Origin of the sequence: Streptococcus sp. 2022WUSS083 (assembly GCF_044427155.1) — a bacterium.
GTDB lineage: Bacteria > Bacillota > Bacilli > Lactobacillales > Streptococcaceae > Streptococcus > Streptococcus hashimotonensis.
The window spans coordinates 1-115,343 of sequence record NZ_JAOTGK010000003.1 but is presented as its reverse complement, the minus strand read 5'-3'; the positions used below and the strand labels follow the sequence as shown (position 1 = coordinate 115,343).

At 39.8% G+C, this 115,343-nt stretch carries 115 protein-coding genes and 2 pseudogenes (1 of these 117 running past the window's edge); 29 read left to right on the top strand and 88 right to left on the bottom strand.

Annotated elements, in window-relative coordinates; genetic code table 11:
* The 22 genes and pseudogenes from ODU41_RS04555 to uvrB form a co-directional block, all read right to left on the bottom strand.
* Positions 1-573, bottom strand: the 5' portion of a protein-coding gene (locus ODU41_RS04555) for a cupin domain-containing protein (RefSeq protein ID WP_398578698.1). The gene continues 60 nt to the left of window position 1, outside the view; the window shows 573 of its 633 coding nt (coding positions 1-573); it begins with the start codon at positions 571-573; its stop codon lies off the left edge, out of view.
* Between the two features lie 12 nt (positions 574-585).
* On the bottom strand, positions 586-885 hold the full coding sequence (locus tag ODU41_RS04550; RefSeq protein WP_029171723.1) for a EutN/CcmL family microcompartment protein: 300 nt from the start codon (positions 883-885) through the stop codon (positions 586-588).
* A gap of 8 nt (positions 886-893) precedes the next feature.
* The gene (gene eutJ / locus ODU41_RS04545; RefSeq protein WP_024402166.1) at positions 894-1,736 is read right to left on the bottom strand and encodes an ethanolamine utilization protein EutJ; all 843 of its coding nucleotides are present in this window, start codon (positions 1,734-1,736) and stop codon (positions 894-896) included.
* On the bottom strand, positions 1,714-2,328 hold the full coding sequence (locus ODU41_RS04540; RefSeq protein WP_024410502.1) for a hypothetical protein: 615 nt from the start codon (positions 2,326-2,328) through the stop codon (positions 1,714-1,716). The genes eutJ and ODU41_RS04540 overlap by 23 nt, the downstream gene beginning before the upstream one ends.
* 40 nt (positions 2,329-2,368) lie before the next feature.
* Positions 2,369-3,502, bottom strand: a complete 1,134-nt coding sequence (locus tag ODU41_RS04535; RefSeq protein ID WP_398578697.1) for a 1-propanol dehydrogenase PduQ — start codon at positions 3,500-3,502, stop codon at positions 2,369-2,371.
* The gene (locus ODU41_RS04530) at positions 3,499-3,945 is read right to left on the bottom strand and encodes a EutP/PduV family microcompartment system protein (protein ID WP_024408822.1); all 447 of its coding nucleotides are present in this window, start codon (positions 3,943-3,945) and stop codon (positions 3,499-3,501) included. The genes ODU41_RS04535 and ODU41_RS04530 overlap by 4 nt, the downstream gene beginning before the upstream one ends.
* Positions 3,942-4,280: a BMC domain-containing protein gene (locus tag ODU41_RS04525; RefSeq protein WP_024390048.1), complete on the bottom strand. Its 339-nt coding sequence runs from the start codon at positions 4,278-4,280 to the stop codon at positions 3,942-3,944. The genes ODU41_RS04530 and ODU41_RS04525 overlap by 4 nt, the downstream gene beginning before the upstream one ends.
* A 23-nt stretch (positions 4,281-4,303) precedes the next feature.
* A complete protein-coding gene (gene cutD, locus ODU41_RS04520; protein WP_024400645.1) occupies positions 4,304-5,290 on the bottom strand; it encodes a choline TMA-lyase-activating enzyme in 987 nt (328 codons plus the stop codon).
* A 69-nt stretch (positions 5,291-5,359) separates the two neighbouring features.
* Positions 5,360-7,906: a choline trimethylamine-lyase gene (cutC, locus tag ODU41_RS04515; protein ID WP_024390050.1), complete on the bottom strand. Its 2,547-nt coding sequence runs from the start codon at positions 7,904-7,906 to the stop codon at positions 5,360-5,362.
* Between the two features lie 32 nt (positions 7,907-7,938).
* Positions 7,939-9,300, bottom strand: coding sequence for an aldehyde dehydrogenase family protein (locus ODU41_RS04510; RefSeq protein WP_398578696.1), 1,362 nt, complete (start codon positions 9,298-9,300; stop codon positions 7,939-7,941).
* 15 nt (positions 9,301-9,315) lie between these two features.
* Positions 9,316-9,633, bottom strand: a complete 318-nt coding sequence (locus ODU41_RS04505; RefSeq protein WP_024390052.1) for a BMC domain-containing protein — start codon at positions 9,631-9,633, stop codon at positions 9,316-9,318.
* A 14-nt stretch (positions 9,634-9,647) separates the two neighbouring features.
* Complete coding sequence (locus ODU41_RS04500) at positions 9,648-9,944, bottom strand: BMC domain-containing protein (RefSeq protein WP_024400647.1); 297 nt, start codon at positions 9,942-9,944, stop codon at positions 9,648-9,650.
* A gap of 12 nt (positions 9,945-9,956) precedes the next feature.
* Positions 9,957-10,241: a hypothetical protein gene (locus ODU41_RS04495; RefSeq protein ID WP_024400648.1), complete on the bottom strand. Its 285-nt coding sequence runs from the start codon at positions 10,239-10,241 to the stop codon at positions 9,957-9,959.
* 3 nt (positions 10,242-10,244) lie between these two features.
* The gene (locus ODU41_RS04490) at positions 10,245-11,240 is read right to left on the bottom strand and encodes a DMT family transporter (protein WP_024400649.1); all 996 of its coding nucleotides are present in this window, start codon (positions 11,238-11,240) and stop codon (positions 10,245-10,247) included.
* A 33-nt stretch (positions 11,241-11,273) separates the two neighbouring features.
* Entirely contained in the window at positions 11,274-11,552 is a 279-nt protein-coding gene (gene eutM, locus ODU41_RS04485) for an ethanolamine utilization microcompartment protein EutM (protein WP_024390056.1), read from the bottom strand.
* 416 nt (positions 11,553-11,968) lie between these two features.
* Positions 11,969-12,838, bottom strand: a complete 870-nt coding sequence (locus tag ODU41_RS04480; protein ID WP_024408817.1) for a MerR family transcriptional regulator — start codon at positions 12,836-12,838, stop codon at positions 11,969-11,971.
* 436 nt (positions 12,839-13,274) lie between these two features.
* A complete protein-coding gene (locus tag ODU41_RS04475) occupies positions 13,275-13,742 on the bottom strand; it encodes an 8-oxo-dGTP diphosphatase (protein WP_074391068.1) in 468 nt (155 codons plus the stop codon).
* Positions 13,735-14,238, bottom strand: coding sequence for a GNAT family N-acetyltransferase (locus ODU41_RS04470; RefSeq protein ID WP_172020596.1), 504 nt, complete (start codon positions 14,236-14,238; stop codon positions 13,735-13,737). Before ODU41_RS04470 ends, ODU41_RS04475 begins: the two co-directional genes overlap by 8 nt.
* A 77-nt stretch (positions 14,239-14,315) precedes the next feature.
* Positions 14,316-20,348: a ZmpA/ZmpB/ZmpC family metallo-endopeptidase gene (locus ODU41_RS04465; RefSeq protein ID WP_398578695.1), complete on the bottom strand. Its 6,033-nt coding sequence runs from the start codon at positions 20,346-20,348 to the stop codon at positions 14,316-14,318.
* Positions 20,349-20,533: 185 nt separating this feature from the next.
* Positions 20,534-20,617 (bottom strand): annotated as a pseudogene (locus ODU41_RS04460) (UvrB/UvrC motif-containing protein); the annotation flags it as partial.
* Positions 20,618-20,695: 78 nt separating this feature from the next.
* Complete coding sequence (locus ODU41_RS04455) at positions 20,696-22,159, bottom strand: PIN-like domain-containing protein (RefSeq protein WP_398578694.1); 1,464 nt, start codon at positions 22,157-22,159, stop codon at positions 20,696-20,698.
* Between the two features lie 60 nt (positions 22,160-22,219).
* On the bottom strand, positions 22,220-24,208 hold the full coding sequence (gene uvrB / locus ODU41_RS04450; RefSeq protein WP_074391071.1) for an excinuclease ABC subunit UvrB: 1,989 nt from the start codon (positions 24,206-24,208) through the stop codon (positions 22,220-22,222).
* Between the two features lie 197 nt (positions 24,209-24,405).
* On the opposite strand from uvrB, the gene ODU41_RS04445 reads away from it, so the two are divergent.
* Both ODU41_RS04445 and ODU41_RS04440 read left to right on the top strand, forming a co-directional pair.
* Positions 24,406-26,604 carry an ABC transporter substrate-binding protein/permease gene (locus ODU41_RS04445; RefSeq protein WP_398578693.1) on the top strand — a complete coding sequence of 733 codons (2,199 nt, stop codon included), beginning with the start codon at positions 24,406-24,408 and terminating at the stop codon, positions 26,602-26,604.
* Positions 26,604-27,344 (top strand): amino acid ABC transporter ATP-binding protein, encoded by a 741-nt coding sequence (locus ODU41_RS04440; RefSeq protein WP_002940438.1) that lies wholly within the window; start codon positions 26,604-26,606, stop codon positions 27,342-27,344. Before ODU41_RS04445 ends, ODU41_RS04440 begins: the two co-directional genes overlap by 1 nt.
* Positions 27,345-27,403: 59 nt before the next feature.
* Here the strand turns inward: ODU41_RS04440 and ODU41_RS04435 are convergent, their stop codons facing one another.
* Positions 27,404-27,895 carry a GNAT family N-acetyltransferase gene (locus ODU41_RS04435; RefSeq protein WP_044762811.1) on the bottom strand — a complete coding sequence of 164 codons (492 nt, stop codon included), beginning with the start codon at positions 27,893-27,895 and terminating at the stop codon, positions 27,404-27,406.
* 299 nt (positions 27,896-28,194) lie between these two features.
* On the opposite strand from ODU41_RS04435, the gene ODU41_RS04430 reads away from it, so the two are divergent.
* On the top strand, positions 28,195-29,727 hold the full coding sequence (locus ODU41_RS04430) for an ATP-binding cassette domain-containing protein (protein WP_398578692.1): 1,533 nt from the start codon (positions 28,195-28,197) through the stop codon (positions 29,725-29,727).
* 68 nt (positions 29,728-29,795) lie between these two features.
* On the opposite strand, the gene ODU41_RS04425 is transcribed toward ODU41_RS04430, so the two are convergent.
* Positions 29,796-31,076 (bottom strand): O-acetylhomoserine aminocarboxypropyltransferase/cysteine synthase family protein, encoded by a 1,281-nt coding sequence (locus ODU41_RS04425; protein WP_024407217.1) that lies wholly within the window; start codon positions 31,074-31,076, stop codon positions 29,796-29,798.
* Positions 31,077-31,434: 358 nt separating this feature from the next.
* Between ODU41_RS04425 and ODU41_RS04420 the strand changes: the two genes are divergently transcribed.
* Positions 31,435-31,575 carry a hypothetical protein gene (locus ODU41_RS04420; protein WP_014635984.1) on the top strand — a complete coding sequence of 47 codons (141 nt, stop codon included), beginning with the start codon at positions 31,435-31,437 and terminating at the stop codon, positions 31,573-31,575.
* A gap of 174 nt (positions 31,576-31,749) precedes the next feature.
* On the opposite strand, the gene ODU41_RS04415 is transcribed toward ODU41_RS04420, so the two are convergent.
* Entirely contained in the window at positions 31,750-32,292 is a 543-nt protein-coding gene (locus tag ODU41_RS04415) for a hypothetical protein (protein WP_074391075.1), read from the bottom strand.
* A 19-nt stretch (positions 32,293-32,311) separates the two neighbouring features.
* Positions 32,312-32,782 (bottom strand): hypothetical protein, encoded by a 471-nt coding sequence (locus tag ODU41_RS04410; protein WP_074391076.1) that lies wholly within the window; start codon positions 32,780-32,782, stop codon positions 32,312-32,314.
* Between the two features lie 130 nt (positions 32,783-32,912).
* Here ODU41_RS04410 and ODU41_RS04405 point away from each other — a divergent pair, with 130 nt between their 5' ends.
* Complete coding sequence (locus ODU41_RS04405; protein WP_074391077.1) at positions 32,913-33,713, top strand: XRE family transcriptional regulator; 801 nt, start codon at positions 32,913-32,915, stop codon at positions 33,711-33,713.
* 672 nt (positions 33,714-34,385) lie between these two features.
* Here the strand turns inward: ODU41_RS04405 and mutY are convergent.
* The 8 genes from mutY to ODU41_RS04365 all read right to left on the bottom strand — a co-directional run bounded on the left by mutY (position 34,386) and on the right by ODU41_RS04365 (position 42,919).
* Positions 34,386-35,537, bottom strand: coding sequence for an A/G-specific adenine glycosylase (gene mutY, locus ODU41_RS04400; RefSeq protein ID WP_171841449.1), 1,152 nt, complete (start codon positions 35,535-35,537; stop codon positions 34,386-34,388).
* A gap of 177 nt (positions 35,538-35,714) precedes the next feature.
* Positions 35,715-36,107 carry a PaaI family thioesterase gene (locus ODU41_RS04395; RefSeq protein WP_029751010.1) on the bottom strand — a complete coding sequence of 131 codons (393 nt, stop codon included), beginning with the start codon at positions 36,105-36,107 and terminating at the stop codon, positions 35,715-35,717.
* Positions 36,091-37,833, bottom strand: a complete 1,743-nt coding sequence (locus ODU41_RS04390) for an ABC transporter ATP-binding protein (RefSeq protein ID WP_398578690.1) — start codon at positions 37,831-37,833, stop codon at positions 36,091-36,093. The genes ODU41_RS04395 and ODU41_RS04390 overlap by 17 nt, the downstream gene beginning before the upstream one ends.
* Positions 37,820-39,559 carry an ABC transporter ATP-binding protein gene (locus tag ODU41_RS04385; RefSeq protein WP_024410476.1) on the bottom strand — a complete coding sequence of 580 codons (1,740 nt, stop codon included), beginning with the start codon at positions 39,557-39,559 and terminating at the stop codon, positions 37,820-37,822. The genes ODU41_RS04390 and ODU41_RS04385 overlap by 14 nt, the downstream gene beginning before the upstream one ends.
* 1 nt (position 39,560) lies before the next feature.
* Positions 39,561-40,535, bottom strand: a complete 975-nt coding sequence (gene pta / locus ODU41_RS04380; protein WP_012775151.1) for a phosphate acetyltransferase — start codon at positions 40,533-40,535, stop codon at positions 39,561-39,563.
* A 17-nt stretch (positions 40,536-40,552) separates the two neighbouring features.
* On the bottom strand, positions 40,553-41,446 hold the full coding sequence (locus ODU41_RS04375) for an RluA family pseudouridine synthase (RefSeq protein ID WP_024402187.1): 894 nt from the start codon (positions 41,444-41,446) through the stop codon (positions 40,553-40,555).
* On the bottom strand, positions 41,446-42,264 hold the full coding sequence (locus ODU41_RS04370; protein ID WP_002935241.1) for an NAD kinase: 819 nt from the start codon (positions 42,262-42,264) through the stop codon (positions 41,446-41,448). The genes ODU41_RS04375 and ODU41_RS04370 overlap by 1 nt, the downstream gene beginning before the upstream one ends.
* Positions 42,248-42,919, bottom strand: a complete 672-nt coding sequence (locus tag ODU41_RS04365) for a GTP pyrophosphokinase family protein (RefSeq protein ID WP_044751932.1) — start codon at positions 42,917-42,919, stop codon at positions 42,248-42,250. The genes ODU41_RS04370 and ODU41_RS04365 overlap by 17 nt, the downstream gene beginning before the upstream one ends.
* 86 nt (positions 42,920-43,005) lie before the next feature.
* Here ODU41_RS04365 and ODU41_RS04360 point away from each other — a divergent pair, with 86 nt between their 5' ends.
* The 7 genes from ODU41_RS04360 to ODU41_RS04330 all read left to right on the top strand — a co-directional run bounded on the left by ODU41_RS04360 (position 43,006) and on the right by ODU41_RS04330 (position 47,841).
* A complete protein-coding gene (locus ODU41_RS04360; RefSeq protein WP_015646779.1) occupies positions 43,006-43,572 on the top strand; it encodes a CYTH domain-containing protein in 567 nt (188 codons plus the stop codon).
* A 144-nt stretch (positions 43,573-43,716) separates the two neighbouring features.
* On the top strand, positions 43,717-44,694 hold the full coding sequence (locus ODU41_RS04355) for a ribose-phosphate diphosphokinase (RefSeq protein WP_012775438.1): 978 nt from the start codon (positions 43,717-43,719) through the stop codon (positions 44,692-44,694).
* An 11-nt stretch (positions 44,695-44,705) separates the two neighbouring features.
* Positions 44,706-45,821 carry a cysteine desulfurase family protein gene (locus ODU41_RS04350; RefSeq protein ID WP_024402189.1) on the top strand — a complete coding sequence of 372 codons (1,116 nt, stop codon included), beginning with the start codon at positions 44,706-44,708 and terminating at the stop codon, positions 45,819-45,821.
* Position 45,822: 1 nt separating this feature from the next.
* The gene (locus ODU41_RS04345) at positions 45,823-46,167 is read left to right on the top strand and encodes a DUF1831 domain-containing protein (RefSeq protein WP_024402190.1); all 345 of its coding nucleotides are present in this window, start codon (positions 45,823-45,825) and stop codon (positions 46,165-46,167) included.
* Position 46,168: 1 nt separating this feature from the next.
* Positions 46,169-46,372, top strand: coding sequence for a DUF4649 family protein (locus ODU41_RS04340; RefSeq protein ID WP_024378702.1), 204 nt, complete (start codon positions 46,169-46,171; stop codon positions 46,370-46,372).
* 134 nt (positions 46,373-46,506) lie between these two features.
* Positions 46,507-47,145, top strand: coding sequence for a redox-sensing transcriptional repressor Rex (locus tag ODU41_RS04335; RefSeq protein WP_014637863.1), 639 nt, complete (start codon positions 46,507-46,509; stop codon positions 47,143-47,145).
* Between the two features lie 3 nt (positions 47,146-47,148).
* Complete coding sequence (locus ODU41_RS04330; RefSeq protein ID WP_253220641.1) at positions 47,149-47,841, top strand: gamma-glutamyl-gamma-aminobutyrate hydrolase family protein; 693 nt, start codon at positions 47,149-47,151, stop codon at positions 47,839-47,841.
* Here the strand turns inward: ODU41_RS04330 and radC are convergent.
* The 3 genes from radC to gyrA form a co-directional block, all read right to left on the bottom strand.
* Entirely contained in the window at positions 47,838-48,518 is a 681-nt protein-coding gene (radC, locus tag ODU41_RS04325; protein WP_024390087.1) for a DNA repair protein RadC, read from the bottom strand. The genes ODU41_RS04330 and radC overlap by 4 nt on opposite strands.
* A 113-nt stretch (positions 48,519-48,631) precedes the next feature.
* On the bottom strand, positions 48,632-49,381 hold the full coding sequence (locus ODU41_RS04320; RefSeq protein WP_002940809.1) for a class A sortase: 750 nt from the start codon (positions 49,379-49,381) through the stop codon (positions 48,632-48,634).
* A gap of 6 nt (positions 49,382-49,387) precedes the next feature.
* On the bottom strand, positions 49,388-51,832 hold the full coding sequence (gene gyrA / locus ODU41_RS04315; protein ID WP_253220642.1) for a DNA gyrase subunit A: 2,445 nt from the start codon (positions 51,830-51,832) through the stop codon (positions 49,388-49,390).
* Between the two features lie 188 nt (positions 51,833-52,020).
* Between gyrA and ODU41_RS04310 the strand changes: the two genes are divergently transcribed.
* Positions 52,021-53,004 (top strand): L-lactate dehydrogenase, encoded by a 984-nt coding sequence (locus ODU41_RS04310; protein ID WP_014637860.1) that lies wholly within the window; start codon positions 52,021-52,023, stop codon positions 53,002-53,004.
* 42 nt (positions 53,005-53,046) lie between these two features.
* Here the strand turns inward: ODU41_RS04310 and ODU41_RS04305 are convergent, their stop codons facing one another.
* The 9 genes from ODU41_RS04305 to ODU41_RS04265 all read right to left on the bottom strand — a co-directional run bounded on the left by ODU41_RS04305 (position 53,047) and on the right by ODU41_RS04265 (position 61,589).
* A complete protein-coding gene (locus ODU41_RS04305) occupies positions 53,047-53,577 on the bottom strand; it encodes a dihydrofolate reductase family protein (protein WP_024402194.1) in 531 nt (176 codons plus the stop codon).
* Between the two features lie 207 nt (positions 53,578-53,784).
* Positions 53,785-54,738, bottom strand: a complete 954-nt coding sequence (locus ODU41_RS04300; protein ID WP_002940834.1) for an ABC transporter permease — start codon at positions 54,736-54,738, stop codon at positions 53,785-53,787.
* Position 54,739: 1 nt separating this feature from the next.
* Complete coding sequence (locus ODU41_RS04295; protein ID WP_002935270.1) at positions 54,740-55,801, bottom strand: ABC transporter permease; 1,062 nt, start codon at positions 55,799-55,801, stop codon at positions 54,740-54,742.
* Positions 55,794-57,329, bottom strand: coding sequence for an ABC transporter ATP-binding protein (locus ODU41_RS04290; RefSeq protein WP_002935272.1), 1,536 nt, complete (start codon positions 57,327-57,329; stop codon positions 55,794-55,796). The genes ODU41_RS04295 and ODU41_RS04290 overlap by 8 nt, the downstream gene beginning before the upstream one ends.
* 193 nt (positions 57,330-57,522) lie before the next feature.
* Complete coding sequence (locus ODU41_RS04285) at positions 57,523-58,590, bottom strand: BMP family protein (RefSeq protein WP_002940836.1); 1,068 nt, start codon at positions 58,588-58,590, stop codon at positions 57,523-57,525.
* Positions 58,591-58,670: 80 nt separating this feature from the next.
* Positions 58,671-59,060 carry a cytidine deaminase gene (locus ODU41_RS04280; RefSeq protein WP_002940839.1) on the bottom strand — a complete coding sequence of 130 codons (390 nt, stop codon included), beginning with the start codon at positions 59,058-59,060 and terminating at the stop codon, positions 58,671-58,673.
* Positions 59,047-59,709, bottom strand: a complete 663-nt coding sequence (deoC, locus tag ODU41_RS04275) for a deoxyribose-phosphate aldolase (RefSeq protein WP_024418109.1) — start codon at positions 59,707-59,709, stop codon at positions 59,047-59,049. Before deoC ends, ODU41_RS04280 begins: the two co-directional genes overlap by 14 nt.
* 15 nt (positions 59,710-59,724) lie before the next feature.
* A complete protein-coding gene (locus ODU41_RS04270; protein WP_002940851.1) occupies positions 59,725-61,002 on the bottom strand; it encodes a pyrimidine-nucleoside phosphorylase in 1,278 nt (425 codons plus the stop codon).
* Positions 60,999-61,589, bottom strand: a complete 591-nt coding sequence (locus ODU41_RS04265; protein ID WP_029188321.1) for a class I SAM-dependent methyltransferase — start codon at positions 61,587-61,589, stop codon at positions 60,999-61,001. Before ODU41_RS04265 ends, ODU41_RS04270 begins: the two co-directional genes overlap by 4 nt.
* Positions 61,590-61,697: 108 nt before the next feature.
* On the opposite strand from ODU41_RS04265, the gene coaA reads away from it, so the two are divergent.
* Together coaA and rpsT are read left to right on the top strand one after the other, a co-directional pair.
* Positions 61,698-62,618 carry a type I pantothenate kinase gene (gene coaA, locus ODU41_RS04260; protein ID WP_002935283.1) on the top strand — a complete coding sequence of 307 codons (921 nt, stop codon included), beginning with the start codon at positions 61,698-61,700 and terminating at the stop codon, positions 62,616-62,618.
* A gap of 58 nt (positions 62,619-62,676) precedes the next feature.
* Positions 62,677-62,925, top strand: coding sequence for a 30S ribosomal protein S20 (gene rpsT, locus ODU41_RS04255; RefSeq protein ID WP_012027069.1), 249 nt, complete (start codon positions 62,677-62,679; stop codon positions 62,923-62,925).
* A 262-nt stretch (positions 62,926-63,187) separates the two neighbouring features.
* On the opposite strand, the gene ODU41_RS04250 is transcribed toward rpsT, so the two are convergent.
* The 24 genes from ODU41_RS04250 to ODU41_RS04135 all read right to left on the bottom strand — a co-directional run bounded on the left by ODU41_RS04250 (position 63,188) and on the right by ODU41_RS04135 (position 82,696).
* Positions 63,188-64,417 carry a transglutaminase domain-containing protein gene (locus ODU41_RS04250; protein WP_044679497.1) on the bottom strand — a complete coding sequence of 410 codons (1,230 nt, stop codon included), beginning with the start codon at positions 64,415-64,417 and terminating at the stop codon, positions 63,188-63,190.
* A gap of 100 nt (positions 64,418-64,517) precedes the next feature.
* On the bottom strand, positions 64,518-65,897 hold the full coding sequence (locus tag ODU41_RS04245; RefSeq protein WP_112477651.1) for a cell wall metabolism sensor histidine kinase WalK: 1,380 nt from the start codon (positions 65,895-65,897) through the stop codon (positions 64,518-64,520).
* The gene (locus ODU41_RS04240) at positions 65,890-66,561 is read right to left on the bottom strand and encodes a response regulator transcription factor (protein WP_112477650.1); all 672 of its coding nucleotides are present in this window, start codon (positions 66,559-66,561) and stop codon (positions 65,890-65,892) included. The genes ODU41_RS04245 and ODU41_RS04240 overlap by 8 nt, the downstream gene beginning before the upstream one ends.
* Before the next feature lie 193 nt (positions 66,562-66,754).
* Positions 66,755-67,261 carry a hypothetical protein gene (locus tag ODU41_RS04235; protein ID WP_024385292.1) on the bottom strand — a complete coding sequence of 169 codons (507 nt, stop codon included), beginning with the start codon at positions 67,259-67,261 and terminating at the stop codon, positions 66,755-66,757.
* A 165-nt stretch (positions 67,262-67,426) separates the two neighbouring features.
* Positions 67,427-68,083, bottom strand: coding sequence for a phosphate signaling complex protein PhoU (phoU, locus tag ODU41_RS04230; RefSeq protein WP_112477649.1), 657 nt, complete (start codon positions 68,081-68,083; stop codon positions 67,427-67,429).
* 28 nt (positions 68,084-68,111) lie between these two features.
* Positions 68,112-68,870 (bottom strand): phosphate ABC transporter ATP-binding protein PstB, encoded by a 759-nt coding sequence (gene pstB, locus ODU41_RS04225; protein WP_002937614.1) that lies wholly within the window; start codon positions 68,868-68,870, stop codon positions 68,112-68,114.
* Positions 68,871-68,881: 11 nt separating this feature from the next.
* The gene (gene pstB, locus ODU41_RS04220; RefSeq protein ID WP_112477648.1) at positions 68,882-69,685 is read right to left on the bottom strand and encodes a phosphate ABC transporter ATP-binding protein PstB; all 804 of its coding nucleotides are present in this window, start codon (positions 69,683-69,685) and stop codon (positions 68,882-68,884) included.
* A 24-nt stretch (positions 69,686-69,709) separates the two neighbouring features.
* Complete coding sequence (gene pstA, locus ODU41_RS04215; RefSeq protein WP_014635996.1) at positions 69,710-70,597, bottom strand: phosphate ABC transporter permease PstA; 888 nt, start codon at positions 70,595-70,597, stop codon at positions 69,710-69,712.
* Positions 70,587-71,504 carry a phosphate ABC transporter permease subunit PstC gene (gene pstC / locus ODU41_RS04210; protein WP_002937619.1) on the bottom strand — a complete coding sequence of 306 codons (918 nt, stop codon included), beginning with the start codon at positions 71,502-71,504 and terminating at the stop codon, positions 70,587-70,589. Before pstC ends, pstA begins: the two co-directional genes overlap by 11 nt.
* A gap of 2 nt (positions 71,505-71,506) precedes the next feature.
* Positions 71,507-72,376 carry a phosphate ABC transporter substrate-binding protein PstS family protein gene (locus tag ODU41_RS04205; protein WP_074391086.1) on the bottom strand — a complete coding sequence of 290 codons (870 nt, stop codon included), beginning with the start codon at positions 72,374-72,376 and terminating at the stop codon, positions 71,507-71,509.
* A gap of 137 nt (positions 72,377-72,513) precedes the next feature.
* Complete coding sequence (locus tag ODU41_RS04200; RefSeq protein WP_074391087.1) at positions 72,514-73,815, bottom strand: RsmF rRNA methyltransferase first C-terminal domain-containing protein; 1,302 nt, start codon at positions 73,813-73,815, stop codon at positions 72,514-72,516.
* The gene (locus tag ODU41_RS04195) at positions 73,815-74,573 is read right to left on the bottom strand and encodes an inositol monophosphatase family protein (RefSeq protein ID WP_398578689.1); all 759 of its coding nucleotides are present in this window, start codon (positions 74,571-74,573) and stop codon (positions 73,815-73,817) included. Before ODU41_RS04195 ends, ODU41_RS04200 begins: the two co-directional genes overlap by 1 nt.
* Positions 74,563-74,841 carry a UPF0223 family protein gene (locus ODU41_RS04190; protein ID WP_024379624.1) on the bottom strand — a complete coding sequence of 93 codons (279 nt, stop codon included), beginning with the start codon at positions 74,839-74,841 and terminating at the stop codon, positions 74,563-74,565. The genes ODU41_RS04195 and ODU41_RS04190 overlap by 11 nt, the downstream gene beginning before the upstream one ends.
* Positions 74,842-74,846: 5 nt before the next feature.
* The gene (locus tag ODU41_RS04185; protein ID WP_024381367.1) at positions 74,847-75,248 is read right to left on the bottom strand and encodes a Spx/MgsR family RNA polymerase-binding regulatory protein; all 402 of its coding nucleotides are present in this window, start codon (positions 75,246-75,248) and stop codon (positions 74,847-74,849) included.
* A 73-nt stretch (positions 75,249-75,321) separates the two neighbouring features.
* The gene (locus ODU41_RS04180) at positions 75,322-76,059 is read right to left on the bottom strand and encodes a potassium channel family protein (protein WP_141587788.1); all 738 of its coding nucleotides are present in this window, start codon (positions 76,057-76,059) and stop codon (positions 75,322-75,324) included.
* Positions 76,052-76,975 (bottom strand): bifunctional riboflavin kinase/FAD synthetase, encoded by a 924-nt coding sequence (locus ODU41_RS04175; protein WP_074391089.1) that lies wholly within the window; start codon positions 76,973-76,975, stop codon positions 76,052-76,054. The genes ODU41_RS04180 and ODU41_RS04175 overlap by 8 nt, the downstream gene beginning before the upstream one ends.
* A gap of 34 nt (positions 76,976-77,009) precedes the next feature.
* Positions 77,010-77,885 carry a tRNA pseudouridine(55) synthase TruB gene (gene truB, locus ODU41_RS04170; RefSeq protein ID WP_171841450.1) on the bottom strand — a complete coding sequence of 292 codons (876 nt, stop codon included), beginning with the start codon at positions 77,883-77,885 and terminating at the stop codon, positions 77,010-77,012.
* 56 nt (positions 77,886-77,941) lie between these two features.
* Positions 77,942-78,586: a hypothetical protein gene (locus ODU41_RS04165; protein ID WP_074391091.1), complete on the bottom strand. Its 645-nt coding sequence runs from the start codon at positions 78,584-78,586 to the stop codon at positions 77,942-77,944.
* 40 nt (positions 78,587-78,626) lie between these two features.
* A complete protein-coding gene (locus ODU41_RS04160) occupies positions 78,627-79,952 on the bottom strand; it encodes a DUF438 domain-containing protein (protein ID WP_074391092.1) in 1,326 nt (441 codons plus the stop codon).
* Entirely contained in the window at positions 79,949-80,182 is a 234-nt protein-coding gene (locus ODU41_RS04155; RefSeq protein WP_024401469.1) for a DUF1858 domain-containing protein, read from the bottom strand. Before ODU41_RS04155 ends, ODU41_RS04160 begins: the two co-directional genes overlap by 4 nt.
* 12 nt (positions 80,183-80,194) lie before the next feature.
* Positions 80,195-80,689, bottom strand: a complete 495-nt coding sequence (locus ODU41_RS04150; protein ID WP_074391093.1) for an N-acetyltransferase — start codon at positions 80,687-80,689, stop codon at positions 80,195-80,197.
* A 1-nt stretch (position 80,690) separates the two neighbouring features.
* Positions 80,691-81,944 carry a DUF2130 domain-containing protein gene (locus ODU41_RS04145; protein ID WP_074391094.1) on the bottom strand — a complete coding sequence of 418 codons (1,254 nt, stop codon included), beginning with the start codon at positions 81,942-81,944 and terminating at the stop codon, positions 80,691-80,693.
* Between the two features lie 6 nt (positions 81,945-81,950).
* Positions 81,951-82,208, bottom strand: a complete 258-nt coding sequence (locus ODU41_RS04140) for a hypothetical protein (RefSeq protein ID WP_002940881.1) — start codon at positions 82,206-82,208, stop codon at positions 81,951-81,953.
* 17 nt (positions 82,209-82,225) lie between these two features.
* Positions 82,226-82,696 carry an ATPase gene (locus ODU41_RS04135; RefSeq protein ID WP_014637840.1) on the bottom strand — a complete coding sequence of 157 codons (471 nt, stop codon included), beginning with the start codon at positions 82,694-82,696 and terminating at the stop codon, positions 82,226-82,228.
* Between the two features lie 405 nt (positions 82,697-83,101).
* Here ODU41_RS04135 and ODU41_RS04130 point away from each other — a divergent pair, with 405 nt between their 5' ends.
* The 3 genes from ODU41_RS04130 (at position 83,102) to ODU41_RS04120 (ending at position 85,673) form a co-directional block, all read left to right on the top strand.
* Positions 83,102-83,917 (top strand): Cof-type HAD-IIB family hydrolase, encoded by an 816-nt coding sequence (locus tag ODU41_RS04130; protein ID WP_014637839.1) that lies wholly within the window; start codon positions 83,102-83,104, stop codon positions 83,915-83,917.
* A 9-nt stretch (positions 83,918-83,926) separates the two neighbouring features.
* Entirely contained in the window at positions 83,927-85,147 is a 1,221-nt protein-coding gene (gene pepT / locus ODU41_RS04125) for a peptidase T (protein ID WP_398578688.1), read from the top strand.
* A 127-nt stretch (positions 85,148-85,274) separates the two neighbouring features.
* Positions 85,275-85,673, top strand: coding sequence for a DUF5684 domain-containing protein (locus tag ODU41_RS04120; RefSeq protein WP_002940890.1), 399 nt, complete (start codon positions 85,275-85,277; stop codon positions 85,671-85,673).
* 35 nt (positions 85,674-85,708) lie between these two features.
* Here ODU41_RS04120 and ODU41_RS04115 read toward each other — a convergent pair whose 3' ends face one another.
* On the bottom strand, positions 85,709-86,623 hold the full coding sequence (locus tag ODU41_RS04115) for an AEC family transporter (RefSeq protein ID WP_398578687.1): 915 nt from the start codon (positions 86,621-86,623) through the stop codon (positions 85,709-85,711).
* 130 nt (positions 86,624-86,753) lie between these two features.
* Between ODU41_RS04115 and ODU41_RS04110 the strand changes: the two genes are divergently transcribed.
* Genes ODU41_RS04110 through ODU41_RS04095 form a run of 4 tightly spaced genes read left to right on the top strand, consistent with a single transcriptional unit; the run spans position 86,754 to position 89,611 of the window.
* Entirely contained in the window at positions 86,754-87,071 is a 318-nt protein-coding gene (locus ODU41_RS04110; RefSeq protein WP_002937690.1) for a PadR family transcriptional regulator, read from the top strand.
* Positions 87,068-88,180 (top strand): DUF4097 family beta strand repeat-containing protein, encoded by a 1,113-nt coding sequence (locus ODU41_RS04105; protein ID WP_074391095.1) that lies wholly within the window; start codon positions 87,068-87,070, stop codon positions 88,178-88,180. Before ODU41_RS04110 ends, ODU41_RS04105 begins: the two co-directional genes overlap by 4 nt.
* Positions 88,181-88,191: 11 nt before the next feature.
* The gene (locus tag ODU41_RS04100) at positions 88,192-88,770 is read left to right on the top strand and encodes a DUF1700 domain-containing protein (RefSeq protein ID WP_024413736.1); all 579 of its coding nucleotides are present in this window, start codon (positions 88,192-88,194) and stop codon (positions 88,768-88,770) included.
* Positions 88,757-89,611 carry a DUF4097 family beta strand repeat-containing protein gene (locus tag ODU41_RS04095; protein WP_024413735.1) on the top strand — a complete coding sequence of 285 codons (855 nt, stop codon included), beginning with the start codon at positions 88,757-88,759 and terminating at the stop codon, positions 89,609-89,611. The genes ODU41_RS04100 and ODU41_RS04095 overlap by 14 nt, the downstream gene beginning before the upstream one ends.
* Before the next feature lie 35 nt (positions 89,612-89,646).
* Here the strand turns inward: ODU41_RS04095 and ODU41_RS04090 are convergent, their stop codons facing one another.
* Both ODU41_RS04090 and ODU41_RS04085 read right to left on the bottom strand, forming a co-directional pair.
* Positions 89,647-90,006, bottom strand: a complete 360-nt coding sequence (locus ODU41_RS04090; RefSeq protein ID WP_024409001.1) for a DUF1304 domain-containing protein — start codon at positions 90,004-90,006, stop codon at positions 89,647-89,649.
* 18 nt (positions 90,007-90,024) lie between these two features.
* Positions 90,025-90,450 (bottom strand): MarR family winged helix-turn-helix transcriptional regulator, encoded by a 426-nt coding sequence (locus tag ODU41_RS04085; RefSeq protein WP_024406937.1) that lies wholly within the window; start codon positions 90,448-90,450, stop codon positions 90,025-90,027.
* Positions 90,451-90,611: 161 nt separating this feature from the next.
* Here ODU41_RS04085 and ODU41_RS04080 point away from each other — a divergent pair, with 161 nt between their 5' ends.
* From ODU41_RS04080 to ODU41_RS04070, 3 genes are read left to right on the top strand one after another with little or no spacing between them, the layout of a single operon-like run.
* A complete protein-coding gene (locus ODU41_RS04080; RefSeq protein WP_074391096.1) occupies positions 90,612-91,370 on the top strand; it encodes a threonine/serine exporter family protein in 759 nt (252 codons plus the stop codon).
* A gap of 3 nt (positions 91,371-91,373) precedes the next feature.
* Positions 91,374-91,826, top strand: a complete 453-nt coding sequence (locus ODU41_RS04075) for a threonine/serine exporter family protein (RefSeq protein ID WP_074391097.1) — start codon at positions 91,374-91,376, stop codon at positions 91,824-91,826.
* 56 nt (positions 91,827-91,882) lie between these two features.
* Positions 91,883-93,076 carry a cation diffusion facilitator family transporter gene (locus ODU41_RS04070; RefSeq protein WP_398578686.1) on the top strand — a complete coding sequence of 398 codons (1,194 nt, stop codon included), beginning with the start codon at positions 91,883-91,885 and terminating at the stop codon, positions 93,074-93,076.
* A 179-nt stretch (positions 93,077-93,255) separates the two neighbouring features.
* Here the strand turns inward: ODU41_RS04070 and ODU41_RS04065 are convergent, their stop codons facing one another.
* The 6 genes from ODU41_RS04065 to ODU41_RS04040 form a co-directional block, all read right to left on the bottom strand.
* Positions 93,256-94,086: an amino acid ABC transporter substrate-binding protein gene (locus tag ODU41_RS04065; protein ID WP_024386353.1), complete on the bottom strand. Its 831-nt coding sequence runs from the start codon at positions 94,084-94,086 to the stop codon at positions 93,256-93,258.
* Positions 94,087-94,112: 26 nt separating this feature from the next.
* Positions 94,113-94,745, bottom strand: a complete 633-nt coding sequence (locus tag ODU41_RS04060; protein ID WP_009909533.1) for an amino acid ABC transporter ATP-binding protein — start codon at positions 94,743-94,745, stop codon at positions 94,113-94,115.
* Positions 94,746-94,754: 9 nt separating this feature from the next.
* On the bottom strand, positions 94,755-95,396 hold the full coding sequence (locus tag ODU41_RS04055; RefSeq protein ID WP_002940990.1) for an amino acid ABC transporter permease: 642 nt from the start codon (positions 95,394-95,396) through the stop codon (positions 94,755-94,757).
* A 153-nt stretch (positions 95,397-95,549) separates the two neighbouring features.
* Positions 95,550-97,361, bottom strand: a complete 1,812-nt coding sequence (gene glmS / locus ODU41_RS04050) for a glutamine--fructose-6-phosphate transaminase (isomerizing) (RefSeq protein WP_398578685.1) — start codon at positions 97,359-97,361, stop codon at positions 95,550-95,552.
* Positions 97,362-97,550: 189 nt separating this feature from the next.
* Entirely contained in the window at positions 97,551-98,093 is a 543-nt protein-coding gene (gene lepB / locus ODU41_RS04045) for a signal peptidase I (protein WP_014736040.1), read from the bottom strand.
* A gap of 42 nt (positions 98,094-98,135) precedes the next feature.
* Positions 98,136-98,753, bottom strand: a complete 618-nt coding sequence (locus tag ODU41_RS04040; RefSeq protein WP_208583851.1) for a GDSL-type esterase/lipase family protein — start codon at positions 98,751-98,753, stop codon at positions 98,136-98,138.
* Between the two features lie 84 nt (positions 98,754-98,837).
* Between ODU41_RS04040 and ODU41_RS04035 the strand changes: the two genes are divergently transcribed.
* Positions 98,838-99,947 carry an FAD-binding oxidoreductase gene (locus ODU41_RS04035; protein WP_024406931.1) on the top strand — a complete coding sequence of 370 codons (1,110 nt, stop codon included), beginning with the start codon at positions 98,838-98,840 and terminating at the stop codon, positions 99,945-99,947.
* Positions 99,948-100,253: 306 nt separating this feature from the next.
* Here the strand turns inward: ODU41_RS04035 and ODU41_RS04030 are convergent, their stop codons facing one another.
* From ODU41_RS04030 to ODU41_RS04000, 7 genes are all read right to left on the bottom strand, one after another.
* Entirely contained in the window at positions 100,254-100,571 is a 318-nt protein-coding gene (locus ODU41_RS04030) for a hypothetical protein (protein WP_172078421.1), read from the bottom strand.
* Positions 100,572-100,911: 340 nt separating this feature from the next.
* Positions 100,912-101,376, bottom strand: coding sequence for a hypothetical protein (locus ODU41_RS04025; protein ID WP_044670284.1), 465 nt, complete (start codon positions 101,374-101,376; stop codon positions 100,912-100,914).
* Between the two features lie 408 nt (positions 101,377-101,784).
* The gene (locus ODU41_RS04020; protein WP_398578684.1) at positions 101,785-102,237 is read right to left on the bottom strand and encodes a hypothetical protein; all 453 of its coding nucleotides are present in this window, start codon (positions 102,235-102,237) and stop codon (positions 101,785-101,787) included.
* A 279-nt stretch (positions 102,238-102,516) separates the two neighbouring features.
* Complete coding sequence (locus ODU41_RS04015) at positions 102,517-105,975, bottom strand: IdeS/Mac family cysteine endopeptidase (RefSeq protein ID WP_398578683.1); 3,459 nt, start codon at positions 105,973-105,975, stop codon at positions 102,517-102,519.
* A gap of 160 nt (positions 105,976-106,135) precedes the next feature.
* Positions 106,136-107,641: a pyruvate kinase gene (gene pyk / locus ODU41_RS04010; protein ID WP_024385329.1), complete on the bottom strand. Its 1,506-nt coding sequence runs from the start codon at positions 107,639-107,641 to the stop codon at positions 106,136-106,138.
* Positions 107,642-107,707: 66 nt separating this feature from the next.
* Positions 107,708-108,718 (bottom strand): 6-phosphofructokinase, encoded by a 1,011-nt coding sequence (gene pfkA, locus ODU41_RS04005; protein ID WP_024385330.1) that lies wholly within the window; start codon positions 108,716-108,718, stop codon positions 107,708-107,710.
* An 84-nt stretch (positions 108,719-108,802) separates the two neighbouring features.
* Positions 108,803-111,913, bottom strand: a complete 3,111-nt coding sequence (locus ODU41_RS04000; RefSeq protein WP_398578682.1) for a DNA polymerase III subunit alpha — start codon at positions 111,911-111,913, stop codon at positions 108,803-108,805.
* A gap of 154 nt (positions 111,914-112,067) precedes the next feature.
* Here ODU41_RS04000 and ODU41_RS03995 point away from each other — a divergent pair, with 154 nt between their 5' ends.
* Genes ODU41_RS03995 through ODU41_RS03985 form a run of 3 tightly spaced genes read left to right on the top strand, consistent with a single transcriptional unit; the run spans position 112,068 to position 113,941 of the window.
* A complete protein-coding gene (locus tag ODU41_RS03995; RefSeq protein ID WP_044675667.1) occupies positions 112,068-112,442 on the top strand; it encodes a GntR family transcriptional regulator in 375 nt (124 codons plus the stop codon).
* On the top strand, positions 112,435-113,142 hold the full coding sequence (locus ODU41_RS03990; RefSeq protein WP_024408987.1) for an ABC transporter ATP-binding protein: 708 nt from the start codon (positions 112,435-112,437) through the stop codon (positions 113,140-113,142). The genes ODU41_RS03995 and ODU41_RS03990 overlap by 8 nt, the downstream gene beginning before the upstream one ends.
* A gap of 16 nt (positions 113,143-113,158) precedes the next feature.
* The gene (locus ODU41_RS03985) at positions 113,159-113,941 is read left to right on the top strand and encodes a hypothetical protein (RefSeq protein ID WP_024408986.1); all 783 of its coding nucleotides are present in this window, start codon (positions 113,159-113,161) and stop codon (positions 113,939-113,941) included.
* Between the two features lie 43 nt (positions 113,942-113,984).
* Here ODU41_RS03985 and add read toward each other — a convergent pair whose 3' ends face one another.
* Positions 113,985-114,986: an adenosine deaminase gene (gene add, locus ODU41_RS03980; protein WP_318797500.1), complete on the bottom strand. Its 1,002-nt coding sequence runs from the start codon at positions 114,984-114,986 to the stop codon at positions 113,985-113,987.
* A gap of 258 nt (positions 114,987-115,244) precedes the next feature.
* A pseudogene (locus tag ODU41_RS03975) lies at positions 115,245-115,322 on the bottom strand (IS200/IS605 family transposase); the annotation flags it as partial.
* Positions 115,323-115,343: the final 21 nt, after the last annotated feature.

The window sequence follows — 115,343 nt, the reverse complement described above, 5'->3', positions numbered from 1 at the left end:
TGATCCCCATATTACATCAGAACCTGATGGCACAAATATTACGTCACCTTCACGTGCCACAAATGTCTGTCCATCAATTTCAATGGTCACAGTTCCCGAAATAACATAATCTATTTCTTCGTAAGGCAGTTTCCAAGCAAATTTAGAATTCTCAATAGTCAGAAATCCTGCACTCATTTTGGACTCGTTTTGACCAACAAGTTCTTGAAAACCGACCTTTGTATTTGGTGTGCCAGTATCAAAGTCATCCATGCGAACTGTTGATCCACGGACAATCCTCATCCCATTCGTATGCGAGACAAAGCGATACGGTTTCACTTCTTTTTCAGACTGATCACTTGCATTCATCAAAATATTCTTTAAAATATGTAGGATTTCATCGGTGCTAACTCGTTGTTCGTTTATGCCTGATGTCATCTTTCCGCATTCATTACAATACTCGAATGATATATTGTATCTCTTAGCTTCGTCCTGTGCAGCCGGTGTTATAATTGTACCTTTTTCAATATAACAAATTTTCTGGCCAGCTTCTTCACAGGCTAAGATATCCTTTGCAACTATTAATTTTGACATTGTTTCTCCTTTCTATTCCAAAAATCGATTCATTTCGCCACTCTGCTGTTTAATTTGATTGTAATTCTCGTCAACAATTCCTATAACTGCAGCATCAACTGGCATCTGATCATTTTCCATCATGCGACGAGCTGCAGAGCCTGTCGCAACAATAACCCTATCACCTATACCAGCACCAATCATATCAACAACAACCATAATCTCGCCTGCACGGCTACCACCAACTACCTTTGCTAGCAAAAATTTTACACCGCTTAAGGCATCTGATTTTCTAGTAGCCCAAATAGTATCTACTAATTCTGCAACTAACATCTTGCCTCCTAATATATAATATTTTCACTACAATTCATTGCAATTCCAATTGGGGTAACAAACATAGGATTTCGAGGTTTAACCGTTCGAATTCCTGTTTCTTTTTCAATAATTGTTTCAATTCCTGTTAAACAACTAGTACCACCAACTAAATAAATAATATTGACATCATATCCTTTAATATGGTTATTTATTATACTGGCAACTTTCTCAACAACTGGTTTTAATACGCTGAGGAGCTCTCCATGATTAGCGTTATTACGTTTATAATCATCTGCTTCTTCAAACGACAATTGATACGCCCCAGATATTACCAATGTAAAATGTGTTCCACCAGTAGCCTCATCAACAGTTTTAACAACTTCTCCATCTTTTAAGATAGATATACCAGTTGTTCCTCCTCCAATATCTACAATGGCACCATTTTCAAGACCAACTATTGTATTTGCAGCCGTTGGTTCATCTAACAAAGCCGTTAGTTCAAAGCCTGCTCCTTGGACAACGTTTTTAATGACTCCACCGTCCAAAACATCTGTTCCAGGAGGCAAAGCAGCCGATGCATAAACCAGTTCCGTTTGCAATTGTTTTTCTAGAGTCTCCTTTAACTCTCTAACAATCTGAATAGATCCGATATAGTCGACTATCATCCCATCTTTGATAACATTTGCGCTACGATGAGCCCCAGCTACGATATTTCTATTTTCATCAAGGACAACTAAGACGATATAGGCCGTACCTAAATCAATTCCTGTATAATAGACTCTACTACTCTGGATGATAGGTCTTTTCTCAGCATTTTCAAAATCCTCTACATACTGATCACATGTTTTAGGTAATTTTTTTGAGATCATCACCCACCTCCTCACATCTATTAATACAATCTATAATGATACCGGCTAAATAATTAACGGTATCTTGCAATACTATAGGTGGCTTTTCACCAAATTTTTCCGAGAAGGCTTGAAACTTGAAATAAAGTGGAAATAGATAGGATGCAATCTTTCCTTTTCTAGTCTTTAACAGCAACCTTACTCTACTCAGATACTCAACCATATCTGACTTATTCATTTTCTGTTGATCTTTCCATCTGAATTGAATCGATTTCGTGGATGATTTACTGGACATAGATTGTTCCAAAGCACAAAGTTCTTCAGAAATTGAAAAGTCCAGATTCATTACTTCAAAGGCTACTTGTAATAGCTCACTTCGAAGTAATAACCAGTCATTAGATTCGCTTAAGCTGACATCATTCACTTTGGAACCATTGATTGTCGAGGTTTGTCTGTTAGATTTTTTTCCCCCTTCATCAATAATCTTCACTTTACGATCCATGAGGAAAGTCTTAGCACCTGGGGTCAATCTTGTCTGATTTTGAATAGTGAAGGTTTCAAAAGGATTGTCACGATAAATAAGACGTAAATCATCTTCTGTTAAATATTTCATAACATCCTCCTTCCATCCAATAAATTTTTCCAAAAGTCACTTAACGCAGTGACTGATAAAGTTTCTCAATTTGTCCTAGTGTCACCGTTCTTGGATTTGTTGGTGTGCATGCATCTTCCATGACTCTTTGTGCCATTTTCGGAATCATACTTTCAAATTCTGCCCGATTAATGCCCAGATCTTCAATTCTTGCAGGAATAGATATTTTTTCAGATAATTGTTTAATTGCACTTATAAGTGCTACAACTGACTGGGTAGGAGTAATTTTTGCAAGTCCTATTATTTCTGCAATTTCAGCATATCGTCTTGTCACGTCCGTCTCTCCGTGGGCTTCCAAGGAAGCGTTATATGAAATTACATACGGTAACAAATAGGCATTAATCCTACCATGTGGTACATGGAAAAATGCTCCTATCGCATGGGATAGGCTGTGGCAGATACCTAAACCAGCATTATTAAATGCAATACCCGCAATTGACGAAGCATTATGCATTTTTTCACGAGCGAGTATATTATCTCCATTTTTATATGCCTCTAACAAATATTTCCAAGTTAACCGAATACCTTTCTCAGCACACGCATCAGAGAAATCACTTGCTTTATTAGAGACATAGGCTTCTATACAATGAGTCAATACATCCATTCCAGCATCTGCTGTTACTGATGGAGGAACAGTCTTGGTAAACGTTGTGTCTAAAATTGCGAGATTTGGAACCATTGAATCATCTACCAGGGCAATTTTCTCGTTATATACTGGATCAGAAATGACCGCAAAAGCTGTATTTTCACTTCCTGATCCACTTGTAGTCGGAATTGCGATTAAGTAGGGACTTTCAGTTTTTTCAGTTTCAGAATATACACGAATCACTGCTTTAGCTGTATCCATTGCTGATCCCCCGCCTAGAGCAATAACTGTGTCTGGCTTATAATCTCGAATTTCAGCAATACTTTCAGAAACAACTTGGACTGTCGGATCCGGAACTACTTTTGAGAAAATCTTAAAGGTCGCTCCTGAATTCCTCAAAACTTCTGTAACCTTTCCAACCATTTGACTTTGTTCCATAAAAGGATCACAAATGATGTAAGCTTTTTGAATTGGTAATTCTGAAATTTTTGTTGTAGCTCCTTTTCCAGAAATAAAACGAGGACCTACATGAAATTCTTGTATTTTCATTGATTACCTTCTTTTAAATCTTTAATCTTTTCAAGTAATGCAACATATGTATCGTAATCTTCTAAATCTAATTCAATTAATTCATTTACACCTGTTTCTCTCAATTCTAATAAACAATCAGTTGTATTATTTTCCAATTGTTCAGAATGGTGAACAATTACACCAAGACTAGGAATTCTAAAAACTTGAGCAAAATTTGGCGAATAAACCCTATAATTACGATCAGATGGTAAAAGCATAACGATACAATAGGCATTTTGTTGCGTTGCAATAATATGTTTTTTCATTCCCGGACTTCTCAGATAACTATCGGGAACATAAATAGTTCTAGAACCATATACAATCGATTCTATTAGTTTGATCTCACGTCTTCCTTCAAGAAATTGAATTACTTCTCGTTTACCACTATCCTCTGGCCCAACAACCAATATTCTTTTTTTCATGATTTTGTTAATGGAACAATCGAGAATCCCAAATTTTCTTTAAAATAGTCAAGAATCCGTTGCAAAGCTGTTTCTACACTTTGTACATCTCCGCTAAACATGACTGAGCCTGTAAATCTATCTACAAAACAAATATCTACATCAGCCGATTTACCAGATAAGTCAGCGGCAATTATTGCAGTCTCATAAGGAGTAATTGCTAAAATTCCAATAGCGCCTCTATCTTCAACGCCAAGGCTATCATAAACAGCCTGAATAGGTGCCGCAATAATATGAGCTAAGGTTATTTGTTTCCCTGGGACCGACTCCTGAATAATACGTTCCATTTTCTCCATAGGTCCACCACCTCCCTAATAGATCAATGTTTTACAACATTCACAAGCAGGTCACTGGCTAGAATATAGCTCTCAATCCTATCCAGATCAAATTGACTCAGTGAAGGATCCCCTTTAATTTGGTACTCAAGCCCCAATTGTTTGTACTTATTAACACCCAACTTGTGGTAGGGGAGCAAATCAATTCCTTTAAAGTTCGAACTATCTTTATACGGGAGTAAAAAATCAATAATCGCGCGAATTTCTTCCTCGCTATCATTAATTCCTTTTAACATTGGCATGCGTATTTTTACATTATAACCGGCATCTAGTAACCATTTTAAATTTGTTAGAATTCGTTCGTTTCCTACACCTGTCCATTCATTATGTTTTTTTGAATCCATATGCTTCAAATCAAATAAGAATAAATCAGTGTATTCCGCAACCTTCATCACAACCTTATTTGGTACATAACCTGCAGTCTCTACGGCAGTGTTTAATCCATCTTGCTTACAGGCTTTAAGCAAAGCAAGAGCTCCTTCGCCTTGTGCTAGGCATTCGCCACCGGACAATGTAACCCCTCCGCCAGACATTTCGTAGAAGGCATCATCCTCATGTATGATATCCATCAATTCTGAAATTGTTTTAGATTCTCCTGCAATTGTTAAAGCTCCTTCTGGACATCCCTCTATATCGGCTTTACTAGGACGTTTTTTCTGATAGCGAGTCACATCAATTGGATGTTCCTTATCAGCATAATCATATAATATAGGCGCTTCCTCATTAGCAAATTTAAAACAAACACTTCCAAGGGGACAAGTCTTAGCACATGCATTATATGGTTTACACAATGTCTCTTTATGCATAATATTCGTCCCAAACTCAAGCCCTTCAGGATTAGCACACCATTTACAACGCATTGGACAACCTTTGAAGAAAACAATTGTACGAATACCTGGACCATCATATAAATTGTATTTTTGAACATTGAATACATTGATTCGTGTTTCATGTTTTTTAATCGTTGTCACTTAACTTCTCTCCTATCAAGTGCAGGCAGTAGGATCTCTTTCAGAGATCCTTTACGCCTCACATATACTTTAAATTCGTGTCAGTACTGTACGAGCAATAATTTCATCCTGTACATCTTTACACAATTCAACAAAGAATGCACTGTAACCTGCTACACGTACAATTAAATCACGATATTTTTCTGGATGTTGTTGTGCATCTAGCAAAATTGCATTATCAAGGTAGTTAAATTGCATCTCACCATTACCAAGGATACTTGCTGTTCTCAGGAGAGTTATCAAGCTCTCCTCACCTTGTGGTGTATCAAGAAGTCCTGCCATAATCTTAAAGTTATGAACCATACCAATATTCATATTTTCATTGGCCATCTTAGAAACAGATTTAATAATAGCAGTTGGGCCTTTGGTATCCATACCATGATCTGGCGAAATACCGTCAGACAGTGGTGTCCAAGCACGACGGCCAGATGCCGATGCACCTGTAATTTGTCCAAGCGGAGTATTATTTGAAATAGATAGAGTACCATGACTTAGGACAGAATAGAGTGTTTTATATTTACGATGTTCCTCTTCCGTAAATTCAATAATATCTGATGCAAAGTAATCCACATAATCATCATCATTACCATACTTAGGTGCTGCTAAGCAATCTGCTCGAATTTGATCATATCCTTCAAAATCAGCTATCAGTGCTTTATTCAATTCGTCAAGAGTATATTTCTTATCTTCGAATACTAATTTCTTGATTGCTGCCATTGAATCTGCATAGTTTGCAAGACCAGACCAAACAACACCAGGTCCAAAGTTGTACATTGCACCGCCAGATTTTACACCTCGACCATTTTCCATAGTTCCTTCATACATCATAGACATCAAAGGAGCTGGAGCTAATTCACGTTGGACACGCTGAGAAATAACTGTCATCACAGAAGTCCATTTTGTAACATATTTGATAGTCTCTTTAACAGCGGCTTCAAACTGTTCAAACGTTTTATATTGGTCCAAAGATCCCATGTCTGGGGTAACTGGTTTACCGTACCACAATGGGATTCCATGATTTAATGTTGTTTCAATCAAGATTGGCCATTGAGTATAGGCTGTCGATGTCCATTGATACAGACGACCTGATTTTTGTGGCTCAACACATCCCATCAAACAGTAATCACGCGCGTCCTCCATTGAAACACCCTTAGCCAACATCATTTTAATATGCGAATCATCAAAATGGCATGCTGGGAAACCAATACCTGCTCGAACGACATCAACAATTTTCTTCAAATATTTCCGCGGTGACTTATTATTAATGCGAGTCGCTAAAGTAGGTTGGTATACTTTTACATGTCGAATAGCATCCATCAAGAGATAAGTTAAGTCATTTGTTGCATCACGTCCTTCACGAGTAACACCACCCACACACATGTTAACGAATGGTTGATATCCCGCAAAAAATTTTGAAGAACCTTCAGAAGTAAGCCACATCATTTCTGACATCTTAATAAACATACAACCAGCCAATTCAAATGCTTGATAGTCATTCATTCGACCAGCTTCAATATCACGTTTATAGAGTGGGTACATATATTGGTCAACACGACCAATAGATAATCCAGTTTGGTTTTCTTCACACAGCAATAGATGTTGAATTGTTACAACATATTGCATCGCTTCCCAGAAAGTTTCTGGTTTATGAGCTGGGACATTAGCATTTACACGGGAAATCATTTCCAACTCAGCTTTACGTTTAGGATTTAATTCTTTTGCCGCTAACTCAGCTGCATGTTCAGACATGCGTTTAGCATAAATCATCACGCCTTCCGCAGTAAGAATTTGTGCTTTATAGAAATAAATTTTTTCTAAATCATCTGGATTTCCATAGTCTAATTTTGAAAGGTGTGCTTCTGCCTCAACTTTAATATCAAGCATCCCTTTACGCATACCTACAACATCATAACCAGGGTTGGAGTCACCGCCTCCTGAACAAGCATGGTATGAGCAATCAGAAACAAATGATTCACCTGAAAGCTCCCATGCACCAGCTTCACGATATTGTGTTTCACAAGCCTCATCTACAGAACGACCTTCCCAGTATGGGAAAATTTCTTCTCTCAGTACTTTTTTATCTTCTTCAGACAATGCGTACGGATCTTGTGGACGTGTTGATACAGTATCAATTTCATCACGCAACCAACGCCACGATATATCAGGTGAGAATGCACCAAATCGTGCACCACCGTTAGGGGCACCTACTAACAATTCATTATCTTGAATGACTACGGGTGCAATTTTACAAAATTCCTTGAAAGCTGTCCCACGTAGAATTGCTTTCGGCATACCTTCGTTTTCTTTAGAAATTCGTGTTAAATTCGTAGCACGAAGCAAAGAAATGGTTGGTTGCGCTTTCAAATATTGGTTTTTTAAAGCCTGCAAGCGAGGTGTAATCCCATCTGGAACTTCTGTCCCCTCCGCTGCAAGCGATACTTCATTTGTAAAATGAACCTCTGGCTTTGTAATATCATCTGAAACACTTTGGAAAATTTTCACCAGTGAAGCACGCTCTTCAGCACTTAATTTTTTTGTAGCTTCTTCTAGCTTAGCTGTAAATTCCTTCATATCCATATTGAATACTTCCTCTCTTTTAAACAATCACATTAAATTTTATCATTAAATTCAAAACCAACACGACGGGTATAGGTCAAATGTCTGGGTGTAATATTTTCTGAGCTATATCCTTTACCGGTTGTAATACCACCTAAAATTAATGAGGCAGGAAAATTAGAAACAATACCTGTCGCAACACATACTGTCGGAGCATTTACGACAATTCTTCCAACTTTTTTGACTAAAGCAAATTCTCTAATAATCTTCCAATCTTTGGAATGGATGGTAAGTGTGTGCCCCATTTTTAGTTCGTCTAATAGATTCATACACTTAACACAGGCCAATGTCCAATCAGGTTCTAAATACACTATTATTATCGGACACAGTAGTTTTCGACAAAAATAATCCTCTTCATTCATGTAATCTTGTATAGATATGAGGACCTTAGTTCCCTGAGGCACTTGTATACCAGCTTTCTCTGCTAACCAAATTGCTGACTTTCCGATGTAACTTCTGTTTACATTTTTTTCTGATTGTCTTAAAAATTTAGTTAATTTCTCAGTTTCTGTATCTGACAGCAAGTAAGCGCCATTCCTTTTCAGACTATCTTTAATTTGATCAGCAATAATATTTTCCGTAACAAGAAATTGTTCCGCTCCTGGTAAAATCCCATTCTGAAAACTCCTAGAGTGTACAACATCTCTAACTGCTTTTTCTAAATCTGCACTTCTCTCTATAAATACTGGGCCAGATGACTCTCCACCAAATATTAACGGAGTGTTTGTAACAAACTTATTTGATATATATTCTGAACATCCAATATTAAGAATGAGCGAAACCTTATCACTAGACAATAATTCTACTATTCCTGCATCACTGATTGTTTCTCCTAAACTGATACCACCTTCTGAATATCCCGACTCTTCTGCTAATATGATTAATTTTTTCAAACTATCTAAGGTTGCCTTAGTAGAACGTTTATTAGCAATAAACACCATGGCATTCCCTGTTTTCATTGCAAGTAAGCAAAGGTTTACTAATAGAGTAAATGTTGGATGTGAGGGCAATATAACCGCAACAACTCCTAAAGGGGCACCAATTTCTATACATTTTTCTTTGAGGTCGCCACCAATAATACCAACATAGTTCTCATTCTGCAATGTCTCACCAAAACGTTTAATAAAATGTGTACACAAGAAAAGTTCATCTTCTTCAACACCATAATCGTTTCCTGCAACAAAATCATGAACATATCCTTTCATACCAGACTGCAAAGATTTTATAAAAATAGAGATAATGGCATCTAAATCTTCTTGACTGTACTTTTCCAGATGAACAAAAGACATTTGACCGTTCAGAAGCAAATTTCGTATCTCTTGAATTGATTCTAAATCTTTGTCAATATATCTCATATCGTCCACACTTTCCTATTCTACTGTTTCTTCTGGGAACATCATTTCCAATGAATACTTATCAATAATTTTCTTCAAATCTTCATGAGGTCCTGGAATAACGACACTACTGTATACTTCAGTCCCCATCGTTTCTACTGCCTTAACCCCTGCTTCTACTGCTGTTTTACACGCAGCAGTCTCCCCCTGAACAATTACTGCAATATAGCCAGATGCAGTATTAACATATGCAATAACATCTACGTCTGAAGCTTTTACCATTGCATCTGCTGCTTCAAGTGCGTAGACAAGACCGAATGTCTCCACTGCTCCAATCGCTTGATATCTTTCCATTGCTTGCTCCTTTATCAATTATCAATATCATGTACAGAAACCATATCGCCAACTGACGAAATCGGTCTAGGCATCACATTTTGTGCTGTTAATTTCCCAATTGCATCTGCTGCACGTGCACCAGCTTCTACGGATGCCTCAACTGCCGCTACATCACCAACTACCATGATTGTTACTAATGTAGAACCAACATTTTCATATGAAACTAGCTTAACATTACTAGCTTTCAACATTTTATCGCACGCTTCTAGAGCTGGTACCAAACCAACCGTTTCAACAAGCCCTAAGGCTTGACCACCATGATATCTCATCTTTCTACTCCTTTAGCTTCGAAATTCTTTTGCGATATATTTCTCTACCGCATACCTACCGTCATCGTTTATTTGATAACGTATCCGTAAGTTACCATTTTCATCTAAATCATATCCAGTTTGAACCAGATAACCATTGCATTCCAAAGACATTAAATGCTCTAGGAATAAATCTTCCCTAAACTGTTTTTCATTTCCGAATTGAGGTTTTAAAGCTGACATAACTTGGAACACATCTGCTTCTTCCACAGTGTTCATATAATTAAGTACAGCAGTCCTTGCTGGTAATAATTTCATAGATTATTCCCCTTCTTTTCTAAAAAAATCCAATGGGTTAGTTGTTACTAGTATCGCTCCTCCAATAATAACAAGCGAACCAACTACAATCGTTGTAGTAATTGGTTGTCCCAAGAAGAGAATACTCAATAGGACACCCCAGAGAGCATAGGTAATATTTAATGACATTCCAATTGCAGTACCAACCATCGCATTCGAACGATACCATTCCATATATGAAATACCCACAAGAGTACCAGAAATTAATAAAAGGAATACTAAGAATGGTGATGTTAGTGTAGCGGTAAACAAGCCAGTAGCTCCGATAATTGGAACAATAACAACCATTTGTATCAAACCTGAAACCAATTGGCGTAACGTTACTGTAACTTCTGAGTCAAGCATCGCACCACCAAAACTTGAAATAGTTCCTTCTAGCCCCCAACATACTGCAGCTACAACAGCTAATATAATTCCTAAAGTGAAGTTAGGAGCTCCTTCCGGCTTCACTAAATTAATTACGATTGCACCAGCAACACACATCAACATCCCTGCAACAACACGCATATTTAATTTTTGCTTCAAGAAAATAGCGGAAAAAAGTGCTCCAAAAGCTGCTGTAGTTGCTGAAATCGGAATCGCAAATGCACCAGCCAAATATAGCCCAACTAAATAGGCTCCATTGGCAACCGGTCCTCCCAGAATATAACCAAGTACCATTATTTTTCCTGGTTTAGTAGCTAGCGTTCTGCCAAGCTCCTGAAACTTTCCATTTTTTATAACTCCTAATAAGAGCATGCATCCGCCGAGAAAATCGTTAATCGCCCCCATTACAAAAGGTGCGGCTAGAATACCTACGGCTGACTTAATGGGGTCAAAACCTTGTAGGATCATAATCACAAATGAGTATAATCCATAAAATAAGCCAGAAATAACTCCGCTTCGGATACCTGCAATATGGAATTTCCGAGTCGTTTCAACCATTTTTTGTTGTGCAATAGCGCTTGTTGTTTGTTCCATACAAATGTCCTTCCATTTCTAGCAAAACACTACTCATTTAGTCGTAGGCAAGATAGTTTCCACTTCGCTATGAGGACGTGGAATTACATGAACCGATATAAGTTCTCCTATTCTTTGTGCCGCAGCAGCGCCAGCATCCGTTGCTGCTTTGACAGCACCAACATCTCCTCTAACCAAGACAGTGACCAAACCGCCACCAACATGTTCTTTGCCGATTAAAGTAACGTTCGCTGCTTTAACCATTGCATCAGCCGCCTCTATTGAGCCGACTAATCCCTTAGTCTCAATCATTCCCAATGCTTCAGAACTCATGACACTACCTCCTTTATATATTTTTTACTAAATTGATAACTGTATTAATTACTTAATAGAGCAATAAAATTCTTGTCATAGTAACATTGTAAACCCTTCCATAAAGTCAAAGTCAATGATTTTTTTATAATCTACAAAAATAATCTTATTTTCTCCAAATTTATGAATTAATTCACCATTTCCCTATCTCTTACATTGATACTTAGTCAAAATATTCAACCATTTTAATTAGAATGTTTCCGCAATTTTAACAAATAAGCATAATTTCATATTTTTTGCAAGAAATTTGTCTGAAAAACTTTATCCTTAGGGAAAAGTTTGGAAGATGGGTAAAATTACTGTATTTTGTAATTGTAAAATAAAAAGATTGAGGATGATATTTTATATCATCCTCAATCCATTCCATTAATAAAATGTTATTTTCGATTAATTTCCTCCTGTGTAACAACAGGAATAATGATTTCCGTTACAAATTCATCTAAATTTTGAGTAACCCAGTAGTCAATAACATGTCTCTCATAACATTCATTTTTTAAATCATATTTATGTTCTTCAGCATAATCTATCAAACGCTCGTATGTTTTACCTATACACTCTAATGGTCCTATATGATAGCAACTCAAAGCCATGAAACCTCCAAAAGTTGAAAAGCTTGCTGACTCTGGAAAGCAATGTTGCAGAATTGTCGCAAACTCACTTTCTCCGTTCATCTTACTTAGATAAGAACTGTATTTTAAAATAACAGGACCTGACACCTCTAAGCTATGCGATTCTAAGTGCCTTATCCACTCAAGATTTATTATTGATTCCTTATAATTATAGTGATAAGGTTGTTCAAGGTAACAATAACTAGACTGCTCGGAATAGTATTTAACACTAATAATGGGTTCAGACTTTGAAACAGCAGATAGCTTCAGATTCTGTAAACATAATTCCCCCTCAATAATCAACTCTAACCAATCATCTACTGATGAAAGCGCAATTGATAACTCCTCACGTTCTGCATTTATCTCATCGCGTCTTTTCTTGAGATGATGATAGTGTGTTGAACAACCAGCTACACTAATTAACTCTTTAATTCTCTTTAGATTCAAACCAACTTGCTGATAGTACTTAATTAGCGGTATCAACAGTAAAGTTTCTTTATCATAATACCGATATCCATTCTCACTCGAAATATGCGTAGGATGGATTAGGTCTAAGCTTTCATAATAGCGTAGTGTTTTCGTTGAAACACAGCTCATTGCAGCTGCCCTACCGATTGAAAATAGATTGTCTACTCCCATACACCCTCCTCTTTTTATTAGTAATATAAGCATACGATATGACTTCATCTTAATATACAATTTATTAATTGTCAACGTTTTCACAAAGAATTATTAATTTCAAAAAAGAATATATATCCAATAAAAATATACTAGGCAACCGAAATTACAGACAAATCAAGTAATAAATAGCCGTTCAATATCCAATAATTCCTTATTTTATATAATAATACCTGCGAATTACAACACAAATAAAAAAGAAGCTCAGATTGAAAAAAAGTCCATTTTGGACAATTTTCTTCAATCTTTTTTCTTTATGTTGAAAATAAAAAACTCTCAGAAACACCGAAATATCAATGTTTCTAAGAGTTTAATAATTTGCTATCTTTCGTAAACTTCTTCAATTTTTTATATTTTTAGGAGTTTGTCTACGTTCTGAAGAAGCTATTTCTAGCTTCTACCTAAAATTCCTATCCCACTCTCCATCTTCATTTTTTCTAGTATAAAAGAACTCGGACAAATCTGGCTCATCCATGACTTTCAGTATTTCTAGCAAATCATAGGCCAAATCCATCTGAGGCAGCTCCGACTTCTCGACCCAACGTACCTCACCTTCTTCAGTTGATCGGATAGTTCCTGTAAACTCTGTTGCCTTATAGAGAAATACAATATAACGATGCCCTTCCTTATCCGGCCAATGCTTTATTCCGACTAATCGTGCATTTCCAATCGTCAAGCCAGTCTCCTCAAAGACCTCACGAACAACCGAATCATGGAAATTCTCGCCTTCTTCAATATGTCCACCTGGAAAGGCAACACCAGACCAACGATAACGCTTGGGATCTCGAATCTGTACAACGACCTTCCCTTCCTTATCTTCGATTAGACACATGTTGGTCAAAGTGACCATTTCTTTTCTAGCCATTTTCTCTCCCTTTCTGTTTTAAAATCATTCTATATTCTGTACGTTCTGCACCTAAATTGACCGTTTTTTTGACACCATCAAATCGGAAACCAACTTTTTCATAGAAGGCAATGGCACGCGCATTCCCCTCCAATACCCAGAGAGTAACGCTTTCGTAGCTCTGCAATTTTTCCAAAGCTGCCTGCATGAGCTGGTAGCCTATCTTCTGATCATAATAGTCCGCCAAGACATAGAGGGCGTAGAGCTCCCCTGCCCCTTGCAAATCCTCCTGACTAGACGAGCCGTAACAGGCAAAACCAACCACCTTATCATCCATCACAGCTATCAAGATATTCTGAGGATACCGAACCGCCCAGTCTTGACAGCGTTCTAAGGTGTAAGTATTCTTTAAAAATTCCTGAGGTAACAAGTCAGCATAGGCTTCCTGCCAAGCCTTCCAATGTACATAGGCCTTGCCTAGCATTTCACTTTCCGTTTCCAGTGGTTTAATCATCATCTAATATACCTCCGAATTTTTTCCTCTAGTATACATTAAAAAACAAGTTGGCACAAGACCAACTTGTTAATGATTATTTAATTAAAAATCGATGTTCTGAAGTCATTTGTAGAGTTCATCAAGGCTTGATAAACTTTTACTTTGAGTGCATGAACTCGACTGTTGTTCAAGTTGAGACTGTTCGCTTGGATGTCTGCTTCCATAGCTTCTTTCATCAAGGCTTGCAACTGTTCAAAGCTTGTGACAGTCACTTCCTTGGTCGAATCAGCAACACCAAGTTCATACTGCATGGTAAACGGTTTGAGTTGGCCTGCTGCAGCTTTTTCCAAACGCTCAGTAAACATGGCTTTCTTGAATTCAGCCCATGTAGCATACTGACCTTGGAAGACATATTCTAGAACATGGTCATCCGTAATCAAACCAGTATCTTTCTTGTTCCAAGTATCGTAGATGATTGAGCCTTTCTCCATAGCAAGGTCAGATAATTGCCCAGAAGCATACGGTACGAAACCATCTGTGTAGCCTTTAGCAGCAATCAATTCAAAGGCCATACGGCGGAACATGATGTCGCCTGGTGAACCTTTTGAGTTTGAAAGGGCTGAGAAGTTAGCTGCAAACATTGGAACACTGACATAACTATTTCGATCCCATTTCTTGCTTGTGTTAGTTGGATTGTTGACATATTGGCGCTGAACGATAATACTCTGATCAATCAAATCATTGAAGGTTTTCAAGCTTGCAACTTCATCATCGGTCAATGCACGCGCAGAGTTTCCAGCATGGGTATCAACACCATTATTTTGGACATAGTAGTTTTCAATCTTACGCAACCAAGCTTTCTTCGTTGCATCCGATTGAGCCAAGATGTTTGTACCTTCTAGGTAATCCAGCAAGTAAAGCACATCGAACTGGTTATGGTAATACTCATTGAAATCAGCTTCGCTATTGAAACGTGCAACTGGATCTCCGACATGGACACGGTTGGCATCATCGCTATTATAGACTGCGTTGAATCCAAGGTTCATCTCAGTGACATTGAAGACATTTTGCAGAAGACCTTGAGCGTAAACTTCCATACCTTGACCGATTCGGCGGCCATAGCCTTTCAGATAAATATCGCCATCTTGGTTGTGGACCATTTCGTGGGTATAAAGGGCTGTACCATAATCTGACAGCATATCGTAAGTGATATAGTAGGTCTCACTTCCATCCGCAAAGGCAGTCTTAATAGACGGATGCTCACGGTACCACTTGTTGATAGGACCGTAGAAATCTTGGATAGCATCAACATCGGCTGTCAAGTTGCGATAAGACTTCGTGCCATCTTTACCGTACATGACGTAACCTTCGTTATTGAGGACAGATCTGAAGAGCTTGTCACGGTTGGCTTCGTCCATCATCTTATACCAGAAGTCCGCATTGTCACGTTGGCGTTCTGCCGCCAAATCAACCATCTGACGAACCTTATCACGATTTTCCACTGTTGAATAATCATCTACATAGTGCTCATATGAACCAATCGCGATGGTGTTCATGTTTGTGATAATAAAGATATTTTCTTGTGGCAGGGTCAAAAGTGGCAAGAGCATGTGGTTGTACTTCCAAGTTGGATTAGACACCGTATCATTCACAATCTTGCTGTAGGCACCGACATTGTACTTGCTGTAAGTATCTGTCGTTTCCTGCTTAGCAGCTACTTCTGGAATCAAGGACTTACCTTCAACCACATAGGCTTTAGTGGTTTGTTTGAACCATTCATTGTTGGTCATTTCTGGCAAGAAGAGCTGACGATAGTCTTCCAGCATATCAAAAAGCTTGGTCTGATTATTTTGTTTACCAATGATGGATGCAAAAGTGGTCACGTTGTTGTGGGCACGAAGAACATCGTAGCCACCATTACCAATTGCAAGAATCATATCAAGAGCAGACGCCGCATCATTTCCGAAGAAGTCAGGTTCAAATATTGTCAAATCTTTGGTATTCATCTCTCCAAAGTTGATGTCATACCAACGGTTCAAGTAGGTCAAACCGAGCACAAAGGCTTCTTTGTTATTGGTGATTTTCTCTTTGATGTAGTCTTCAGAAGCCTGACCTTGACCATTTAGACTAGCAACCAAAATCTTACGAACGTTGCTCTCTAGGTTAGCTTTCACTTGTTCAAAGCTTTCACCAAAGTAGAAGTCTTTAGCTGTGCCAGTCTGAGTATCTGCATTTAATTTTGTAGGATAATTGATAATAGCCTTCATAGCATCCGAATCGAGGACAACCGTAGAAAGGCTGCTTACCAAGTCGTTGACAAGGGCACTTCTGTCATTCAAGAATGATTCTGGCGTGTAAATCAAGTCCGTACCTGAAATAGTGTACTCAACCACATGATTATTCTTGAAGTCTTCTAGATAAGAAACTGTCTTGTAGTCCACAGTGCCATCTGTATAGTGAAGCATAATCTTATTGATATTGGCCTTCTCAGCGTAGACATCAGCAACTACAACATTGTCCTTCATTGGAACAACATCCAGCAAACGAACCTTGTTGAGCTTATCGTCTGTCGCAATCTTGTTTCCATAATAGACAAGAAGTTCCTTGTTGTAGAATGGCAATATTTTCTCCATGTTGTAGTAGGCGATTTCATGGTCAGCCTGTGCCTTATCCAAGGTCAAGTAGTCTACTGAATAATGATTGAGATTAAGCGGTACAGAATCGTCAATTGTCGCTTGAATATTCATCGTTTCCACTTTTGCTTGAGCTTCTTCATCAGTGATAACAGTGACATTACTCAAGCTATCGGATGTTGTTGTAAATCCGTCTTTAATCTTACCATTTGGATTTGCTGGTTGACCGATAATGCTTGTCTCACCAGTCATATCACTGATAACATTGTTAACATTACCACTATATGGAGCATAGGCACCCGTTACTTGGTTGGCACCTGCGATTCCGCCGACAATGGCTGCCGATTCAGTCGTCACAATGGAACCAGTTGCATAAGAATTATAGACGCTTCCTGGTACATCGTAGACAAGCATGGTACGACCGACGATACCACCAGCTACTTGATTTGCCGTACCTGGGAGGGTAATGGTCGCATCAACCTTGGCATTTCCAACACTTGCCATCGTACCGTTACCCAAGATACCACCAGTTAGGCTGGCTTCAGTTCCAGTTACTTCAATACTTCCCTTGAAGGATACATCCTTGATAGTAGAGTTGGTTGCAGAATGAACTAGACCAGAAACATGTTGCGGACCTTTAAGGCTTGCTTCTACTGCTACGTTTGTAATGGTTGCTCCATTGGCATTGATAGCAATTGTCGCAAGTGGGTTCTTAGAGGTTGTGTTTAGGCTAGCATTTTTGATGTCCAAGTTTTGAACTTTACCACCAAGGTTAAAGAACAATGGTGCTTTCAAGTTGCTGATAGAAAAGGCGTAGCCGTCATTTAAGCCATCCAAGGTACCGCTAAAGTTGGTCACATACGATGCAACATCTCCAACAGGAACTTCACTTGCGTCCAAATGTGCTCCTAGTTTGAAGGTGCCTTTTGGATTTGCCTTCATAGCGTCAATCAAAGCTTTGAAAGATGTGTAGGTATTTGCATCAGTCGCCATCTTAGGAATATAGAATTCACGGTTGGCAACGTATTGGGCATCCTTGTCCTGTACCAATTCATCAAAGGATGAAACTAGTTTGAAGACTGCCTTGCCATTCAAGGTAGTTTCTTCAACGCTTGACACAGGTAGGTAAACTTCCTTGAAACGGTCTGAAGTCACCTTGATAAACAATTCATCGGTGGATGTTGGCAGTTCTTCCAAGAATTCTTGACCGATGTAGCTACCATTTTTACGACGGTAAACAGTCACCGCATCAATATCCTTGATTTCAATCTTCTTGTAGACCAAATCAAATTTGCGCATGCTTTCAATAATGGCTTCTTGCTCTGAACTTTGTTCTTGTTCATCTAGGGTATAGAATATCTTGGTCTTCACAGTATAGTCTGTGTAGAAGTCGAGATTTTCTAGGGTAATTTCGCCATTTGGATCGTCAATAGCTTGCTCTTTAACCAAGGCACCTGTATTGTCATACAAAAGTGCAACTGCTCTGAGGAAATTAGATGTTTCATCTGTCAACTTGTAGCTAATTGTCGCTGACTTGGCATCGTCATTTTCAACCAAGTCTGTGATAATCACTTGTGGTACTTTTTCAACCTTTGTACCACGCGCAATGACTTGCTTGACTGGTTGCTTAGTAATTTCTTCCGTTACAGTAGGATTTTCCTGACGAACGCCCTTGATAGTCTGGTAAGTTGTTGTAACTGTCTTAGAGCCATTTACACCCGCCGTTACAACTTTGGTCTTACCTTCTAGCAGTGTCGGGTCGTCAACATACTCTGTTTCAAAGGTAATTTCAACTTGATTCGTTTCGGTTTCCGTACCTTCTATTGGTTTTGTTCCTTTGAGAACCTCTTTCGTTGTTGGCTCTTCAAGGACTTTCTCAGTCACTGTTGGGTTTGGTTGACGGACTCCGTTGATTGTCTGGTAAGTAGTGGTAACTTCCTTAGAACCAACCTTACCTTCATTAACAACTTTTTCTTCTCCAACATAAAGTTCTTCTGCTTCTGTGACTGTCGTTTCAAACGGAAGCTCTTCTGTTACGACAACGGTTTCAACTCCAAGAACATCTGCTGTTTTCGTACCTACTCTTACAACTTCTGTTACTGGTGCTTTTGTCACTACATCTGAAACTTGTTCGGATTTAATTAGTACACCATCGGCATAATAATTCTTAGTCTCGATTGTCCGAACACCAGCTTGTCCCTTCTGTTCAACTTCACGACTACCTTCTGCCAAGTTTGCATCATAGATTTCTTGCAAATCGAAGGCAATAGCTTCTGTATGAGTAAGCGTTTCTTCTGTTAAAGAAATCGTTGGAACTTCATGGCTAGGTGCCGAATCTGGTACACTTGTGACTGGCTTTGTTCCAACATGGATAATCTGTGGAGTAGCAGGTTGGTTAATCGTTTCAGAGACAGTTTCTGTTTTTACTAAAATACCGTCGATGTAGGTTTTCTTTGTCTCAATTGTCTTTTGTCCAGCTTTACCTTCTTGCACAATCTGTCTTGTACCTTCTAGCAAGGTATCATCAGCAACTTCTTGTGTTTCAAAAGGAATAGACTCCGTGTAGGTAGATACTTCTTCTGTTGTCTGTAAGGTAGGTAACTCGTGACTAGGCGCTGTATCTGGTACTTCTGTAACAATATCATCGGTTGCTTGTTTTGTACCAACTTCAACAATCTTTGGAACAGCAGTTTTTGTAACCGTCGAGGAAAGCTCTTCTTCCGAAATAATTTGACCTTTTGAATGGACTTGTTTAATCGTTACAGTACGCTCCCCATCCTGTCCTTCCTGTACCACTCGCTCTGTCCCCGCAGATAATTGAGGATTTTCTACGGTTTGAATTTCAAATGGAATGGCCTCTGTCTTGTTGACAATAGTTTCTGTACGGATTCCTTCTGAAGTAGCTTGTTCAATAGCTTTGCTATCCTTCAAATATCCTACATAAACGTAGCCATCAATCTCAGCTGGGGCCGGTAACGCTTGTCCGGCAGATATTTCGATAGCATGGTTATATTGAGCCAAAATTTGACTCGTCAATGCTGAGCTAGTTGGACCCAAGAAGCTTGCTCCTGTAGCTGTCAAAAGGATGACACCCGTCAACTCCTTCTTACCTTTTTTACCAAATCTAACAGCCAATAATAGGAGAGACACTCCGCCCGCCACCAATAGTCCGGTTTCTACGGAGCCAGTATTTGGCAAAACTTGAGACGAGCTTGTCGATGGAGTAGATGCTGTGCCAGTAGCTGGACGATAGATCAGGTAATAATTTGCATCCGTTTCCTGAGCTAAGCCAGGCAAGTCACGAATAATCAACTCCTTTTCCGCATCTGTCAATTCTTGCTCTGTCACATAGGAATAATTGATAGACTGAGCACTAGCTGACGGTGCTGCTGCGACCGACGATGCAAAAAACAAACTTGCTACAGCTGCCGAGACAAGTCCAATTGACAGTTTCCGAAAACCGAACCGCTGTCGTTTTTCACCAAAAATATTTTTCATAAAAACTCCCCTATTCCCTAAATAGTATAGAAACCATTATAACCTTTTATAGGGACAGGGACAAATTTTTTGTCCCTAAGTCCCCAAGTAAAAATTTTAAGTATTATAAAAGGTGGCAGGTCAATTTCTACCTGCCGCCTATTGTAATTTCATTCTACTTAAATCACTGAATTTAGCAACTCTTACTACATATTTTTCAACTCAATAACCATGTCACGAATCTGGGCTGCCAATTCAAAGTCAAGTACTTCTGCAGCTTCCTGCATTTGTCCTTCAGTTAAAATTAAACTAGTACATATTTCCTTCTACTCATTTACCATTATAACTCATCTAAATGGATAAAGATATTAAATGAAATAATAATCAACAATTACAATATTTTCAAACATATCATAATCCATCTCATACGTAAACTCAATCGTAAATTCTAAATCACGACTGCTTGATTCATAAAAGAATTCTTCTTCTCCTTGTTCAAAATCAGGATTTTTTGTAACAATATTAAATTCTACTTCAGCATTAACAATTGCAGTACAAGTAATCTCATAAAAATTATCTTCAAAAGCATACTCATCAATATTAGAACTCAATATATGAATATCTTCAAACTCTCCCCAGCCTGAAAAATATTCTCCTTCAAAATCCATATTGGGTAACTTATCTTCAACATATTCAGCCAACGAATCCATAATGTTATAATCTTGATTCAATTTTTCTTCAAGTTCAAATATATCCGTAACCTCTCGTCTCTCAACTTTAGAAGTAAAACTATTACTTAAAGATGATGTTGCCTTCGTAAAGGCTTGAACCATATCTTTCGACTGTTGGGGAGCTAACGAAGACATTGAATTAGCAAGCTCTTCAAGGGTATCACCAATTGATTTAGCCATTCGGTTAGAGATTTCACTACCAGAAAATCTCTTAATAAATTCAAGCTCATCCATCAAATAAAAACTAGCTCCTGACTTCTCCCTCATCTCCTCAATCAGTTCAATTCTCGGTCCAACCACCTGATATTTATCTTTACCCTTTTCATCTTTTCCAACTAATACTTTATAATTCAAATCAGTTTTATCAGGACGTTTTCCATCAGATGTCACAAATACAACATTTTTTATATCACTCTCTGAAGATTTTTCCAGCATATCTTCCCAAATAATTAAATCCCCAAACTTTTGTTGATAGACAATACCATTATAACCTCTGCTGTCTTTCTTATTTTTATCATTAAATCCCGGCGGAATATCTTTCTTATAGCGTTCCTCTCCTCGTTTCTCAACCTCATTTATCCAATCCTGCCCATAGCGTTTTCGTGTCTTCTGCTCTAAAATCTCGATTAATGAAGAAAAAGTTGCTTTTTGAGTGTCACTTATTGAAGAAATCTTTTCCAGTAGTTTCGCCTCTATTCCTAATTCACTTGAATCTAACAGACTACTTAAGTAAGAACTCAGCTCCTCTTGCTGTAAGTCATTTCGAAAAGTTAGACTAGAAAATAATGTCTTAGCTGCCTCACTTTTTATCTTATTCCAATTTTTATTGAATCTACTCTTAAATTTTTCAACATTCACTTTACTTAACAATAAAGTCTCAGATTTATGAAAATGGAATTCCAATGCAACTAAGTAGGGAATGTAGATAAAATCTTGAACTTTCTCTATTGTTTCAAAATATTTTTTGGCTGCTTCGGGAGTAAAGCGAAATACATTCAATAACGAATTGGTATCAAATACAATAATTGTATTTTCTTTAGTTATTGAATCAATACTCAAATCATTTCTATAAAAACCATAGAATTCATCTTTAAAATTCATTTTCTTCTCTTTCATTGTGCAATAGTATAACCATTATAAGACTGAAAATTATCAATTCTCCTACCCCATCGCTTTCAACTCGATGACCATATCACGAATCTGCGCTGCCAGTTCAAAGTCAAGCACTTCTGCTGCTTCCTGCATTTGAACTTCCAGTTTCTTGATCATAGCCTTGCGTTCATCTTTGTTGAGGGCATTGAAGTCCACCACTTCTTCCTTGTCCTGAGTGACAGCCTTGGTCACGCTAATCAGGTCACGGATTTCCTTTTTAATAGTTTGTGGAATGATACTATGTTCTTCATTATAAGCTATCTGGATTTGACGGCGGCGGGCGGTTTCCTCCATAGCCTTGCGCATGGACTCGGTGACCTTATCCGCATACATAATCACATGACCTTCAGAGTTACGAGCTGCCCGACCAATTGTCTGGATGAGCCCCCGTTCATTACGGAGGAAGCCTTCCTTGTCAGCATCTAGAATAGCGACCAGACTGACTTCTGGCACGTCAATCCCTTCACGCAAGAGGTTAATCCCTATCAAGACATCAAAGACACCCAGGCGCAAATCACGGATAATCTCCGTACGCTCCAAGGTCTTGATGTCCGAGTGCATATACTTGACCTTGACCCCCATTTCTTTCAGGTAGTCGGTCAAGTCCTCTGCCATTTTCTTGGTCAGGGTAGTGATAAAGGTCCGCTCACCTTTCTCAACACGGGCATTGATTTCACCCAAGAGGTCATCCATTTGACCCATGGTTGGACGGACTTCCACTTCTGGATCCAAAAGCCCTGTCGGCCGAATAATCTGCTCGACAACGGTATCAGTCTGCTCCATTTCATAATCACCCGGCGTCGCAGATACATAGACAATCTGGTGGACATGGCTCTCAAATTCTTCCCTGCGCAGCGGACGGTTGTCCAGTGCACTCGGGAGACGGAAACCATAGTTGACCAACATCTCCTTGCGTGAGCGGTCACCATTGTACATCCCCTTAATCTGCCCCATGGTCATGTGGCTCTCGTCAATCATAATCAGGTAGTCTTCAGGGAAAAAGTCCAGCAGTGTGTACGGAGGCTCGCCCTCGCTTCGCCCGTCCATGTGTCGTGAATAGTTCTCAACTCCGTTGGTGTAACCCATTTCCCGAAGCATTTCGATGTCGTAGTCGGTTCGTTGTTTCAATCGCTGAGCTTCTAAGAGTTTTCCTTCTGCCTCAAAGACCTTGAGCTGCTCTTCCAGTTCCGCCTGAATCTTGGCAATAGCCGTTTCCATATGGTCATCGTTAGTCACGAAGTGGGTGGCAGGGAAAATCGCCAAGTGATCCACATCGCCCAAAACCTTACCTGTCAGGCTTTCAATCTCACGAATGCGGTCGATTTCATCCCCGAAAAACTCCACACGGAAGGCATGTTCATCACGAGAAGCCGGGAAAATCTCCACCACATCTCCACGTACACGGAAACGTCCCCGTTGGAAGTCGATGTCGTTGCGCTCAAACTGAATATCTACCAGAGAGTTGAGCAACTGATCACGGGAAATCTCCTGACCTGGGCGCAGACTGACCACGCTATCTGAATATTCCTTGGGTGAACCCAAACCGTAGATACAAGAAACAGAAGCCACGACAATAACATCGTTTCGCTCCAGCAGGGCTGAGGTCGCTGAGTGACGGAGTTTGTCAATCTCATCATTGACCGAACTATCCTTTTCGATATAGGTGTCGCTAGACGGTACATAAGCTTCTGGCTGGTAGTAATCATAGTAAGATACGAAGTATTCGACCGCATTTTCTGGGAAGAATTCCTTAAACTCACTGTAGAGCTGACCAGCCAAGGTCTTGTTGTGGGCGATGACTAGGGTCGGCTTATTGACACGGGCGATGACCTGACTCATAGTGTAGGTCTTACCAGTACCCGTCGCCCCCATGAGAATCTGGGCTTTTTCGCCCCCCTCGATGTTATCAACCAAGGTTTCAATGGCTTGGGGCTGGTCACCAGACGGTGCATATTTTGACACAAGTTTAAATTGGTTTTCAGTATTTCGATTGATCATACTCCTATTTTATCATAAGTTCGACTAATGGAGAAACATTCTAAACCATTCACAACTATGTCCAAAATATTAAATTTTCTCACATTTTAATGACTTTGTATGTCAGAAATTCTAACATTATAAAAACCTCGATTTTGCATTAATTTTCAGAATATGATATACTAGGACAGTTATTTTATAATAGAAGGAGTATGGAAATGAAGAAAAAATTACTCATGTTATTGGCAAGCATTTTGCCTGTATTCTTTATTTTTACTGGCGTTAAAGCTGACGATACTATTGATATCGTATTTGACAATGCTTACGCCCCATTCGAGTTTAAAGACTCAGATCAAATTTATAAAGGATTAGATGTTGACATCATCAACGAAGTAGCCAAGCGCTCAGGTTGGACCATGAATCAAAGCTTCCCAGGATTTGATGCAGCTGTAAACGCTGTACAGGCTGGATCTGCGGACGCCCTAATGGCAGGTACAACTATCACCGAAGCGCGTAAGAAAGTATTTACTTTCTCAGACCCTTACTTCGACACCAAAATCGTTATCGCTACCACAAAGGCAAATACCATCTCTTCATATAAGGACCTTAAAGGCAAGACTGTCGGTGTCAAAAACGGTACCGCAGCCCAAAACTTCCTAGAAGAAAACAAAGACAAGTACGGATACAACGTAAAAACTTTTGATACTGGCGATTTGATGTATAATAGCCTTTCTGCTGGTGCTGTTGATGCAGTCATGGACGACGAAGCGGTTATTCAATACGCTATCCAACAAGGTCAAGACCTAAGCATTGACATCGAAGGCGAAGCCATCGGTTCATTTGGTTTCTCTGTAAAAAAAGGTAGCCAATATGAATATCTTGTTGAAGACTTTAACAAGGCTTTAGCTGAGATGAAGAAAGATGGCACCTACGAAACAATCATGAACAAATGGTTAGGAGCTTCTACCACTTCTGCCGAAAGTACAGATTACTCGTCTCGTTTAAGCTTGACAGGAAACGCATCAGCTAAAGCAACACCTGTCAAATCAAGCTACACAATTGTGGCAGATTCTTCTTTTGCTCCATTTGAATACCAAGATGAATCAGGTAACTATGTCGGAATCGATATGGAATTAATCAAGGCAATCGCTGAACAACAAGGATTTACTATTACCATTCAAAACCCTGGTTTCGACGCTGCACTAAATGCTGTTCAAGCTGGACAAGCTGATGCAGTTATTGCCGGTATGTCTATCACAGACGCTCGTAAGGAAATCTTTGACTTCTCAAACGCCTACTATACTTCAAACATCCTATTAGCTGTTAAAAATGGTAGTGACATCGCTTCTTACGAAGACTTAAAAGGGAAAACTGTTGGAGCTAAAAATGGTACTGCTTCATATAGTTTCTTGGAAGAAAACAAGTCAAAATACGGTTACACCCTAAAAGCCTTCGACGAAGCTTCAAGTATGTATGACAGTTTAAACTCTGGTTCTATTGATGCTCTTATGGATGACGAAGCGGTTCTTCTATATGCCATCCAACAAGGTCGCAACTTTGCAACACCAATTCCTGGCGAAAAATCAGGTGAGTACGGATTTGCTGTTAAAAAAGGTGCCAACCCAGAATTGATTGAAATGTTTAACAACGGCTTAGCTGCCCTAGTTGAATCAGGCAAGTATGATGAAATCCTTAATAAGTATTTCAACTCAACTGAAGAAGCAAGCGCAACAACTTCAACTGTTGATGAGACAACGATTGTTGGTCTTTTGAAAAACAACTACGGTCAGTTGCTCTCAGGTCTTGGTATCACAATTGGACTTGCCCTTCTATCATTTGCTATTGCAATTGTCATCGGTATTATCTTCGGTATGTTTGCAGTCAGCCCAGTTAAAGCACTCCGTATTACTTCATCTGTTTTTGTAGATGTTGTTCGTGGTATTCCGCTCATGATTGTCGCTGCATTCATCTTCTGGGGTATTCCAAACTTAATCGAGTCGATCACTGGTCAACAATCTCCAATCAATGACTTTGTCGCTGGTACGATTGCCCTATCCCTCAACTCTGGTGCCTATATTGCTGAGATTGTTCGTGGTGGTATTCAGGCAGTTCCAGCTGGTCAGATGGAAGCATCTCGCAGTTTGGGTATTTCCTACGGAACAACCATGCGTAAGATTATCCTACCTCAAGCTGGTAAAATTATGTTGCCTAACTTTATCAACCAGTTTGTTATTACTCTGAAAGATACTACTATCATTTCTGCGATTGGTTTGGTAGAACTCTTCCAAGCAGGTAAAATCATTATTGCACGTAACTACCAATCCTTCCGTATGTATGCAATTCTTGCCATCATTTACTTGGTAGTTATCACACTCTTGACTCGCTTAGCACGCAAACTCGAAAAAGGAGGCAAATAATGGCTCAATTAAAAATCAACGTCCATGACTTACACAAGTCTTATGGAAAAAACGAGGTCCTCAAAGGTATTACTGCTAAGTTCTATGAAGGTGATGTTGTTTGTATCATCGGCCCTTCTGGTTCAGGTAAATCGACCTTCCTTCGTACAATGAACTTACTTGAAACCATTACAAGTGGTCAAGTAACAGTCGATGGATATGACTTAACCGATCCTAAGACAGATGTTGACGCCTTCCGTTCAAATGTCGGAATGGTATTCCAACACTTCAACCTCTTCCCACATATGTCTGTACTTGATAACATCACATTTGCGCCAATCGAACACAAATTGATGGACAAATCTGAAGCTGAAAAAGTCGGCATGGAATTATTGGAAAAAGTTGGATTGGCAGACAAACGCGACGCTATGCCAGACAGCCTTTCAGGTGGTCAGAAGCAACGTGTTGCCATCGCTCGTGCCCTCGCTATGAACCCAGACATCATGCTCTTTGACGAACCAACTTCCGCCCTTGACCCTGAAATGGTTGGCGATGTACTCAACGTTATGAAAGACTTGGCTGAGCAAGGTATGACCATGTTGATCGTCACACACGAAATGGGCTTCGCTCGCAAGGTTGCTAACCGCGTTATCTTCACTGATGGCGGTGAGTTCCTTGAAGATGGTACACCAGAGCAAATCTTTGACAACCCACAACATCCACGTTTACAAGACTTCCTAGATAAGGTATTGAACGTATAAAATACAAAAAGCCTTTGACCAAGTGTGTCAGAGGCTTTTTAACATCTCACAATTAATACCTATAACATCTTTTTGTAAGACCACCCTTTCTTTGTCTTTTCAACAACTTCAAAACCACATTTCTCAAACAGCTTGCGTGAACCAAGATTCCAATCGTAAATTTCTTCGACAAGTATTTCCACAAAGCCAAGCTCCCTTGCACGTTCTACCATTCGCTGCAATACCTTGGTTCCAATTCCTTTGTTCCAATACCGCTTATCTCCAATGGCAATGGCAAAATCATCTGCAAACAGTGTCACATCACCAATTGGGATAAACTGATAGTCTTCAAAAATTTCAATAAAGTAACATTCGCCATTTTTAGACAAATAATCATACATACGATCGAGCAAGTCAAGACTATAACGTTCTTGATCACCATCAATCAGCCAGACCAATTCTAGATCTTGGTGCCATTCAAAAGCAAAATCATGCTGACCATCATACCGACGTAAACGGACTTGTTTGTCTATTTCTAAAATATCTGCTTGCTCAATTCCAGTGATTGCCATTTCGAATCCCCTCTCATTTACAATAAGTTCATTTTAACATATATCTCTATCAAAATCTATGAATATTATAGCACGCTGATTGACAAGCTTCTATCGATATGCTATATTAAAAGAAATAAAGCATGCGAGGTAAGGAGAAATGGACAGTAACAAGTAAACTCAATTTAAGTTCTATACTTATTTAGTAGTTTTCTTGCGTCCATTTTTCTGTTCCCTCTATTCCTTGAATAGGGTCTTTTTGAGCAGATTTCGACACACTACTAAATAGGTAGTGTGTTTTTTCTTGTAAAGGAGGCCTTATGCTACTAACCACTCAACACCTAACCCTCGACCATCAAAAAGATTTGAGAAATCTGGTTCATGACCTAAACCTCATTGTCAACCCTGGCGATAAAATAGCCATCATCGGCGAAGAAGGAAATGGAAAATCCAGTCTATTACTTACCTTGATGGATTCAGCTCTTGTCACCGACTACCTGCTCATATCAGGCAGCATTCACCGATATTTTCACTCACCAGTCTACATTCCCCAAAGTCTTTCACTGGAAATGGCAGAGCTAACCTTGAACGACTACTTCTTTGGAGATATGGACAGTGACATTGATTACGGTCTACTCTACCTCTATGCTGAGCAGCTCCAGTTTGACAGCGAACGATTTGCCAATCAACAATTGATTGGAAGCCTGTCAGGTGGCGAAAAATTAAAAATTCAGTTAATCAAATCTTTAGCAACTCCATCTGATATTATTTTTCTGGATGAGCCGTCCAATGACCTGGATTTAGATACCTTACTGTGGCTTGAAAACTATATCATTACTAGTCCTAAAACCATTTTATTCGTTTCTCACGATGAAGACTTCCTTAGCAGAACAGCTACAAAAATCATTCACCTAGAATCTGTTAAGAAGAAAACACTTGCTCAGACCAAAGTTGTAGATCTTGACTACCAGGATTACGCATTGGGACGCCAACAAGCCTATCAGAAGCAAGTCCAACAAGCTCGGAACGACAAAAAAGAATTTGACAAAGCTATGAACAAACACCTACGTCAAAAATCACAGGTGCGTCATACCTTGCTCAACACCCACGATGCCACACTAGGACGGCTCATAGCCAAGAAAATGAAGAGTGTCTTATCACGTGAAAAACGCTATGAAAGAATGAAGGAAAATCTCACACAAGTTCCTTTTCATGAAGATGCCATTTCCCTCTTCTTCTCAGACATTTCACCACTACCAGCTAGAAAACAAGTGCTTCACTTAGAAAACTTCCAATTGAACATTAGAGGGCGACAATTAGTTCAAAATATCCATTTCAACTTAAATGGACAAGAGAAAGTTGGCATCATTGGACAAAATGGAATTGGTAAATCCAGTTTTCTAAAGTTAATCTATCAAGAACTCAGGCAACGAGTGGACATAAACTTGGGATACATGCCCCAGCACTATTCAGAAGTCCTTGATGAATCTAAAACTCCACTTGATTTCTTATTAGAAAATGGCAATCGTGAGCAGGAACAACTTATCTTAACACATCTAGCCAGTCTGCAGTTTACACGACAAGAAGTTCATCACAAGATCTGTGAACTTTCGGGGGGACAAAAAGCCAAGTTACTCTTGTTAAAAATGGTTCTTGAACAAGCCAATTTTCTCTTATTAGATGAACCCAGCCGAAACTTCTCTCCTACTTCTCAGCCATATATTCGTCAACTATTTGCCGATTATCCAGGTGGCTTGGTATGCGTATCACACGACAGACGTTTTTTGAAAGAAGTTTGTCAAAGAATCTACCGACTAACTGAGAATGGACTGGAAGAACTAGAACAGATATAAAAAAGGGAATTGGCACACACGCCAAATTTCCTTTTCTAATAGTATTTCGAATATATTCGCTTTACAGCTTATAGTTTATCAAGAGCAAGCTGTAAGTCCTCAATCAAATCATTGACATTTTCAAGTCCGATGGATAGGCGGATTTGATTTGGTGTGACCCCAGCAGCAAGTAAATCTTCTGGAGCTAACTGAGCATGCGTGGTTGTAGCTGGATGAACTACTAGTGATTTGGCATCCGCGACGTTTGCTAAATTGGAAAAGATTTCCAAACTATCAATAACCTTACGCGCTTCTTCTGCTCCACCTTTTACTTGGAAAGAGAAAATAGAGCCAACTCCCTTAGGTAGGTATTTATCCGCCAAAGGCTTATAAGGACTATCTGGAAGTGATGGATAATTGACCGACTCTACCTGAGGATGACTAAGTAAAAAGTCAACAATTTTTTCAGCATTAGATACATGACGCTCTACACGGAGAGATAAGGTTTCTAAGCCTTGCAAAAGCAAGAAGGCGTTGAATGGAGAAAGGGCTGCACCTGTATCACGAAGTAATTGTACACGAACTGCTACAATAAATGCAGCTGCACCAATATCACGAGTATAACTAATGTTATGATAGCTTGGATCTTCTTCAACAAATTGCGGAAACTTACCAGATACCGCCCAATCAAACTTGCCGCTATCGACAATCACACCGCCAATGGTCGTACCATGCCCACCGATAAACTTGGTTGCTGAATGGACGGCAATATCAACACCATGAGAAAATACATTAATCAAATATGGAGTTGCGAAGGTATTATCTGAAACAAGCGGGATGTGGTGGTTGTGTGCAATTTCTGCCAATTTTTCAAGATCAGGAATATTGATAACAGGATTTCCCAAGGTTTCAATAAATACAAGTTTTGTATTATCTTGAATGGCAGCTTCTACTGCTTCAAAGTCATCAATATCTACAAAGCTTGTTGTAATACCATAGCGAGGAAGAGTTTCTTTGAATAGGTTAAAAGTCCCACCATAGAGTGTCGTTGCCGCCACAATGTGATCGCCAGCATGTGCCAATGCTAGAATAGTGTATGTGATAGCTGCCATTCCTGAAGAAGTGGCCAAGGCACCAATACCACCTTCTAAAGCTGCCACACGATTTTCAAAAGTAGAGACCGTCGGATTAGTGATACGAGTATAGATATTCCCTGATTTACGCAAGGCAAATAAATCTTCTGCTTCTTGAGCGTCTTCAAAAACATAGGAAGTAGTTTGATAGATGGGTACAGCACGTGATTTTGAAGTAGAATCAACTTCTTGTCCAGCATGGAGTTGAAGGGTTTCAAATGAAAATTCTCTAGTCATAAAGGTACTCCTTTGGTCTTTTTCTGTATTCTACCTCATTTTTACCATCTTGACTAATTCTTAAATATTAGAGATATGTATAGTTAACAACTATAGCCATAGGATCAGTTATTCTAGAAAAATAATATTCATTTTCCTTGAATAAAATAAGGACAAGATTTACAATAAGATTATGAATACCTTAATAGAATATATCGGTCCGATTATCCTCATAGCACTAATAATCTCTTATAGCATCTATCGCAGATGCCATCCTAATAATATGGACACTAAACAAGCGCTCAAATGTCCAAAATGTAAGTCAATAAAACTGCAAACTTACGTTCCAACACAAAAAAGATATTCTCGTAAAGCCGGTATGATTGGTCATGCAATCAATGGCATAGAGGGAGCTATGTTTGCAATGCTCTATGAAGCTGATCGGACTTATTATCGTTGTCAACATTGCGGTTACCGATTTTCTAGAAAGGAGAATCGTTTTATTTCTAACATCGAATAACCGCCATAATTTTAATAGCTATAATTCAAAAGTATTCACTCCAATTTTTATTAGCTGAAATATAATCCCATAAACGCATCATCAGACTTCTTCCTTTAAGATTCTAATCTGATGCGTTTTTTTATTTATCTGTTACTCCAATCAGCATGAGATGTTTTCCTACAACTGTATCGGTTAACTGACTAGCTTAAAAATTCCTGTCCAATTTAGAAATGCCTTTCGACGCATTTGTTCAATTTCACAGCGAAATAATCCTGCTAAGGTTGCTCTATTTAAAACAATATCATTCTTACGAGAAAGGCTAGTTACTTTATTTACAAGCATCTCGACTTCTTCACCATCTCTAATTCCCATATCCCATAACTCTTGAAGTACTGATTTTTTATACATTTTCTCATATTCTGCCATACCTTGTAGTGTCCAGTAACGTTCATTATTCTCAACTTCTAACCATTGCCACACAATTTCTGTATCGGCTACATTAGGTTTTTCATGCTGACAGGATAGACAGAGGACCATCTGATTAGCCAGGCTCGTATCCTTGCTCCATTTGCTTGATACAATCTGACACACAGCTACACCATGAGAACTTTTACATCTCCAGCATTTTCCTTCAAGCAATTCATCAGCGCTCAAAATTCCTCTTTCTATCAAAGTATCATTCCAATACTCTGCAACTTTCGATACTTCAGCTTTCTTATTCAACAAATTAAACATTTTCATTCTCCTGTTATAATTACTTTTCTAATATCTGTGTCCGAACCATACTAGCCTGCAACATTGCTAACTCAACTACACAAGAATAATGACTTAAATCAAGATTTTCCAACAAACGATAAGATACAAATAACTTCGGTTGCAATCGTGTGAGAGGTTTTGACCATATTACTGCTTCTGACTGGAATTGTTTGAGTGCCTGAAAATAAATCTGATTGACTGTAAGATAGGCTCTACCATTTAGTAAATATGCATAATCTTGTATTAAATCTCTACAAAATGAAGCTACCCAAATAGCTGCGGTCTTCTCAGAATCAGCATCGTAATCGGCTAATAAGTCCAGCGTAATCAGACCTCCTTTTCCAAAATCCTTCGATTTCTGATTTCGCAATTTTTCAGCATTTATCGGAGTCGTCAAACCAAAATGATTAGCATAGGTTTCCCACTCTTTATAAATATCATTCCAAGAAATCTCTGTCATCCTTTTCATTTGCGACTCCTATTTTTCTTTTTGTGAGATTATCATAACACCGTTTTGATTTTTTGTCAAACGCGTTAAACAAAAATTGCAAAAAATATTTTTTAATGGTATAATTAGTTAAACAGATAAGGAGACAACCATGATTTTAGGTGATATTTTAAAAGAATACCGAAGCAAGAATAAATTATCAATGGATAAATTCGCTGAATTATCTGGTTTAACAAAAGGCTATATTTCTATGTTGGAAAAGAACCAGCATCCCAAAACCAAAAAAGCTCTCCTGCCAACGATGGATACACTAGAAAAAGTCGCTAAGGGCATGGCTATATCGGTTGGTGAGCTAATCGAGCAACTAGATTCCAATCAGGATATAGCTTTAACGATTACTCCTTCCCAATTTAAACTCTTTCAACAGCCTATTCATCCAGAGGTTCAAACCTTGGACAATGAATTAAAAGGTGATTTCCATGCACGATGGTTAACTTTTGGTCAAGAACAGTTAGCAGCTATGCAAACTGCCTCAGTTACTCCTTCTGCTTCTATTCTTCACTTGGATGACTACCGGGAGCGAATCGAATTACCTGTTCCTGGTAAGGTTTCTGCCGGTACAGGTTACTGGCAGGATACAGATATGAACAATCTTGTATCGTTCTATAACGATGAGATTCCGAATAACCAATCTTATGATACAATCGCTCAGGTTGTGGGAGATTCTATGGCTCCGCATATCAAGGATGGAGACTATCTCTTCATTCGCCTAACTCCTCATATTCCTCTAAATACGATTGGAATTTTTTCAGTCAATGGCGAAAATTTTGTTAAAAAGTTCAAAGGTGACTATTTGCAATCACTCAATTCTGACTATGATGACATCTATTTTAGCCCAGAAGACGATATTCGACCTATTGGTCAAGTTGTAGATATTTATAGTCCAGATTGATTTCTAAGCCTAGTTAATCACTAGTTATATTGGCTACATTCCTCCATCTAGTTTTGGAAAGTCTGTTCGTATAGCTGGCTTTTTTTTCCTACTGAAAACAAACTGAAAAGCACAGTAAAAGGAGGCTATGACAGCCTCCTTTTATATGTCAAATTGGAAAAGTCCATTACCAGATAGTTATTTGACAACAAGTTAATGATTAAATAATTATTCTGCTACCCTTATGTCTCTGATTGTCCTCTTACTATTTGTCTAAAGTGTGGAGATTGCTTATTATGATGAAAATCGCTAGAGGTTTTTGTGATTTTCTAAGGTTATGTTCAAAAGTTACAACATCTTGAACACATAGTAGTTACGACACGAATAATCTTAGCCTACTTCTGATTGAACCGGGTAGCAAGGCTAAATAATGAGTTAATGCTATGCATTTGACAATGGATATCACAAATAGATATAAAACAGGGATAACGGACTTTTCCCCCTACTAGCATCCCTCTCTTTTTATTAGAGAAAGATGGCTAATAGTATATACACTTCTACGAACGCTAAAGAACTCCTTTCAGTAATTCAGATGGCGTTCAACATCTTAACTAACTCTTTCCTTTTTTCAATTAGATTATACCACTATTATAAAACGCTTTCAAATAATTATGTGCTCCAAAGTCAACTTTTTTACTTTTCTTTTTCCTTGATGAAGGTTTCCCACATTTTTTGTTGCGGCTTAGCAAATGGGTAGGTAGGAAAATCTTCTACAGAAACCCATTTCAATTCTTTTGATTCTGGAAGGTTAAGTGTTTCTGCCACACCTTCTACCATTTCTATCTGCCATTTGCGGTGACTAAAAATGTGCTGGACGGTATCAAATTCTTGCTCTTGCCAATCAACAGTCAGACCATAAAGTTCCGTAAAGCTCTGCCGAATATCTGGCTCAACAACTTCTTCTGCAACTTCAAAGAGAGAGACTTGTTTGTCAACAATTGCTCCTTTTTCCAAAAGCGGAAAAGACCAGAAACCTGATAAAAGACCTGCTTCATTATTTTTTTCCAATAAAAATTGATTGTCTTTATTTCTAATGAGAAATCCCTGGTAGGCCACGGGAATCGGCTTTTTCTTTGGTGCTTTGATTGGATACTTATCCATTGTACCGTTTAAGTAGGCTGCGCTAAAGGCTTTGACTGGGCTGTCCTGGGGACGTGGATTAACTGGCGATTCAATATCCGACCCCAGATCCATCAGGGCTTGGTTGAAATCGCCCGGCCTGTCAGGATCTATCAAGATTTCCATCATCGCTTGGAAAATCTTGCGATTGGCAGGCAAACCAATATCATAATCAACCTCAAACAAGCGGCTGAGAACCCGCATCACATTGCCATCTACCGCTGGTTCTGGCAAATTAAAAGCAATACTGGAAATTGCTCCAGCAGTATAGGGACCAATGCCCTTTAGGCTTGAAATGACTGCATGCGTGGTCGGAAATTGCCCATCAAAATCTTCCACCATTTGCTGAGCCGCCTTTTGCATATTCCGCACGCGCGAATAATAGCCCAATCCCTCCCAGAGTTTGAGAATGACCTCCTCTGGTGCTTGTGCTAAATCACTAATCGTAGGCAAGTGATGGAGAAAACGTTCATAATAAGGAAGGACCGTGTCTACTCTTGTCTGTTGAAGCATGATTTCAGAAACCCATATAGCATATGGGTCCCTTGTCCTTCTCCAAGGCAAGTCACGTTTATTAGCATCATACCAATCTAAGAGTGCCTTGCGAAAAGCTTGAATCTTTTCCTCCGGCCACATTTCGATTCCATATTCTTTCAAATCTAACATACATCTAGTATAACACAAAGAAAGGGAGTCAGCTTTTGCCAACTCCCTTATATCGTTTATAATCAAAATCAAACTAGCTCCAAAGGTTTGGGGAACCTTTGGAGGTTGGAGATTGAGCGAATGAATTTGTTTCTCTAAATCTAGCCAAGACTGTCTGTTTTTGATGTTCGAAGAATTTTATTCTACTTTGCCTGTTACAAACATGGTAAAGCTTGCTGAAGCAAGTAGCTGTTTATCTTGGTTTTCTATCTTAACTTCGACGACCTTTGTCCTGCTTCCATCATGTGTGCAAGAACCAGTGACGGATAAGGTATCACCAAGATTAGCTGCCTTCATATAATGGATATTGGACTGTAGGGTAACAGAATAAGCCCCCCTTGCTACCGTTGTCAGACCTGCAACTGAATCTGCCAATGTGAAAAGAAAGCCTCCATGTGCTATGCCGTATGGATTGAGAGATTTTTCCGTCACCTTTGTAGTCAGTAGCACCTCTTTCTCATTGAGCATTGTAGCTTGATAGTCATCTAAAACCGTAATCGGTTGTAAGTTTAATTTATCTAACACTTTCATCCTCCTCTGTCTGCTGACTTGTTTGCATTTGATAATAAACGCCTTGTTCAGCCATCAACGCTTCATGATTCCCTTGTTCAACAATTTTTCCGTCCACCATGACCAAAATCAAGTCAGCTGATTGAATGGTTGATAGGCGATGAGCAATAATAAAGCTGGTCCGTCCTTCCATCAATTTGGCAAATGCTTCCTGTACTAAAATTTCTGTCCTTGTATCAATAGAGGAAGTCGCCTCATCTAAAATCAGGATTTTAGGTATTTTAACAAAGACACGCGCAATAGACAAAAGCTGACGTTGTCCCTGGGATAAGGCTTCACCTCCATCTGCCAAAACTGTATCATAACCCTGCGGAAGCTGACGAATAAAGAAGTCTGCATTAGTCGCCTTAGCCGCCTCAATGACCAATTCCCGCGTGGCATTTGGATAGCCATAGGCAATATTATCATGAATGGTACCAGATTTAATCCATGTCTCCTGTAAAACCATCCCAATCTGTCTGCGAAGATCCTCACGACTGTACTGGCTAATCGGAACTCCATCTAAAGTAATTTGACCAGCCGTTACATCGTAGAAGCGCATAAGCAGGTTAATCATGGTTGATTTACCAGCACCAGTAGGTCCAACAATGGCTACCTTTTGGCCAGCTTTGACAGCAATATCCAGATGTTCAATCAGAGAACGGTCAGGACTATAGGAGAAAGACACATTGTCAAAGGAAATAGCTCCCTTCAACTCCTCTGAATCAATTTTCCGCTCAGCCTGATCGTCAATGCTATCTAGAGCCAAGATAGCAAACAGTCTGTCTGCACAAGCTAAGGCGCTCTGCAATTCCGATAGGACCGAGGAAATATCATTAAAAGGCTTGCTGTACTGACTAGCATAATTGAGAAAAGTTGTCAGAGACCCTACTGTAAAATTTCCTACCATAATTCTCAGCGCTCCAAGTCCTGCAAGTAAGGCATAAATAATAGCATTGATAAACCGCGTACTTGGATTGACCGTTGAAGAGGCAAAGATAGCCTGTTGGGAATAGGTCGCATACTGGTCATTCACAACTTGAAAACCTTGCGTAAATTGCTCTTGAGCATTGAAAGATTGAACCAGTGTCAATTGACTGATGGACTCTTCCAAATGCTGAGATTGCTTCCCACGTGCCTGAGTCTGTTGTCTATAATAACCATAGGATTTCTTAGCGATATAGCGTGCCACAAGCAGAGAAACTGGAGTTAATGCCACAACCAGCAACATCATGGTCATGTCTAGTCTAGCCATAGTGAAAATAGTTAAGAAAATGGTCAAGATACCTATGAAAAATTGATTGAAAATCATCAAGAGACCATTTGTTAATTGCTCACTATCACTTGAAAAACGAGCCACCAAATCACCGACTGATTGACGATCCAGATAAGATAGAGGCATCTGGTGCAACTTAACATAAACCTGTTCACGCAAGTCGGCCACCATTCCGTAAACCAAGCGATTGGTTACCAAAGGTAAGTACCATTGCACCAGCGTATTAAGCAAGATAACCATCACCATTTTACCTAAGATACCGAGCAAGACCTGACCATTTGCTATCAATACTGCATCAACTGCCTGACCAATCAAGATAGGCAGATAAACTGTCAGAAGGACTTGCACCAAAGTTCCTACCAACATCAAGGACATTCGAAGGGGCTGGTGTAAAACCAATCTGACCAGTTCCTTAAAACTAGATTGTCTCATAGCTATCCTCCTCTCCTTGTTGTTGCGATTGGTGAATTTCTTGATAAATAGCAGAGCTTCTCAGCAAGTCCTCATGGCGACCAAGTCCAACTTGACGCCCTTGTTCCAAGACTAAAATCTGATCAGCTGTCCGTAAACTATTGGTTCTTTGTGACACCATGATTAAGTTCTGACCTGGTAATTCCTGGCGAATAGCCACTAATAACCGACTCTCCGTTAAATAATCCAGAGCAGATGTTGCATCATCCAAGATTAAAATCGGTGCTTTCTGTAAAATAGCGCGTGCAATGGTCAAACGTTGACGCTGTCCACCAGAAAAATTCTTCCCAAAGGCTTCGACAGGGCTATCCAAACCACCTTTATCCTCTATGAAAGATTTAGCCTGTGCAATTTTTAATGCAGACCATAGGTCACTATCAGATATTTCTTCCAATCCTAAAGATAAATTAGAACGAATAGTTCCAGCAAAAAGCTGAGCCTGTTGCGGAACAATGGCAATTTGCTGCCGCCACTCTTTTAAATTCTTAGGACTTTTTCCATCAATGAAGAGAGAGAGCTGATTTGTTGGCACTGAATAGAGTGCCTGCAATAAATCTACTAGGGTGGACTTACCTGACCCAGTTCCCCCGATAATTCCCATAAACTGTCCCTTACGTAAGTCAAAAGCAATGTCAGACAGGGACTCCTCAGCAGATTTTGGATAAGAAAAGGAAAGATGACGCACAGAAAAGATGATTTCCTTATCCTCACTAACCACTTTTGGGAAACTAGACTCTACATCCTCAGATGTTTGGTCAAACACCTCTTGAATACGTTGCGCTGAGATATAGGTCTGGTTGAGAGTAGATACGACCATAATCATCTTGACCAATTCGACTAAAATTTGAAGAAGGTAGTTGATAAGAGCGACCAACATCCCCTGTTCCAACAAATTGTGTGAAATGGCTATATTTCCCTGCCAGATGAGAATGAGTAAGGTGCTGTTGACCACCAAAAATGTCAATGGCGATAAAAGACTAGACCAAAAACCAGCCTGCAACTGTTGCTTCTTATAAATCTGATTTATGCCTTGAAAAGCCTTAATTTCCCGCTCTCTTTGTCCAAATGCACGAATCACTCGCCAACCAGTCACTGTCTCACGGACCTGCCCCACCAAACCATCTAATTCTTTTCGCATCGATTGATAAATACGGCTGGTCATAACAGAAATGACTGTCACTATAAAAATCAATAGGATAATCATTCCTAGAAAATAGGCAGATAGACTTGGGCTAATATAGAATGCCATGATGAGCGAACCAAATACGACAATTGGAGCACGTAAAAACAAACGAAGAAAAGTATTAATACCCGTTTGAATTTGTAAAGTGTCGCTGGTCAATCGTGTCAGCAAGCTGGATGAGGAAAGAATATCTCGGCTAGACTTGGGAAGGGAAAGAACCTTCTGATACAAGTCATTCGTCAGCTCTTTAGTCACACCAACCGCTGCTTTAGCTGAATAATATTGCGCTATTAGTGAAACAATAATTCCAATACATGCTATACCAACCAGTAAAAAAAGCATAGCAACCAGGTTTCCCTGGCTGCCATTTGGAATAATTGTATCAACGATATAGGCGATAATTAATGGTACCAAAAGCTCAAAACAAGCTTCCAATAGTTTGAAAACTGGACCTAATATGGATTCCTTAATATAGTCCTTAAAATATCGTGATAAAAATTTCATATTAACGGTGCTCCAAAGCCTGAACCGCAGTAATCAAGGTCAAGTTGTAAACATCATCAGGGTTACAACCACGAGACAAGTCGTTTACAGGCTGATTCAAACCTTGTAAAACAGGACCTACCGCTGCAAATCCACCCATACGTTCGGCAATTTTATAACCAATATTACCAGCTGAGATACCTGGGAAGATAAATACAGTCGCCTGACCAGCAACACTCGAACCTGGCGCTTTTAATTTACCTGTAGCAGGGACAAAGGCAGCATCAAATTGCAATTCACCGTCCAAATCCAACTCCGGACGCAATTTTTGAGCAATTTTAGTTGCTTCAACCACCTTATCAACTTTAGGACCTGAGCCAGATCCTTTTGTTGAATAGCTGAGCATTGCAACTTTTGGATCAATACCAAACATTTTAGCAGTACGTGCTGAGTTGATAGCGATTTCTGCCAAGGTTTGAGCATCTGGATCAATGTTGATAGCACAGTCACCAAAAATATAACGCTCTTCACCTTTTACCATCAAGAAGGCACCTGATGTTTTCGATACACCTGGCTCTGTTTTAATGATTTGAAGAGCTGGACGAACTGTTGAAGCGGTTGAATGAATCGCACCAGATACCATACCTTCTACTACGCCCATATATACCAACATAACACCAAAGTAGTTAACATCTTTCAACAACTCATGTGCCTGCTCTTCTGATACCTTACCTTTACGGCGCTCTACCAAAGCAGCTACCATCTCATCATATCTATCATAATGAGCTGGGTCAATAATTTCAAAACCTTCTGTAATCCCTTCAATGTCAAGGTAAATCTTAATACGATCCGGGTTTCCAAGCAAGACGGGTACTACATCCGACTCATTTACCAAACGTTTTGTCGCCTGCAAGATACGTGGTTCTTCACCTTCTGGCAATACGATACGTACTTTTTTACCCTCTAGCTTTGTAGCTAATTGCTCAAAAATTTTCATGAACAAACTCCTTAAATTTATTTACTTATTAACTGATTGATAACAGCCTGAAAATCCTCAGGAAGCGGTGCTTCCAAATCAATCCTTTCGGCTGAAAAAGGATTGTCGAAGGCTAAATTATGACAATGTAGGGCTTGACGTTCTATCCCACATTCCAAACTTCCACCATACATATCATCTCCTAACAACGGAAATCCAATGTGAGAAAAATGAACACGAATCTGATGAGTCCGCCCAGTATGTAGTTGAATATCTACTAAATGAATATCTCCCCACGATTGTACAACACGATAGGAAGTATGAGCATATTTTCCATTCTTTGTCACACAACGGGTAATGATGCTATCTGCTGGACGACCGATAGGGGCAATAATATCCCCTGTCTCTTCTAGCTGCCCATTCCCCTTCACCAAAGCATAATAACGTTTATGAATAAGCTTGGCCTGTAACTGCTTATCGAGTCGTGCATGGGCATAGCCGTGCTTGGCAAACAGCATGACGCCTGATGTATCCCTATCCAGACGAGTCACAATATGAACCTGCTTATTCTCATAATTCTGCTCAATAAGATAACCTTTTACAAAATTTGCGATTGTGGATGAATGCAAGGCAGAAGGAATGGAGGCGTAGCCAACCGGCTTATTTATCGCCAGAAAATGATCATCTTCATAGACAATATCCAACGGAAAGAAAATCGGCTTCAAACTACCAGTCAAATCCTCTTCAGCAGGTATGTCAATTGTAACCCTATCTCCAATATCAAGCAAGTAAGTTGCATTTTGCTCAATATCGTTGACCCAGATATTGCCGCCGGTATACTTAATCTTCGCTAATAGGCCTTTAGAGACACCGTGTTTTTTAAGGAAAGTCTTTATTTTCGTATGCTGGTCAGCAATGAATTCAAACCGCATTACTCCACCTCTCCAATAAAGGCATCCTTAACCCGATTCCAAAAACTAGTATGACTCGGTGTTGCAACAAAATGAATCTTACTATTGTCTATCTGATACTCTATACTTTCAATACTATCATAGACAAAAGTCTTATTGTCTACCGCAATCGAGTAACGGTCACTATGCTTTGGTTCAATCACAATCTTGTCTTTTTTAGGGACAACAACGGATGAACCCAAGGTGCGGTAAACACGATTGTTCAAACTTGCCACTTCTGCAATCTGCAATGCCTCGATTGTTGGATGTAAGACAGCACCACCTAATGACTTGTTATAGGCTGTTGAGCCTGTCGGCGTTGAAACCGAAATTCCATCCCCTCTAAAGCGTTCGAAGGGCACATTGTTAATAATAATATCTGCGACCATGGTCTTAGAAAGACGTTTTACTGTCGCCTCATTTAAGGCACGCGCCTCGACAATGCGACCATCTGTCATCTTGACCTTAACATTTAAAATCGGATACGATACTCTAGCACCTGTATCAAGCTTAAGATTTTCAATCAGCTTGTCCACTTCAAAATCGCGATAATCTGTATAAAACCCCAAATGACCCGTGTGAATTCCTACAAAACGTACACGATCAATCAACTTTTCATATTTGTGAAAAGCAGATAAAAGCATCCCATCTCCACCGATAGAAATGACAATATCTGGATTTTTAGGAGTCAAAATAAAATTTGCTTCTTTTAACTTTGTCCATAATTCTTTGGACACCGCTTCGCTCTTAGGATTTCGACTAGCGAGCAGAGCGATTTTTTTTCTACCTGTATTCTTCATCTGTATCATCACTGTTGCCCACACCGTCATTCAGTTTGCGATAGGCAGGATCAAATAAGGCCTGCGCTTCTTGAATGTCGTTGCGGATTTTTCGCATCTCCTCATCTAATTCATAGGCAATTTTTGCTGTAACTTCCAAGCGTTTCTTGATTTCTTCTGGAAAATTCCCCTTATACTTATAATTCAGCGAATGTTCAATCGTCGCCCAAAAATTCATGGAAAGGGTACGGATTTGAATTTCTGCTAAAACCGTTACATTGCCATTAATTGTGTCCACCGGATACTCAATCACCACATGATATGAACGATAACCCGAAGCTTTCATATGATTGATATAATCGCGTTCATGGACAATTTGCATATCCTTGCGTTTCCGCAAAATAGCTAATACTTCTTCAATGTCGTCCACAAATTGAACCATAATCCGAAGACCGGCAATATCTTGCATATCTTGAGCAAGATTTTCCAATTTGATATGTCGCAGGGCCATCTTTTCTTTAATGGATTCAATCGGTTTTACCCGTCCTGTGACAAACTCAATTGGAGAATGCCGGTTAGCCTTGCGATACTGCTTGCGAATCCCCCGCAGTTTGATTTTTAATTCACCAACTGTCTGAATATAGGGGTCTAAAAATTCTTCCCAGTTAAAGTCCATACGGCCCCTTTCTTGTCAAAACTTTTAAATTGTATTAGAATAACACAAAGACTAATCTATTATAACACATTGAAAGGGTTTACTGCATGAAAAACCACCTTGAAATTGAGTATAAAACCTTACTGACCAAATCCGAATATAAACGCCTGCTTACTGACTTTTCAGATGTGAGCCCAATTCTTCAAACAAACCACTACATTGATACCCCAGACCTAGATATGAAGAATCACCGCTTTTCACTCCGTATTCGTACATTTGAGGACTCAGCAGAACTAACCTTAAAAATTCCACAAGAAGTCGGAAATCAAGAATATAACCAAGTTCTAGACATCCAAACTGCTCATGATTTATTGGAAAATTTTCAACTACCTGCAGGACAAATTTCTGATATTATTTCTGCAACCGAAATTCCACTTGATAAACTTGCTGTCTGGGGTAGCCTCACGACAAAACGCTATGAGAAACAGACATCTATAGGTCTTATGGCCCTCGATGAAAATGATTATGTGGGACAAAAAGATTACGAATTAGAAGTCGAAGTGACCGATGCAGATGCAGGGAAAATTCTTTTTGATGAATTCCTTAAGAAGAAATCAATTCAATTCAAATATGCTAGTAGTAAGGTTGCACGAACAGCTGCCCACATGAAATAACTATAAAAAATCAGCCAAATAAGGTTGATTTTTTAGTTTCACTACTGAAAATTTTTCATTTTTTTGATAGAATAGAACTATCTATTGTAAAAAATACTTTTATGTCATCATAAAAGCTCAGTGTGTAAAAGGAGTTACTTTAAAATGGTACAACCACTCGGTGAACATAACATTAAATTATTCTCACTCAATAGCAACCGTGATATTGCTGAAAAAATTGCTGATTCTGCTGGAATTCCTCTTGGAAAGCTGTCTTCTCGTCAGTTTTCTGATGGTGAGATTCAAATTAACATTGAAGAATCTGTACGTGGTGTAGACGTCTACATTATCCAATCAACAAGCTATCCGGTCAATAATCACTTGTGGGAATTATTGATTATGATCGATGCTTGTAAACGTGCTAGTGCCAACACCATTACAGCGGTCATCCCTTATTTCGGCTATGCTCGTCAAGACCGTACCGCTTCTCCACGCGAACCAATTACAGCTAAATTAGTTGCAAATATGCTGGTTAAAGCTGGTGTCGACCGTGTATTGACTCTTGATTTGCACGCTTCACAAATTCAAGGTTTCTTTGACATTCCAGTGGACAATCTCCTTACAGAACCACTTTTTGCAGCCTACTACATGGAAAAAGGACTCTGCGGAGAAGATGTCGTCATTGTGAGTCCTAAAAATTCTGGTATCAAACGAGCTCGTAATATCGCTGAATTTCTAAATGCACCGATTGCGATTATCGACTACGCTCAAGATGATTCTGAACGTTCTGAAGGCTATATTATTGGTGATGTTGCTGGTAAAAAAGCTATTTTGGTGGACGATATTCTCAATACTGGTCGCACTTTCTCACAAGCTTCAAAAATTGTCCAAGAAGGTGGTGCTACTGAAATTTATGCAGTTGCCAGCCATGGCCTCTTTGCGGGAACTGCAGCCCAACTCTTAGATGAAGCACCAATCAAAGAAATATTAGTTACCGATTCTGTTGCAAGCAAAGAACAGCATCCTAAAAATATCGCCTTCCTAACAGCTAGTGACTTGATTGCAGATGCCATCCACCGCATCCAAGAACATCAGCCACTCAGCCCACTTTTCAAATTTACTAGTCCTGAAAAAGAAAACTAGGAGTAAACTCTTTGATTTATTTAGATAATGCAGCAACCACTGCTCTATCTCCTGCTGCACTCCAACGGATGATCGAAGTGGCTCAAGAAAATTATGGAAACCCCTCCAGTATCCATCAAAGCGGTCGAAAAGCCAATCAATCTCTTAGACAAAGTCGTCAAGAGATTGCTCAGATTCTCTCCGCCTCTCCTGAACAAATTATTTTCACATCTGGAGGCTCCGAAGCTGATACTTTAGCTATTCAAGGCTATGCACTTGCACATCAATCCAAAGGAAAACACCTGATTACTACGGCTATCGAACACCATGCTGTCCTCCATACCATGCAATATCTAGAGGAGCGGTTTGGGTTCGAGGTAACCTATATCCAACCAGTCGATCAAGTAATCACCGCTCAACAAATTCAGGATGCCCTTCGACCAGATACTATTTTAGTCAGCGTCATGTTTGCTAACAATGAGACCGGTCAGCTACTTCCCATCAAGGAAATTGGAAAGCTCCTAGCCGATCATCAGGCCGTCTTTCATGTAGATGCTGTCCAAGCAATTGGAAAAATTGCAATTTCTCCCTCTGACTACGGAATTGACTTCCTCGCGGCCTCTGCCCATAAATTCCATGGTCCAAAGGGAATGGGATTCCTGTATAGTAAAGTTCATAAATTTGATTCCTTGATCCACGGCGGAAAGCAGGAACAGCAACATCGAGCAGGTACTGAGAATCTCCCTGCTATTGCTGCTATGGCTACTGCCCTAACAGAACAATATGAGTCCTTAGATACGCATCATAAGCATGTCAGTGAACTGCGACAACATATTATCAAGGGATTGTCTGGCTTAGACTATTATCTCAATCAGGCTGGACCTCATCTCCCTCATGTCCTTAATATCGGTTTTCCTGGTAAACTTAATGAACAACTACTCATGCAACTAGATTTGGCAGGTATCGCTGTTTCTAGCGGTTCCGCATGTACGGCAGGTGTTGTCCAAAATAGCCATGTTTTAGAAGCTATGTATGGAAAAGACTCCCATCGTCTGAAAGAATCCATTCGTATCAGCCTATCTGAAATCAATACAAAAGAAGAGATAGATACTCTTATCATCGAACTAAAGAAAATACTTGGAGGTTAAAATGGCATTCCAACAATCAGTTACCTTAAAAGATTGTAATTTTACTTATCACATTAGCCCTGCTATCAAAAAATATACACTCCGTGATAACACCTTTGAACAAAGCAAAGCAGGTCACTATCAGCTTACACGTCTTCTGGAAGAAATTCCAAATTCAAACCAAGGATTCCTCTTGAAAATTATTATCAATCAAGACCTAACTGGTTTTAAAATTAACATTACCGACAAGTCTGGTCTTCATCTGGTAAACATCTTTAAGCCAGAAAGTAACAAGGTTATTCAAGAAAAATTCTATTTCCTCATGGATAGCTTGATTGACCGTGACATCTTTACAAAAGAGGGTTAGTATGATTGAAATTCACTATCTTGACGCTTACAAGCAAGAACGTATCCAAACATTTGAGAATAAAGATGCAGCCATTCTGGCTTTTTCCGGTTGCTTAACCCTCCCAGACTATTATCCAGTTACCAGCATTACACAAGACGGACAAGCTCTGGATTACAAAGGGACAATCGGGGATCTCTATCGCTATTTACAAACACTAGATTAGACAGTTTCCTGTTTAATCTTTTTTTAAAATCAATCTGTTGATTTTTTCACAAACTTGGACTAGAATAGAATAAAGAATTGTTTAATATATAAATCATCGATAAAGCGTATTCTATCGAAATAAAGGAGTCTAAAGTGAAAAACGATAAAAAATCTGATATTCCACGCGCTACTGCCAAACGTCTATCCCTCTACTATCGTATTTTTAAACGTTTCTATGCAGGAAATATTGAAAAAGCTAGTTCAAAAGAAATTGCCGAAGCTATCGGAATCGATTCGGCTACCGTCCGCCGAGATTTTTCCTATTTTGGAGAGCTTGGTCGTCGTGGCTTTGGCTACAACGTCAAAGAGTTGATGGATTTCTTTGCGGATATTCTAAATGATACCTCCATCACCAATGTTATGCTTGTTGGTGTTGGGAATATGGGGCGGGCCTTACTACACTATCGCTTCCACGAACGAAATAAAATGAAAATAGTCATGGCTTTTGAAGCAGATGATAATCCAGCTGTTGGAACGACAGATGAAAATATCCCAATCCATGCAATCTCAGAAATCAAGAAACGTATCAGCGAAGCAAACTCTCAAACAGCCATTCTAACGGTACCCAGCGTCAAGGCACAAGAAGTGACCGATATTCTTGTTGAAGCTGGTGTCAAGGGAATTCTGAGCTTTTCACCAGTGAACTTGTCTGTCCCAAAAGATGTCGTTGTCCAGTATGTTGATTTGACTAGTGAATTACAGACACTACTCTACTTTATGCGAAAAGGATAAGCAATGAAAAAACCAGTTATTGGTATTTCTGGAAATGAATATAAAACAGGGGATCATACAGAACCCCTGCTTTCTTATACCCAGACTTGCCTCGTACAAGCTATTGAAGATGCTGGTGGGCTCCCACTCATCCTTCCAGCTACAGAGCCAGATTTGGCAAAATATTATATCCATCTTATTGACAAACTCATCCTAACAGGAGGACAAAATGTCCAGCCAAGTTACTATCATGAAGAAAGGACTATTGACAGCGATAATTATCTACCAAAGCGTGACGAGTTTGAATTGGCCCTCATAAGGGCTGCCCAAGAAAATCAGAAACCTATCTTCGGTATCTGCCGAGGTCTACAGCTCTACAATGTAGCTCAAGGTGGTAGCCTTCATCAATCAATTTCTGAACATTGGCAAGACATAGACGGACAAGAAGTTAGTCAAACGATTCAACTGACTCAAAATAGTCCACTTTACGACATATATAAGTCCGATCCGAGTGTGAACTCATTTCAACGTCAGGCTATCAAAGACTTAGCCCCTGATTTAGAAATCATTGCACTATCAGATAATCAACAGATTATTGAAGCAGTTCATTCAGCCTACCCAACTAAATTTTTAGGGGTTCAATGGCATCCTGAACTACTCTACGGTAAACGTAAGATTGAAAAAGAACTCTTCCACTATATTGTCAATAAACTTTAAAATAACTCACTTTCTTCTCTAAAAGAATAGTAATCCTTATTTCCAACAATTAAATGATCTAATAATACCAGTCCTAGCTTTTCGCAGGACTCTTTTAAATTCTCCGTAAATAGCAAATCATTCTTACTAGGTTGTACTGAACCCGACGGGTGGTTGTGAACGATGATAATCGATGTTGCCATACATTTTACTGCGTAATGCAAAATTTCACGTGGTTCTGCAATGCTACGATTAACACTCCCAATAAAAATCGTTTTTTGACTGATAATCTGGTTCTGGGTATTGAGATAAAGTGCAACTAGATGCTCCTGCTTCTTATGCCCGATTTCATGAATCATCTTACGTCCCAACTTCTCACTTCCCAAAATTCTCTCATTTAAGAGCAACTCTGATTGATTGATACGTTTTCCAAGTTCAATCATAGCCTTAATTTCAATCGCCTTGACGCGCCCAATTCCAGTTAAACTTTGCAATTCTTCAATTGATAGTTCTCTTAGAGCCGCTAAACTCTCCAAACGATTCAATAATTTATTGGAGAGAATAGAAACAGGTTCTTTTTTTGTCCCAGTTCTAATAAAAATTGCTAGTAGTTCCTGATTACTGAGACGCTCAGCTCCAACTTCTACTAAACGTTCTCTAGGTAGAATGGCCTCTTCTTTAAATTCAATTTGATACATCATTTCCTCCTCACCTATCTATTCGTAAATTCTTGCAAAAAAAGAAGCCATATAAAACCAAAGATTACCTCCTCAGTCTTATACCACTTCTTTATCCTTAATATATAGATGTTTTATTGTCCATAATCATACTGATTATAACTCTTATTGAAGGAATCTAAGATGTCTTTTGCAGTTTCATTATATGGAGTTGTTGATTCAAGAACTCCTTTTACAATGATACGTTGCGTTGCATTATAGTCCGTACATGTTACCAACGTAACTTCTGTACGTCCTTCTACATCATCAATGACATAGACACTTTCAGGCGAAACAATTTCCACACTATCAATAACGTAGGTGTAAACATTGGTCTTGTCAGTAATATAGATTTTCATGCCGTTTTTAGCACGATCAAGCGGTGAAAAGAGAACATCTGCCGCACCAGTTACACCAAAAATATGGTGGCTGGCCAACGCATAATTTCCTTTCCCCATCTCTTGGTTTTCCTTCATAGTACCAGCTCCATACATGAGCGAAGTATTGAAGACCCCTTTAAAAATAGGAAGGTTGATACCAAGCTCGGGAACCGCAATTCCACCAATTACAGGTAAGCGTTGGGCATCCCACTGAGCTGCTAAAATAGCCTCTGTAGAAATAGACTGAACCTGATCGAAATCAAATGTTGTTTCAGCCTGTTTATTCTTTTCGATATCCTCTGTCGTAACATTGCTAATCTGGTATTTATTCGTATTCCAGCCGATAATAAAATTACGGATAGAGGTGTTGAATATCAACGCTAGGGAAATCAGTATCAATACAACTGTTAAAAGATTGCGCCAAAAAGAACCTTTACGCTTCTTCTTGTTTTCACGTTTTGACATGACTATTTATTCCTTTTCTTCTTTAATTTCGGCAGCATCTACCAAGGCAAAGGTCATGATTTTCGCTTCATCATTCAAGCGCATCACTTTTACACCCATGGTTGAACGACCAGTTTGAGAGATATTGGCAACACTTGTACGAATAATCACACCAGTATCGGTAATAACCATAATATCTTCATCACCAGATACCGTTGTCAAACCTGCTAGAGAACCATTCTTATCAGCAACTTTAAGAGTCTTGATACCCTTACCACCACGACCTTTGGTTGGATACTCACTAGCTGGTGTACGTTTACCAAAACCTTTTTCCGTCAATACGAGTACTTCTTGGTCATCAGAAATCATAGTAGCGCCAACTAACTGGTCTCCCTCGCGTAAATTGATACCACGAACACCTGTTGCTGTACGGCCCATATTACGAACATCTGTTTCAGTGAAACGTACAGAATAACCGAACCTAGTCCCCATAATAATGTCTGCTTGGCCATTTGTTAAGAAAACATTGATGAGTTCATCGTCTTCTTTCAAATTCAAAGCTTTCAGACCGCTCTGGCGAATATTGGCAAATTCTGACACACTAGTCCGTTTTACAACACCTTGGCGGGTTGCAAAGAAGAGATAGCTATCTGCCTCCTGGTCCTTAGTTACATTGATAATGGTTTGAATTGCCTCGTTTTCTTCCAATTTAAGCAAATTGACCACTGGAAGTCCCTTTGCAGTACGACCATATTCTGGGATTTCATAGCCTTTGAGACGGTAAACACGTCCCTTATTAGTGAAGAAGAGCAAGCGATCATGAGTGCTTGTAGAGACTAATTCTCGTACAAAATCATCATCCTTGACGCCAGTTCCTTGAACCCCACGTCCTCCACGCTTCTGAGCTTGAAACTCATCCTGTGCCAAACGCTTGATGTAGCCTTGGTTTGACAAGGTGATTAAAACATCCGTTTCTTCAATCAAGTCCTCATCTTCAAGGGAAAGAACTTCACCAACCATCAATTCTGTACGGCGTGGGTCAGCATATTTACGTTTGACTTCTTCTAATTCGTCTTTAATAATCTGAACAACACGCTCAGGCTTAGCTAGAATGTCAGCCAAATCCGCAATCAAGGCCACTAACTCATCATATTCTGATTGAATCTTGTCGCGTTCCAAACCTGTCAAACGACGAAGACGCATATCAAGAATAGCCTGACTCTGACGTTCAGAAAGGTCAAATTTCTCCATCAATTCAGCTTGAGCAATGGCATCAGTTTCTGAATTACGGATAATACGAATGACTTCATCAATATGGTCAAGAGCAATCAGCAAGCCTTCTAAGATATGAGCACGCGCCTCAGCCTTTTCTTTATCAAATCGTGTACGACGAGTGACTACTTCTTTTTGGTGTTCAATATAAGACTCTAGAATCTGACGTACAGAAAGGATTTTCGGTACACCATTTTGGATGGCCAACATGTTGAAACTAAAGTTGGTTTGAAGCTGTGTTTGCTTGAATAGGTTATTCAAAATAACGTTAGCAGAAGCATCACGACGAACTTCGATAACAAATCGTACACCCTCACGGTTGGATTCGTCTCGAACAGCAGTGATTCCTTCAATACGTTTTTCTTGGACTAATTTAACAATATGTTCTTGAACCTTGGACTTATTGACCATGTATGGAAACTCTGTAACAACAATGCGCTCACGACCATTTCCATATTCTTCAATCTCTGTGCGGGAACGAAGAACTATTGAACCTTTACCAGTTTCATAAGCACGGTGAATTCCTGATTTCCCCATAACCAAGGCACCTGTCGGAAAATCTGGTCCAGGCAAGACTTCCATAATCTCACGTGTTGTTACCTCGGGATTGTCCATAACCAGCTTAACTGCCTCGATAGTCTCACCCAAGTTGTGTGGAGGAATGTTGGTAGCCATACCAACGGCGATACCAGTCGTTCCGTTAACCAGAAGGTTAGGGAAACGAGCAGGTAAAACCTCAGGCTCACGTTCACTCGCGTCATAGTTATCTGCAAAATTTACCGTGTTCTTGTTAATATCACGAAGCATTTCAAGCGCAATCTTGCTCATGCGTGCTTCTGTATAACGCTGAGCGGCTGCTCCGTCGCCATCCATGGAACCAAAGTTTCCGTGACCATCAACTAACATGTGACGGTAGCTCCACCATTGTGCCATACGAACCATTGCTTCGTAAATCGCACTATCTCCATGCGGGTGATATTTACCCATAACATCCCCTGTGATACGGGCTGATTTTTTATGTGGTTTATCCGGTGTAATTCCTAATTCATTCATCCCATACAAAATACGGCGATGAACCGGCTTCAGACCATCACGTACATCAGGCAGAGCACGTGAAACGATAACACTCATCGCATAGTCGATGAAGGATGATTTCATCTCATTGGTCAGATTAACCGTTACTAAATTTTTATCTTGCATTATATGCCTCTTTCAACAGTCATTGTGCTTCTATTATACCATATTGGCGAATAAATTTCTTTGTTGGAAACTAGCATGTAAACATTTTCAAAGGCGCTTTCACAAGTGACAAAAAGCTTAAAACATGCTAGAATGTATTATGGTCGGGATGAAGTCATCCCCAAATAAAACTAAGGAGATGTTTAGCAATGACTGCAACTAAACAACACAAAAAAGTAATCCTTGTCGGTGACGGTGCCGTAGGTTCTGCTTATGCTTATGCTCTTGTTAACCAAGGGATTGGTCAAGAATTGGGTATCATCGATATCAACAAAGACCGTACTCAAGGTGATGCAGAAGACTTGAGCCACGCATTGGCCTTCACATTCCCTAAAAAAATCTACTCTGCTGAGTATTCAGATGCTCATGACGCAGACTTGGTTGTATTGACAGCTGGTTTGCCACAAAAACCAGGTGAAACTCGCCTTGAATTGGTAGAGAAAAACCTTCGTATCAACCAACAAATCGTTACTGAAATCGTTAAATCTGGTTTCAACGGTATCTTCCTTGTTGCTGCTAACCCTGTTGACGTATTGACTTACTCAACTTGGAAATTCTCTGGTTTCCCTAAAGAACGCGTTATCGGTTCTGGTACTTCTCTTGACTCAGCTCGTTTCCGTCAAGCATTGGCTGAGAAAATCGGTATCGACGCACGTTCAGTTCACGCTTACATCATGGGTGAGCACGGTGACTCAGAATTTGCAGTTTGGTCACATGCCAACGTTGCTGGTGTGAAATTGTACGACTGGTTGCAAGATAACCGCGATATTGATGAGCAAGGTCTTGTTGACTTGTTTGTATCTGTTCGTGATGCAGCCTACTCAATCATCAACAAAAAAGGCGCAACTTACTACGGTATCGGTGTTGCACTTGCACGTATCACTAAAGCAATCTTTGATGATGAAAATGCAGTACTTCCATTGTCAGTTTACCAAGCTGGTCAATACGAAGGTGTTGAAGATGTCTTCATCGGTCAACCTGCTATCATCGGTGCCCACGGTATCGTTCGTCCAGTCAATATCCCATTGAGCGAAGCTGAATTGCAAAAAATGCAAGCATCTGCTAAACAATTGAAAGACATCATCGATGATGCTTTCGCAAACCCAGAAATTGCAGCTGGTGTAAAAAACTAATTATATAAAATAGTAAAAAAGGTGAGCAATAGCTCGCCTTTTTTACCTTCTAATATCATAACGTAACATAGCAATTCCATCTGTGACAGTTGACTCTACCAAGAGCAATTTCTTTTCTTCCAAAAGTGAGGCAAAAAGTGGAATACCGTCACCCAAAATAGTAGGAATAATCCCAATAATAAGGTGATCAATCACTCCCGCCTCTAAACAGTCCTGAACCAGACTTGCCCCACCAAACAACCAAATATCTCCACCTTCTTGAGAGCAAAGTTCCATAATCTCCCCGATGACGTCCCTTACGAAACGCACATTACCATAGTCCGTCTGCTCAGTATGACTCGCAACGATAAATTGCTTTTCCTGATGTCCTTCAATCATTTCCAACGGACAATCTTCTAATGATTTTCTCCCCATCACAACTGTATCACAGTTGTTAAAGAAATTTTGATTATCAAACTGTAAGACCGTATCGTATTTATCGGTACCATGTCCTTCAATCCAATCGTAGCTTCCATCCTTACGTGCAATAAATCCATCTAAACTCATTGCAATATTTAACACCAATCGTCTCACAATTAACCTCATTTCATACCTTAGTGACAAACTATTATACCAGTCATTCTTCCTATTCTCAACCAAAAGTCCCTATAACTCCTCTTCCTTTGAATAGGACAATTATTCATTTCCTATACAGCAAAGAACATGATAAAAAGGTCACTGGACCTTATTCGCTTTCGTATTTTCAAGCTCATGATAAAAAGGTCCACTGGACCTTTTTATTTATTTAGATTTGATATAGTTGATACCGTCTGCTTTAGGAGCGACTGCTTTACCAAAGAAAGCAGACAGGGCAATAACAGTAATCAAATATGGTGCAATTTGAAGATAAACCGTTGGAATATCTTTCAATCCTGGTAATTGTCCACCCACTACTGCCAAACTTTGCGAAAGACCGAAGAATAGACTGGCAAGCATAGCGCCAATTGGATTCCACTTACCGAAAATTACAGCTGCTAGAGCGATGAAACCTGAACCTACGATTGTTGTTGCAGAGAAGTTGATATTCACTGATTGAGCACTTACAGCTCCACCAACACCACCAAGGAAACCAGCAATCAACACACCTGCATAACGCATAGCGTAGACATTGATTCCCAAAGTATCCGCTGCCTGCGGATGTTCACCTACTGAACGAAGGCGCAAACCAAACTTGGTTTTATAAAGGATGAACCAAGCAAGAAATGCTGTTGCAATAGCTACATAACCCATCAAGCTTGTATTTTTGAAGAAAATTTCACCAATGATTGGAATATCTGCCAAGATAGGGAATGAAAATTTACCAAATGATTCAGTAATACTATCAGTTTGACCCTTATTATAGATAACCTTGACTAGGAAAACTCCCAAAGCTGGAGCCAAAAGGTTCAACACCGTACCTGAGACAACGTGGTCTGCACGGAAATTAATCGTCGCCATCGCATGAATAGCGGCAAAGATAACACCAGCAAGACCTCCTACAATAACAGCTAATAATGGAGTAGCATTACCAAATGTCCCTGCAAATTCGATATTGAAAACAACACCAGCAAAGGCACCGATAACCATGATTCCTTCTAGACCAACGTTTACAATACCACCGCGTTCAGAGAAAACTCCTCCAAGACTGGTAAAGATTAAGGGTGCTGAATAAATCAACATTTGCGAAATGAGTAAGGCAAGAATTGAAACATTCATCTTATTTCGCTCCTTTCGCTTTATTTCTAGATTTTAATAATTGTTCAAAAATAAATTTCACACCGATAAAGAAAATGATTGATGCCGTAACAACGTTGATCAATTCAGGTGGAATCTGTGCACGTACCATACCTGGAGCACCGACAGAAAGAACACCGAATAGAAAGGCAGCCAATGGAATACCTAACGGTGAATTAGAAGCTAAAAGCGCTACTGACATACCATTAAAACCAATATCTAAGTTACCGCTTTGAATGTAAACGTTTTGGAAAGTACCCAAACCTTGGATAGCTCCCCCAAGACCCGCAAGAGCACCTGAAATAATCATAGATAGAATAATTGTACGTTTCGCAGACATACCCGCATAATCCGATGCTGTTGGGTTAAGCCCCACTGAGCGAATCTCAAAACCAAGAGTCGTTTTGGTCAATAGGAACCAAATCACAAAAACTGCAATAATGGCAAAGAAAATACCAATATTCATACGTGAGTTATCTGTCAATGCACGGAGCCACTCTGTTTGGTAAGAGGCATTTGCTGACACGTTAACTGTCGAGTCTGTATTCTTCATCAAACTATCTGCAAATACATCACGAATGATATAGTTACATGAATAGAGTAAGATGTAGTTCATCATAATCGTAACGATAACTTCACTTGTTCCCAAATAGGCACGTAGAATACCTGGAATAGCTCCAGCAATACCGCCTGCCAACATAGCAATCAAGACTGTTCCCAAAATCAAAACTGGACGTGGTAAGTCAGGATTCGCCAAGGCAAACCATCCAGCAAAAACCCAACCAACATAGGCCTGACCAGACAAACCAACGTTGAAGAAACCTGCACGACTAGCTACTGCGAAACCGAGAGCAGTGAAAACAAGTGGTGCCATTGCACGGAAAATTTCACCAATTGATTTGATATTACCAAAAGCTGAATAGAATAACTCTTCATAGCCCCAAATTGGATCGTAGCCAAAAACAAGCATGACAATCGCTCCAAGTAGGATACCACTGACCACAGCCATTAATGGAAGGGCCAAATTCTTATATTTATTAAGCATGTTCTTCTCCCTTCTCAATATGTCCACCTGCCATCAAGACGCCTAACTCTTGTTTATTGGTCTTAGCAGGTTCAACAATACCATGGATGACACCATCATGGATAACAGCAATTCTATCTGATACATCCAAAATTTCATCCAATTCGAAGCTGACAACAAGAACAGCCTTACCCTTATCACGTTCTGCAATGAGACGCTTACGAATATACTCAATAGCACCAACGTCCAAACCGCGTGTTGGTTGGCTAACAATGAAAAGGTCTGGGTTGCGATCGATTTCACGCGCGATGATAGCTTTTTGCTGGTTACCGCCTGAAAGAGCCTTGATTGGAACGAGTTCACTCGCCCCACGAACGTCAAATTCTTCCATTAATGCGCGTGCTTTTTCATTAATGATATTATAGTTCAAAATACCATTTTTTGAAATCGGTTCTTTATAGTAAGTTTGAAGCGCAAAGTTCTCAGCAACAGTCATCGGAAGAACTAGTCCATCGCGATGGCGATCTTCGGGAACGTGGCTCACTTGCATTTCTGTAATTTTACGTGGAGTTTTACCAACTACCTCCTCACCTTTGATAGTGATTGAGCCAGATTTTACCTTACGTAAACCAGTGATTGCCTGAATCAACTCACTTTGACCGTTTCCGTCGATACCGGCAATACCAACAACCTCACCTGCTCGAACATCAAGCGATAAGCCCTTAACTGCTGGGATACCACGGTTTTCATTGACAACCAAATCCTTAATTGACAAAATGACTTCTTTAGGACTCGCTTCAACTTTCTCTGTTTTAAAGGAAACGGAACGTCCAACCATCCACTCAGCCAAATCTTGGTTTGTTGCTCCTTCAACGGCAACTGTTTCGATTGATTTACCTCGACGAATAACTGTTACACTATCGGCAACTGCACGAATTTCATCCAATTTGTGCGTAATCAAAATAATAGATTTACCTTCTTCAACCAAGGCTTTCATAATTTTCAAGAGCTCTGCAATTTCCGCAGGGGTCAATACAGCTGTCGGCTCATCAAAAATTAAAAGGTCGGCTCCACGGTAAAGTGTTTTAAGGATTTCTACACGTTGCTGTGCACCCACAGAAATATCTGCAACCTTTGCAGTTGGATCAACTTCAAGACCATATTTAGCAGAAAGTTCTTTTATTTCTGCGATAGCTTTTTTAAGGTCAATCACGCCACCTTTGGTGGTTTCAGAACCAAGAATGATGTTCTCAGCAACTGTGAAAGCATCAACCAACATAAAGTGTTGGTGCACCATACCAATACCCAATTGGGCTGCTTTGGATGGAGAGTCAATCTTCACGGATTGACCGTTGATAACAATTTCACCGCTTGTAGGTTCCAACAAGCCAGCAAGCATGTTCATCAGAGTAGATTTACCCGCACCATTCTCACCAAGAAGGGCATGGATTTCACCACGTCTGACATTCAAATTGATGTGGTCATTTGCTACAAATTCACCAAATATCTTAGTGATATTGCGCATTTCAATGACATAATCCTTAGTCATAATCTATTATCCTTTCTGACTATAGCCTTCTGAAAATTCTTCAGTACCACTTTAGTACTTAAAATTCTTCATCAACTATACCATTTTTGTCAGTAAAACCTACCATAGCTGATAGGCTTTACTGAGAAAAATCTCAGCCCGAAAACGGCGACCCCGTCGGGTCGCCGAATCGGAATTGTCGAAAAGAAATTCATTAAGGTTTTTCAGGAACTTCTACTTTGCCATCCAAGATAGCTTGCTTAGCATCTGCAACTGCTTTAGAAGCATCTTCTGAAAGGTTAGTTTCTGCCAATTCAACACCTTTATCTTTCAATGAGAATTGAAGTACTTGACCACCAGGGAATTCACCTGCGACAGCTTTAGTTGCAATATCTTTAACTGAAGTACCAACTTGTTTCAATGTTGAAGCCAATACAAAGTTAGAAGACTTACCATCTTTAGAAGTGTATTCACCTTCTGCTGATTGGTCACGGTCAACACCGATTACCCAAACTTTATCTGCTTCATTACGAGTTTCATTTTCTGCTTTAGCAGCAGCAAATACACCGTTACCAGTACCACCAGAAGCGTGGAAGATAACATCTGCACCTGCAGCATATTGAGCAGCTGCAAGAGTTTGACCTTTAGCAGCATCACCAAATGAACCTGCATAGTCAACTGTAATCTTGATATCTTTGTTTACAGACTTAGCACCCGCAACGAAACCAGCTTCAAAGCGATCGATGATAACACCTTCCATACCACCGATGAAACCTACGTGGTTTGTTTTAGTTGACTTAGCTGCAGCAACACCAGCAAGATATGATGCTTCATGGTCTGCGAAACCTACGCTAACTACGTTGTCTTGATCTGGAACAACACTATCCACGATTACATAGTGTGTGTCAGGATTATTTGGTGCAACCTCAGCAATCGCACTCTCCAAGGCAAAACCAATACCGAACACAAGGTTGTAACCACCAGCAACAGCTGAATCAAGGTTTGTGATGTATTCTGATTCATTAGCTGATTGGAAGTAATCGTAGCCATTACCTTTAGAAAGACCAGCTGCATTACCCCATTCTTGAAGACCTTCCCATGCAGATTGGTTAAATGAACGGTCATCAACACCACCAATGTCAGTAACGATAGCAGCTTTCACAGATGTGTCCGCTGATGAAGATGCTTCTGAGCTACTGCTTTTTGAAGCACGGTTACCACATGCAGCCAAAGATACAGCCGCAACAGCTGCTAGACCAAGTCCAACAAGTTTCTTGTTCATTTCTGAACCCTCCTAAAAATCTTTTTGCAACTACATTGTTGCAGAGTAATATTGCTACAGTCAAATGACTGTCATACAGACTAGGTTAAGTCTGTAAAGGAATATGGAAGTAATTCCCCGACTGTCATCTCGACTGTCGATTTATCTTTAGCGACCAAGGTCACTTTTAAATCCTTATCAAAAAATTCTGCCATAACTTGGCGACAAGCTCCACAAGGAGATATTGGCTTTTCTGTTTCACCATAAATAATGATCTCAGAAAAATCTTTCACACCTTCAGAAATGGCCTTGAAAATAGCTGTCCTTTCAGCGCAATTGGTCAAACCAAAGCTCGCATTTTCAATGTTTACACCCGTAAATATTTCCCCTGTCTTAGCTACAAGAACTGCACTAACTGGAAACTTTGAGTACGGTACGTATGCTTTTTGACTGTTTTTTACAGCTAATTCAATTAAATCAATAGTCTCCATCCGCCTGTGCTCCATTCATGATTGCCACGCCTGATGACGCACCAATACGAGACGCTCCTGCTTCGATAAAAGCAATAGCATCTTCATACGAACGTGCACCACCTGAAGCCTTCACTCCCATATCAGGACCTACTGTTTTTCTCATTAAGGCAACATCCGCTACTGTAGCACCGCCTGTAGAAAATCCTGTAGATGTTTTAACATAGTCCGCACCAGCTTCTTGAGATAATTGACAAGCTTTCACTTTCTCATCATCAGTAAGAAGGCATGCTTCGATGATAACTTTGACTAGTTTATCACCACTTGCTTCTACAACAGCTTTAATATCCTCCAAAACCAAATCGTAATTTCCAGTCTTCAGAGCACCGATATTGATAACCATGTCAATCTCATCTGCTCCATTTGAAATTGCATCTTTTGTTTCGAATGCTTTTACAGCAGGTGTGTTTGCTCCGAGAGGGAAACCAATAACCGTACACACTTTTACATCACTATCTTTCAAGCTTTCAGCTGCTAAAGCGACCCAAGTTGGGTTAACACAGACACTTGCAAAATCATATTCTTTTGCTTCTGCCAAAATCTTTTCAACCTGCTCTTGTGTTGTCTCAGGTTTCAAGATTGTATGGTCAATATATTTATTCAATTTCATGGTTTTCTCCGTACATTAAGAAATAATCTCTATGATTTCTTTCGTTTTTACACTTTCTTTATCTATTTTAACATTTTTTTGGAAATTTGTAAGCATGTTTTCCGAAATATTTTCATTGGCATAAATCGTTGCGATTTGTTCACCCTTAGAAACAGCTTCCCCTACTTTCTTATGGAAAACAATACCTGTTTCATAATCTAAATCGTCTGTCTTGACTGCGCGACCTGCACCAAGTTTCATTGCAAAGAGACCGAATTCCAACGCAGGAAGCCCCACAAGGTATCCATCCTCCTCCGCAAGAACTGGAACTTGCTGTGTAACCTGAACTGGACGATATAAATCTTCTAAGTCACCACCTTGGGCAAGGACCATCTCTTCAAATTTCTTCAAAGCTGCACCATTGTCAATATGTTGGCGTACTTCTTCAATGCTTTTCTCAACATTTGCAAGCCCCAACATAATTTGGGCTAGTTCACAGATAAATTCGGTAACATCTTCTCGACCTTTACCCTGTAAAATTTCAATAGCCTCTAAAATTTCCAAACGATTTCCAATCGAAGTTCCAACTGGTTGAGACATGTCAGTCAAAACTGCAACTGTCTTACGCCCAACCGCCTTCCCAAGATCCACCATGGTTTGAGCTAGAACCCGTGCTTCTTCAACGGTCTTCATGAAGGCGCCTTCTCCCACTGTTACATCTAGAAGAATCGCATCCGCACCTGCGGCAATTTTCTTAGACATTACCGAGCTGGCAATCAGTGGAATAATGTCAACGGTTGCTGTCACATCTCGAAGGGCATAGAGTAATTTATCAGCTTTGACAAGATTGTCTGACTGTCCAATAACTGCAACACCAGTATCTTGAACTTGCTTGATGAAATCTTCTTGACTAACTTCAATCTGGTATCCTTTGATTGACTCTAACTTATCCAAAGTTCCGCCAGTATGACCAAGTCCACGACCGCTCATCTTTGCAACTGGAATATCAAAACTTGCTACCAATGGCGCTAAGATGAGTGTAACCTTATCTCCGACACCACCTGTAGAATGCTTATCTACCTTGATGCCTGGAATTGCAGACAAATCAATCTGTTCACCTGTTGCAACCATGGACATTGTCAAATCAGAAATCTCACGTGTTGACATCCCTTTGAAATAAATCGCCATCGCCAAGGCTGACATTTGATAATCCGGTACTGTCCCGGCTACATATCCATCAATCAACCATTTGATTTCTTCAGACGATAGTTCTAAGCCATCACGCTTTTTTTGAATTAAATCAACTGCTCTCATTCTCTCACACTTTCAAGGATGTAGTAACCCTTGTCTTTCTTTATAATCTGGCAGTTGCCGAACACCTCTTCCATCTTAGCCTTGGCACTCGGTGCACCTTGTTTCTTTTGAATGACAATGGTCAAGGTTCCGTTTACCTCTAAGCGTTGAAAGGCTCCAGCAATTACTTCATGTACAACCGATTTTCCGGCCCGAATAGGTGGATTTGAAACAATATGATTGAATGTTTCGTCCACGTTTTCGTAGATATTGGATTGATAAATTTTAGCGGTAACACCATTCCTCTCAGCATTTTTTGTAGCTAAATCCAAAGCTCTGCTATTAATATCAATCAGTGTTGTCTTGGTGCTGAACACCTTAGCAAGTGTCAAACCAATTGGGCCATAACCACAACCAACATCCAACACCGATGCCCCTTTTTCAAAATGAAGGGTTTTTAAAAGCACTTGACTACCATAATCAACCATCTTCTTGCTAAAAACACCTGCATCTGTCATGAAAGACATTGGGGTGTCTAGTAAGTTTACGTGGATTTCATGAATATCATGTGCTACTGTAGGATTTTTTTCGTAATACATATTGGACATGTACTTATTATAACATTTCCTAAAAACGTTTTCAAGAGTTTTTCTTACATGAAAAATATGATAAAATGAAATCGATATTGAAACGCTTACCTATAGGAAGAATTATGTATGAAAAATGAATTTTTAAATTTTGAACAAATTGACCGAGCCACTTGGCAACAACTACATCGTAAGACTACCATTCCACTTAGTCAAAGCGAACTAAATTCTATTAAAAGTTTTAACGACCGCATCCAATTACATGAGGTTTCTGACATCTATCTTCCTTTGGTTAATCTTATCCATATCTATCGGAAAGCACGCAAAGACCTAAATTTTACGAAGAGTTTATTTCTACAGAAAACTATCAAGCCTCAACCGTTTATCATTGGCGTTTCTGGAAGTGTTGCTGTCGGCAAATCAACAACTAGTAGATTGCTGCAAATTCTTATCGCTCGGACATTTAAACACGCCAAGGTTGAATTAGTAACAACAGATGGATTTCTCCATCCAAATGCGGTTTTAGAAGAACGGCAACTGTTAAATAAAAAGGGGTTTCCTGAGTCCTATGACATGGAGAAATTGATTGATTTCCTTGATAAGATAAAAAACGGCTACGACTGCCAAATTCCTGTCTATTCACATGAAATCTATGATATTGTCCCCAACAAAACTCAGGAGATTAAGTCTCCAGATTTCTTGATTGTTGAAGGAATCAATGTATTTCAAAATCCACAAAACCAACGCCTCTATGTCAGTGACTATTTTGACCTATCTATATACGTTGACGCTGATGTGGAGCATATTGAAACCTGGTACTTGGAGCGATTCCAAAAATTATTGACATTGGCAAAAAATGACCCTAACAACTATTACCATCGTTTTACCCAGATGACGTACCCTGAGATTCTATCTATTGCCCAGAATACTTGGAAAAACATTAATCTAGCTAACTTAGAAAAATTCATTGAACCAACCAGAAACCGTGCTGATATTATTCTTCATAAGGCCGAAAACCATGAGATTGATAAAATTTATCTAAAAAAATAAATTTCACTTGTCAAAAATACTCTTTTCAGATATAATGGTATAGTTAGTACAAGAAAGGGTGGAGGTGAAACCATTGGCAAACATTAAGTCAGCTATCAAACGCGCTGAATTGAACGTTAAACAAAACGAGAAAAACTCAGCACAAAAATCAGCTATGCGTACTGCAATCAAAGCATTTGAAGCTAACCCATCTGAAGAGCTTTTCCGTGCTGCTAGCTCAGCAATCGATAAAGCAGAAACTAAAGGTTTGATTCACAAAAACAAAGCAAGCCGCGATAAAGCACGTCTTGCATCAAAACTTGCTTAATTAAAAAAGAAACCTTTGGGTTTCCTTTTTTTTATTTTTTTCCATCATAAGGAGACGGGACAACGTGGATTAGTTTTTCCCTCGATGAATAACATCATTAACTCGTCAACCACAAAGCCCTCACTAAGATTATACACCTAGTGAGGGCTTTATGTTCGTTTTCATTATTCTGTGGGTGAGGCGGAGTCATCATGGATGTCTTCCTCGCTCCCTATTTTTTATTATTAGGAAGAATACGCTCCTTGAGATTCAAACTAATTCGTTAGAACCAATCTGCCAGTTCAAATGTATAGGTTTGATCATTATAATAGTACTGATACTCTCCTGCATCTCCCAAAGCCTGAAAAATAGCATTATTTTCAGTAGAGGCCAATGTAATCATTTGTTGCATTGCTTCTGCTGTTCCAAATTGCAAGACTACTTTATCCGTACCTTGTAGTCGCTGATCAGTGATGGACTGTAAAACTGCAGCTTCATCAAAGCTTGTGAAATAGACTCCCTTTTGAACATAGTAATTCAATGAATTATCTATGCACTTTGGATAGGTCAATGCTCTAGGTTCGTAATATTGCTCTTCTCCCCAGTAGTCAAGGAGGTCGGTATCAGCAATTCTACTTCTCTCTAAGATTTCATCAGGGACACATAGATAATCGTATGAAATATCTGTATGCGCTTCTCCACTTATAGCTTGATCAAAAACTGGGTCTCCCCAAGTCGTATCAACACCATAGTATTGTCCATTTATCTTGACTAGATTCCAAGCATGCCCAAACTCACCGTTTTGCCCATTTTTTGCAATCCCTGTGACATAGATACAATCAATGCCTGCTTTTTTACATAAATATTGGAAGGTGCGACTATAGCCAGCACAAACTGATTTCTTATCTAATAGTACACTGGTAATTCCTTGGCTTCTCCACGTGACAGAGTTGGTCTGTAGGGCTTCAATGTCGTAATCCGTTTGCTTTATAATCACCTCGTAAAAATATTTAACCTTCTCATAGTCCGACCCTGTTGGTGCCTGAGCAAGTATCTTATTCACTTCCTCTTCTATTTTATTTCGTGTCGGAGATAAATCAGTCGGATACGCTGGCTCTTCTAAATCCAATATATCAACTCCGCCAGTCATTGCCGCTTCATCTGTTAGCCAGTAAAATTCTGGATAATCATGAGCGACAGAAAAATAGACGCGCGAATATATTTCATCGTTAACAGAATCAATATCAATCACTTGCATCCGCTTGCTGAGTCCATTAACAAATTGGAGATAGACACGACGTTCCTTATCAGTATCCAATTGTTGGTAGTAGAAATTTCCTTGAACCTCTTCTTTTAATGCTGTTAATTCTGCTTCTAGTTGCTTTTTTTCTTTAGAAAATTCAATTTTAGCTGCTTCCAAACGTTCACTCAGCTCTTGTCCTCCTCCTGAACAAGCAGAAAGGACTGTCGCCGACAATAATATGGTTAAAACGCCACGAGAAACTTTCCTCATATTTACCTCCATTCTTGTTTAAGTATAACATAATTAGGAGGTTTCTGACGAACTACACAAAAAAATTAGACTAGAATTTTCCTAGCCTAATAATATTGTTTTATTTAGGTAATCCTACCTCAAAAATAGTTCCTTTCGGTTGGTTATCTCTAACAAAGATTTTCCCACCTAGTGTCTTAATAATTTGCTGAGCCAGCGATAATCCTAGACCGAAACCACCTTTTTGACGTGTTCTGGCCTTATCAACTCGATAAAAGCGATCAAAGATTTTCTTCTTATCGGCATCGCTGATTCCCAAACCATTGTCGGCAACTGTGAAGTAGACAGATTTATCCTTGATATTAGCTGTAATTTGAATTCTGCCATCATCGTCGGTATACTTCATGGCATTGTCAAATAAAATGGTGAGCAACTGTTTAATCAAGACCTTATCTGTTCGAATCGGCTGATGAATCAAATTATTAACTGTTAGTGTTTTTCCATTTTCTTCGGCAATCATAAGGTAATTAGCAAATATTTCATCAAAATAGTTGGGTTGGACATCGATTATATCGACTTTTAAGCCATCATCACGACGAGCCAAATTGAGCAAGTTCGTTGTCAATAATCGCATATTTCGGACTTCTTCCAAACTAGACCCGATGCTTTCACTACTCTCTAAAATCGTCGCTTCGGGATGGCGAAACAGGCTCTCCAAACGATTTTGGAGAACAGCCAACGGCGTACGCAACTCATGACTAGCATTTTCGACAAAGTCCTTTTGTTTTTGATAGCTGATTAGAATTGGACGCATGCTAAGATTCGATAGGTAAATACTTGCTAGTATAGAAATCAACCAAGCTGATACCATAACAATAGCAACTGTCGATTCGTAGCTCTCAATGGAAGATTTAATTTGGCTGACATTCACCAAAATTGTCGCATATTTTATATCATAGGACGAATAATAACCTAGTTCATCTGTAGCCAGCCCAATCGTTATATAGCGATAATCTTCAGACATACCAAAACTTGATTCAACCGTTGCTTCCTTAATTTCGCCCAATTTTTCCTTATCTAACGGTAGATCGGCCAAACCAGTAAAAGTATCCGGATTGACCATTTCTCCACTTTTACTATAGAGTAAGACATGAGTATTGACACCTAATCTCAGCTGATCTCCATCTCTAGTATTTTTTTGTTCTTTAGGAACAGGCATGCTATCTGAGCTAGAGCTCGTCGTTTCTTCACTAGTTGGGCTATCTTGAAGTATAAAGACAGAGTTGGGCTCATAGGTTCTTGCGATCGCAAAACCAACAGCCATCGCTGGTTCTTCCTTAATCCGTTTCAAGGTATTATCTGAATTTTGATACATAGTTGAACGCATTAATTGAAAAATGATAGCTGTCATCAAGCCAAAAATCAGGGTAAATACTGCAAAATAACGGATAAAGAAGGAAAATTTATCCGTATACACTAATTTTCCGATTCGCTTAGGCATTTTTTAGAATGTACCCGACACTACGCAGGGTTTGAAGATTTTCCCCAAAGGTCGTTCCTTTCAACTTTTTCCTAATTTTAGAAACATATACTTCTACTACTGAAATAGTAGTGTCACTGTCAAATCCCCAAATACGGTCAAAAATTTGAGTTTTTGGTAAGATAACATTTTGATTTTGCAAGAAGTAGACGAGTAGATCGAATTCTTTTCCTAGCAATTCAACTTCTTCGCCATTTACAGTTGTAGAGTTTGTCGATAAGTCAACGGTCACGTCCCCATAAGTTAGTGTGTTTTCATTAAACTTACCCGCTCGTTTCAATAGAGCTTGAATTCGCATCTTCAATTCTTCTAAATAAAACGGTTTTGTCAAGTAGTCATCAGCTCCCAATTCAAAACCATGGCCTTTATCCTCTAGACTTTCCTTGGCTGTTGTAATCAGAACAGGGGTCGTAACACCTTTTTCACGTAACTCTTTCAAAACTTGGAAGCCATCTTTTTCAGGCAACATCAAATCCAAAAGAATCAAATCATAAACGCCTGTTTCCGCCTCATAAACGCCCTCTTCACCATCAAAAACCTGCATAACATCCGCAAAATCATGTAAGAAATCGAAAACAGAATTTGATAGGCTTAAATCATCTTCCACTAACAATATTTTAATCATCATATACTCCTTACGTTTCGGTTTAATAAACAAACCAAAGACCTGGACACAGGGCATGGTCCTTAATAGAAATGGTTAAATAAAGTCCTACCGTGACCATCTGAAAAATGAATGATCGGGTAGGCTTTATCTAACTATTTATTGATACGTGTTCATTATATCATGGAACAAGTAAAAACCAAAATCTCAATGTTTATTGATTAGAAGAACTACTATCCCCTGAAATTTGAGCTTTAATTTCTTGATTCTTCTCTTTTAAAGCATTCACTTCATCAGAAGAAGTACTCGAGTTTGACTGTGTTGCTCCACTTGTTGCATCAGGAGGGGTTGTCCCTTGGCTAGGACCTCCTTGACCTGGTAGCATGCCTTGGCTAGCTCCACCCTGACCTGGTGGCATGCCTTGGGGTACTCCACCCTGTCCTGGTGGCATGTCTTGGGGAGCTCCACCTTGACCTGGCGACATGCCTTGAGGTGCTCCTCCTTGACCTGGTGGCATACCTTGGGTATTCGCAGATGCGGCTACCTGTCCATTCGTTGCTGCAGAATTATTTTGCGCCAAACTTGCCTGACTTTGTGTTGAAACTCCTGCTGAGCTTTTAGAAATACTCATTCCCCCTGCAAAGCCCAAGGTAGCAGCCGAAATAGCAACAGCAGCTAGTACTGTTTTTGACTGTGACTTAAATTGATTAATAAATGACATAAAATTCCTCTTTTCAATAGAATATTATCAGAATGAGGCCCACTAAATAACTCCTCTTTACCTGATGATAATAGTATAGTATTAAAAACTTAAACTAAGCTAAAGAAGTCCAGCATTTTTATAAAAGTTTATTGCATAAAAAAGAAGCCCTCTCGGACTTCTGAATTACAACTCTGTAATATCACCTGTGCGTAGATAAACAACCCACTCACAAATATTTTTAGCATAATCACCGACACGTTCCAAGTAGGTTAAAACTTGGTAATAGTCGCGACCAGCAACCAAGGATTCTGGATTCTTCTTGATTTCTTCCGTTGTCAATTCTTGAATAGTTGAATAGAATTCATTGACAACCTCATCACGTGCTGCTACTTCATATGCGACTTCCATATCCGCATCACCAAGATAAAGCTCCAAAGTTTCTTCAACAAGTTTTCGAACTTCGCGCCCCATCTTCTTCACTTCATCTTCAACTACTGGAATACGGACTTCGCCTTTCATACGAATAGCAGCTTTTGCGATCGAAACTGCATGGTCTCCCATACGCTCCAAATCACTAGTTGCTTTCAAGACTGTGATAACGCGACGAAGATCTGTTGAGACAGGTTGTTGGAGAGCAATGATTTCAAGTGATTTTTTCTCTAATTTCACTTCGAAAGCATTGATTTTCTTATCTGCTTCAATGACTTCTTTTGCTAATTCACGATCATGAGTTGTAAAGGCACGAACAGCATTATTAATCTGAGCCAATACTTCATTTCCCATGGCGTAAAATTGGTTATGAAGTTTTCCTAATTCCTCTTCAAATTGAGCTCTTAACATGTGAACCTCTTTCTTTTTCTTATAGGCCTTAGCCGAACTTACCTGTAATGTAGTCTTCTGTTTCTTTATTGGCAGGATTCAAGAACATTTCTTTTGTCAAATTGTATTCTATCAAATCGCCATCAAGGAAGAAACCTGTTCGATCTGAAATACGTGATGCCTGTTGCATAGAACGTGTTACTAGCACCATTGTATACTTATCTTTCAGACCATAAAGTGTGTCCTCAATTTTACCAGCTGAGATTGGGTCAAGGGCTGAAGTTGGCTCATCCAACAAAATAATTTTTGGGCTTGTTGCCAATACACGGGCCACACATACACGTTGCTGCTGACCACCTGAAAGTCCAACTGCTGAGTCATGCAAGCGATCTTTCACTTCATTCCAAATAGAAGCACCAATCAAGGAACGCTCAACTGCTTCGTCCAAGACCTGCTTGTCCTTGATACCGTTAATACGTAAACCATAAACGACGTTCTCGTAGATAGACATCGGGAATGGGTTTGGTTGTTGGAATACCATACCGATTTCCTTACGAAGATCAACAGTATCCGTACGAGGACTGTATATGTTCTTTCCGTTGTAATCAATCGCACCTGTCAATGTTACCTCTGGGTTTAAATCTCCCATACGGTTAATAGAACGCAAGAGGGTTGACTTACCAGAACCAGATGGTCCAATCAAAGCAGTAATTTCATTTGGATAGAAATCGATTGACACATTATTCAAGGCTTTTTTCTTGTTATAGTAAACAGATAAATCTTTTACTTGTAAAATAGGTGATGTCATTTGTTCCCTTTCTATCCAAAATGTCCTGAAACGTAGTCACTAGTTGACTTGAGTTTTGCATTCTGGAAGACGTTTGCTGTCTTATCATATTCAATCAAGTCACCCAGATAGAAGAAAGCTGTGTAATCACTTGCACGAGCTGCTTGTTGCATATTGTGCGTAACAATGATAATGGTGTAGTCCTTCTTCAATTTAAACATAGTTTCTTCTAACTGCATAGTCGCAATCGGGTCCAAGGCTGATGCAGGCTCATCCATAAGCAAGATTTGTGGTTTTACAGAGATAGCTCGTGCAATACACAAACGCTGTTGCTGTCCACCTGATAAGGTAAAGGCTGACTTGTGCAAGTCATCTTTTACCTGATCCCAAAGGGCTGCTTGTTTCAGAGAAGTTTCAACGATCTCATCCAAAACTTTCTTATCTTTCACACCTGCACGTTCATGTGCGAATGTGATGTTACGGTAAATAGATTTTGCAAATGGGTTGGGACGTTGGAATACCATTCCGATATGCTTACGAATTTCGTAAACGTTCATATCTGGTCTATTGATGTCGATTCCTTCATAAAGAATTTGACCGGTTACCTTAGCAATATCAATAGTATCATTCATACGATTAAGACTGCGAAGATAGGTTGATTTCCCACACCCTGATGGTCCAATCAAGGCTGTAATTTTATTTTTTTCGAACTGCATATCAATGCCCTTGATCGCTTCATTTTTACCATAGTAAACATGAACATCTTTTGTCGAAAGGGCGATATTCTCCTCTGGAAAAGTAATGATATGGCGTTCATTCCAGTTGTAATCTGCCATTTTTTCTCCTTATAAGTCAGACTTCTAGGCTGCTGAAGTCATTTTCGCATGAAGTTTCTTACCGATATATCGTGCAGAAAGGTTGAAAATCAAGATAAATACCAAGAGGATTGCTGCTGAACCAGCAGAAACTTGGGTTGCATCTGGAATTGTACCTTCGCTGTTTACCTTCCAGATATGAACCGCAAGGGTTTCTGATTGACGGAAGATAGAAATCGGACTAGTAACACTCAATGGATTCCAGTTTGACCAGTCAAGAGCTGGAGCTGACTGACCAGCCGTGTAGATAAGAGCTGCTGCCTCACCGAAGATACGACCAGATGCCAAGACGATACCTGTTACAATACCTGGAAGAGCTTCAGGAATAACCACATGAAGAACTGTTTCCCAACGTGATAATCCAAGGGCCAAACCGGCTTCACGTTGTGTGTGGTGAACGTGACGAAGGCTGTCCTCTACGTTACGTGTCATCTGTGGTAAGTTGAAGACTGTAAGAGCCAAGGCACCTGATAAGATAGAAAAACCGTACTCAAACTGAACAACGAAAATCAAGTAACCAAACAAACCAACGACAACGGACGGTAGGGATGACAAAATCTCAATACAGGTACGGATAAAGTTAGTCAATGGACCTTTTTTAGCATATTCAGCCAAATAAATACCTGCACCGGTTGACAAGGGAACAGAAATTAAGAGCGTTACAACCAATAGGAAGAATGAGTTGTAGAGCTGAATTCCAATACCACCGCCAGCTTTGTAAGATGAAGATTTACTTGTCAAAAAATCCCAGCTTACATGTGGCAGACCACGTAGCAAGATGTAAAGAATCAGTGACGTCAAGATAACGACAATCACACCAGCGATTGAGTAAAGAATACCAGTCGCCAATTTATCAAATTTTTTAGCGTGCATAGTTTTTCTTACCCTCTCTCGTAATAAATTTCATAATCATGTTAAAGATAAGGCTCATCAAGAGCAAGACTAGGGCCAAGGACCATAGGACGTTGTTCTGAACAGTTCCCATAACCGTATTACCGATACCCATTGTCAAAACAGAAGTCAAAGTCGCTGCTGGCGTTGTCAAGGAAGTCGGGATAACCGCTGAGTTACCAACTACCATCTGAATCGCCAAGGCTTCACCAAAGGCACGCGCCATACCAAAGATAACAGCCGTAAAAATACCTGGCTTAGCCGCGTTCAAAATAACACGCCAAATCGTCTGCCAGCGGGTAGCTCCCATAGCCAAACTTGCTTCGCGGTAGTGACGAGGTACTGCACGCAAACTGTCAACCGTCATAAAGGTTACTGTTGGCAAAATCATAACGAAAAGTACAAATACACCCGACAAGATACCGAAACCTGTTCCACCGAAGATTGAACGTACAAATGGCACAACTACTTGCAAACCAATGAAACCATATACAACCGATGGAATACCAACCAAAAGTTCGATAACAGGTTGTAAGATTTTTGCACCACGTTTTGGTGATATTTCTGTCATGAAGACCGCTGCACCGATTGCGATAGGGGTCGCAACAACAGCTGACAGAATCGTAACAATGAAAGAACCTGAAATCATTGGCAGGGCACCAAATATTTTCGAGCTTGGTTCCCACTTGCTTCCAAATAAGAAATCAGTGATGCTCACACCGTCAACAAAGAAAGTCGATAATCCACGCTGCGCAACGAAAATCAAAATCATTGCAACAATAAAGACAATCAATGATAGACAAAGGAATGTAATTACCTTACCAAACTTCTCTAATCGAGAATTTTTAGATGGAGACGATAACTCTTTTGCTAGTTGTTCGTTTTTCATGCTTACTCCTTCTCAGTCACCGTGCCATCAGCACTTTTCACAACTTTCATATCGTTGATAGAAATGTATCCCATACTTTCAACGATACCATTTTGAACTTCATCTGACATCATGTAATCTAAAAATTCTTCTGTCAAATCAGTCGCTTTTCCCATCGTATACATATGCTCATAGGACCAAATTGGCCAATCATTTGTTGCTACATTTTCAGCAGTTGGTTCAAAACCGTTTAGCTTAATTGTTTTAACGGAATCATCTATATAAGCAAATGATAGGTAGGAAATTGCACCTGGTGTCTGAGCAACAATAGATTTTACCATACCGTTAGAATCTTGTTCTTGACTCTGAGCTGCGGTTTGTCCATCCATGATAACACTATCAAAGGTCGCACGTGAACCTGAACTAGCTGCACGGTTAATGATTGAAATTTCCAAATCCTTACCACCCAGTTCTTTCCAGTTGGTAACCTCACCAGTAAAAATTTTACGCAGATCTTCTGTAGTAATATCTTTAACCGATACTTGCTCATTTACAATAACGGCCAAACCAGCTACTGCTACTTGATGGTCAACAAGTTTACTTGCATCAATACCATCTTTTTCCTCAGCAAATACGTCAGAGTTACCAATCTGAACAGCTCCAGACTGAACTTGTGACAAGCCAGTACCTGATCCTCCACCCTGAACGTTGATGGATTTACCGATATTGACACTACCAAATTCATCTGCTGCTGCCTCAACAAGTGGTTGAAGCGCTGTCGAACCTACGGCTGTAATAGACTCTCCTCGATCGATCCAAGAAGAACAACCAGAAAGAGCCATACTACTCAAAAGAAACAAAGCTGCAATTCCAAGCTTCTGCTTTTTTTTCATTTCGTTTTTTCCTTTACATTTTTCAGTGGAATCTCCTAAAATTAACTCTGTATTTTACATAGAATTTACAAGATATTTCCACTCATCCACTATATCATATAAAAAGACAAGTTGCAAAAAAAATCTGCTGATTTATTTTAAAATCTCAGCCCTTTTGGAAAGCCATTTTTAAGCATTCCAGATACAATTTTTGCGAAACCAAGACCGTTCCCCTGAACTGCTACCTGATACCAGCCATTAGCTAAATCCTTGGACACAGCTATTGTATGTCCAGCAGTATAGGACGAGAATTCTTCTAAGCTGATTTCCACTCGATTTTTAACCTCCGAACTATGGAGTGCTAGACCTAAAGCAAAACTTGGTTCAAATCTTTTTTTCTTAAACGTCCCCAAGTGAAGGCCATTTCGAGCAATCTTTACTTTTGATAAATCAGGAAGGCCATGTGGCAGTAGATAGAGATTGTCGCCAAAAACCTGCAGTAAACCATCCAATTGAACCTTTAAATGCTTCTGTTCAAATTCTTTCCAGAGAGCTTGCTGTTCTCTATTCAAATTGGATTTTCCTGGTTTTAATTTTTTCTGACTGGCTTCACCTAGAAATCTAAATTTGGCAACGAACTGACCTTCTCCTGCAAAATGGTGCGGATACATACGAGCAACTTCTGTATAGCCGATTCCTTCTACCATTCCATTGATTTTAGGAATGTCTATCAGTTCCAAATCATATTGTTCTAAGAGCCAAGTCACTACTTCTTCATTTTCCTCTGGTGACCAAGTGCAAGTAGAATAAATCAATTGACCATCTGGAGCCAACATATTCAAGGCCGATTCTAAAATCTCTCTTTGTAAGCTTGCACATTGTGCTGGATAATGTTTGGACCAATATTGAATCGCATCGGGGTCTTTTCGAAACATCCCTTCACCTGAACAGGGAGCATCTAGGACAATCATATCGAAATATCCTGGAAAGACCTTTTCCAAGCGGTCTGCTGATTCATTTGTTACAACAACATTCCTCGCTCCGAAACGCTCAATATTTTCAGCCAAGATTTTTGCTCGTTTGTTGGAAATTTCATTACTAACCAAGAGCCCCGTATTTTCTAAGTATGAAAGCAAGTGAGTAGACTTTCCTCCTGGCGCTGCTGCCAAGTCCAGCACTTTCATCCCTTTTTCCGGAGCTGCAATCTGACCGACAACCTGTGCAGCTGGCTCTTGTGAGTAGACTAAGCCAGTTACATGTTCTGGAGACTTTCCTGAGACCTTACCATAGTATGACCAAGTCATATTAGGGATTGGTTGCTCAAAGTCCAATTGGCTTTCTTTAAGAGGATTTGTGCGAAAGCCTGAGATTGGGTCTTGTTCAAAACTCTCAAAAAATGCTTGGGCTTCACTACCAAGCAAATGATTATATTTATCTATAAAATCCTGTGGTAATTGCATTAGAATATATACCCCCTCACTTCCTCAAGATGGGATTCTGATACTAGCATGACAAACTCTCGCTTATCATAGGCCAGACTCGGACCATCAAAACTTAACATGACTAAGCCTAAAGAGGAACCAATAATACTGGCTGCTGCGTAGTCCCATGGACACAGATAAGAAGCATAGGCAAATAATCTTCCTTCCAGAACGTGGGCGAAACCAATTCCAGCACTTCCTACAGATCTTGTACCTAAACTTTGATTTGCTAATTCTGCCACTCCATGTGCATTGGCTGCATACAACTGTGCATTGATTCCTATCAAACTCTGGCGAAGAGGGCGCAGCTCTGGTTTCTTTAAGCGTTCTTGATTGCAATAAACAGGGAACGAATCTCCTCCATGGAAAAGTTTGTCTCGCATGACATCATAAATGATACCAAACTTTCCTACTCCATTTTCAAAATAGGCAATCATAATGGCAAAATCAGTTTTCTGAGCAATAAAATTTGTGGTGCCATCAATTGGATCAATAACCCAAACATTTCCCTCATGAATAGAAGAAACGTCTCCACCTTCCTCACCTAAAATCCCATCACCTTGATAGCGAGATTGAATCTGTTGAGTCAGCATTTCTTGCACTTGTTTATCAAGGTGCGTTACCAAGTCTGTAAAGTCACCCTTTTCTTCAATCTGAAGATCATCATGTAGATGCTGTCGGAGAAAATTTCCAGCCTCCAGAACAATCGTTTGGGCAAAGTGATACTTAGTTTCCAAAACGAATAACTCCTTTCCCCTTATCTCGAGCAGCCTTAACAACTCGATAGGTTGAATAACCAGAAACTGCTTCAAAGTCACGATCAATTTGACGTTCCTGTCCCTTACTTTTAACAACATCTTTGAAGCTTTTATAACTAGCTAATATAGCTACCGCATCTGCTCCTTTTTCATAAGCTGCCTCCACCTGATTCAAAAAAGAAAGCACGGAGGAAATCTCCTCTGTGCTCCACGAAAAATCAAGTGGATATGAATAATTTTTGTTCATATCTTTTATCCTATTTCTGCTCGTAATGTGGCATTTCTCAATTCTTGTTTACGGTACTTGCGCGGAAGAAATGCACGAATTTCATCTTCGTTAAAACCAATCTGCATCCGCTTCTCGTCCAAAATAATCGGACGTCGTAAGAGACTTGGATAGGTTTCAATTAACCCAATAAGTTGCTTCACAGAAAGCTCATCAACATCAATATCTAGCTTCTGAAAAACTTTTGAACGGGTAGAAATCAAATCATCTGTCCCATTTTCTGTCAATGCTAAAATGTTCTTCAATTCCTCAGCAGTTAGAGGGCTAGTCATAATATTGTGCTCAATAAAAGGGACTTCGTGACTTGTCAGCCAAGCACGAGCTTTACGACAACTGGTACAACTCGGTGACAAAAATAAAGTAATCATGTCTTCCATCCCCTCTAAAAACATTTTTCTTCTTATATTATACTCTAACTTAAAAGAGTTTTCAATAGTAAATCTAATCTCTTCCCTGTAATTTTTCCAAAGATTCTATTTTTTTCTCTAAGCGTAATAATGTTTCGTTTTGTTCATCAATTTTCGCCATCAAGATATCCAACTTCGTTTCTCGCTCTGTTTCAGAGAAAAAACGAGTTATCGTGGAGGTAACCATACCAAAAGTACAAATACCAACCAACATCAGGAGGATGGCTATAATTTTAGAAATCGTATCTTGGGGGACAATATCTCCATACCCTACAGTTGTCATCGTTACAATGGACCACCAAAGTGCATCGAAGAATGATTTCCCTTCAATCACTGATAATAAGACACTTGCAACTAGCACCGCTGAGATATTTAACATCAACACTTTGGATAAACTGTTGGTATGCAAAAGCTTGTTGATTGTATCCCAGAATCGATTAGACAGGGCAAATATTCTCGTTACTTTGACCAATCTAAAGAGTCGTGCAAGTCTTCCCAAACGAAGAAAACTGAAGAATGAATCAAATGGAATAATGGCAATTAATTCCAAGATATGCCCCTGTACATATTCAAGTATGTCATCCGCATAATAAAGCTGAGCAAAATAATCGCAGACAAAGATAAACCACAGGAGCCAATCCAGTACCCGATAGCCACTAGAATTGGCAATACTAGCATCCATTAATTCAAGTACGATAAGAAATACATAGACTACAGCTATGTAGGTCATAGCCTTCTCGTAAAAAGGATGACGAATCAATCGTTTAAGCATATTTCCCCCATTGCAAGGCAAATTCCTCATCAGATTTCATCTGCTCCATCAAACCTTCAATCCCATCAAATTTGACCATATCTCGAATTTTTTCAAGCCAAAAAATAGTTATTTTTTCTCCGTAGATAAAGCGGTCAAACCCAAAAATATGGGCTTCTATCCGCATCTCCGTTCCATCAAAGGTCACATTTTTTCCAACGCTTGTCATAGCTCGATAGCGTTTTCCATCTACTTCGACATCAGCGACGTAGACTCCCTCAGATGGTAAATGGACACGGTCAAAAGGAGCCAGATTTGCAGTCGGATAACCAATAGTGCGCCCTCTGGCATCTCCATGAACAACAATTCCCTCCGTCATAAATGGATAACCTAAAAGTTGATTTGCTAGAGAGACATCCCCTGACTGGATAGCCTGACGAATGCGAGTTGAAGAAACTTTTTCTCCGTCCAGGCTCACTTCACTTACAATTTCTACCTGGCCATCAAATAGCTCTGCCAAATCTTTGACATCTGCTCTGCAATTTCCAAAATGATAGTCGAAACCTGCGACCAAAATCTGGGCATTGAGACCTTTGATATAGCGCTCCAAAAACTGCTGAGGAGTATTGTTAGCAAATTCACTAGTAAAATCAGTCAAAATAAGATTATCAACACCATATTTTTTCAATAAGAGGTAGCGTTGCTCTTGACTAGTCAAATGCAGTAAAAGTTCTGGGCTAAAGCGAGAAAAAGCCAACCGAGGTGACTCTGGAAAGGTCAGAACAGTTACTATCAAACCTTGCTCATCTGCTACTTTTCTTGCTCGATCAAGTAAAGCCTTGTGCCCAAGATGAATCCCATCAAAGTAGCCTAGTACTAAAACCGTCGGCTCCTCTTGATTCAATTCACTATAATCTTTAATTGTTCTAATGTTCATGTTTTCTATTTTATCACAGTTATTGAGAAATTTCTTAGACCAAAACCTTGCTCGGTTTATACAGCTGGTCGCGTTTTTCAAAAATAGCAATCAACTGACCATCATGAAAGCCTGCTAAGCGCTCTGCTTCTGCATCCAATTCTACAAATCGACCAAATGTAGCATCTTGCACCTGCTCTTCTTTCAATTCTACAACAGGTAAATCCCCGATACCACGTTCAATAGGTTGGAGAAATGAAAAATCATTTTCTGCTACCAGTAAAGAAATTTCTTCCAAAGTTAAGGCGTCCGCTAGGTCCATTCCTGCTGACCCAGTTCGTTCCAACTTAGACATGTGGCTGGCGTAGCCTAACTTAGCCCCTAAGTCAACAGAAAGAGTACGGACGTAGGTGCCCTTTCCACAACGAACTCGGAAGGTAAATCGTGCACAGTCATCTGCCAATTCAATAGGACTGGTACGTTCAAAACCATATATGTCAATTTGGCGTTGGGGACGTTCGACTTCTTCACCCGCCCGTGCGTATTCGTATAGCTTGCGGCCATTTACTTTGACGGCGGAATACATAGGCGGAATCTGGGTAATAGTACCGACAAAACTAGCCATAGCCTCATCAACTACCTGCTCTGCTATGTCCAAAACCGGTGTCCGCTCAACAAGGTCGCCCGACGCATCTTCGGTCGTGGTCGAGTAGCCCAGAGTAATCTCCCCCTCGTAGATTTTCCCCTCATCCTGCATGTACTCAATCATACGAGTAGCCTTGCCGACTGCAATTGGCAGAACCCCAGTCACATCTGGATCTAGCGTCCCACCGTGCCCAATCTTCTTCTCCTGCAGAATCTTTCGGAGTTTAAAAACTGCATCATGCGAGGTCATCCCCGCCTCTTTTTTTAAATTAATAATTCCTGAAATCATGTTTTCATTATAACACAAAGGACCGCTCTTGTGGGCGGTCCGGTAACAATCACTCATCGTAAAAAATCAAAATAGTCTGTTTTTTGGTTCTTATCCTCGCTCCTAAGAACACCCCAAAATTGGTTATTTTCATTGGTATACCCTAACATAATTTTAGGATGCCTGGCACCGATAAATTCAAATAACTTTTCTATATTAGGATCTGCAACTCTGGAAGTACCTAAAATTGGTAAGCTCAACAAGGTATGGCGATCATTCAAAACTGTACCGACCATTAAAGTCTGAGAATAAATTGAGGCAAAGCCGCCCCTTAATATATGGAGGTAAAGCCATACAACTTCATCGAGATGGAAAACCTTAATACCATCTTTGAGGCTAACAATGAGATGCTTATAAACGACTATCCCTATTGCAGAATCATAATAATCTGCCTTGTCAACTAATAATTGCAAATTATTCTGTAATTCTGGGTACCTGTCATACATTTTATTGTACATCTTAATTGTTGTTTCCCTACGATACTTGATATAGAAAAATCCAAGACCAGCTACGATTAAAGGCGGTACAGATAAAATAATATTCAGTCCACCTGCTGTTCCTGCAAACAGTAATAACGACACTCCCATTAACAAACTAAAACTGGCTATTCCAAGCGGAATAACTGTTCCTTGATTCTTTTTTTCTTTCAAATTTTTCATAAAAAATCCTCTATTTTCCTCTATCATCCACTGGGGACCTTTAAATTTCCCGATGAAAATCGCTGTCAATCTCAAAAAATGGTTGGATATTTTGGACGTATTCCAAGACGCCCTGAAACTCTCCCTGGTCATCACGCACGGCCTTATAGACCACATAGACAAACTTGCCCATACTCTCGGACTTGAACCACATGGTCACCTGGTCTTTTTGCCCAGTGCGGAGCAATTCAAAAATCTTCTTGACCTTGTCTAAGATTTTGGGTGGATGGCAGAGCTCCACATGACGTCCAATCTGGCTTGGCGTCCGTTTGAAAATCATGTCTTCAACAGGGTGGCTGTCATTATAATATTGGAAAATGTCGTCCTTGTTGACAAAGGTGAGTTCCAACGGTAAATGGTTGAGAATAAGATTGGCCTGTTCAACAGACAAGTACCCATTGCCAAAGGTCTGCGGACTGGTCCTGTCCTGAACAGATTCCGATTTTTCCTTGGGCGTGAAGGTAATGGTGAACTGGCCTTCTGGCGTATCGATAATCTGCTGGTTTGATCCAGCTGGCTGCGGAGCAAGACTACCGGCTGTCTGCTCTGCTATTTCCCCAAAAGCCTCCCGATGAGGCACCCACTTGGCTGTCGGCTTGACAATGGCGTAACCGTAGGCGTCGCTGTCCTCTGCCACTTGAAGCCAATCATCCTGAGTGAATGTCTCCAGCAAAATCATGAGAAGTATGGCTTCCTCCTTGAAAATCATCTCCTCGAACTCCTTGGCGAAGTTTTCAAAGTAAGCACGTGTCGCAACTAGGTCACCTCCTTCAAGTGCCTTGCGAGCCGTCTTGAAGAGGTCTCGAATCTCGTCGTCCACGCCCCACATGACCTTGGGCGGTGCATCGTGACCGTAGCGTTCCATAATGGGAAAGAAGACCTTTTCCTTGCGCGTGTAGTGGTTCTCAAACTGACCGAGGAGGCCAAACTGGCGTGTCAAGCCTTGTTGGAGCTGGTCTTGCAGTTCCGCATCTTCTGTCTGCTCATACTGGTCAAGAATACGGCGGATGCGTAAAAGAGCCGCTCGCAGTGCTAGGTTTTCCTGCTTAAAGACATAGACAGGGTGTCCTTCCTGGTCCATATCCGCCACTTCCACATCTGCAATGGCTCCTTTAAAAAGGTTAGCGTGGATATTGCAAAGGCTCATGACGTCTTCAAAAGTGATGCCCGTGTCGCTGGACATGAGCTCATGCTCCATTAAGGAGATTTCGAGGGCAGAAACTCCTGTGAAATGCTGATTAAACTGGTCCTGAACAGACTCTGGACTGGCACCATTGTGCAAGTCCAAGAGAATATTCTTCAAAATGTCAATCCGTTGGTCTGTCATGCTTCTCCTCCTATTACCTCGTAGCCGTTGCATTCCAAGACCTGTTGAATACGGTCTAATGGAATCTTGGTCATCTTGGAGCCTGTCTTCAGACTGGTCACCTTGCCAACTGTGTTCAGCATGGCTGGATTTGCCAAAGGTTTGAAATCAAGCTCCACCAGAATCTCCTTGACTTCTGGGTGCTGGTTGATAATCTCTGCAACAGGCAGATTTAGGTCGATGGTGTTCATTTTACTTTTCCTCTATAACTTTTTTGTAAAATACAAGGCCAATTCATCATCGTTATAGGCTTTAGCACCTACCGGCAAAGAGCGCCCTCGGTACCAGACACCGCTTCCGTCTGGTATAAAACCATGTTTTACATAGAGCCGTTGAGCCTTTCCATAATTTGCATTCAAACCAACTCCAATACCTACTATATCCGTGAATTCTGAGGCAAGCTGACAGATAGCATCTAATAGTTGCCAACCTATCCCCTGTTTTTGAAAGTCTTCAAAAACATTGAAATCAGCAATTTCAGGTATTCCAGATTGGTAAAACGGCCCCTCCTTCACTTGCTTAATCAAGGTAATGTAGCCCTTGCAAACTCCTGCTTCTTCGGCAACTAGGACGATACGTTCTCCCTTTTCTTGTTCCCTTAGATAGTTGGTTAAAATCTCTTTGCGGGAGGGCCAACCTTGCTTCTGGAAGGCCTCATCAAGTTGAAGTATATGCTCAAATTGTAGCGGAACAATCATCTCAATCCTCCCTCAACGCCTCAAACTTGGCTTTCATGGTTGGGTTATTGCGGGTTAGTTTTTTGACGGAGACATCGTCTAATTTATTATTGGCTAGGCGAAGCTGGTTTTCGCTGGTGGTCAGGGCTGCCTTGACAGCTTCCATCCGCTTGATTGCCTTGTCGATTTCATCAATAGCCTTTTGGAAATTGTTGCTGGCCGATTGATAGTTTTTTGCAAAAGCATTCTTGAAAATTTCCAAATCTTCTTCAAAATGAGTAATATCGATATTCTGCTCCTTAACCAAGGCTAACTCCTGCTTGTATTGCAGACTATTAAGCGCAGCATTTCGTAAAATTCCGATTAATTGGATAAAGAACTGTGGTCGGATAACATACATCTTCTCATATTCATGACTAACATCCACAATCCCTGTATTGTAATAGTCATTGTCCGCCTCTAGCATGCTGACTAATACAGCATATTCGCATTTTTTCTCCCGACGGTCCTTATCCAACTCCTTAAAGAAATCAGCGTTTTTATGCTTGGTCTTGGTCGTATCTGCCTCGTTTTTCATTTCGAACATGATGGAAATAAATTCCAAGCCCGACTCGTCAAAATCACGGAAGATGAAATCTCCTTTTGAACCGGACGCTGATACTTCGTTGTCCTTCGCAAATTTGGCACGTGGAAAAGCATAGGAGCGAACCTTGTTAAACTCCGCCTCAGCAAACTGCTCCAAGCTCTCACCAATTGCCTTAGTAGACTGCTGGGCCTTGAAATTTTTGTAAAATTCCACCTGCTCATCCGCCGCCTTGAGCCGTACTTCGTACTCCTGACGAGTGGTCGCCAGGGCTAACTCTTGCTTTTGTTCCTGCAAAACCAAAGCATTTTGTGCCGCATCCCGCTCTTTTTCCACCTGAGCTACCGCCTGCTGCAACTCCAAGTCCTTGGCAAGACCGATTTGCCCCAACTGAGCCTTAAGCTCTTGGATTTCTTGGTCTTTTTGGGAAATAGCAGAGCTGATTTCCAGTTCCGTCTGACTAGCAAATTTATCAAGTTTTGCGGTCAGTTCCAGAATCTCCTTATCCTTATCACTCAATCTAGCCTGCAAATCATTTTCAGCCTTCTGGCTTAATAATTCTCGTTCCCGCTCCAATCGTTCATGGATTTCCTTGTCAAACTCCGCACCACGCACCTGGGCTAAAAGCTGACTATATTCTGTTTCATTGACCTGAAAGGCCGTCCCACAATGGGGACAAGTAATTTGATGCATATGCTCTCACTTTCTTCTTTTCAAATAAGATATTAATTTATGTAAAACCGTAGCTACTCCCAGCGCCAATAAAAAATAAAAGAAACGAACCGCATTTCTAGCATCTGGAAGTGATAGAGCCCAAAGGACAAAAATCGTTATGGCAGTCGGCCATCTCCATCCCCAGGTCATCTTCCGTTTGATAAACCATTCCATCCAATCTTCATTAGAATCAAACCGTGTTTCATAATATTCTTCTTTCAATTGTTCCCACCACTTTTTCATAGTAGCCTCCTTTCAAATCACAGACCTTCTAATTCAAGCTCCAGAAAAGTCCTCCACTTTTCCTGCAAGGGTTGACGTACAGGCGACTCCTGACCTTCTAAGACTTTTTTGATACATTCATTTTGCACCAACCAGCCTGTCATGTCTTTTTGAGCATTCGCAAATCCATTACCAAAATCTTCTGGAATTCGTTCTTCAAAAGTAATCAAGGTCTGATTTTCTAACTGGGACAGTGTAAATGAAACTGTTGCTGAATCCCACCTGTAGGCAATTTTCTCATTTTTTCGGTATTCCAGTAAATCCATAACTTCACGGAATCCTTCCATTTCAAAAACCAGCGTATTTCCTACAATGTTTAACTGTGGAAACCAGCGGGCAAAACCACTATCTGTCGCCAACAAGTCCCAAGCTTCTGCCAAACTAGTTGGAACAGTATAGGAAATAGTTAGCAGGTATATCTCGGACTCTTTCTGAACACTAATCTTCATACCATAACTCCTCTTCTATTCCCCTATTATACCAAAAAATACTGGTCCATAACCGATATTTCCATTGTCTCTATTCTTTAATCATAATCAAGCATGAGTGCCATTCATTCCAGAGGATCGAAAAACGGTATCTTGAAATCTGAATTATTTTTTATAACATCTTTCATAGACAGTCCTTACCTTTGTTTATCTGGCTCATACTCCATGTTTTGTATCCCTTAGCAATGTTAGACTTTCCTGCCACATAATGAACATTGTCATTTTTGAAACACTTCTATTTTTTATACTTTCATTTCAACTATCCGCTACCTAATTTATTTTATCATATAGAATAGAGTTTAGTATTTCAATCATTCCTTTCTCATTTTATGCTATACTAGATGTATTGAAAACAAGGAGGTTTATATGATTAAACTAATCGCTCTTGATATGGACGGAACCCTCTTAAACGAGAAAAAAGAGCTGATGCAGCCACAGATTGATGCTATTCATCAGGCTGTTGAAGCGGGCGTCAAGATTGTTCTCTGTACTGGTCGACCCTTGGCTGGTGTGAAGCCTTTCATAGAGCAGCTCGGCTTTGACACCGAGGAAGAATTTATCATTGTCAATAACGGCTGTTCAACCCATTCGACAAAGGATTGGAGCCTGATTGACTGGGAAGAACTATCTATCTCTGATATTGATTATCTTTCTACTTTTATTGAAAATGATGATGTGCAAATTTCTCTCTTTGATGAGGAAGACTACTTCGTTCTTGCAGAAAAAGCCAATGCACGCGTTAATTTAGACGCAGGTTTGGTAGGAATGACTCCTCAACCAATTGATTTAAAAGAAGCCAAGTCAGGTCAGCATCGCTTCTTTGAAGCCATGTTCGTCGGTGAAAAAGAGCATATTGATGCCTTTGAAAATCAACACAATCCTGTACTCAGCCAAGGCTATTCCACCGTTCGTTCACAGGACTATCTCTTGGAAATTTTACCAAACGGTGCAAGCAAGGCCACTGGTTTGAAAAAACTGGCAGACCGCCTCGGTATCCTTCCAGAAGAAATCATGGCTATGGGAGATGCCAACAACGACCTGGAAATGATTGAATTTGCTGGACTTGGTATTGCCATGGGCAACGCTAACGAGCAGGTCAAGGCGATCGCCCAGGACATCACAGACACCAATGAAAACAACGGCGTTGCCAAAGCCATTGAAAAACATATTTTGAACAAATAAGGAGACAATATGAAATACCCAACACTCTTAGACCGTTTCTTGGTCTATGTCAAAGAAAATACTCGCTCAGATGAAAATTCGACAACCACTCCTTCTACCCAGAACCAAGTCGAATTTGCACAGAATATCCTTCTGCCTGAAATGGAACGCATCGGCTTACAGAATGTCCACTACCTGCCAAATGGTTTTGCTGTGGGAACACTACCTGCCAACGACCCAAGTTTGACGCGTAAGATTGGATTCATCGCCCACATGGATACGGCGGATTTCAACGCAGAAGGTGTGAATCCGCAAATCATCGAAAACTACGACGGCAACCCAATTGCCTTGGGAACTTCTGACTATGAATTGCATCCAAAAGACTTCCCACAACTTGCCAACTACCACGGTCAAACCCTGATTACCACAGACGGTACTACCTTGCTAGGCTCTGATGATAAGTCAGGAATTGCAGAAATCATGACAGCTATTGAATTCCTAGTCCAAAATCCTGACATCAAGCACTGCGAAATCCGTGTCGGCTTTGGTCCTGACGAAGAAATAGGTGTCGGAGCAGACAAGTTTGATGTGAAAGACTTCGATGTGGACTTTGCCTACACTATGGACGGTGGACCGCTGGGCGAACTCCAGTACGAAACCTTCTCAGCAGCAGGTGCCAAGATTGATTTCCTAGGACGCAATGTCCACCCAGGATCTGCTAAGGACCAGATGATCAATGCCTTCCAAATGGCTATTGATTTCCACAATGCCCTTCCAGAAACAGACCGTCCAGAAAATACTGAAGGTTATGAAGGTTTCTTCCACTTGATGAACATGGAAGGCAGTGTTGATACTGCTTCTACCACCTACATCATCCGTGACTTCGAGGAAGCAGATTTCCAAGCTCGCAAACAGCTCATGCTGGACATCGCTGAGAAAATGAATGCAAAATTTGACACACCCCGCGTCATTGTCAACCTGCACGACCAATACTACAACATGAAAAAAATCATCGAAAAAGATATGACTCCAATCAACATTGCTAAGGAGGTCATGGAAAATCTAGGTATCAAGCCACTGATTGAGCCTGTTCGCGGAGGAACAGACGGCTCTAAGATTTCCTTTATGGGCATTCCAACGCCAAATATCTTCGCAGGTGGCGAAAACATGCACGGTCGCTTCGAGTTCGTCAGCTTGGAAACCATGGAAAAAGCCGTCGATGTCATCCTTGGAATCGTCGCTTACAAATAAAATTTCAAACGGCTTTCAATAGAAAGTCGTTTTTTTCTGAAAAAATTTTAAAAAAATGCAACTTTATGTTGTGTTATTGAACTAATACTGATATAATAGAACTATAAAAAAGAAATGGAGTTTTATTATGACAGAAGAAACATTAGCACAGGGAATTCTCATTGGCATTTGGGGTACAACACTACTATTTTCATTTATTTGGTATATTCTTGTTGCTATTTCCAACTACATCCTCTTCAAAAAAGCAGGCTACGCTGGTTGGAAATCATTGATTCCAATCTACAATCTCTATATCCAACAATGCATCGCCTTTGGCTATGAAAAAAGATGGTTCATTCTATTCTTACTGATTCCACTAGCAGGACCATTATATGGCATCTATCTCGTTTACAATTTTGGTCGTAGCTTCGGTTTATCAGCTGTACAAGCTATCTTCTATGTTCTTCTTACACCTATCTTTAACCTCTACATCGCCTTTAATGATGGAAGTCGTTACCAAGGTCCACAAGAATTCTTTATTGATTAATGTACAATCAAGCCCCCGCACACGCGGAGGCTTTTTTAAACGAATAGAAAAATAAGAAGAACCATCATGACTAGGCTGACCAAAATAGATAAGGAGTTAATATTGGCAGGTTCAGCTGAGCGACTCCCTAACTTTATTGCATAAATTGGGGACATGACTGAAATCGGAGAGACTAGACAGACCAGCAACATGATTTTCATCGTTTTATCAATAGGTAGAAGAAAATAAATGACTCCTGCTATTAGAATATTCGCACCCAGCCTCAAAGAGAGAAGATAGACCAATCGACTAATTTCTTGCCAATTCAATTTTAAATCAAGCAAGATTCCCAACATGAGCATGGCTAAAAAAGGATTGGCGTTACTGGCTATCGTCAGCGCAGAGATAAGTTCGCGTGGAAGTTTGATAGAGCAGACTGCTAACGATAGGCTAACTAGATAGACTACTAGTGGAACTGAGCGTGAAAGATTCTTTATAAAAGTTGCAACGGTCATTCTTTCCTGCTCTTCATCCACACCAGCTGCGATACTGTAATTCCCACCTAGAACCATGATTGCATTCCCCGCATCAAATACGATGACGCTTAGTAGACTAGATAGCGGAAAAAAAGCTTGCACAAATGGGAGTGTAAAGGTTCCGATATTATAGCCTGATAACTGCATAAGACCGACGGAAGTCTGTTGACCAGACTTCTTCGCTTCCCAGTATCCCACCATATCCAAAAAAAGATTACAAAGAATCCCTAATATGAAGGGAACGTATAAATCTATAGATACTTGGGCTGTCGCTGAAGCTACAAGGAGAGAAGCTGGTAGCGTAACATTCATCACTAAGCTAGAAAAGATTCTTGCATCTTCCCTTCGAACAATCCCTTTGACTTTTAATGTATAACCTAAACCGATAACAAAGATAAAACCGAGAGCACGGGCTAATAATTCAAGTTCATTCATGAAACTAGTATAGCATATAGGAAAGAATTTTGATGATATATAAAAATTTTATATAATTGCTTGATTTTGCTAAACAATAGGTATATAATTTATATATAAAATAATTACATAAAGATAAAGAGGTGAGTTTATGTACTACCCCGTATCCTCTATCTTGATAGAATTTCTGGTATTAGCCATCGTGGAAAAGCAGGATTCCTACGGCTATGAAATCAGCCAAACCATCAAGATAGTTGCTGATATAAAGGAATCCACACTCTACCCTATTTTGAAAAAATTGGAAAAGGCTGGCTATGTCACCACCTACACCCAAGAATTTCAAGGGAGAAAGCGGAAATACTATACCATCACTCCTGCTGGACGTGAACACCTCCCCTTCCTGCAGGGTGAATGGAATAGCTACAAAGACCATATTGACGGAATTATAGAAGGGAGCTTACGAAAATGACACGCGCAGATTATTTGAACCAACTGGAACAAGCATTATTTCAACTTCATCCAAGTGCCAGACAGGAGGCTTTAGACTACTTCAATGAATACTTTGACGAAAAGGATAACGACGAGGAAGCTATTATAGAGCTAGGAACACCTGATGAAGCAGCAAAAGAAATCATTGCCAATCTACCTGAAGATGCCCTAATCACCGAGAAAGACCAAGCAAGTCCACATTCATCTAAACCATTTGATTTCAACTTTGATTTTGATTTTCAATTTGACTGGGAGAATTTTTTCAACAATTTCAAACATTCAGCCTATCAAGCTAGGGAAAGAATTGAATTGACGGCGAAGATTGAAGAATTACCTGATTTTTCAAATCTACAGATTATTCTCGAAGACCAGGCTCTTAGTGTTCAAAGTTACGACGGAGAAGTTGTCTTATTGCACAATCCTGTTTCAGAAGATGGCAGCTACCAGGCTTTTGACTATCAACTAGTCCAAGATAGTTTGTACCTATCTAGCAAGCCACTCCCAGACCACCTCTACTTTTCCAACCAGCAAACCAGCTCTGCTATTCTCAAAATCCCTAAAAGACTCCTGCCCCTTACTAGTCTCAATCTGAAAACGACAGATAGCAGTCTGACGATGGCAGCTGTGCAGGCGAGCGAACAGCTAGTCATCAATGTAGAAGATAGCAGCATCAGCATGACGAAAGTGAGCTGTCCAAGATCTGCTCTACGGTTAGAAGACTCTACACTAACTATCTCAGATGGACAGCTCAGCGAGTTAAAATTGGAAGCCAGCGATGCCGTTATTACTCTCTCAAGCATGAGCCTTTCAGATGCAAGGATAACATTAGAAGACTGTGTCTGGAAGTTGAAGGATTTTGTCCTTGAAAAGAGCCTTATCTGTCAGGCTGAAGATTCTGTCTTAACCTATCAACCAAGTACGGACATCAGTTTGGACATCTGGGAGGAAGATTCTAGCCTTAAACTTCCAAAGGATAAGGCGTTTACAATGATGAAAGAGGGGGACATCACTCATCTCAGCTACAAGCAAGAAAATATCCCTGCTCAGCTAGTTATTCATTGTCAAGACTGCCAGCTAAATGTGGGATAAAGGAGTTTATCATGAACCGAAAGGAATATTTACAGAAACTCGAGAAACAGCTAAAGTATCTACCAAAAGAAGATTTTCAGGATACCTTAGACTATTTCAATGAATATTTTGACGAAAAGGAAAACGATGAGCAAGCTATTCAAGAGCTAGGCAGTCCAAAAGAAGCAGCCCGCGAAATCCTAGCAAATCTCTATGATAAAGAGAGGATTGAAGATAAGCCAAATACAAGCAATATGGTCTGGTTGACCATCCTCGCTATCCTTGCCGCACCAATCGGCGTCCCCCTAGCAATCACTTTGGTCGCCCTCTTCATCACCCTTCTCCTAATCATCTTTAGCCTCTTTCTGCTCCTTATCTCACTCTGGATTGTCCTCCTCAGCCTCGCAATCGCCCAGATGCTCCTCGCCTTTGACCTCTTCACGCTCTCATGGTCCTCCTCTCTCCTCTTCACAGGCCTCGCCTTCATCTGTTTGGCACTCACCCTCTTGGGTAGTAAATTCACTCTAGACCTTGGAAGCAAAACCTTCTTGCTTGTTTTACACTGGATACAAAGAACGATCCGCAAAGGAGGCTATCATGAAACAGCTTAAGCCATTTACGAAAATTAGTCTGAGCCTGCTAGGTCTTGGAGCCATTCTAAGCCTCATCGGCTACTTTGCTGGCGGTTGGACAAATATGAAACTTGTTGCAGAAAACTATTTTCAGCCCCAAACAGCCAGTTTTAGTGACATTAGGGAAATAGAAGTTAATGAACGACTGTCCATCATGCCTTCGCCTGACAACCAATTCCACCTCCACTACTATCGAAATCAGCATAAAGACATCGACCTCCTCAGCCACCAAGTTCAAGATGGAAAGTTAACCATTTCTAGTGCATTTCAAGGTATCGTTTCTTATGATGGTTTACTCGAACCTATATTAAATCTTATCAATGACCAAAATATTGCCTACCACCAACCTGTTTTAGAGGTCCCTAAAAATAGCACAATCGAAACACTTTCAGGCAACCTTCAAGGAGATGTCTATCTGGATAAAGTGACTATTCAAAATCTTGATCTCACTATAGAAGATGGGGACATGTTGATTGAAAACAGTCACATCAGCTCTACTCATTTATCACACCTCAATGGAGAAGTAGCAATCAATCATTCCACATTAACAAGTCCGAAAGACATTTCCAATACTGTTGGCAGTAGCCTAAGGATTGAAGATGGTGATTTTAAAGCTGAAAACCTAAAACTAGAGGGAAGACATAGTATCAGTAATTACGATGGCTCAATCGACATTTCTCTTCATTCACAAACAAAAAAGGACATCTACATAGATGCCAGTCAAAATAATAGCGGGATTGACCTTCCAAACTATATTAATCCCAAAGCTACAAATTACCTCGATATCTCTACACTAGATGGGGAACTGAATATTCGGTAATTGCAAAAAGCCCTCCTCACGGAAGGCTTTTTAACTTATTTAAACAACAAAATAGAGATCAGTGCCAAGATGGCTGGTCCACCTTGGGTCAAGATAATTTTTGGACTAGATGTCACAGCTCCATAACCTGCTGCTCCAATAACAAACAAGACAAAAATAGTTGTAATTTCAAGGTTTCCTGTGAAAATTCCATATAAGAGGAAAATAGCCAACAAACCATTGTAAATACCTTGGTTTTTGAAAAGTGTCGTCACAGACTTACGTTGCAATTCATCCTTTGTCATATTAAAGACACGACTAGTAGAGTCTGAGTGGGTCGCAAAGGTTTCCAAGTACATGATATATAGGTGCTCAATAGCTACGATACTAGCTAGAATAGTGGTAAAAATAGACATAATGTCTCCTCTCAAAAATTATATAGGTAGATTTTGCAAGCCAATCAACAGTTTATCAAGAGTGGCTAGGAATTGCTCGCTCTCCTCAACAGTTAGAATCTGATTCATCGAAGCTTTAATAGCTAGGTGGTGAGCAGAAGGACTCGTGACTAGCGCTTCCCTAGCCTGCTCAGTTGGCCAGACAAGTACTTCTCTCTGATTATCAGGATTTCGCTTGCGAATGATATAGCCGCTCTCTTCCAACAATTTGAGATGACGTGTAACCGCTGCGCGGTCTATCTGAAGCCTCTCCTGCAAAGCCAACTGATGCAGGGGTGCATCTTTTAATAATGCTTGCAATATTGAATAGCGTGTCAAACTGATTCCCAACTGCTTTTCAAAAAGATTGGAAATCGTCTCATCTGCCACTTTCAGTCTGTATAACAAATCTTCCATTTCTTGCATTATCTACCTCTTTTGATTGATTAATCAACCGTTGATAAATCAATTATACTACAATCCGAACAATTTTCAACTATTTTGCCTAACTATTTAAAAAATATGTTGTCTACACCTATATTTTGTTATAATTAAGAAAATAACTAGCAGAGGGATGGGACTTACTTATGGAAAACACTCCTAGACTAAACTTGGTCATAGATGTGCTCATGCTCGCTGGTGCCATTTTGGCACAAAGCGGTGCAGAAATTCACCGAGTTGAAGATACCATGATTCGGATTGCACATTCACAAGGAATTGAACAGGCCAATGTCCTTGCCATCCCTGCTGCTATCTTTTTCTCCATCGACCATACGAATATTTCGCGTATGAAACGCATCGTAAATTCAAATTACGACATGCAGAAAGTTTGTGACGTCAACCAAATCTCCCGTTCCCTAGCCAATAAAGAAATCAGCCTAGAAGACGCTTGGATCCAATTAAATGCAATCAAACAACAAAAGCCACCTTATAACAATATGCAAATAACCTTAGCTGCCGTAGTAGCCGCACCATTTTTTACCATTATGTTCGGAGGTTCTCTTTTAGATGCAGCAGGTGCTGTCCTCGCAACGGCTTTGGCTTTCCCTATCTCACTGATTGTCGATCGCTACGTTGGAATTGATTTTGTTACCACCTTCGTTGGCGCCTTTATCTTCTCACTTACCTCTTACTTATTAAGCGCAACCACTACTCTCCCTATTAATCCCAACTTAATTAACGCAGGGGCAGTCATGCCTTTTGTACCAGGGATTGCTTTTACAAATGCTGTAAGAGACCTTATGACCAATCATATCAATACAGGGATGACCAAATTTTTCCAAACAGCGCTTATTATCTTATCGCTCGGTGCAGGTACAACTGTGGCCTTTATGCTTGTGAGGTAATCTATGACACTAGTTAACTTCTTATTACAGGCACTCGCCTCTTATATCGCTATCGCAGCCTTCTTAATTGTTCTCAATGTTCAAAGAAAAATGCTGGTCCCTGGTGGACTCCTAGGCATGCTAGTCTGGCTCATCTATCTTTCATTATTAGGACCAACTAATGTACTGATTGCAACCTTCCTTGCAGCAATTATCGGATCTTGCATTAGTCAAATCATGAGTATTTTACTTAAAACACCATCTGTTATTTTTTCACTTGCTATCCTAGCACCGCTTGTTCCAGGCTATCGAGCCTACATGACCACGACTTATTTCGTTTCTGGGGACCACGCTCAAGCCCTAACCAATATCACTACCGTCTTAACTTTAGCCTTAGTCATTCCCATCGGTATGGCCAGCGGAACAATATTATTACGCCTTTATAAGGTTCTTCGAACAGGCAAAAAAACAGCCTAACCCCTTGAAAATAAGGGGCCTTTTTGTTAAAATGAAAACTTATCAAAGGAGATGCTATGAACCAAAACGTAACCAATCTAAAACTTGCTGAACGTGGTGCCTTGCTATCTATCGGTACCTATATTGTCTTATCAGGTATCAAACTCGTTGCAGGACAGCTCTTTCATTCAGATGCCTTACGAGCAGATGCCTTCAATAATATTTCTGATATTATTGGTAATATCGCTGTACTTGTTGGACTAAAAATGGCACAGAAACCAGCTGATACCGATCATAAATTTGGACACTGGAAAATGGAAGATTTAGCAAGCTTGATTACATCCTTCATCATGTTTGTCGTTGGTTTCCAAGTACTCTATGATACCCTCCAAAAACTAATCAGCAATTCTTCTATCGAAGTAGACATTATGGGGGCTATTGTCGGAATCTTTTCTGCACTAGTTATGTTAGCTGTTTATTTATATAATAACCGCTTGGCAAAAAAAGTACGTTCCAAGGCCTTAGAAGCAGCTGCCAAGGATAATCTATCCGATGCAGTCACTTCCATAGGAACTTCTATCGCAATCTTTGCTGCGGCTTTCAACTTCCCTATTGTCGATAAAATTGCAGCCATCATCATTACCTTCTTTATCCTAAAAACAGCCTACGATATTTTTATGGAAAGCTTCTTTACCCTATCTGATGGATTTGATGAAAACTTATTGAAAAAGTACGAGGAAGATATTCTCAAACTCCCAAAAATCGTTTCTGTCAAATCACAACGTGGTCGGACTTATGGAGCCAATATCTATCTTGATGTTGTTTTAGAAATGAACCCAGACTTATCCGTTTATGAAAGTCATGAAGTGACTGAGCAGGTTGAGCAACTCCTAACACTCAAACATGGAGTTTTTGATGTGGATATTCACGTAGAACCATCTGAAATTCCACACGATGAGATGTATGAGCATGTGTACGATAAACTCTTCCGTTTTGAAACAGAGATACAAGCGCATGCTAATGGGTATGAAGAATTGATTGACGACCAGTATCTCTTAATTGATGCCAAAGGCCGCTATCGAAATAAAACTCAGATGCTTGCCGGCCACCCCATCCAAACGACGTATTTATCCAATTACCAAATGACCTCCATTAGCCAAAAATCAAAATTAGTTACGTTTGAAATTGGTGATTATGTTCATACGTCACTTTGGCGCCGTCATGAAAATTGGACTGTTATTTTCCACCAGATTTCAAAAAAACAAGCCTAGTCGAATGACTGGCTTTTCCTTTACCTTAAATTTTGGTTTTATACTCAATGAAAATCAAAAGTAGCCTAGGAAACGAAGCCGAAGATAGAACTGGAGTTCATCAAGGCAAGGTGACAACGGATAATTTTGATTTTCGAAGAGTATTAAAAAAGAGCGCATGGCTCTTTTTCTTTATATTATTAGTTTTTTACTACATCGGTTGCAACATCCTCACCAAACCATTTTTGGGAGATTTCTTGAAATTTACCTTCTTTATATAATTCAGCAAATGCCTTATTAATGTTTTCTACGAGTGTAGTATCTGATTTACGAGCACCGACTGCGAAGGCTTCATTTTCAAAACCTGCATCAATGATGTTGTAATCTGCAATAATTCCCTCTTGTTGCAAGTAATAATTTGCATATACACGGTCAATCAAGAGGCCATCAATACGATCGTTTTTCAAGTCAATCAAGGCTTCATTGAAGGTCGCATACTGACTTGCATCGTTATTTTGAACAATATCTTTCAAAATAGCTGGTTGTGATTCAAATACTGAATAGCCAGATGAACCTGCTTGCGCACCTAAAATCTTATCCTTCATATCAGATACTTGGCTAATATTGGAAGATTTTTTGGTTACAAGAACTTGTTGGTTATCCATGTAGGGGTTTGTGAAGAGAACTTTTTCCTTACGCTCATCAGTAATAGAATAACCATTCCAAATTAAATCAATATTCCCGTTATTCAATTCGGTTTCTTTCAAGTCCCAGTCAATTGGTTGCCATTTTACAGTAATTCCATATTTTTCAAAGACTGCATTAGCCAAGTCAATATCGAAACCTGTGTAAGAACCATCTGTCTGTTCAAATCCCATTGGAACAAAGGTCTTATCAAAGCCAATCGTAACGGATTTTTCAGACTCGTAGGCTGTCCAATTATCAGACTTAGTAGCCGAATCATTGGAGCCACAAGCAGCAAGAGTTAAAGAAGTTACAAGAGCAAGAGCTCCAAGCATCATTTTTTTAATATTCATCATCATATTTGTTCCTTTTCTTAGTGTTTCGGTTCAATTTTGATGATTTCATCTGCGATATTCTCAGCAAACTGCATATCATGGGTGACCACAATTTGCGTGATTCCAGTAGCCCTATTTTCAAGAATCAGTTTCTCAACTTCTTTTCTTAATTCAGGGTCTAGGGCCGAAGTTGGTTCATCATAGCCGATAATCTCAGGATCAATCATCATCGCACGCGCCAAAGCCACACGTTGTTTCTGTCCACCCGATAATGAAAATGGGTAGGCAGTTGCGTGGTTAGCAAGTCCAAGAGTATCCAAGAGTTTAAGGGCCTTGTCTTCCGCCTCTGAACGCGACATATTTTGCGTTTTCATAGGAGAGAGAACCAAGTTTTCCAATACGGATAGGTGCGGGAAAAGCTGGAAGTCCTGGAAGACAAAGCCCAGCAAATGTCGTTTTCCCAACTCCTCTAATGGCAGTTCTTGACCGTTATACATCAAAGTTCCTGAATCAATAGTCTCTAAACCAGCCAACATCCGTAAAAGAGTTGTCTTACCACCGCCAGATTGACCAACGATGGCAACAATTTTCCCTTCTGGAATGACCAAATCATAGTTGGAGAAAATCTGTTTATCTTCAAAGCGTTTTGACAAATTGCGTAACTCTAACATGACTTCCTCCTATCTATAATAATCAAATTTCTTTTCTACTTGTTTCGAAATCAGTGTTACCGCACCGATCATCAATAGGTAGATTGCACCTGCGATAAACATAGGCGCCAAGCTGGCATCACGATTGGCAGCAGTACGACTAGCCAACAACAAATCGCTAACCCCAAGTGCATAGACCAAAGAAGTATCCTTTACCAAAGTCATGACTTCATTGAAAACACTTGGCAGGACAATTTTCACGACCTGTGGTAAGACAATATAGCGAATGGTCTGAACAGGGGTAAATTTCAATACCTTAGCCGCTTCATACTGACCTTTTGGAATAGCTTCAATACCACCACGGAAAATTTCAGAGAAATAGGCCGCATAGTTGAGCGTAAAGGCAAGAATCACAGCAGGCATTCGGTCAAATGTAATACCCACACTTGGTAAAACGTAATAAACAAAAATTAATTGTAAAAGCAAGGGGGTTCCTCGCATAATTAATACATAGAAATGCAATAACCATTGTAAGGGTTTAAATTTAATCTGCATTAAAAAAGCGAAAACAGCTCCTAATGGCAAGGATAATATCAATACTAGAAAAAATACTTGCAAGGAGACTGCTGCACCATTTAGTAGACTGGGCAGAACTTCCAAAACATAATCCATAGAGCTCTCCTAAAAGAATTATTAGGTTCTAGTATATCAAAAAATATCTTTAATTTCAAAGAATTTTTCAGAATTTTTAATAAATTTAACAAAATTTTGTATATTTTTTCAATAGTACAAAAAGAAGGCTGGAAATCCATGCCTTCCTTCTTCTTATTCAACAGTAACAGACTTAGCCAAGTTACGTGGTTTATCAACATCCAAACCGCGTTGCAATGTCGCATAGTATGCAATCAACTGTGTCGGAACGACCATAGCAATCGCTGACAAGAATGGATGAACAGTTGTAACAGTGATGTCATCTTCTTCCTTAGCTACTGCTTCATCTACAATTGTCAAGACATTGGCACCACGCGCCACTACTTCCTGAATATTGCCTCGAGTATGGCTTGCAAGGTGTGGATGATTTGAAATCAAGGCCAAGACTGGAACACCATCTTCAATCAAGGAAATGGTACCGTGTTTCAATTCACCAGCCGCAAAGCCTTCACATTGGATATATGAAATTTCTTTCAATTTCAAGCTGGCTTCCATCGAAACGTAGTAGTCACTACCACGACCGATATAGAATGCGTTGCGAGTGGTTGATAAGAGTTTTTCAACTTTTTCAGCAATCACATCTTTTTCTGACAAGCTGGCCTCGATAGATTGAGCTACGATGGACAATTCATGCACCAAGTCAAATTCTTTCGCGTAGGCATTGCCATTGGCATCACCGACAGCCTTAGCCAAGATTGCCAAGGTAGCAATCTGTGCAGTATAGGCTTTGGTAGAAGCTACTGCAATTTCTGGACCTGCATGGAGCAACATGGTGTAAGTCGCCTCACGTGATAGGGTAGAACCAGGAACGTTGGTCACAGTCAAACTTGGAATCCCCATTTCATTGGCTTTAACCAATACCTGACGGCTATCTGCTGTTTCACCTGATTGACTAATCATGACAAAGAGTGGCTTTTTGCTCAAGAGTGGCATGTTGTAACCCCACTCTGATGAAATTCCCAATTCTACTGGTGTATCCGTCAACTTCTCCAAGAAATCTTTAGCGGCAAATCCTGCGTGGTAAGATGTTCCAGCAGCCAAGATATAGATACGGTCAGCTTCTTGTACCGCCTTGATAATATCCGCATCAACTGTCACTTTACCTTCTTCATTTGTGTATGCGCTAATCAATTTACGCATAACAGTTGGCTGCTCATCAATTTCCTTGAGCATGTAGTAGGGATAAGTTCCCTTACCAATATCTGATAAATCAAGCTCAGCTGTATAGCTACCACGTTCAATCGCATTGCCATCATAGTCCATGACTTCAACACTATCTTTTTTCACGATAACCAATTCCTTATCGTGAATTTCCATGTATTCACTTGTCTCACGAATCATAGCCATGGCATCTGAGCAGACCATGTTATAGCCATCGCCCAAACCAATCAAAAGTGGAGATTTATTTTTGGCAACGTAGATAGTATCTGCATCCGTAGCATCAATCAAAGCAAAGGCATATGAACCTTGAATAATCTTCAATGCTTTTTTGAAGGCTTCTAGAGTTGACAAACCTTCTTCTGCAAATTGACCAATCAAATGCACAGCAATCTCTGTATCTGTCTGACCTTTCAAGTCATGACCTACAAGATACTCTTCCTTGATTTCTGCATAGTTTTCAATCACACCGTTGTGAACAAGGACATGCCCAGCAGTTTGAGAAGTGTGAGGGTGAGCGTTGTTCTCAGTTGGTTTCCCGTGGGTCGCCCAACGAGTATGACCGATCCCTGTTGTCCCTTCGGTCTTATCGCCAACTTTTGCAGACAATTCTGCAATGCGACCAACAGCTTTCACAAGATGAGCTTGCTCACCACCCGTCACAAAAATACCTGCTGAATCATAACCACGGTATTCTAATTTTTCAAGACCTTGAATCAAAATATCAGTTGCGTTTGTATTTCCTACAACACCAACGATTCCACACATACATATCACCTACGATGTTTGTTAACATCGGCTTTCATTTCTTTAAAAATTGGTCTAGTCTAATTTACATCTAAAAAGACCAGTGAAATCAGTATATAACAAGTTTTTATCCTTGTCAACATTTTAATTGGTCTAGTCTAATTTCAAAATACAGTTCCAGTCATCTCAACACAATAAAAAAAGCTGATTCTACTGAACCAGCCCTGTCTTAATAAAACCAAATTCTGAAAGTGGACTAATCCGAAAAGTCAGTCTACCAACAATAGCCTCACTAGAAATCAAACCAAAACTACGACTATCCTGTTGATTCGTTCGTACATCATTCAACACCAAATAGTGCCCCTCTGGAATGACATTGTACTTTCCATTTGTCAAGGTTTCCAATGTAAAGTCATCTGTATAACTTTCTTGTGAATGAGGCGTTTTTAAATAGTTCTCTGTAACAATAATATCATTACGATAGAGAACATCGTCCATATAGGTAACCGTCTCGTTTTCCAATGCAATCACACGACTCACATACTCTTTTCCCTCATGGTTATACAAAATAAAATCTCCATGAATCGGGCGGACATTTCGCACTGTCATGATAAAGTCATTTTCCTTCAAATAACTATTTGCCATCTCAGGGGTAATCGTGACTGGCTCAAGTAACCAAAATCGTAGGCCAATGATTCCCAAAATCAATAAGACCAATAAACTGATTTGTTTTATTAAATCTCTTTTTACCATAATCTCTCCATTTCACTAGTATTATACCACAATTTAGAGCCATTAGTGTCTGAGATGCTGGTAAATCTCTTCAGCAATAACTTGATTTCCTAGCGGTGTCAAATGAAGACCATCGCTATAGTATTCAAGATGTCCCTCCGTCACAGTGTAAAGGTTAATAACTGGTAAACCAAGTTCATTTCCGATAGCTGGGATAATTTTTTGTAATTCATCTTCAATAATTTGATTATTCAATCCAAAACGACTGGTTGGTACGTAAGGCGGGATGACTAAATAAACATCCGGCTGGCTTGGTAAATCCATATACTGCTCTGCCATTTCCCTATACTCTCGAATAAACCTCTCCCTATTCCAATATGGTCCTCGGCTATCGTTACTACCAATCATGATGATGACAATATCTGCTTCACTCTCAAGTGAAAGTTGGGCATTCTTCTCTTTAAAGTAAGGAAAATCTGCAGTTGACTGAAGTGAACGCCCACTCAATCCGTAATTTGAAACTTGATAGTGATGCCCAAGTTTCTCAGCTAGAATACAAGGATAGGCATCTTTTTCTCGATTCTTCAAGCCATATCCATAAGTCAAACTATCTCCGACTGTTGCAACTTTTACGGCCCCACTTCCAACGGTTAGGACCTCAGGATACATTATATCTGACACACGAACTCCTTAATTTTTCTTATTTTCTATTGTATCATGTTGAAAAAAATAAATAAACTTCTGAATTTGTGATATAATTAACTTATGAAAAAACAAGTTATTATTATAGGTGGAGGAATTGTTGGCTCTACTGCAGCCTTTTATCTCTCCCAAGAAGAACAAGTCAATCTTACTCTCATTGATTCAGGTATTGGAACAGCCACACGAGCTGCCGCAGGTATCATCTGCCCATGGATGGCTCAGAAAAAAAATAAAGACTGGTATAAGCTGACTTCCGATGGTGCTGTTTTCTACCGCCAATTGGTAGCCGATTTGGAAAAATCGGGTGCTACTGAAATTCCATTCAAACAGACTGGAACCATCGGCCTAAAAAGTAAGCCTGAACTACTTGATAAAATACAAAAAATTGCCGAAGAACGTCGCGTAGATACTCCGACTATTGGCGAAATTACTCCGCTTATAGGCTCGGAAATTAACCAGTACCTGCCACTACTTAAACCAGACTATTTTGGTATCCATTTAGAAGGTGGTGGTCGTATTGATGGTGGGCGTTTGATTGATATTCTTCAGGAACAATTTTTGAAAAATGGTGGTACACGTATCTACGGACAAGCAAAACTGCTCGACAACCATACTGTCGAAGTAGATAATCAGGTGCTTACTGCTGACCATATTATCTTAGCCACAGGGGCCTGGTTGCCACATATTCTTGAACCTCTTGGTTATCAAGTGGATGTTCGACCACAAAAAGGACAATTGTTCGAATTAGATACAGAATTCGATACCGACAATTGGCCAGTTTGTATGCCTTACGGAGAGATTGACATCCTACCATTTGAAAATGGAAAAATCATTATTGGTGCAACTCATGAAGATGACATGGGCTACGATTTAGAACTAGACCCTGAAAAAATCCAAGCCATGCATGATAAAATAGCTGAATTCATGCCTGATTTGGCAAACTATCCTGTAGCCAGAACTCGCATTGGAACGCGCGCCTATACTTCAACTTATTCACCATTCTACGGAAATATTGAGGATATGCCTAATGTCTGGGTAGCTAGTGGTCTAGGCTCCACCGGTCTGACAAACGGTCCAATTATCGGTTGGCAAATTGCTAAAGAAATTCTCAACCAAGAAACAAACTTTGACCGTACACCATATTCTCCAAATAGATATATTCTCAAAAAATAAGATACGATACGTTTAGATTCTACTAACTCTTTAAATGTAGATACTAGGACTAGTTGTTATCTAAGCAATAAATACAATAAGCAACGGGGAACCTCGTTGCTTATTTCTATACTAGGACGCTACTGTCCTAGTTTCAAACAATTTAACATGCGACTATATCAATTACTACTCAATGAAAATCAAAAACAGACTAGGCGACGCAGATGCAGATAGAACTGAAGTTCATCAAATCAAGTCAACAACGTCTGATTTTGATTTTCGAAGAGTATAAAATACTATCTCTATATCAGATACATCATATCAGAACTAACTACGGAGTCCAGAAAAGTGATTTATGAGAGCTAAAACCTCTGTACTACTACCAAATTCGACTAGCGATAAGTATTTTGCTTTCTGACGTGGAGACAAATCACTCTTATTGATGAGACTAGCAGCCTCCGCTTTTTGCGAAGCAAGACATACGTCTTTTTCATCTAGTAGTACTTTCCGCTGAATATCAGTCAGATTTTGATGATGTAAAACATCATCACGTGAACAGATTGCTTGCGCCGAAGCAGAAGCCATAGGAAAAGCTAAGCCTCCAGCAAGGGCTAGACCCAAAACTGCTTTACCGAGTTTATTCATATTATTACCTCTCTTCAAATATAACATAAGATTTGATAAAATTATTACCTTTGTGGTGCGCATCACAAATTTTTTCTTTTGTAATAACTAGAATACTTCTATCTAGTATACCAGCCACTACACTATTATTATAAACAACACCCCTAAAGTCACCGTCAACTTTTTCTGATTTTAATCTATTATATGATTTAGCACTATAAACTACAAATTCTCCTATCCTCAAGATTGGTTGAATATGAAAAGACTGAACCTGAGTCCAGTCTTCCGCTATTTCTGATATCGTTGCTTTACAAAAACAATCTATTAAAAAGGTTTATTTCGACAAATTTTAAATATTATCTTAACGAACAAAACTACGAAGGAAACTTGATTCTAATTTGAATGATTTACTCTCTACAATATGCTTGTGTGTTCCGTGAGGAATTTTGCTAATAATTTCAACATGGAAATCTTCTGAGCCAACCAAATCCTCATCTGTCAAATTAGCGACATAGGAGCCTGATTCTGTGCGTACAAGTGGAATAATGTTGTATTCACCTAAAACAAAATAAACATCTGGTGCTTCTACATAAGGTGTTTTTAGAAAAACTTCTACTTGTGCACCTGGAACACCAGTTTGTTGTGTCAATTTTACATTCACAAATGAATTGCGAGTGTAATTGGCTGTTTCTCTTGTCTTATATTTTACGTAAGTATTTGATTCAGCTGTATTAGCGCTAACAACAGGAGCAAGCGCTGTAAGACCTGTACTCATGCAGGCTACTGAAAGCATGGCAAAATTCTTCATTTTCTTTGAAAAGTTCATAACATTTTCTCCAATTTCTATTATATTATATTCATATTACCCAAACTCAAACTATAAAATGGCAATATGACAGTACTACCCGACCGGGATTATTGCTTTAGATCGTAACAAATTTTTTGAATGCATTCGATTGATCGTTACAAGATAATCTTAATTGAAATCTCCGTATGTCGCAACAGATTTTCCCGATTTTTTATCTGTTTTTCATGAGTTTTTATGACGGCCCTTAGATAATTCCCTAATATCCACAGCTCTGAGATTATGAGAAACGGTAGTGGTAAAGAAGACGACTGGACAAAAATAGATGTTGACGCGAATAAAAAGCGAGGCTGGATTTTATGCCCAGCCTCGTTTCCATTAACAATCATATTAAAATGAGCTAATTTTTAACAAATTTTAAACCTTATCCTAGCGACGGAAACTTGGGTCCAATTCGAATGATTTATTCTCTACAATGTTCTTCGCTGAACCGTAAGGAATTTTGCTAATAATCTCAATGCGGAATTTCTTTGCACCTTTTAAATCTGCATCCGTCAAATTAGCTGCATAGTCTCCAGATGGTGTTTGATCGAGTGGGATAACATAGTTTTCACCCAAAATAAAGTAAACATCTGGTGCTTCTGCATATTTTTGTTTTAGTTTTACATCTACTCGTGCACCTGGAATACCTGTTTTTTGTGACAATGTCACATCCACAGCTGAGCTGCGACGGTAAGTAACTGTTTCTTTTGTATTATATTTTACATAAGTATTTGGTTCAGATGTATTGGCGCTAACAACAGGAGCAAGCGCTGTAAGACCTGTACTCATGCAGGCTACTGAAAGCATGGCGAAATTCTTTACTTTTTTTGAAAAGTTCATAACGTTGTCTCCAATTTCTATTATCTTGTGTTCATATCGCTTAAACTCAAACTATAAAATAGCAATATGATGAACTAATCCGACTGGAATAGTTTCTTTCATCCGTAACAATTTTTTTTGAATGCATTCGATTGATTGTTACAAGATAATTGTAATTGAACTTCCCACTTATAGCAATGGATTTTCCCAGCTTTTTATCTATTTTTCATGAGTCTTAATATACTTCCGAAGTAAATTTTACAATAGATAATCGCTGATTATTCACTCTCTAAACCTCGATTATTGCTTTTTTCTTGCTTTTTTTAATAGGCCCCAAACACTACCAAGTAAGAGAGTTAATAGGCTAACTCCAATAATCTGCCCAGAAGCATTTGTACCTGGTTTTGAAGATTGTTCCACACTTAAAACTTGCTTTGTATCCGTTTTGGAGTGAAGAGCCGGATTCTGACCATATTCCCTCATATTATTTGAGGATTGAGAGGTGCTTCCTACAATTGCCACAGATCCAACCATCTCAAATAGCTCGGTTTCTTTGCGTTCTTCATCCATTTCTCTTCTGAACATCTGAGGCTCTCTCTCTGGAACTTCTGGCAATACAATCTCCTGAGAACTCATATCCATTTTAACACTGTCCAATGATTTGGATTTAGGGACCAAGATTTTTTCTTTACTCTCCAAATCATTCATCAATGTATTCGGTTGAATCACCTTTGTTTCTGTTAAGATTGAAGACCTATCTGCTTCAGCCAAGACGCTTTCTGTCGTTACTTCTGTCAGAAATTCAACCTGAGGAGCATTCGACTCATTAGTAACCCCCTCAGAATCCACTTTTAATGCGGAAGAAACTCCGCCATCTACAAACTTGTGTTTTTCAGAAATAGTAGATGATGTAGCTACTGATTCGACCACACGAATTGCTGAATGCCCAGGTAAAACTGGAATATCCTCAGCAACAGGAACTAAAGTTGTTTCAGTTTGGATGACTGTTTCACTTTCTGCACTAGCTGGTTCGTCGAGAGATGCTTCAACTACTGGAGCAGAGATGGTTTCTGGCAATGCAACAGGAGGAATAGCTGTTTCTCCTACCTCCACAGAGACTTCTGGTTGAACGGGAATAGCTGACCTGTCTGGAGACGAAATCGGGGCTGGTTGGGTGACTGGTTCGCTTTCTGAACCAGCTGGTTCGTCGAGAGAGGCTTGGACAGTTGTGGTTTTAGAGGTAGCTGGTTGTTCAGTAGCGGTCGTCGCAACTTGATCTTCTTCCTGGGAAGCGACTTCTGTGACTTCTGGTTGAACGGGAATAGCTGACCTATCTGGAGACGAAATTGGGGCTGGTTCGTCGAGAGAGGATTCGACTACTGGGGCAGAGAACGTTTCGGGCAATACCACAGGTGAAATATCAGTTTCTACTACCTCCACAGAGACTTCTGTGACTTCTGGTTGAACGGGAATAGCTGACCTGTCTGGAGACGAAATTGGGGCTGGTTGGATGACCGTTTCACTTTCTGCACTAGCTGGTTCATCGAGAGAGGCTTCGACTACTGGGGCAGAGAACGTTTCGGGCAATGCAACAGGAGGAATAGCTGTTTCTCCTACCTCCACAGCGACTTCTGGGACTTCTGGTTGAACGGGAATAGCTGACCTGTCTGGAGACGAAATCGAGGCTGGTTGGAAGACTGGTTCGCTTTCTGAACCAGCTGGTTCGTCGAGAGAGGCTTGGACAGTTGTGGTTTTAGAGGTGGCTGGTTGTTCAGTAGCGGTCGTCGCAACTTGATCTTCTTCTTTTACATTTACCCCCTCTATGCCTATGGGACCTGATAGAAGTTCTGACCTCTGATTCTCAACTGTTTCTGATTCAAGAAGTTCTTCCACAGGGACTACCTCATCATTTTTCACAGCATCTTGATCAACTACTACTGGTAGATCGCTCCCCTCTACTTGAGTTTCCTCCCCTAAAGCTATAGTTGACTGGCTCTGATTTTCATTAGTAGCTAACTGTTCATCATGTACTGGTCCACCAACGGCTGCTACAGGCAATATCGCCTGTTCGTCTACTGGTAAGACGGGTTGATTGATACTATCTACAACAAGGGCAACATCCCCTTTTTCTTCTTTCCCATCTGCAGAGCAGATTTCTGGAGATAGCTGAGAATTTTCATCTGCATTGGGCGGAAGCTCGCCTGCTGGCAACTCCGCTGTCAGAGATTCTCCAACTGCTGACATAGGGAAGTCTAAACTTTTTAAACTATCCTCTAACGCAACATTAAGTAGCTCGGAGCTTTCTGCTTTTTGAATAGCTAACACACCTTGATCATATAGCCTATCTAACTTTTCAAGATATGTTACACGTCCCGATTCTGATAATTCAGATTGTCCTTGAATAGACAGAACCAACGCCTTCTTTGTATCAGCTAGTATCTGACTAGCTATTTCTTTGGCTTTTGCGAGCGGATTGAAATATTCTTCCCATAAGTCTTGACCAAGACGAATCGTATGAACATAATCCAAAAGCGCTCCAGCTGAATTATTTTTCACATGATTATTCAAACGTGGATTTCCAGAAGCGTCACGAGTGATTCCCATACGCTTCAAACCAATTTGTTCTTGTTGATCATCAGAATCAGTGATATAGACAGCCCTAATCTTACCTTGATTATCGTACTCAGCACCCCATACCGTCACAATATGCGTTGCATAGCCTAATGTTCTATAAGTTAGACCGAGTAATCCTTTGCTCTCCAAAACAGTTCGAACATCCTCACCAAAACGCTCATAGCTGCCACTGAAAATACGATTTGTCAGTTTTTTCTCTTTGAAAACGTCGTAGAAAAAGCCACCCCTACTATCTGGTACTAACTGGCTATCTTCCAGATTGACACCACCCTGTACCTTAGGTTTATATCCATTAATAAACAAGTCAACTAAGGCATCTGACACAAAACCATTTGTACGATAACCGTAGTAAGTTTTGAACATATCAAAGACTCGACTATTTTGCTGATCCTGGAACGAATCAATATAGCGACGTAGGTCCGTTATTGCATAGTTTTCCCCAACATTTACTGTACTATTTTTTTCCTTGAGATATCGCTCAACATAGGAACTATTCTGTTCCAACCACCAATGTACCATGTTGGAAGACACGGCCGCAAAACATAGGTTAAGGTCAATAAATGAAGCATTGAGACTTTTATTGGTATCATAATAGCCTTTTCCTGCCTTAAATGGCGCTGTATAGTTTAAATAGTCTCCATACTTTTCCTTTACAAAACCACCGCTTTGTTCCATTGCAGGAGGGGTAATTCCATGAGCCCATATAATTTGTCGTTGCTCGCCACTCTCCGTTTGATAACTGGTCTGATTCAAAATTTCTTTTGTCTCAGCAACCTCTATCTGATTTTGCTCACTCGTCTTAACTTCTGTATCATTTCTAGAAACTACATTCTCGGTCCCTCCGTCAACTTTCATCTCTACCGCTATTTCTCCTTCAGCGATAACAGGTGATGGGATGTTGTCTGCTATTTCCTCTACAATTTCAAGATTAGAACCATCTAGGGATTCATTTTTTTCTGATTCAATAGATGCCTCATCCTTGACTCGTGATTCTTCAATTATTTCATTCACTCCTGTAACAACTGTATCTGCAGCAACAGTGGATGTATGAATAGCACATAGCAAAGAGACTGAGACCAAGCCAACCGCTGATTTTCTCAAAGAAAATCGTTCTTGAATGTTCATCTTTCCTCCGTTTATCATCAAAAATTTGAATAAACTATTCTATTTACGACTTATTTTTATTTCCACATCCCCCAAGAAAATATTTATAAACAAGCGTTTGAAAGAAATTCATAGTCTATTTCCATAATCACGACAAAAAGGTCCAAGAGGACCTTTTTGATTATTTTACTGTACGAACACGCATAGTGTTTGTTGAACCTGCAACACCTACAGGCACACCAGCAACGATAATAATATCATCACCTGCTTCAACAAGACCTTGCTCTTTGGCAATACGTTCAGCCAAATCAAACATATCGTCAGTTGAATCTGGACGTTTTGTTACAACTGGGATAACACCCCAGTTAAGCATCAATGATTTTTGTACTTTCTCAGTAAATGTTACTGCCAAGATGTCAGCATCTGGACGGTATTTAGAGATTGAACGAGCTGAGTAACCAGTTTCAGTAACTGTTACAACCAACTTGATGTTCATTGAGTGACAAGCGTCTTTTACTGCAGATGCAATAACTTCTGTTTTAGATGCACGGTTAAAGTGATCAGAGTTCAAACGACCATATTCGTTAAGAAGAGTTTGTGCGTTTTTAGCAATAGTTGCCATTGTACGAACTGATTCAACTGGATATTTACCGTTTGCAGACTCACCTGAAAGCATTGTTGCGTCAGTACCGTCGATAACTGCGTTGAATACGTCTGATACTTCTGAACGAGTTGCACGTGGTTTTTCAGTCATTGTTTCCAACATGTTTGTTGCTGTGATAACTGCTTTACCAGCTGCATTCACTTTAGTGATAATCATTTTTTGGTAAACTGGAACCATTTCAAATGGTACTTCGATACCCATGTCACCACGAGCAATCATGATACCATCTGCTGCTTCGATGATTTCGTCGATGTTGTCGATACCTTGTTGGTTTTCGATTTTCGCAAACAATTGAACGTGATCGTTACCAGTTTCTTTACAGATGTTACGAACAACTTCTACATCTTTTGCAGTACGTACAAATGAGATGGCAATGAAGTTCAAACCTTGCTCAAGACCGAATCGGATATCTGCGTTATCACGCTCTGCAAGAGCTGGGAAAGGAATTTTAGTGTAAGGAATGTTCACACCTTTTTGTTTTGCGATAACGCCATCGTTTTCAACCAAAACAACAAATTCACGGTTTACAGCATCTTTTTCAACAACAGTCAAGCCAAGTTTACCGTCGTCAACAAGGATTTGTTTACCAACTTCAACATCGTCAAAGACATCCAAACCACCTGCAACGTTCAAAGCAATCACTTCTTTGGTAGATTTGATACCTTGTTTTGTAGCAACACGCAATTTGTCACCAGTTGTATATGCATATTCTTTTGCATCATCTTCAAACAATTCTGTACGGATTTCTGGACCTTTTGTATCCAACAAGAAACCTACTTTTTTGCCAGCGATTTCTTCTGCACGACGAACTGTTGCCATACGGTCACCTTGCTCTTGGTGGTCACCGTGTGAGAAGTTGAAACGGAAAACATTAGCGCCTTCTGTAATCAAAGCAGCGATTTTCTGTGCTGATGCCTCAACATCCAATTTTTCACCCCAGTAACCATCGTCACCGAATTTTTTACCACCGCGGATTTCTACCGCTGGACCAAGGGTTGCAACAATTTTAACACGTTTGTTCATCTTAACAAAACTCCTTTTATTTCAATGGTCTTATGACCCTTAATTAACACTTTAAAACAACGATGCCTAGATTGACAAATTACGGTTCAAATCAGCCAATTCCAAATCTGCTTTATGCGGATTATTAACCACAATCTTACCGTCAGCAGTCAAGCTGAACAATGCACCTTCTTCTGCAGTTCCAAGAATTGGATTTTCAACCATTTGCTCGTTACGGATACCTACTGCAAGACCTCCACGGCCTTCTTTAAGCAATTTAACGGCATGAGCACCCATACGAGAAGCGAGTACACGATCACGCGCTGTTGGAGAACCACCACGTTGGATATGACCAAGTTCTGTCACACGAAGATCACTTGTATCGCCTGCTGCTTTCAATTCTTCAGCAAACTGTGCAGCTGGCATAACACCTTCAGCCAAAACAATGATGCTATGTTTCTTACCATTGTCGTAGCCCGCTTTAATACGGTCAACAACATCGTTGATATTGAAGTCTTCTTCTGGAACAACAATAACATCTGCACCAGAAGCAATACCAGCCCAAAGAGCGATATCACCTGCATGACGTCCCATTACTTCAATGACGAAAGTACGACGGTGACTTGATGAAGTGTCGCGGATTTTATCAATCGCATCCATAGCAGTTGTTACAGCTGTATCAAAACCGATTGTAAAATCTGTACCCACGATATCATTATCAATTGTACCAGGTACACCAATAGCTGGGAAACCATGCTCTGTCAAGCGCATCGCTCCGTGGTAAGAACCATCACCACCGATAACAACTACACCTTCGATACCATGTTTTTTCAATTGCTCAATCCCTTTAAGTTGCCCTTCTAATTTGGCAAATTCTGGATAACGAGCTGAACCAAGGAATGTTCCTCCACGTGAAATAACATCACCTACAGAACGTGCAGACAATTCATGGATATCACCCGCAACCATACCTGCGTAACCTTCGTTGATTCCATAAACTTCCATTCCTTCTGAAATTGCTTGGCGAACAACTGCACGAATAGCAGCGTTCATACCAGGGGCATCACCACCACTGGTCAAAACAGCAATACGTTTCATTCGTTAATGCTCCTTTAACTTTTCATTTTAACTGCCCTATTATAACATACTTAACCTAAACTTGCTTGACTTTTTGCTATTTTTTTATCGAAAAATCGTTTTCATAACAAATTCACTTAACTCTTCTTCTAATTGAGGCGTTTTCATAACCATGTGATGCTCAGCCTGAATTGTCTGATTACTATCTTGATAATGAAGTACTACTGGAATGCTTCCTCTATATTTATCCAAAATACGAGCAACGGCATAATCGTGTTCTCGATTTTCCAAAAGAATCCAAAATTTCTCCAAACTGACAGGCTCTAATTTTTCTAGAACCAATTGCAACTGTCCATCGCGCTCTTGCACTCTACCTGTGATGTAGCCCATTTCCCCTTCTTCCAAAATAGAAGCATATTGGCGATAAGATTCTGGGAAAAGAGTCACGTCAAGCGTCCCCTTGGTATCTGTCACTCGAAGAAATGCCATCTGCTCCCCAGTCTTTTTGGTACGAATCAATCGAATAGCTTGAATCTGCACAAGAACGGTCGCTCGATTGCCAACCGCTAAATCTGCCAAATCTGTAAAACTACGCTTAGACTCTCGACAAATAGTGACTAAAGGATGCGGACTAATACCAACACCTAGCAATTCCTGCTCTAGCATAAATTTTTCGCTGTCACTGTAATCTTCTACATCTGTCCAACTATAACTCTCCTCTGCAAAAAATGTACCAATCGCCTCTGCAAAGACAAAGAGATTGTCTAGATTTTCAATAATCTTTTTACGATTGGCGTCAAAATCATCAAATAAACCAATCTGAATAAGAGGGATCAGTAAATCTTTTTTCTTGAAATTATCTGGCAAGCGCAAAATAAAATCTTCTACAGACTTATAGGGACGATGATCCAATATCCATAAAGCTAAATCTTTAGGCAAACCTTTTAGTGTTTTTAATCCTAGGTAAACCTTACTTTTATCAAACTTATCGTGATAAGGAATATTGTTAATCGTGAGTCGAGCCACCTCAAAGTCAAACTGCATCGCATCTTCAATATAAGCACTGCTAGAATGATTGAGCATGACATCAAAAAAGACATCCGTATAGTGACTCTTGAAATAAGCCATTTGAAAGGCTAAGGCTGAATAAGCATAGGCGTGGCTACGGTTAAAACCATATCCAGCGAACTTAGCCATCATGCCAAATATTTCCCTTGCATTCTCTTCAGCATGTCCGTTTTTCAGTGCTCCCTGTAAAAATTCCGCTTCCATTGCCTGCATTTCTTGGGCATTCTTTTTAGACATCGCCCTGCGGAGTAAATCCGCCTTTCCAAGCGTAAAGCCTGCATAGACCTGTGCAATCTGCATGACCTGTTCCTGATAAAGCATGATACCATAAGTCGGTTGTAAAATAGGTGCAATGGTTGGGTCCAACAAATCAACTGTCTCTTGTCCATGCTTGCGTTTTACAAAGTTATCCGAATAATCACTAGCCCCCGGTCTATTCAAACTCGTTGTTGCAACTATATCTTCAAATCGACCAGGTTTGACCCTTCGAAGCAGGCTAATCGCACTAGGCTGTTCAAATTGAAAAATTCCCTTAGTCCGACCAGCAGCAAAAAGTTCCAAGGTTTTCTTGTCTTCTAAATCTATCTTGGCAATATCAATTTCCTGCTGATAACGTTCACGTACCCCTTCTGCCATTTTTTGTACAAAGGTCAGATTTCGTAAGCCAAGGAAATCCATCTTCAACAGACCATTCTCCTCAACAGCATGTGCATCATATTGGGTTACCAGCATGTCATCCCCTATTTTAAGAGGGATGGTATCTGTCAAATCCTCATCACTCATCACTATCCCTGCCGCATGGATAGAAGTCTGTCGGGGTTGCCCTTCAATTTGTTGAGCAATCGCAAAAGCTTTTTGGTACTCTATCTTACTATTGATAATCTGACGAAAAGCGGCATTTCGCTGATAGGCAGAAGTAAGACTATCTCTAAATGAAATTTTCTTGGTAATATTACTTAACTCATATTCAGGTGTTCCGAAACGCTTAAATACATCACGAATGGCCTGCTTAGCTCCAAATGTCGAGTAGGTTACAATTTGAGCAGCATGGGTTGAACCATAACGATCTCGTACATAACGAATAAAATCTGCTCGATGAATATCTGGAATATCAATATCAATATCGGGCATTGAATAACGTTCAGCATTGAGAAAGCGTTCAAAGAGAAGATTATGCTTAACTGGATCAATACCTGTGATATTTAAGGCGTAGGCAACTAGGCTTCCAACAGCTGAACCACGCCCCATTCCCATGTAGTACCCTTGGCTACGTCCAAAACGAAGTAGGTCCCATACAATCAAGAAATAATCATCAAATCCCATTTGATGAATAATGGATAATTCCTTTTCCAAGCGTTCCTTATACAGTGAATTAGTCAAGCCCTTCTCTTCTAATCCTTGATAGGAGCGCTCGTATAATTCTTCCACTGCAGGTCTGTCACGATTAAAACGCGGCAATTTTAAATCTGTATTTAATTGATAAGAAATCCCTGCAACCAAGTCACGTAAATTATCAACTGCTTGCGGAAACCGATTCGAAAATAGATTGGTTAAGCTATCAGCCGATAAAAGCTTTTGTCGACTATCTATATCTGCAACTTGATTAAGTGGAATATTATCTCGAATAGCATGGAGAACCTGTAGACTTTCCAATTGTTCCTCTTCAAAAAAACGAACCGTATGAATCGGGAGTATTGCTTGCTTAAAGTCTTGAACTGGTGTGTCAACCGTCACTCCGATATAATAGTTAACACCTAACTCAAGGTGCTCAATGCCAGAAAAATAAGGAACAACCACTGCTATGTCGACTAAATATTGACGAATGGTTTCAAAATCATCTTGCCCTGTCATCTTAGCAGTCGAAATTTTCAATAGATTGCGATAACCTCTGGTTGTCAGAGCAATCAATTGAGTAGTGACGTCCTGCTCCCCTCCCTGTAATTTCCAGTCCAGTTCACAACCAATAATTGGTTGAAGCCCCATTTTGTTACAGGATTCCATAAAACTATAGGCTGCATAAAGACTGTTTTTATCCATTATCCCCAATGCGTGATAACCAAGCTCTTTAGCCCTGCCTACATAATTTTCTATCGTCACCATGCTATCCATAAAGGTATAAACTGTCTTTGTATCTAATTGTGCCAGCATGGTATTCTCCTTTTTATGTTTCTTCTATTATATCAAATATTTATCCAAAAATATTTTTTAAAAATTCAAAACATTTCCCTTGCTAATTTATATGATTTATTGTATTATTAATATAAGACATACACACGGGTGTCATCCTAGAAAGGAAACGATTATGGCTTGGAAATTTGATAATAACATCCCCATCTATATTCAAATCAGCAATACTATTAAATTGCAGATTGTGACCAATCAATTAAAATCTGGAGATAAACTTCCCACTGTTCGTGACTTAGCCGACATTGCTGGTGTCAATCCAAATACCGTTCAGCGCGCTTTGTCTGATTTAGAAACAGAAGGATTTGTTTACTCAGTACGCACAACAGGCCGTTTTGTAACGGATAATCAGGAATTGATTACACAAACTCGCCTACATTTAGCACAAAAGGAACTCGAGAATTTTGTGAACAATATGTTAGATTTGGGGTTCAAACACGACGACCTCACTGGCCAGTTAGATGATTATTTGAAAGGAGTCACTTATGAATAACGCATATACTTTGGTTGAGCTACAACAAGTTTCAAAATCTTATGGTGGCGCTGTCGCCCTAAATAATGTCAATTTGAAGCTGACTGCTGGAAAAATCATAGGACTTTTGGGACCAAATGGTTCGGGTAAAACGACCATGATTAAATTGATCAACGGTCTGTTGCAACCAGAATATGGTCAAGTATTGATCAATGGTCGTACCCCATCGCCAGAAACCAAGGCAATTGTGTCTTATCTCCCAGATACGACTTATCTCGATGAGCATATGAAAGTGCTCGAAGCAATTACATTTTTTGAAGATTTTTACGTTGATTTTGATAAGGAGCGTGCTCTCCATCTTTTACAAGATTTGGGCATTGATTTAAACAGTCGTATGAAACATCTCTCTAAGGGGAATAAGGAAAAAGTCCAACTCATTCTGGTGATGAGTCGTCAAGCGCAGCTGTATGTTTTAGATGAGCCAATTGGTGGTGTTGACCCTGCCGCTCGAGACTACATTTTAAAAACCATCGTCAACAACTACTCTCCGACTGCCTCTGTTATTATCTCTACTCACTTAATTTCAGATGTCGAGCAAATTTTGGACGAGGTTATTTTCCTACACTACGGAAGTGTTATTCGCCATGGAAATGTAGATGACTTGCGAATTGAAAGCGGAGAATCTATTGATGAACTCTTCCGCCAAGATTTTAAGGCTTAGTTAGAAGGAGATTGCTATGTTTAAAAAATTATTGAAATACGAATTTCAATCCGTAGGTAAATGGTATTTGGGAATTTATATTGCAGCTCTAGCCCTATCAGCAGTACTTGGTTTTTGGCTACAAGCATTGACCCTCCGTGCACAGGCTGGTAATACTGAACCTGGTGGTGGAGAGATGGTCTTATTGGGAACCTCCTTTATGACTTTCGGAGTTTTGATTGCGGCACTCTTCCTATCAACATTTGTCCTAGTCATCAATCGTTTTAGAAAAAATGTTTATGGCCGACAAGGTTATCTCACTATGACCTTGCCCGTATCTAGCCATCAAATCATCTTAAGCAAACTGCTTGCATCTATTGTTTGGTATGTCTTGGCAGGGATTACTTGTTTACTTTCAATCGGAATCATCCTTGCAGTCATTCTAGTAGCAAGCGAAGAGGCTATTATGCCAGAAATACAAACTTTTGTTCAAGATATCGACTGGACAGTTCTATTCAGTCAGATTGTCTATTATTTAATTGAAATTACTACTGGTATCCTTTTGATCTACTTCTCTATATCTGTCGGTCAATTATTCAAGGATCATCGCTTCCTCTTTGCAATCTTGACGTATATCGGCATTCTCATCGTTACTGGAGTATTTAGCACTTTCTTTGTCCTAAGCAACCTAGTAACAACTTATTCTACACCATTTTCTCTCTATCCAAGTCCAGTCTTAGCATTAGTCAATATTATCCTAGCTTTTGCTTACTACTTTGGAACCCACTTCATTATGACAAAGAAATTAAATCTACAATAAAAAGCTCTTTACTGGTCTAATCGACTGGTATAGAGCTTTTTTCTTAATACTGTTGGTCTAGGAGTTCCAACAAAACTTTCTTTTCTTCTTCGCTGGCAAAACTTGCCTGAATTGCGTTTTGATTGAAGCGATAAAAATCAGCCTTGCTAGTCCCAAAATATTCTACAAATAATTGATATTCTCTATTAAGTGTAGTATTAGAAACTGTACGATTATCTGTGTTGATTGTGATGTTTGCTCCTGCCTCAACTAGCTCATGATATGGAAAATACTCAATCGAATCAGCTGCACCAGTTTGAAGATTCGATGTTAGGCACATTTCAAGTGTTGCTCCGCTATTGACAAAAGCTTGGATAGCTTCAGGATTGCGAGTAAGTGCTGTGCCATGACCAATCCTTCTAATCCCAAGTTCAAGAGCTTGAATCACATTGGTCACACATCCACATTCTCCGGCATGGAAAGTCATGGGATAACCTAGTGCCTGAGTAAATTGAATAATATCCCGAAGTTCTTCCGTAGGATAGTCTGCTTCATTTCCTGCGAAATCAAATCCCACAAGTCCTTTTGGTGCCAAATCAGCAATAGCCGAAAAAAGTTCCTTCGTTTGATTCGGTTTCGTTTGCTTTAAACCACAAACCAAAAGTTTAGCAACCACTCCAAAATCTTCCTGCCCCCTGTTTAGTCCAACTAAAACTGCTGAAACCGCTTCTAAAATAGTCAAGTCTTGATCCGTCGACAGTTCTGGTGCAAAACGAACCTCAATGTAAATGATCTTATCTCTTGCAGCTTGTCGTACAAGATTATAGGCTGCCAATTCTAAAGCTGATGCAGTTTGTAAGAGTGGGCGAACAAAATCAAATAACTTTAAATAAGCCATTAAACTATCAACTTTTCCATGAACACTAACTAATTTTCTTAATGCTTCATCTTCTGCAGGAACAGTGATTTTAGCCATCTGTGCCAATTGTCGAATGACTCCGAGGGACAATGAGCCATCCAAATGACAATGCAACTCTGTTTTGACCAATTCATTTACATTCAACACTGTTAACACAACCTCCGTCTGGTATATTGTTAACTATCATATCATATTTTTGAAGAAAAACAAGAATTTTACCATAAAACCTGAACTTTCACTTGTTTTCAGTTGTATCATTCACAGACAGTCATAACCACCCGTGAAAACGGGTGGCTTGTACACCGGCTATAAGCCGTTTCTCTCCAGCGACGTCTAAAGACGTTCGCTGAACTTCGTTCAGGTTAGTGCTATAATTACTTGACTAATGCCCGTAACAACGGGCTTTTATCTTGTTCTAAAACTGCCATCTGAAAATGGATCTTCATACTCTTTGACGCTCAATTTATCAAGTGCAATGTCATTGAACAACTAATCTCCCAGATT

Excerpts from the sequence above, each read along its gene's own strand:
- ODU41_RS04550 (WP_029171723.1), bottom strand. The coding sequence starts at position 885 with ATGTTAGTTGCAGAATTAGTAGATACTATTTGGGCTACTAGAAAATCA.
- eutJ (WP_024402166.1), bottom strand. The coding sequence starts at position 1,736 with ATGATCTCAAAAAAATTACCTAAAACATGTGATCAGTATGTAGAGGAT.
- ODU41_RS04540 (WP_024410502.1), bottom strand. The coding sequence starts at position 2,328 with ATGAAATATTTAACAGAAGATGATTTACGTCTTATTTATCGTGACAAT.
- ODU41_RS04535 (WP_398578697.1), bottom strand. The coding sequence starts at position 3,502 with ATGAAAATACAAGAATTTCATGTAGGTCCTCGTTTTATTTCTGGAAAA.
- ODU41_RS04530 (WP_024408822.1), bottom strand. The coding sequence starts at position 3,945 with ATGAAAAAAAGAATATTGGTTGTTGGGCCAGAGGATAGTGGTAAACGA.
- ODU41_RS04525 (WP_024390048.1), bottom strand. The coding sequence starts at position 4,280 with ATGGAGAAAATGGAACGTATTATTCAGGAGTCGGTCCCAGGGAAACAA.
- cutC (WP_024390050.1), bottom strand. The coding sequence starts at position 7,906 with ATGGATATGAAGGAATTTACAGCTAAGCTAGAAGAAGCTACAAAAAAA.
- ODU41_RS04510 (WP_398578696.1), bottom strand. The coding sequence starts at position 9,300 with ATGAGATATATTGACAAAGATTTAGAATCAATTCAAGAGATACGAAAT.
- ODU41_RS04505 (WP_024390052.1), bottom strand. The coding sequence starts at position 9,633 with ATGGAAAGATATCAAGCGATTGGAGCAGTGGAGACATTCGGTCTTGTC.
- ODU41_RS04500 (WP_024400647.1), bottom strand. The coding sequence starts at position 9,944 with ATGAGATATCATGGTGGTCAAGCCTTAGGGCTTGTTGAAACGGTTGGT.
- ODU41_RS04495 (WP_024400648.1), bottom strand. The coding sequence starts at position 10,241 with ATGAAATTATTACCAGCAAGGACTGCTGTACTTAATTATATGAACACT.
- ODU41_RS04490 (WP_024400649.1), bottom strand. The coding sequence starts at position 11,240 with ATGGAACAAACAACAAGCGCTATTGCACAACAAAAAATGGTTGAAACG.
- eutM (WP_024390056.1), bottom strand. The coding sequence starts at position 11,552 with ATGAGTTCTGAAGCATTGGGAATGATTGAGACTAAGGGATTAGTCGGC.
- ODU41_RS04480 (WP_024408817.1), bottom strand. The coding sequence starts at position 12,838 with ATGGGAGTAGACAATCTATTTTCAATCGGTAGGGCAGCTGCAATGAGC.
- ODU41_RS04475 (WP_074391068.1), bottom strand. The coding sequence starts at position 13,742 with ATGGCTAGAAAAGAAATGGTCACTTTGACCAACATGTGTCTAATCGAA.
- ODU41_RS04470 (WP_172020596.1), bottom strand. The coding sequence starts at position 14,238 with ATGATGATTAAACCACTGGAAACGGAAAGTGAAATGCTAGGCAAGGCC.
- ODU41_RS04465 (WP_398578695.1), bottom strand. The coding sequence starts at position 20,348 with ATGAAAAATATTTTTGGTGAAAAACGACAGCGGTTCGGTTTTCGGAAA.
- ODU41_RS04455 (WP_398578694.1), bottom strand. The coding sequence starts at position 22,159 with ATGAATTTTAAAGATGAATTCTATGGTTTTTATAGAAATGATTTGAGT.
- uvrB (WP_074391071.1), bottom strand. The coding sequence starts at position 24,208 with ATGATCAATCGAAATACTGAAAACCAATTTAAACTTGTGTCAAAATAT.
- ODU41_RS04445 (WP_398578693.1), top strand. The coding sequence starts at position 24,406 with ATGAAGAAAAAATTACTCATGTTATTGGCAAGCATTTTGCCTGTATTC.
- ODU41_RS04440 (WP_002940438.1), top strand. The coding sequence starts at position 26,604 with ATGGCTCAATTAAAAATCAACGTCCATGACTTACACAAGTCTTATGGA.
- ODU41_RS04435 (WP_044762811.1), bottom strand. The coding sequence starts at position 27,895 with ATGGCAATCACTGGAATTGAGCAAGCAGATATTTTAGAAATAGACAAA.
- ODU41_RS04430 (WP_398578692.1), top strand. The coding sequence starts at position 28,195 with ATGCTACTAACCACTCAACACCTAACCCTCGACCATCAAAAAGATTTG.
- ODU41_RS04425 (WP_024407217.1), bottom strand. The coding sequence starts at position 31,076 with ATGACTAGAGAATTTTCATTTGAAACCCTTCAACTCCATGCTGGACAA.
- ODU41_RS04420 (WP_014635984.1), top strand. The coding sequence starts at position 31,435 with ATGATTGGTCATGCAATCAATGGCATAGAGGGAGCTATGTTTGCAATG.
- ODU41_RS04415 (WP_074391075.1), bottom strand. The coding sequence starts at position 32,292 with ATGTTTAATTTGTTGAATAAGAAAGCTGAAGTATCGAAAGTTGCAGAG.
- ODU41_RS04410 (WP_074391076.1), bottom strand. The coding sequence starts at position 32,782 with ATGAAAAGGATGACAGAGATTTCTTGGAATGATATTTATAAAGAGTGG.
- ODU41_RS04405 (WP_074391077.1), top strand. The coding sequence starts at position 32,913 with ATGATTTTAGGTGATATTTTAAAAGAATACCGAAGCAAGAATAAATTA.
- mutY (WP_171841449.1), bottom strand. The coding sequence starts at position 35,537 with ATGTTAGATTTGAAAGAATATGGAATCGAAATGTGGCCGGAGGAAAAG.
- ODU41_RS04395 (WP_029751010.1), bottom strand. The coding sequence starts at position 36,107 with ATGAAAGTGTTAGATAAATTAAACTTACAACCGATTACGGTTTTAGAT.
- ODU41_RS04390 (WP_398578690.1), bottom strand. The coding sequence starts at position 37,833 with ATGAGACAATCTAGTTTTAAGGAACTGGTCAGATTGGTTTTACACCAG.
- ODU41_RS04385 (WP_024410476.1), bottom strand. The coding sequence starts at position 39,559 with ATGAAATTTTTATCACGATATTTTAAGGACTATATTAAGGAATCCATA.
- pta (WP_012775151.1), bottom strand. The coding sequence starts at position 40,535 with ATGAAAATTTTTGAGCAATTAGCTACAAAGCTAGAGGGTAAAAAAGTA.
- ODU41_RS04375 (WP_024402187.1), bottom strand. The coding sequence starts at position 41,446 with ATGCGGTTTGAATTCATTGCTGACCAGCATACGAAAATAAAGACTTTC.
- ODU41_RS04370 (WP_002935241.1), bottom strand. The coding sequence starts at position 42,264 with ATGAAGAATACAGGTAGAAAAAAAATCGCTCTGCTCGCTAGTCGAAAT.
- ODU41_RS04365 (WP_044751932.1), bottom strand. The coding sequence starts at position 42,919 with ATGGACTTTAACTGGGAAGAATTTTTAGACCCCTATATTCAGACAGTT.
- ODU41_RS04360 (WP_015646779.1), top strand. The coding sequence starts at position 43,006 with ATGAAAAACCACCTTGAAATTGAGTATAAAACCTTACTGACCAAATCC.
- ODU41_RS04355 (WP_012775438.1), top strand. The coding sequence starts at position 43,717 with ATGGTACAACCACTCGGTGAACATAACATTAAATTATTCTCACTCAAT.
- ODU41_RS04345 (WP_024402190.1), top strand. The coding sequence starts at position 45,823 with ATGGCATTCCAACAATCAGTTACCTTAAAAGATTGTAATTTTACTTAT.
- ODU41_RS04340 (WP_024378702.1), top strand. The coding sequence starts at position 46,169 with ATGATTGAAATTCACTATCTTGACGCTTACAAGCAAGAACGTATCCAA.
- ODU41_RS04330 (WP_253220641.1), top strand. The coding sequence starts at position 47,149 with ATGAAAAAACCAGTTATTGGTATTTCTGGAAATGAATATAAAACAGGG.
- radC (WP_024390087.1), bottom strand. The coding sequence starts at position 48,518 with ATGTATCAAATTGAATTTAAAGAAGAGGCCATTCTACCTAGAGAACGT.
- ODU41_RS04320 (WP_002940809.1), bottom strand. The coding sequence starts at position 49,381 with ATGTCAAAACGTGAAAACAAGAAGAAGCGTAAAGGTTCTTTTTGGCGC.
- gyrA (WP_253220642.1), bottom strand. The coding sequence starts at position 51,832 with ATGCAAGATAAAAATTTAGTAACGGTTAATCTGACCAATGAGATGAAA.
- ODU41_RS04310 (WP_014637860.1), top strand. The coding sequence starts at position 52,021 with ATGACTGCAACTAAACAACACAAAAAAGTAATCCTTGTCGGTGACGGT.
- ODU41_RS04300 (WP_002940834.1), bottom strand. The coding sequence starts at position 54,738 with ATGAATGTTTCAATTCTTGCCTTACTCATTTCGCAAATGTTGATTTAT.
- ODU41_RS04295 (WP_002935270.1), bottom strand. The coding sequence starts at position 55,801 with ATGCTTAATAAATATAAGAATTTGGCCCTTCCATTAATGGCTGTGGTC.
- ODU41_RS04290 (WP_002935272.1), bottom strand. The coding sequence starts at position 57,329 with ATGACTAAGGATTATGTCATTGAAATGCGCAATATCACTAAGATATTT.
- ODU41_RS04285 (WP_002940836.1), bottom strand. The coding sequence starts at position 58,590 with ATGAACAAGAAACTTGTTGGACTTGGTCTAGCAGCTGTTGCGGCTGTA.
- ODU41_RS04280 (WP_002940839.1), bottom strand. The coding sequence starts at position 59,060 with ATGGAGACTATTGATTTAATTGAATTAGCTGTAAAAAACAGTCAAAAA.
- deoC (WP_024418109.1), bottom strand. The coding sequence starts at position 59,709 with ATGAAATTGAATAAATATATTGACCATACAATCTTGAAACCTGAGACA.
- ODU41_RS04270 (WP_002940851.1), bottom strand. The coding sequence starts at position 61,002 with ATGAGAGCAGTTGATTTAATTCAAAAAAAGCGTGATGGCTTAGAACTA.
- ODU41_RS04265 (WP_029188321.1), bottom strand. The coding sequence starts at position 61,589 with ATGTCCAATATGTATTACGAAAAAAATCCTACAGTAGCACATGATATT.
- coaA (WP_002935283.1), top strand. The coding sequence starts at position 61,698 with ATGAAAAATGAATTTTTAAATTTTGAACAAATTGACCGAGCCACTTGG.
- ODU41_RS04250 (WP_044679497.1), bottom strand. The coding sequence starts at position 64,417 with ATGAGGAAAGTTTCTCGTGGCGTTTTAACCATATTATTGTCGGCGACA.
- ODU41_RS04245 (WP_112477651.1), bottom strand. The coding sequence starts at position 65,897 with ATGCCTAAGCGAATCGGAAAATTAGTGTATACGGATAAATTTTCCTTC.
- ODU41_RS04240 (WP_112477650.1), bottom strand. The coding sequence starts at position 66,561 with ATGATTAAAATATTGTTAGTGGAAGATGATTTAAGCCTATCAAATTCT.
- ODU41_RS04235 (WP_024385292.1), bottom strand. The coding sequence starts at position 67,261 with ATGTCATTTATTAATCAATTTAAGTCACAGTCAAAAACAGTACTAGCT.
- phoU (WP_112477649.1), bottom strand. The coding sequence starts at position 68,083 with ATGTTAAGAGCTCAATTTGAAGAGGAATTAGGAAAACTTCATAACCAA.
- pstB (WP_002937614.1), bottom strand. The coding sequence starts at position 68,870 with ATGACATCACCTATTTTACAAGTAAAAGATTTATCTGTTTACTATAAC.
- pstB (WP_112477648.1), bottom strand. The coding sequence starts at position 69,685 with ATGGCAGATTACAACTGGAATGAACGCCATATCATTACTTTTCCAGAG.
- pstA (WP_014635996.1), bottom strand. The coding sequence starts at position 70,597 with ATGCACGCTAAAAAATTTGATAAATTGGCGACTGGTATTCTTTACTCA.
- pstC (WP_002937619.1), bottom strand. The coding sequence starts at position 71,504 with ATGAAAAACGAACAACTAGCAAAAGAGTTATCGTCTCCATCTAAAAAT.
- ODU41_RS04205 (WP_074391086.1), bottom strand. The coding sequence starts at position 72,376 with ATGAAAAAAAAGCAGAAGCTTGGAATTGCAGCTTTGTTTCTTTTGAGT.
- ODU41_RS04200 (WP_074391087.1), bottom strand. The coding sequence starts at position 73,815 with ATGCAATTACCACAGGATTTTATAGATAAATATAATCATTTGCTTGGT.
- ODU41_RS04190 (WP_024379624.1), bottom strand. The coding sequence starts at position 74,841 with ATGAACAAAAATTATTCATATCCACTTGATTTTTCGTGGAGCACAGAG.
- ODU41_RS04185 (WP_024381367.1), bottom strand. The coding sequence starts at position 75,248 with ATGATTACTTTATTTTTGTCACCGAGTTGTACCAGTTGTCGTAAAGCT.
- ODU41_RS04180 (WP_141587788.1), bottom strand. The coding sequence starts at position 76,059 with ATGCTTAAACGATTGATTCGTCATCCTTTTTACGAGAAGGCTATGACC.
- ODU41_RS04175 (WP_074391089.1), bottom strand. The coding sequence starts at position 76,975 with ATGAACATTAGAACAATTAAAGATTATAGTGAATTGAATCAAGAGGAG.
- ODU41_RS04165 (WP_074391091.1), bottom strand. The coding sequence starts at position 78,586 with ATGAAAAATTTGAAAGAAAAAAAGAATCAAGGAACAGTTATTCCGCTT.
- ODU41_RS04160 (WP_074391092.1), bottom strand. The coding sequence starts at position 79,952 with ATGACAGACCAACGGATTGACATTTTGAAGAATATTCTCTTGGACTTG.
- ODU41_RS04155 (WP_024401469.1), bottom strand. The coding sequence starts at position 80,182 with ATGAACACCATCGACCTAAATCTGCCTGTTGCAGAGATTATCAACCAG.
- ODU41_RS04150 (WP_074391093.1), bottom strand. The coding sequence starts at position 80,689 with ATGATTGTTCCGCTACAATTTGAGCATATACTTCAACTTGATGAGGCC.
- ODU41_RS04145 (WP_074391094.1), bottom strand. The coding sequence starts at position 81,944 with ATGCATCAAATTACTTGTCCCCATTGTGGGACGGCCTTTCAGGTCAAT.
- ODU41_RS04140 (WP_002940881.1), bottom strand. The coding sequence starts at position 82,208 with ATGAAAAAGTGGTGGGAACAATTGAAAGAAGAATATTATGAAACACGG.
- ODU41_RS04135 (WP_014637840.1), bottom strand. The coding sequence starts at position 82,696 with ATGAAGATTAGTGTTCAGAAAGAGTCCGAGATATACCTGCTAACTATT.
- ODU41_RS04130 (WP_014637839.1), top strand. The coding sequence starts at position 83,102 with ATGATTAAACTAATCGCTCTTGATATGGACGGAACCCTCTTAAACGAG.
- pepT (WP_398578688.1), top strand. The coding sequence starts at position 83,927 with ATGAAATACCCAACACTCTTAGACCGTTTCTTGGTCTATGTCAAAGAA.
- ODU41_RS04120 (WP_002940890.1), top strand. The coding sequence starts at position 85,275 with ATGACAGAAGAAACATTAGCACAGGGAATTCTCATTGGCATTTGGGGT.
- ODU41_RS04115 (WP_398578687.1), bottom strand. The coding sequence starts at position 86,623 with ATGAATGAACTTGAATTATTAGCCCGTGCTCTCGGTTTTATCTTTGTT.
- ODU41_RS04110 (WP_002937690.1), top strand. The coding sequence starts at position 86,754 with ATGTACTACCCCGTATCCTCTATCTTGATAGAATTTCTGGTATTAGCC.
- ODU41_RS04105 (WP_074391095.1), top strand. The coding sequence starts at position 87,068 with ATGACACGCGCAGATTATTTGAACCAACTGGAACAAGCATTATTTCAA.
- ODU41_RS04100 (WP_024413736.1), top strand. The coding sequence starts at position 88,192 with ATGAACCGAAAGGAATATTTACAGAAACTCGAGAAACAGCTAAAGTAT.
- ODU41_RS04095 (WP_024413735.1), top strand. The coding sequence starts at position 88,757 with ATGAAACAGCTTAAGCCATTTACGAAAATTAGTCTGAGCCTGCTAGGT.
- ODU41_RS04090 (WP_024409001.1), bottom strand. The coding sequence starts at position 90,006 with ATGTCTATTTTTACCACTATTCTAGCTAGTATCGTAGCTATTGAGCAC.
- ODU41_RS04085 (WP_024406937.1), bottom strand. The coding sequence starts at position 90,450 with ATGCAAGAAATGGAAGATTTGTTATACAGACTGAAAGTGGCAGATGAG.
- ODU41_RS04080 (WP_074391096.1), top strand. The coding sequence starts at position 90,612 with ATGGAAAACACTCCTAGACTAAACTTGGTCATAGATGTGCTCATGCTC.
- ODU41_RS04075 (WP_074391097.1), top strand. The coding sequence starts at position 91,374 with ATGACACTAGTTAACTTCTTATTACAGGCACTCGCCTCTTATATCGCT.
- ODU41_RS04070 (WP_398578686.1), top strand. The coding sequence starts at position 91,883 with ATGAACCAAAACGTAACCAATCTAAAACTTGCTGAACGTGGTGCCTTG.
- ODU41_RS04060 (WP_009909533.1), bottom strand. The coding sequence starts at position 94,745 with ATGTTAGAGTTACGCAATTTGTCAAAACGCTTTGAAGATAAACAGATT.
- ODU41_RS04055 (WP_002940990.1), bottom strand. The coding sequence starts at position 95,396 with ATGGATTATGTTTTGGAAGTTCTGCCCAGTCTACTAAATGGTGCAGCA.
- glmS (WP_398578685.1), bottom strand. The coding sequence starts at position 97,361 with ATGTGTGGAATCGTTGGTGTTGTAGGAAATACAAACGCAACTGATATT.
- lepB (WP_014736040.1), bottom strand. The coding sequence starts at position 98,093 with ATGGTAAAAAGAGATTTAATAAAACAAATCAGTTTATTGGTCTTATTG.
- ODU41_RS04035 (WP_024406931.1), top strand. The coding sequence starts at position 98,838 with ATGAAAAAACAAGTTATTATTATAGGTGGAGGAATTGTTGGCTCTACT.
- ODU41_RS04030 (WP_172078421.1), bottom strand. The coding sequence starts at position 100,571 with ATGAATAAACTCGGTAAAGCAGTTTTGGGTCTAGCCCTTGCTGGAGGC.
- ODU41_RS04025 (WP_044670284.1), bottom strand. The coding sequence starts at position 101,376 with ATGAACTTTTCAAAGAAAATGAAGAATTTTGCCATGCTTTCAGTAGCC.
- ODU41_RS04020 (WP_398578684.1), bottom strand. The coding sequence starts at position 102,237 with ATGAACTTTTCAAAAAAAGTAAAGAATTTCGCCATGCTTTCAGTAGCC.
- ODU41_RS04015 (WP_398578683.1), bottom strand. The coding sequence starts at position 105,975 with ATGAACATTCAAGAACGATTTTCTTTGAGAAAATCAGCGGTTGGCTTG.
- pyk (WP_024385329.1), bottom strand. The coding sequence starts at position 107,641 with ATGAACAAACGTGTTAAAATTGTTGCAACCCTTGGTCCAGCGGTAGAA.
- pfkA (WP_024385330.1), bottom strand. The coding sequence starts at position 108,718 with ATGAAACGTATTGCTGTTTTGACCAGTGGTGGTGATGCCCCTGGTATG.
- ODU41_RS04000 (WP_398578682.1), bottom strand. The coding sequence starts at position 111,913 with ATGCTGGCACAATTAGATACAAAGACAGTTTATACCTTTATGGATAGC.
- ODU41_RS03995 (WP_044675667.1), top strand. The coding sequence starts at position 112,068 with ATGGCTTGGAAATTTGATAATAACATCCCCATCTATATTCAAATCAGC.
- ODU41_RS03990 (WP_024408987.1), top strand. The coding sequence starts at position 112,435 with ATGAATAACGCATATACTTTGGTTGAGCTACAACAAGTTTCAAAATCT.
- ODU41_RS03985 (WP_024408986.1), top strand. The coding sequence starts at position 113,159 with ATGTTTAAAAAATTATTGAAATACGAATTTCAATCCGTAGGTAAATGG.